The organism is Streptomyces sp. NPDC057099, from assembly GCF_042671245.1.
In the GTDB taxonomy this organism is placed as follows: Bacteria; Actinomycetota; Actinomycetes; order Streptomycetales; family Streptomycetaceae; genus Streptomyces; species Streptomyces purpurascens.
The window spans coordinates 56,017-168,172 of record NZ_JBHUTX010000006.1 but is presented as its reverse complement, the minus strand read 5'-3'; the positions used below and the strand labels follow the sequence as shown (position 1 = coordinate 168,172).

Below are 112,156 nucleotides of genomic sequence, written 5' to 3'. Positions count from 1 at the left end.
TCCGTGGTGACCGCGCCGAATGTCCGGAACAGTGCCCCGGTGCGCGTCCAGTCCTTGAGGACGGCCGGGCTGCCCGCGGGCGGGCCGGCCGTCTTCCAGGCTCCGAGGGAGGTCTCGAAGCCCTCGGTCTCCTTCGCCGTGCCGCCGACGACCAGCGAGGCGTCGTCGGCGAGGACGCCGCGCCCGCCGGTGCCCGGGTCGGTGACGTAGCTGATCGACAGCTCGACCGTCTTGCCGGCATAGGCGCTCAGATCGAAGTTCACCTGCTGCCAGCCACTGGAGGCGCCGGTGAGGCTGTGCCACTGGCCGGTGCTGCCGGCCGCGGTGCAGCCGTCGTCCGTCACGGTGAGGTAGCGCTTCAGCCAGGGGTGCCCATTGACGTAGTAGCCGGCCGCGCACTCCTCCGGCACGGCGGTCTTGGTGGCGCCGCCCGACTCGGGCAGGGTCGTCCAGTCGTCGGCGCCGGCGGTGTGGGCCTCCAGCAGGACGTGGTCGTAGCCGGGCTCGGTGTCCCACAGCAGCTGGGTGCGCAGCGTGGGCCTGTCCGCCGCCGTGGTGCCGGTGAGGTCCACGGTGCGGGTGAGGCGCTTGTAGCCGTCGTTGGTGTGGACGGCCGCCGCCATGGAGGAGCCCGCGTACGGGCCGTACGGGTTCACCGTGCCGGCGAACTGTCCCGCGCCCTCGCTCGCGAACTGCGGGTACGTGGCGGCGGGCAGTTCGCCGGAGGTGACCGCGTAGGTGCCCGCCTTGTCGAGCGGGTTGCCGGGGGCTCCGGCGAGCGTGCCCGTGAAGCCGCCGAGCCCGCCGGCGCCGGTGAAGCCGGTCGCCCCGGGGGTCGAGGTGCGGCTGTAGGCACCCAGGTAGTACTGGCTGAAGTCGTTCGACAGGGTGCCGCCGCCCAGGTCGACGCTGCCGCCGGCCTGCTCGCCCGCCTCGATCAGCCGGCCGCCCTCGTTGAGGAAGGCCCGCAGCTGGAGCTGGGTGGCGACGCCCGGGGTGCCCGCGCCCGTGTAGTGGACGACGGTGTCGAAGTGACTCAGCACGCCGAGCGCGTCGGGCGCGCCCTGCTTGGCGACGTCCCAGACGGCCGCCTTGCGGCCGTTGGCCTTGAGCGCGTCGACGTAGCTCTGCGTCTGCGTGGCGGTGGCGCCTTCCTCGGCGACCACGAGAGTGTTCGCCTTGGGCAGCTCGGCCACGGTGTAGGTGAAGCGCTTGCTGGAGACCGGCTTGCCGTTCTTCGTCTCGCCGGTGAACCACACCTCGACCTTGTCGCCCGGGTCGCCGTCCTTGACCTTCGCCCGGTACTCGTCGAAGTAGAGGTTGTCCTCACCGCCGTACGTCTCGCCGCCCTTCCAGGGCTTGAGCGCCATGTCCTCGGTGCGGCCGCCGTTGACGCGGTACCTGAGCTCCTTGTCGCGCACGGACTTGCGTGCGACGACGGAGACCTCCTGGTCGGCGCCGCGCGAGTACGACGTGGTGAAGGCGGCCGGGGTGAAGTCGGCGGCGCTCATGCCGACCGAGGAGGACGGCCGGTCGGGGTGGGCGGCCGACTCGGCGACGGACAGCGCGAACGGGACGTTCTTCGCGAACTCCTGCTGGATCAGCTTCTCGTCGTCCGGGAAGGTGAAGACCGACCGGCAGTCGGACGCCTTCCACTCGTCGTTCGGGTCGACGTTCGAGGCGGTCGCGCAGGTCGACATCTCGGGGGTGAACATCGCCAGGCCGTTGACGTTCGCCGCGTGGCCGTCGGCCTCGCCGTTCGTCGTGTACAGCTCGGAGGAGACCTGCGGGTGGTAGCCGGGAACCGCCGGGTTCTCGGGCGTGCCGGCGAGCGCCTCGTACAGGACGTCGTCCGGGGTCGGCGTGGCCACCTGCCAGCCGACTCCGTAGAGGATGAGTTCGGCGGCGGAGTGGTAGTTGATGCCGTACGTGAAGCCGATCCGCTTCTGGAAGGCGTCCAGGGCCTTGGTCTCCGGCTCGGAGCCCGGGCTGGCGCCGCGGTAGGTCTCGCTGGTGGGGCTGGGGGACGAGCCCTCGTCGTCGTAGCCCCACTTGTAGGTGAAGTTGCGGTTGAGGTCGACGCCGTCGCCGGTGCCGATGACGCCGTCGCCGTTGTTGTCCCGCAGGTTCTTGCGCCACATGCGGTTGTCGTCGCTCTTGAAGGTGTGGTCGTAGCCGTCGGGGTTGGCCGACAGCAGGAACCACAGCTCGGTGGAGTCGACGATCTTCTTGACGCGCTTGTCCGTCTTGTACTTGTCCAGGTAATGGTGCATCAGGCGCCGGGTCATCTCCGGCGTGATCCACTCACGCGCGTGCTGGTTGGACATGTAGAGGACGGAGGGCTTGGAGCCGTCCTTCGTCTTCTTCGCGTTCTTGGTGAGCTTCAGGGCCAGGATGTCCTGGCCGCCCACCGTCTTGCCGATGGAGACGACCTTGGTGAGGCCGGGGTGCTGCTGCGCGGCCCGGAGGATCTCCTCCTTCAGGCCACCCCCTCCGCTGTACGGGCGGAACACGCCCTCGGCGGCGTTCTTGACGCGCTTCTCGGCACCTGCGGAGACTTTGTGCTTGGTGAGGCCGACGCCCTGCTTACGGAGCTTCGTCGCCTGCTGGTCGGTGAGATAGACCTCGACGGTGCCCGTGCCCTTCTCGGGCACCTGCTCGCCGAGTTCGTGGCCGTCCTGGCCGGCCGCGAGCAGCAGGGGTACCTGCTTCTGGGTGACCTCGGCCCGGAAGACCTTGACTTCGTCCGAGTCGGACGGAGCCGAACTTCCAGGTTGTGCCTGGGCAATGGGTGCGATGCTCGCTCCGCCGATCAGGAGCGCGCCGACAGCGAGGATCGATCTCGCTCTTCGTCTCATGAACCCCCCTTGCGTGGGTTCGCCACAGCAGCGAACAGATGCCAGGCTCATGACAGTCCATGATCGAGTCAAGAGTGCCTGAACGACACGCAAGAGCCGGTGCCGACCACCCAAGTGGGCGCCGGACACCGGCTGATTGACGGCCTGTGAGGTCAGCCGACGAGGTTGTCGGCGAGTTCGTCGGCGAGGTTGGACTCCGTGCCCGGGATGCCGAGGTCGGAGGCGCGCTTGTCGGCCATGGCCAGCAGGCGGCGGATGCGGCCGGCGACGGCGTCCTTGGTCAGCGGCGGGTCCGCGAGCGCGCCCAGCTCCTCCAGGGAGGCCTGCTTGTGCTCCATGCGCAGCCGGCCTGCGGCGGCGAGGTGCTCGGGGACGTCGTCGGCGAGGATCTCCAGGGCCCGCTGCACACGGGCACCGGCCGCGACGGCCGCACGGGCCGAGCGGCGGAGGTTGGCGTCGTCGAAGTTGGCGAGCCGGTTCGCCGTGGCGCGCACCTCGCGGCGCATCCGGCGCTCCTCCCAGGCCAGCACCGACTCATGGGCACCGAGCCGGGTCAGCAGGGCACCGATGGCGTCACCGTCACGGACGACGACCCGGTCCACGCCGCGCACCTCACGGGCCTTGGCCCCGATCGACAGGCGGCGGGCGGCGCCGACCAGCGCGAGCGCGGCCTCGGGGCCCGGACAGGTCACCTCGAGGGAGGAGGACCGGCCGGGCTCGGTGAGCGAGCCGTGTGCCAGGAACGCGCCACGCCAGGCGGCCTCGGCGTCGCAGGTGGCCCCCGAGACCACCTGCGGGGGCAGGCCGCGGATCGGGCGGCCGCGCCCGTCGACCAGGCCGGTCTGGCGGGCCAGCTGGTCCCCGCCCGCGATGACGCGCACGACGTAGCGGGAACCGCGGCGCAGTCCGCCGGGTGCCATCACGATCAGTTCGGAGCTGTGGCCGAAGATCTCCAGGATGTCCCGCTTCAGACGGCGGGCCGCCATCGCCGTGTCCAGCTCCGCCTCGATCACAATCCGACCGCTCACCAGGTGGAGGCCGCCGGCGAACCGCAGCATGGCGGAGACCTCCGCCTTTCTGCAGCAGGTCCGGGTGACGGGGAGCCGGGAGATCTCGTCCTTCACCGCTGCCGTCATCGCCATGGGCCGATCCTTCCATGCATCCGAAAAATACGGTCGTACGCGGCGGCCAACAGCTCCGGGTCGTGCCTCGGGGTCCCGTCGGGCCTGGCCACCGGCGCCAGCTCGACCGCGGCCCCGAAGCGCTTGGCGGCGTCGGTCAGGGAGTCACGGTCGGGCACGGCGGCGTCGTCGGCCAGCACCACGTCCAGGGCGAGTTTAGGGGCGTGTCGTCCCAAAACCTCCAAATGACGCTGCGGGGAGAAGCCCTCGGTTTCTCCGGGCTGCGGGGCGAGGTTCAGGGAGAGTACCCGGCGTGCCTTGGTCTGCGTGAGCGCGTCAAGCAGCTCGGGCACGAGCAGATGCGGGATGACCGAGGAGAACCAGGAGCCCGGGCCGAGCACCACCCAGTCCGCGTCCAGGACGGCCTCGACCGCCTCGGGCACGGCGGGCGGGTCGTGCGGCACGACGTGCACGGACTGCACCTCGCCCGGGGTGAGGGCGACGGTGGCCTGGCCGCGGACCGTGTCGACCTCCTCCGGGCGCTCCGGGTCGTGGCCCTTGACCAGGGCCTGGAGCTCCAGCGGGACGGCGGACATGGGCAGCACACGCCCCTGGGCGCCCAGCAGCCGTCCGACCAGGTCGAGGGCCTGGACGTGATCGCCGAGCTGCTCCCAGAGGGCGACGATCAGCAGATTGCCGACCGCGTGCTCGTGCAGGTCGCCCTGGGACTGGAAGCGGTGCTGGATGACCCGGGCCCAGGTCTGGCCCCAGTCGTCGTCACCGCACAGCGCGGCCAGCGCCTTGCGCAGGTCGCCGGGCGGCAGGACGCCCAGCTCGTCGCGGAGCCGGCCGCTGGAGCCGCCGTCGTCGGCCACGGTGACGACGGCGGTGAGGTCGCCTGTGATCCGGCGCAGCGCGGCCAGCGAGGCGGACAGGCCCATGCCGCCGCCGAGGGCGACGACCTTGGGCTGGGTGCCCCGGCGGCGCGGTCTGCCGCCCCGGGCCTCGGCGGGCCGGCCGGCCCGTGCGTCGGTGCTGCCGTCGGGCACCACCCGGCGCAGCCGGCTCAGCCGCGGAGTACGTCGTGTCATTCGCGTCCCATGTCCCGGTGTACGACCACTGTCTCCACGCCCTCGGACGCGAGCCGGGCGGCGAGCTTCTCCGACATGGCGACCGAGCGGTGCTTGCCGCCCGTGCAGCCCACGGCGATGGTCACGTAGCGCTTGCCCTCACGGCGGTAGCCGGTGGCGACGAGCTGGAGGAGCTCCGTGTACCGGTCAAGGAACTCCTTGGCTCCGGGCTGGTTGAAGACGTATCCGGAGACCTCGTCGTTGAGGCCGGTGTACGGGCGCAGCTCCGGGACCCAGTGCGGGTTCGGCAGGAAGCGGCAGTCGACGACGAGGTCGGCGTCGACCGGCAGGCCGTACTTGTAGCCGAAGGACATCACCGTGGCCCGCAGCTCCGGCTCCTCCTCGCCGGCGAACTGGGCGTCCATCTTGGCGCGCAGCTCGTGCACGTTCAGGCTGGAGGTGTCGATCACCAGGTCGGCGTCGCCTCGCAGCTCGCGCAGCAGTTCCCGCTCGGCGGCGATGCCGTCGACGATCCGGCCGTCGCCCTGGAGGGGGTGCGGGCGGCGCACCGACTCGAAGCGGCGCACCAGGGCCTCGTCGGAGGACTCCAGGAAGACGATCCTCCGGGTGACGTTCTTCGCCTCCAGGTCGGCGAGGGACTCGCGGAGGTTGTCGAAGAAGCGGCGGCCGCGGACGTCGACGACGACGGCGATCCGGGCCACGTTGCCCTGGGAGCGGGCGCCGAGCTCCACCATGGTGGGGATCAGCGCGGGCGGCAGGTTGTCGACGACGAACCAGCCGAGGTCCTCCAGGCACTTCGCGGCCGTCGAGCGGCCGGCCCCGGACATGCCGGAGATGATCACCAGCTCGGGGATGGCCGCTTCGGGGACCGGGGCCTTGTCGTTGGGCGTGCCCGTACTCACCTGTGCTCCGTCTCCGGCTTGCTGTTCTTGCCCGTCGTGCTCGTTCACATTCATGTCTCCTGCCCCCGTCGTTCGTCCGGGGCGCCCATCGTCACGGGTTCCCCACTGGCACCCATGGTGCCGGGTTCCGCTCCGGTTTCCGTGCCGGGTTCCTCTTCCATGATCTCTCCGGTCGCCGTGTTGACGGCGGGTGCGGCCGGGGCCGCCTGGGCGAGGGCCGCCGCGATGGTCTCCGCGGTCTTGCGGCCTATGCCGGGGACCTCGCAGATCTGGTCGATGGTGGCGGATCGCAATTTCTTCAACGAACCGAAGTGTTTCAGGAGTGCCTGCTTCCGCGTGTCCCCGAGTCCCGGCACGTCGTCCAGGGGGCTGGAGCGGAAGCGCTTGGCCCGCTTCGAGCGCTGGTAGGTGATCGCGAACCGGTGGGCCTCGTCACGGACCCGCTGGAGCAGGTACAGGCCCTCGCTGGTGCGGGGCAGGACCACCGGGTCGTCGTCGCCGGGCAGCCAGACCTCCTCCAGGCGCTTGGCGAGGCCGCAGACGGCGATGTCGTCGATGCCGAGCTCGTCCAGGGCCCGCCGGGCGGCCGCTACCTGGGGGGCGCCGCCGTCGACGACCACGAGCTGGGGCGGGTAGGCGAACTTCCTGGGGCGGCCGTCGTCCTCGGTGAGGCCGGGTCCGACGATCTCGCCGTTGCCGTCCATCTCGGGGGTCTCGGCGTTCTCGCCGTCGGTCCACTCCCCCGTCTTCTCCTTCTCGGCGAGGTAGCGCCGGAAGCGGCGGGTGATCACCTCGTGCATGGAGCGGACGTCGTCCTGCCCGGCGAAGCCCTTGATCTGGAAACGGCGGTATTCGCTCTTGCGGGCGAGCCCGTCCTCGAAGACGACCATGGAGGCCACGACGTCGTCACCCTGGAGGTGGGAGATGTCGTAGCACTCGATCCTGAGCGGGGCGCTGTCCAGGTCGAGGGCGTCGGCGATCTCCTCCAGGGCGCGCGAGCGCGTGGTCAGGTCGGAGGCGCGCTTGGTCTTGTGCAGGACGAGCGCCTGCTGCGCGTTGCGCTGCACCGTCTCCATGAGGGACTTCTTGTCGCCGCGCTGCGGGACGCGCAGGGAGACGATCGAGCCGCGCCGCCCGGTCAGCCACTCCTGGACGGGCTCCACGGGGTCGGGCAGGGCCGGGACCAGGACCTCCTTGGGGACGGCGTCGCCGGTCTCCTCGCCGTAGAGCTGCTGCAGGGCGTGCTCCACGAGGGCGCCGGTGGTGATCTCCTCCACCTTGTCGGTGACCCAGCCGCGCTGGCCGCGCACGCGCCCGCCGCGCACGTGGAAGATCTGGACGGCCGCCTCCAGCTCGTCCTCGGCGACCGCGATCAGATCGGCGTCGGTCGCGTCGGCGAGCACGACCGCGTTCTTCTCCATGGCCTTCTTCAGGGCCTCGATGTCGTCGCGCAGCCGGGCCGCCCGCTCGTACTCCATCTCCTCGGCCGCTTCCGCCATCCGCTTCTCCAGCGGGCGGATGTACGTGTTCGTCCGGCCGGCCATGAAGTCGCAGAACTCATCGGCCAGTTCGCGGTGCTCCTCGGCGGAGACCCGATCCACACAGGGGGCCGAGCACTTGCCGATGTAGCCGAGGAGGCAGGGGCGGCCGGTGCGGGCGGCGTTCTTGAAGACACCGGCGGAGCAGGTGCGCACGGGGAAGACGCGCAGCAGGAGGTCGACGGTGTCGCGGATCGCCCACGCGTGCCCGTACGGCCCGAAGTAGCGGACGCCCTTCTTCTTGTGACCGCGCATCACCTGCACGCGCGGGTACTCCTCGTTCATCGTCACCGCGAGGTACGGGTAGCTCTTGTCGTCGCGGTACTTGACGTTGAACCGGGGGTCGTACTCCTTGATCCAGGAGTACTCCAGCTGAAGCGCCTCGACCTCCGTGGACACCACCGTCCACTCCACGGACGCGGCCGTGGTGACCATGGTCCGGGTGCGCGGGTGCATTCCCGCCAGGTCCTGGAAGTAGTTCGCCAGGCGCTGGCGCAGGCTCTTCGCCTTTCCGACGTAGATCACTCGGCGGTGCTCGTCGCGGAACCTGTAGACCCCCGGCGTGTCGGGGATCTCACCCGGTTTGGGGCGGTAGCTGGAGGGGTCGGCCATGTCTCACACCCTACTGGCGAGCACCGACAGTCCGACGGGAGCGCGGGGCACGATCACGGGCTTGCCGGGTGGCAGTTTCCAACGGCATGTCCCGCCGCGGGGATTACGGCAGGCCGGTAGCGGGAATGCAGGCTTCCCACGGGGGACACGGCGGCGTCCGGCGGACGAGCCGTGTCGGTGCAGGCACAGGTTGTCAGTGCGGACCGGACGCTTCCACGCGGAGCGGGCGGGCCACGGGTCGGAGGGCTGCGCAGATGAAGCAGATGCGGATCGAGAAAACCCGGCGGACGGTCCGTGCCCGCCGGTACGCGGACGAGGCGTTCGCGCTGCGCGACGCCCTGGACCCGCGCGACCCCGACATAGTGCGGGCCAAGCGCCTCGCCCTCGAGGAAAAGAGCGGAAGCGACCGCTCCTAGGAACTCACCGTCCGCCGCGAACGCCCGGGGTGTACGCCCCGGGCGTTCGCATGTCCGAGCGGGCGTACATCACTGTCCGGCATCAGGTGTTGTCGGGACCAGGTCAACACGCTTCAATGCGGTGGAACTCGGGGCCTGAACGACGACGTACGGATGTGAAGACCCGCCGTACGCCGGCGGGACGGCCCCGGGCGGCCCGTGCGAATGGTCTGACCAGCCGTTGCCGACTCACAGAGAGGCCCCTGCATGCCGCACGCCACACAGCACGCGGACGTCGCCACCGCGGACCTGGACTCGGCCCTGCGAGGCGGCCCCTTCCACGTCGCCCTGCGTGCGGCGATCGCAGCCCGTGGGCTGCCGCTGCAACGCGTGCAGCACCATCTGTCCCGCCACGGTGTGAAGGTCGGTGTCACGAGCCTGAGTTACTGGCAGCAGGGGGCCCGGCGTCCGCAGCGTCCCGAGTCGCTGCGAGCCGTGCGCGCGCTGGAGGAGATCCTGGAGCTTCCCGAGGAGTCGCTGATCCGGCTGCTCGCCGAGTCCGACAACGGCCCGTCCGGGCAGCGGTCGGCGGCCCGGTCCTATCGCTCCCTCGTCGAGGCCTCCGGCGTCCTGGACCAGTTGCTGGCCGAGCTGGACTGCCCGCCGGACGGGGGCCTGCACACCCTCGGGCACCACGAGCGGCTGCGGATCGGGGCACGGCGCGAGCTGGCCGAGCGCGAGTCGCACCACATCGTGCGCGCCCACCGGGACGGCATCGACCGCTTCGTCGCCGTCCACCACGGCGACCGGGGAGCCGTGCCCGGGCGCATGAGGGTGCATGCCCTGGAGAACTGCCGTACGGGACGCGTTCGTTGGCACCACGACACCGGAGTGCTCGCCGCCGAGCTGCTCTTCGACACCCGGCTGCGGGCCGGGGACACCTTCCTGTTCCGCTACGGCGTCGAGGACGGGACGGCGGACGAGTCGCGCGAGTACGTCCGCGGTTTCGACGTCCCCGGCGGCCAGTACGCGCTCCAGGTGTGCTTCGACGCGGCGGCCCTCCCGGTGCGCTGTCACCGGTTCGCGCAGCACTCGGCGGCGGCGCCGCGCAGCGGCTGCCAGGAGCTGCCCCTGAGCGGACGGCACCGCTCGGTGCATGTGGTCGAGCCGCGGGTGCGGGCCGGGTTTCTGGGGATCGGCTGGGACTGGGAGTAGGCGTCACGACGGCGGAGCCGTGTCCGGTCCGCGGTCGCGATGATGGTTTCGTAGGGACGTAAACGTTTGCGCAAGCGTTTACGTCCGGCGTCGGATGCGATACGTTCCCCGCCGGGCCACCGGGAGCGGAGGAGGGAACGGCATGGCGACCATGGCCGACGTCGCGCGGAGCGCCGGTGTCTCCGTGGCGACCGTCTCGCACGTGCTGAACGGCACCCGGCCGGTGCTGCCGCACACCCGCCAGGCGGTCCTGGACGCCGTGGAGGAGCTCGGCTACACCACGAACACGCTGGCCCGTTCCCTGGTGACGTCCCGCACCCGTTCCATCGGGCTGGCGGTGTCGGCGATCAGCAACCCGTACTTCACGGAGATCCTCCAGGGCGTCGAGGCCAGTGCCCTGGAACACGGTTACAGCCTGCTGATCGCCGATCCGCACGACGACCCGGAGCACGAGCGCAAGGTCGTCCGGCTGCTGCACGAGCGCCGGGTGGACGGCATGATCGTCGCGCCCTCGGCGGATCCGCGTGGGCTGCTCGCGTACCTGGGGCGGCACGACGTACCGGCGGTGTTCCTCGACCGGCTGGTGGACGACCCGGCGGCGGACGGCGGTCCGCGTTTCGACCAGGTGTGCGCCGACAACGCCGAACCGACGTCCCGGCTGGTCACCCATCTCGCCGGCCTCGGCCACCGGCGGATCGGGCTGGTGGCGGGGCGGCCGGGGCTCAGCACCACCAGCGAGCGGATCACCGGCTACCGCAGCGGCCTCGCCTTCGCGGGACTGTCGTACGACGAACGGCTCCTGGTGCACGGCGACTCGGAGTCGGCCGGTGGCGAACAGGCCACCGAAGCCCTGCTGTCCCTCGCCGTACCGCCCACCGCGCTCGTCACCGGCAACAACGCCATGACCATCGGGGCGCTGCGTGCCCTGCGCGCCCGCGGCCTGTCCGTACCGGGCGACATCGCGCTGTGCTGCTTCGACGACTTCGCCTGGGCGGATCTGTTCTCGCCCCGGCTCACCGCGATCGCGCAGCCCAGCAAGGACATCGGCGCCCGGGCCGTACGCGTGCTCCTGGAGCGTCTCGCCGAGCCGGACCGGCCGGCGCGGACCGTTCGACTCGCCTCCGCCTTCGTCCATCGCACCTCGTGCGGCTGCCCCGAGGAGTCCGGGCAGCCTGTTCGGTTCGAGCAGTCCGCACAGCCCGAGAAAGGAACCGTCGCATGATCGTCGTCGCCGGTGAGGCACTGATCGACCTGGTACCGCGGGGCGCGGGTGCCCTGGCGGCGCTGCAGCCGGCGCTCGGCGGCGGCCCGTACAACACGGCCGTGGCGCTGGGCCGCCTCGGCTCCCCCGCCGCCTTCTGCTCCCGGGTGTCGTCCGACGCCTTCGGGGAGGCGCTGCTGGACCGGCTGCGCGAGACCGGGGTCGACGTGTCGTCGGTGCAGCGCGGCGCCGAGCCGACGACCCTCGCCGTCGCCACGGTCGGCGTGGACGGCTCGGCGGCGTACTCCTTCTACGTGGACGGGACGGCGGACCGGCTGTTCGCAGCGCCCTCCGCGCTGCCGTCGGACACCCGTGCGGTCTCCTTCGGCACCTGCTCGCTGGTGCTGGAGCCGGGGGCGAGCGCCTACGAGGAGCTGATGCGTTCGGCGGCCGCGCAGGGCGTGTTCACCGCGCTGGACCCGAACATCAGGGCCGGGCTGATCCCGGACGCGGACGCCTACCGGGCACGCTTCAAGAGCTGGCTGCCGTCGGTGTCGCTGCTGAAGCTGTCCGCCGAGGACGCCCAGTGGCTCGGCGGCACGCCCCAGGAGTGGCTGGCGGCCGGACCGGCAGCGGTCGTGATCACCCGGGGCGGCGACGGGCTGACCGTCTTCACCGCCGACGGCGGCGAGTACGCGGTGCCGGGCGAGCGGGTGGAGGTCGTGGACACGATCGGTGCGGGCGACACGGTCAACGCGGCGCTGCTGCACGGTCTCGCGGTACGCGACGCTCTCAGCGAGCGGGCACTGGCCGCACTGGGGTCCGAGGGCTGGACGGAACTGCTGGGCTTCGCGGCCCGCGCCGCGGCTCTCACCTGCTCACGGGCGGGGGCGGAGCCGCCGTACGCGCACGAGCTGGACGGCTGAATCCGCTCAGCCGGCCTCGCCCACGGCCCGCAGCGCGCCGGGGCGGCGACCGTCGAGGCGGTCCAGGGCGGCGGCCGTGGCATCGTCGGCGGGCAGAAGGACGATCACGCGCTGGCCCTCGTCGGGCAGCGCGAACGTCTCGTGCAGCAGGCGCAGCGATCCGGCCTCCGGGTGCTCGATGTGCTGGGAGCCCGTCCGCCGCGGCACCACGGCCAGGTCGGCGAACCGGTCGGCGAAGTCCGCTCCCGCCGTCACCGTCAGCTCGTCGGCCAGCTCGGCGACGTACGGATCCCGGAGCGGGACATCGTGCCGGAGCTGGGCGACCAGGTCGTCGGCCACCCGGTCCCAGTCGCGGTAGGCGGCGCGGGCCCGCTCGTCGGTGAACAGGTAGCGGAGCAGGTTGGGCCGCTCGTCGTCGAGCAGGCCGAGGGGTCCGGCCAGCCGTTCGTAGCCCGCGGTGTGGGCGAGGATGTCGCCGATCCAGTTGACCACCAGCGCGGGGGTCGGCTCCAGGCGGTCGAGCACCGAGCGGACGGTGGGGCGCGCGGTGCGGCCGAGCGACGGGGCCGCCGCGCAGACCAGCGGGTCGCCGCCGTCCGCCTCCTTGATCAGGCGCCGCAGCAGCATCCGGTCGTTGAGCGACAGGTGCAGGGCATCGGCGAGGGCACCGAGCACCTGGGCGGAGGGGTTGCGGTCGCGTCCCTGTTCCAGCCGGGTGAGGTACTCGACGCTGATGCCGGCGAGCGTGGCCAGTTCGGAGCGCCGCAGGCCCGGGGTGCGGCGCCGCTGCCCGGTGGGCAGCCCCACCTCGGCGGGGCTGACGGCTTCACGCCAGGTGCGCAGGAAAGTGCCCAACTCGTTGTCGCTCACCCGCCGAACGTACAACGCGCCCGGGCGCGGATCGTGGCCCTGCCACTACCAGGCTCCGGACGGTCTCCCTCCCGGGCCGCCCGGCCCTCAGGGTGGAGCACATGACGAATGACATCGCTGCCGCCGCTGCCGCCACCGCCCTGCCGTTGGCTCCGGGGAACTGGGCCCTGGACCCGTTCCACTCCTCCGTGAACTTCACCATCCGTCACCTGGGCATCGCCAAGGTGCGGGGTCGTTTCGAGCGGTTGGAGGCCGAACTCTTCGTCGGGGAAAACGTGGAGGACGTACGGGTCTCCGCGACCGTCGACCTGGCCTCGATCGACACGGGCAATGCCGACCGGGACGCGCATGTCCGCGCCTCCGACCTGCTCGACGTCGAGAAGCGCCCGACGATGGCGTACCGCTCGACGCGGGTGTCGGGTGAGGGCGAGGACTGGACGATGGAGGGTGAGCTGACCATCGGCGGGGTGACGCGGCCGGTGACGCTGGCCGTGGAGTTCGGCGGGCTGGTCGACGTGCCGATGGACGGCAGCCGGCATGCCGGGTTCGAGGCGACGGGCGAGATCCGGCGCAGTGAGTTCGGGCTCGACTTCGCGCCCGGTCTGCTCGGGGAAGTGGTGAAGATCCAGCTCGACATGCAGTTCGTGGAGCCGAAGAACGGCTGAACGACTCAAGGACGGCCGAGGCGCTGTGCCCCGCGGGAGATCGTCACCGACGATCCCGTGGGCGCACAGCGCCTCGGCGCGGTCCTCAGCCCGGTCCTCAGCTCTTGCTGGTCCGCGTCGTCTTCTTCGCGGCGGTCTTCGTCGCGGTCTTCTTCGCCCTGGCCTGCGCCGGGACCGTCTTCTTCGCCGCCGTCTTCTTCGCCGCGGCCTTGCGCGGTGCCCGCACCGAGGACGCGTCGCTGATGCGGTCGGCGCCCAGGACCTCCTGGAGGAACTTGCCGGTGTGGCTGGTGGGGACCGCGGCGACCTCCTCGGGGGTGCCCTCGGCGACGACCAGGCCGCCGCCCGCACCGCCCTCGGGGCCCATGTCGACGATCCAGTCGGCGGTCTTGATCACGTCGAGGTTGTGCTCGATGACGATGACCGTGTTGCCCTTGTCGACCAGTCCGGACAGGACCGTCAGCAGCTTGCTGATGTCCTCGAAGTGCAGACCGGTGGTCGGCTCGTCCAGGACGTAGACCGTGCGGCCGGTGGAGCGGCGCTGGAGCTCGCTGGCGAGCTTGACGCGCTGGGCCTCACCGCCGGACAGGGTGGTCGCGGACTGGCCGAGCCGGACGTAGCCGAGGCCGACGTCCTTCAGGGTCTTCATGTGGCGGGAGATCGCGGGGACCGCCTCGAAGAACTCCGTGGCCTCCTCGATCGGCATGTTCAGGACGTCGGCGATGGACTTGCCCTTGTAGTGGACCTCCAGGGTCTCCCGGTTGTACCGGGCGCCGTGGCAGACCTCGCACGGGACGTACACGTCCGGGAGGAAGTTCATCTCGATCTTGATGGTGCCGTCGCCCGAGCAGTTCTCGCAGCGGCCGCCCTTGACGTTGAAGGAGAAGCGGCCGGGCATGTAGCCGCGGACCTTCGCCTCGGTGGTCTCGGCGAACAGCTTGCGGATGTGGTCGAAGACGCCGGTGTAGGTGGCCGGGTTGGAGCGCGGGGTGCGGCCGATGGGCGACTGGTCGACGTGCACGACCTTGTCGACGAGGTCGTCGCCGTCCACGCGCGTGTGCCGCCCGGGCACGCTCCTCGCGCCGTTCAGCTCACGGGCCAGGTGTGTGTACAGGATGTCGTTGACCAGGGTCGACTTGCCGGAGCCGGACACGCCGGTGACGGCGGTGAGCACGCCCAGCGGGAAGGAGACGTCGATGTCCTGGAGGTTGTTCTCCCTGGCGCCGTGCACCGTGAGCTGCCGGGACGGGTCCAGCGGGCGCCGGATGTCGGGCAGCGGGATGGCCTTCTTGCCGGACAGGTACAGGCCCGTCTGGGACTCGGCGTTGGCGAGCAGCTCCTTCAGGGAACCGCTGTGCACCACCTTGCCGCCGTGCTCACCGGCGCCGGGGCCGATGTCGACGATCCAGTCGGCGGTCTTGATGGTGTCCTCGTCGTGCTCGACGACGATGAGCGTGTTGCCCATGTCGCGCAGCCGGACCAGGGTCTCGATCAGGCGGTGGTTGTCGCGCTGGTGCAGGCCGATGGAAGGCTCGTCGAGGACGTACAGGACGCCGACGAGGCCGGAGCCGATCTGGGTGGCCAGGCGGATGCGCTGGGCCTCGCCGCCGGAGAGGGTGCCGGCCGCGCGGTTCAGCGAGAGGTAGTCCAGGCCGACGTCGACCAGGAACCGCAGCCGTTCGTTGACCTCCTTCAGCACGCGCTCGGCGATCTTCTTGTCGCGGGCCGTGAGCTTCAGCTCGCCCAGGAAGTCCGCGCAGTCGCTGATCGACATCGCGGAGACCTCGGCGATGGACTTGTCCATGACCGTGACCGCGAGGACGATCGGCTTCAGACGCGTGCCCTCACAGGTCGGGCAGGGCACCTCGCGCATATAGCCCTCGAAGCGCTCACGGCTGGAGTCGCTCTCGGCCTCGCTGTGCCGGCGCTTGACGAAGGGGACGGCACCCTCGAACGCGGTGGTGTACCGGCGCTCGCGCCCGTAGCGGTTGCGGTAGCGGACTTCCACCTGGGTCTTGTGGCCGTGGAGCAGGGCCTTCTTGGCCCGCTGCGGCAGGCCGGCGAAGGGGATGTCCGTACGGAAGCCCAGCGCGTCGGCGAGCGCGCCGATGAGGCGGCCGAAGTAGTCCTTGGTGTGGCCGTGCGACCAGGGGTGGATGGCGCCTTCGTCGAGGCTCTTGTCCTCGTCCGGGACGATCAGCTCGGCGTCGACCTCCATGCGCGTGCCGATGCCGGAGCAGTCCGGGCAGGCACCGAAGGGCGAGTTGAAGGAGAAGGAGCGGGGCTCCAGCTCCTCGAAGGACAGGTCGTCGTACGGGCAGTACAGGTGCTCCGAGTACATGCGCTCGCGCTCGGGGTCGTCCTCGGGGAGGTCGACGAAGTCGAGCACGACCATGCCGCCGGACAGGCCGAGCGCGGTCTCCACGGAGTCGGTGAGGCGGCGCTTGGCGCCCTCCTTGACCGTGAGGCGGTCGACGACCACCTCGATGGTGTGCTTCTCCTGCTTCTTCAGCGTGGGCGGGTTCGACAACTGGATCGTCTCGCCGTCCACACGCGCGCGGGAGTAGCCCTTGGTCTGGAGCTCGGCGAAGAGATCGACGAACTCGCCCTTGCGCTCGCGCACCAGCGGCGACAGCACCTGGAAGCGGCTGCCCTCCGGCAGCTCCAGGACCTTGTCGACGATGGCCTGCGGCGACTGGCGGGAGATCGGGCGGCTGCACTCGGGGCAGTGCGGCTTGCCGATGCGCGCGAAGAGCAGACGCAGGTAGTCGTAGACCTCGGTGATGGTGCCGACCGTGGAGCGCGGGTTGCGCGAGGTCGACTTCTGGTCGATGGAGACCGCCGGGGAGAGGCCCTCGATGAAGTCGACGTCCGGCTTGTCCATCTGGCCGAGGAACTGCCGGGCATAGGAGGAGAGCGACTCCACGTAGCGCCGCTGTCCCTCGGCGAAGATGGTGTCGAAGGCCAGCGAGGACTTGCCCGACCCCGACAGGCCCGTGAAGACGATGAGCGAGTCGCGCGGGAGGTCGAGCGAGACGTTCTTGAGGTTGTGCTCGCGCGCTCCACGAACGATGAGACGGTCGGCCACGCCGGTCCGCACCTTTCTTGAGAGAAGTGACAGGGGCGGGGCCCCCGTCTTTCTCAGACTAGGGGGAGCCACTGACAACGCCGGTCGGATTCACGGGTTGCCAACAAAACCCCGGCTCTCCAGCATGCCCGACGCCACGTCCGACCATATAGCACGTGCATTCGATTTACGGCACTCGTTCACCACCTTCACCCAAAGGTGTGGCGCGGCTAGGGTCAGCACCATGATTGATCACGGTCATGACCTGGCGTCTGTACGTGACGCCACGGAGCGGCTGCTCATCGCAGTCGGCAAACTGGACAACGCGTCTGTGACGCAGCCGTCACGGCTTCCCGGCTGGACCCGCGGCCATGTCCTCGCCCACCTCGCCCGCAACGCGGACGCCCTCGTGAACGTCCTCGACGGGCGTCCCATGTACGTCTCCGGCGAGGCCCGGGACGCCGACATCGAGCGGGACGCCCCGCGCGCCCTCGACGTCCAGCTCGCCGACCTGCGCGAGAGCGCGGCCCGCTTCCAGGAGACCGGGGCCGCTCCGGCGGACTGGTCGCGCACGGTGGAGCTGCGCAACGGGGTCACGGACTCCGCGTCCCGGGTGCCGTTCCGGCGCTGGGTGGAGGTGGAGCTGCACCACGTGGACCTGGGGATCGGGTACGAGCTGGAGGATCTGCCGGCGGAGTTCACCGAGCGGGAGATCGTCTTCCTGGCCGACCGGTTCGCCGGGCACCCCGACGTACCGCCCACGCGCCTCACGGACGGCACGCGCGCGTGGAGCACGGGACGGGAGCAGGGCGACGGCCCCGAGGTGACCGTCACCGGCTCCCCGGCCGATCTGCTGGGCTGGCTCGCCGGCCGCCGCGCCGGATCCGCGCTCGAGGTGGCCGGGGGCAGGCTTCCGGCACTGCCCCCGCTCTAGGACCCGGACCACTCCCCCGCTATAGGCTGGCGAACATGACGTACAGCGGTGAGGTGACGGTCGGCGGGCCTGCCGACGTGCACGAACTCAAGGACCTGATGATCACCAAGATCGCGGTCGGTCCGATGAACAACAACGCCTATCTGCTGCGCTGCCGGGCCACGGACGAGCAGTTGCTGATCGACGCCGCGAACGAGGCGCACACCCTGCTCGGCATGATCGGTGGCGACGGCATCGCGTCCGTCGTCACCACCCACCAGCACGGCGACCACTGGCAGGCGCTCGCCGAGGTCGTGGCGGCCACCGGCGCCCGCACGTACGCGGGCCGGGACGACGCCGACGGCATCCCCGTACGGACCGACGTGCTGGTCGACGACGGCGACACCATCCGGGTGGGGCGCGTGGAACTCACCGCGCGCCACCTGGTCGGGCACACGCCCGGCTCGATCGCCCTCGTCTACGACGACCCGCACGGGCATCCCCATGTGTTCACCGGGGACTGCCTGTTCCCCGGCGGTGTGGGCAACACCCACAAGGACCCCAAGGCGTTCGCCAGTCTCCTCCACGATGTCGAGACCAGGATCTTCGACGTCCTCCCGGACGAGACCTGGGTCTACCCGGGGCACGGCAACGACACGACGCTGGGCACGGAGCGCCCGCAGCTGCCGGAGTGGCACGCGCGCGGGTGGTGACCGGTCGCGCGGGGCGCATGCGTGTCGGGTGGTGAGCCGCGCACGCGCCCCGTGTGAATCGTTCGCACACGCCGGTGCCGTACACGCGCTCCCCTCGCCCCTGGTCGGGCGGTCAACTGGGAGGAGCCCCGCGCAGGATGACGGCTCCTGGGCGGATGGGCCGCCGGCCTGTCGATCCCCGCCCTCGGTCGGCGGCCCCCGGCTGTTCACAAGATTGCAACACCCGTTCCCACCATGCGGAACATGTCGCCGTGACCTCGACAAACGGGTCCGTCGGCTGCCAATCTCCCGCCATGCATCCTGCCCCGCGTGCCCTGCGCCGCGCTGCCGCCGTCGTCGTCCTCCTCGCCGCCGCCGTGAGCTGTGCTCCGCAGCCGGAGGCATCGGACCGGCCGTCAGCGTCCGGCGGGAACACATGCGAGAAGGGCAAGTTGGCCACCCACACCTCGGGCAAGCTGACCATCGCCACCGACGAACCCGCCTACGAGCCCTGGTTCAAGGATGACGACCCCGCCAGTGGCAAGGGCTTCGAGTCGGCGGTCGCGTACGCCGTCGCCGAGCAGCTCGGGTACGGCAAGGACAAGGTCGCCTGGCAGACCGTCCCGTTCAACAAGGCCTTCGCGCCCGGCGAGAAGACCTTCGACTTCGACATCAACCAGGTGTCCGTCAGCGCCGAACGCAAGAGGGCCGTGGACTTCTCCTCCGGCTACTACGACGTGCGCCAGGCCGTCGTCGCGCTGAAGGGCTCCAAGGCCGCGCAGGCGAAGAGCATCGCCGACCTGAAGGATGTGAAGCTGGGCGCCCAGGTCGGCACCACCAGTCTCGACTACATCGACGACGTGGTGAAGCCGAAGCAGGCGGCGGCCGTCTACGCCAAGAACGACCAGGCCAAGTCCGCGCTGAAGAACGGCCAGGTCGGCGCCATCGTCGTGGACCTGCCGACGGCGTTCTACATCACCGGGGCCGAGATCACGGACGCGAGGATCGTCGGCCAGTTCGAGAACCAGGGCGGTAGGCCGGAGCAGTTCGGTCTCGTGCTCGACAAGGGCAGCGCGCTCACCTCCTGCGTCTCGCGGGCCGTGGACGCGCTGCGCGAGGACGGCACGCTCGCGAAGCTCGAGCAGGAGTGGCTGTCGGACGCCGTCGACGCTCCGGTGCTCAAGTGACGGTGGACAAGGCGCAGGCGGCGGAGGGCTCCGCCGAGCGCGAGGAGCAGGACGGCGGCTACGTCCCCTCGCAGCGGCGCCTGGACCGTGAGCGTTACAAGCGTGCCCGGGCCCGGCGTGCCAGCGCGATCGGCGCGCTCTCGACGCTCGTCACCGGGGTGGTTCTCTACCTGGTCGTCGTCAACGCCCCGGGCTGGCCGCGCACCAAGGAGACCTTCTTCGACTGGGGGTACGCGCGCGAGGCGTTCCCGAAGGTCCTCGAAGGGCTGTGGCTGAACGTCCGGCTGCTGCTGATCTGCGGTGCCGCGGTGCTCGTCCTCGGCATGCTGATCGCCGTCGCGCGGACGCTGCGCGGCCCGGTGTTCTTCCCGCTGCGCTTCCTGGCCGCCGCCTACACGGACTTCTTCCGGGGGCTGCCGCTCATCATCAACCTGATGATCGTGGTCCTCGGCGTCCCGGCGCTGCGGCTCCAGGGGGTGACCGTCGACCCGGTGCTCCTCGGCGGCACCGCGCTCACCCTGACGTACTCGGCGTACGTCGCGGAGGTGTTCCGCGCCGGCATCGAGTCCGTGCATCCCTCGCAGCGCGCCGCGGCCCGCTCGCTCGGGCTCAGCAACCGGCAGGCTCTGCGCCACGTGGTGCTGCCCCAGGCCGTACGCCGACAGGTGCCGCCGCTGCTGAACGACCTGGTGTCGCTGCAGAAGGACACCGGGCTGGTCTCGATCGGCGGTGCGGTGGACGCCGTTCGGGCCGCCGACATCATCGTGGGCCGCAGCCTCAACTACACGCCGTACATCGTCGCGGGGCTGGTCTTCGTCGCGCTGACCATCCCGATGACCCGCTTCACGGACTGGGTGACGGCACGGATGGACCGCCGGCGGGCCCAGGGAGGAACCACATGAGCGAGACGCCCGTGCTGCGCATGGAGTCCGTCCGGAAGACCTTCGGCGGCTCGGTCGTCCTGCGGGACGTCGACCTGGAGGTGGCCCCGCACACGGTCACCGCGCTGATCGGCGCCTCCGGCTCCGGCAAGTCCACCCTGCTGCGGTGCGCGAACCTGCTGGAGGAGATCGACGACGGGGCGATCTGGCTGGACGACGAGGAGATCACCGACCCGCGCGTCGACCAGGACGCCGTGCGCCGCAGAATCGGCGTGGTCTTCCAGTCGTACAACCTCTTTCCGCACATGACGGTCCTGGAGAACATCACGCTCGCTCCGCGCCGGGTGCACGGCCTGCCCCGTACCGAGGCCGAGGCACGCGCGCGGGAGCTGCTGGAGCGGCTGGGGCTGGGCGGGAAGGCGGGCGAGTACCCGGACCGGCTGAGCGGCGGCCAGCAGCAGCGGGTGGCGATCGTGCGTGCCCTGGCGGTACGCCCCCGGCTGCTTCTGCTGGACGAGATCACCGCCGCCCTCGATCCCGAGCTGGTGGGCGAGGTCCTCACCGTCGTCCGCGACCTGAAGGACGAGGGCATGACCATGGTGCTGGCCACGCACGAGATGGGCTTCGCACGGGAGGTCGCCGACCAGGTGTGCTTCCTGGAGGGCGGCGTGGTGCTGGAACGCGGCACCGCCGAGCAGGTCTTCGGGGAACCGCGGCAGGAGCGCACGCGGCGCTTCCTGCGGCGGATCGTGGAGGCGGGGCGCCTGTAAGGGGTGCTCGCCAGGGCGATCGGGGCTTACATCGCGGGCAGGGTCTAGGTGTCCGCCTGTCCGGCCCCCGCCAGCGCCGCGACGCGCTCCACCCCGAACACATAGCCCTGGACTCCGCAGCCCGCGATGACCCCGTCGGCGCGCAGCGAGACGTAGGAGTGGTGCCGGAACGACTCGCGCTTGTGGATGTTGGAGATATGGACCTCCAACACCGGCATGCCGTCACAGGTGTTCAGGGCGTCCAGGATGGCGACAGAGGTGTGCGAGTAGGCACCCGGGTTGATCACGATGCCGCAGTGGTTCAGCCGCGCCTCGTGGATCCAGTCCACCAGCTCGCCCTCGTGGTTGGACTGGCGGAAGTCGACCGTGCCGCCGTGCGCGGCCGCCGCCTTGGCGCACAGGGCCTCCACGTCGGCCAGGGTGTCGGAGCCGTAGATCTCCGGCTGACGCTGGCCGAGCAGGTTCAGGTTGGGGCCGTTGAGGATCATGATCGGGGCGTTGGCCAGGGTGCGGGGCACGGTTCCTCCGGTCCGTTCAGGGTCGGGCGGCCCGTGAGGACCGCTGCTCGGACCCGGTTTATCACGGTGCGCCGACAGCCCGCCCGGCCGTAGCCTCCCGGCATGACGAGCCTCTCCTACCCGCCCAAGCCGTCGCCCGGCGACCGTATCGCCGTGATCTCCCCCTCCTCCGGCCTGCCGGGACTCTTCCCGCTCCCCTACGAGCTGGGGCTGGAGCGGCTGCGCAAGGAGTTCGGGCTGGAGCCGGTCGAGTATCCGGCGACGCGCAGGATGGGCTCGACGCCCCAGGAGCGGGCCGACGACATCCACGCCGCCTTCGCCGACCCGGACATCAAGGCGGTCATCGCGTCGATCGGCGGGGACGACCAGATCACCGTGCTGCCGCTGCTGGACCGGGAGTTGATCCGGGCGAACCCGAAGCCCTTCTTCGGGATGAGCGACAACACCAACCTGCTCGCGTTCCTGCGCAACAGCGGCATCGTCGGCTACCACGGCGGGAGCGTCATGGTCGAGCTGGGCCGTCCCGGTGCCCTGCACCCGCAGACCGCCGACTCTCTGCGGGCGGCCCTGTTCACCTCCGGCCCGTACGAGCTGCAGCCCGCTGAGCGGTGGCGTGACGTCGACCGGGACTGGGCCGATCCGGCGACCTTCGACGCCGAGCCGGATACCCGGCCGGGTACCGGCTGGACCTGGGTCAACGCCGACCGCGTGGTGGAAGGCCGCAGTTGGGGCGGCTGCCTGGAGATCCTGGGCTGGCTGCTGATGGCCGACCGCGAGATCGCGGAGGACCTGTCCGAGTACGAGGGCGGGGTGCTGTTGCTGGAGACCTCGGAGGACATGCCGAGCGCCACGGAGGTCTTCAGCACCCTGCGCAACATGGGCGAGCGCGGGCTGCTCCAGCGGTTCCCGGCGCTGCTGATGGGCCGTCCGAAGACCTGGTCCTTCGAGCGTCCCAACACTCCGGAGGAGGCCGCTCGTTACGCCTCCGACCAGCGTGAGGCGGTCCTGCGTGCCATGCGGGCCTACGCGCCCGACACCACGATCGTCTTCGACGTGGACTTCGGGCACACCGATCCGCAACTGGTGATCCCGTACGGGGGCACCGTGCGCGTGGACGGACCGGCCCGGCGCATCACGGTGACCTACTGAGGGCCCCCGAGCCCCCGCGCGCCCCCGTAACCCACCGTCACCGTGGGTAGTTGACGCGGCATGCACGACGTACGCACCGTAAGGGCACCCTCCATGCCGCGCCTCGCGGCCGCCTCGCTCGCCGGCACGGCCATCGAGTTCTACGACTTCTTCGTCTACGGGACCGCGGCGGCCCTCATCCTGGGTCCGCTGTTCTTCCCGACGTTCTCGCCGGTGGCCGGGACGCTGGCCGCCTTCGCGACCTTCGGCGTGGGCTTCGTGGCGCGTCCGCTCGGGTCGGTGCTGTTCGGGCACATCGGGGACCGGCGCGGACGGCGACCGGTCCTCGTCGCCTCCCTGCTGCTCACCGGCGCCTCCACGGTCGCGGTCGGCTGTGTGCCGACCTACGACACGATCGGCGTGGCCGCTCCCCTGCTGCTCCTGGTGCTGCGCTTCCTGCAGGGGCTGGGGCTCGGCGGGGAGTGGGGCGGGGCGGTGCTGCTGACGGTGGAGCACGCGCCCGCCGAGCGGCGCGGACTGTGGTCGAGCTTCCCGCAGGTCGGGCCCGCCCTGGGGTTCCTGCTCGCCAACGGTGTGGTGCTGGGGCTGTCGGCGACCCTGTCCGAGGCGCAGTTCGCCGCGTGGGGCTGGCGGGTGCCGTTCTGGGCGGCGGGGGTGCTGGCGGTCGTGGGGCTGTGGCTGCGCTCATCGCTCGCCGAGAGCCCCAGCTTCCTCGAACTCGACGACCACGCGCGCGTGCCGATCGCCGAGGTCATGCGCGACCACTGGCGTCTCCTCCTGCTGACCGGCGGAGCGCTCGCGATCGGCTACGCGATCTTCTACGCCGTGACCACCTGGTCCCTCGCCTACGGGACGGAACGGCTCGGGGTGAGCCGCAGCGTCATGCTGACCTGCATCATGGGCGCGGTGCTCGTGAAGGGCGCGCTCACACCGCTGTTGGCGATGCTCGGGGACCGCTACGGCCGACGGCCCATGTGCCTGGCCGGGTGCGCGGCAGCCGCCCTGTGGATGTTCCCGATGGTCGCGCTCCTCGCCACCGGAACGCCGCTGCCGATGTTCCTCGGCTTCCTCGGCGCGATGCTCTCGTTCATCACGATGTTCGCCGTGATCGCCGCGTATCTGCCCGAGCTGTACGAGCCGCGGGTGCGCTGTACCGGCGCCGCCGTCGGCTACAACCTCGGCGGCGTCCTCGGGGGCGCTCTCACGCCGATCGTGGCGACGGCACTCGCCGAGCAGGGCGGGCGGGTGCCCTGGGGCGTGGCCGCGTATCTGACGGCGATCGCGCTGGTCAGCCTGGGGTGCTTCGCGCTGCTTCCGGAGACGCGTCCGGTGCCCGGGGAGGCGGGGGCGAAGGCTGAGGCAGAGGCCGAAGCCGGGGCTGGGGCCGGGGCTGGGGCTGGGGCGCCTACGGGTTGATCGCCAGCTCCAGGTACGCCGCGAACAGGACCAGATGGACCCCGCCCTGGAGCGGTGTGGCGCGGCCCGGGACCACCGTCAGGGAGGCCACGACCACGGTCAGGGCGAGCAGCACCATGTGCGTGGCACCGAGGCCGAGCACCAGCGGGCCGGACAGCCACACGGACGCGAGCGCGACGGCGGGGATGGTCAGGCCGATGCTGGCCATGGCCGAGCCGAGGGCGAGGTTCAGGCTGGTCTGCACACGGTCGCGGCGTGCGGAGCGCAGTGCGGCGATGGTCTCCGGGAGCAGCACCAGCAGCGCGATGATCACGCCGACCACGGCCTGGTGCAGCCCGGCGGCCTCCACCCCGGACTCGATGGTGGGCGACACGCCCTTGGCCAGGCCGACCACGCCGATCAGCGCCAAGCCCAGCAGTCCCAGGCTGATCAGGGCGGTACGGGCGGTCGGCGCCGCGGCATGCTCCTCGGCGGTGATCACATCGCCCTGCCGGGTGATCGGCAGGAAGTAGTCCCGGTGCCGCACGGTCTGCGTCGCGACGAACAGGCCGTACAGGATCAGCGAGGAGACCGCCGCGAACGTCAGCTGGACCGTGGAGAACTCCGGGCCCGGCTTGCTCGTGGTGAACGTCGGCAGGACCAGGCTGAGCGTGGCCAGGGTCGCGACGGTCGCGAGTGCGGCGCCGGTGCCCTCGGGGTTGAAGACGGCCGTGCCGTGGCGCAGTGAGGCGACCAGGAGGCACAGGCCGACGATGCCGTTGCAGGTGATCATCACGGCTGCGAAGACCGTGTCGCGGGCCAGTGTCGCGCTCTTGTCCCCGCCGTCGACCATCAGGGTGACGATGAGGGCGACCTCGATGATCGTGACGGCGACGGCGAGAACGAGGGAGCCGAACGGTTCACCGACCCGGTGCGCCACCACCTCGGCGTGGTGGACGGCGGACAGAACGGCTCCCGCCAGGACCAGGGTCACCAGCGCGACGACAGCAGCGGGCAGATCGCGCCCCCAGGTGAGGACCAGCAGCACGGCCGCGAGCACGGGCACCAGGGTCGTCCACTGTGCCGTGAGCGGCCTGCGCCGAGCGATCATGCAGTGATCGTCGCAGAGGTGCGGGGGCCCCGCACTCCGGTCGTGCGGGGCCCGAGCCGGGGCCTACTTGAGTTCGCTCGCGTCCAGGAGGTCGCAGTTGGTGTAGACCCGCTCGCCGATACAGAGCGCGCCCAGATGCTCCGCCATCCTGCCGGTCTCGGGGTCCTCACTGTTGCGCATGGCCTCGTCGAACGACTCGAACTCGATCAGCGCCAGATAGCGGCGGGGGTTGTCGCGGTCCTTCAGGAGCGTGCGGTGGGTGGGGCCGCCCGTCCGGCCGGCGAAGCGTCGCTCCGCGTCCTCGAAAATCTGCTCCATCTCGTCCAAGCGCTCGGTCTCGAAGTCGATGATCTGCACGAACTTCATGGCACCTCCAGCCGGCCACGGCGCCCCCGGACCGGGGAACACGCTCAGGAAACAAGCAAGCACCGGGACCGGCAGTCGGCAATTCGCCGACCACCGGTCCCGGTGATGGTTGTTCCTACGTCCGACGCGGTCAGACGTCGATGCTGTCCTTCGGAGCGCTTCCGCTCTCCCCCTGCGCCGCCTCGGCCGCCGCCTGCTTCTTGGAAGCCAGCAGGCTGGTGATCGTGGTGACGATCAGGACGGCACAGATCACGCCGAGCGATACCGGAATGCTGATCTCGGGGACGTGCACCCCGGACTCGTGCAGGGCGTGGAGCACCAGCTTCACGCCGATGAAGCCCAGGATGATCGACAGACCGTAGCTGAGGTGGACCAGCTTCCTCAGCAGGCCGCCGATGAGGAAGTACAGCTGCCGCAGACCCATCAGGGCGAACGCGTTGGCCGTGAAGACGATGTACGGGTCCTGCGTCAGGCCGAAGATCGCGGGGATGGAGTCGAGGGCGAACAGGACGTCGGTGGTGCCGATCGCGAGCATCACGACCAGCATCGGGGTCATGACCCGCTTGCCGTTCTCCTCGATCCACAGCTTGGTGCCGTGGTAGCGGTCGGCCACACCGAAGCGGCGCTCGGCGGCCTTGAGGAGCTTGTTCTCCTCCCAGTCCTCGTCCTCCTCGTCGGCGCGGGCCTCCTGGATGAGCTTCCAGGCGGTCCAGATGAGGAAGGCGCCGAAGATGTAGAACACCCACGCGAAACTGGCGAGGATCGCCGCGCCGGCCGCGATGAAGATGGCCCGCAGGACCAGGGCTATGAGGACACCGATCAGGAGAACACGCTGCTGGTACTGCGAGGGCACCGCGAACTTCGCCATGATCAGGACGAAGACGAAGAGGTTGTCGACGCTCAGCGACTTCTCGGTGATGAAGCCCGCGAAGAACTCGCCGGCGGGCTGGCCGCCGCCGAACACCAGCAGACCGAGCCCGAAGATCGCGGCCAGCACGATCCAGACGATCGTCCAGATCCCGGCTTCCTTGATCGACACGTCGTGCGGTTTGCGGCCGATGAAGAAGTCGACCGCGATCAGGGCGGCAAGACCCACGATCGTCAGGACCCATAGGGTCACGGAAACATCCACTGCGCCTCCGGCAGTCGTTAACGGCAAATGTCAGCGTCGTCGCTGCCGGAGGTCTCTTCCACCCAAAGATGGGCCGACGCCCCGGGATCTGGCCTGATCCGTATTGACGGGCACGTCGCAGCAGACAGGGAGTACTCCCCTCCGTGCCGTCAACAGTACCCCAATCACCAAGAACAGGTAAAGCGCTTGGCAAAAGGAGGATCAAAATCCCAGGTCAGGAGGCTTTACAACTACTTGGTACGGGCGGCCGCGACCTGGGAGAGCACCTGCTGGAGGACCTGGCTGCCGGGCGGCACCAGCGACGGCTCGTACGTCCAGGCATGACCGACCCATGGGTCGGCGAGGTGGTCGTCGGGTACCGGTGTCAATCGCAACAGCGAACGCCACAGCGGGTCGAGCAAAGGCCCGTATCCGGAGGACTCCTCACGGTCGGCCACCATCATCAGGTGGACGCCGAAGGCGGGGCCCTCGTCGGCGAGGTAGCGCAGCTGGTTCACGGCGCGGTCGTCGAAGCCGTGCGGGAAGTCGTTGACGATCAGCAGTTGCTGCGAGGTGTCGAAGCCGGGCGGCAGGGAGTCGGCGGCGCCTCCGCGCACCGCCATCTGCACCAGGTCGACCCGCTGGGTGAGCCGCCCCAGCACGTCCGCCACCCCTGCGGCGCCGAGCGCGGGCGGGGCCGCGAGCACACCGCTCCGCACGAGAGGTGCCAGCGGCTGTGCCCCCGAGCCGGCCGGGTCGATGACATGGACGGTGAACTCACCCGCCGGATAGACGGCGAGCAGCCGGGCCGCGTGCGCGACCGCCGTGTCCATGGCGAGACGCCCCAGGGCATGCGAGTCGGTGAACAGTCCGTCGGATGATCCGGTGTGGCCGCTGTCGATCCACAGACCACGCTCCAGTGGCAGCCGGACCAGCATCGGGATGCGGATCCCGTCGGCCTCGGGGAGATGGAGGTCGCCCAGCCGCAGCGCCATGGGGATCTCCATCGGCGGCCGGTAGGCATGCCACACGGGATTGTCCCAGCGGGCGTACGCCGGTGGCAGGGCCGGTTCGACGACGTCGGCCTCGGCCGTGAGCTGGGCGATGTCCCGGTCGAGGGCCTCCCGGGCCTGGTCGACGAGCTGTGCGTGCCGGGCGCGGGCCGCCTCGCGGGCGGCGTCACCCTGCCCGCCGATCCGGCTGCGCGGGTCGGACAGGGCCTGTTCGAGCTCCTTGTCCATACGGGACTCGGCGAAGTCGACGGCGCTGCGGTAGGCCGCGGTGGTGCGGGCCAGGTCCTCGAACATGCCCCACACCTGGTTGTAGAGCCGCTCCTCCATGGACCAGCCGGTCGCGTCGCCCGCGACGGGCTGGGCGGGCTGCCCGGGCGCGGCCGGGGGTGCGGTGGGCGGAGGCGGGGGCGGAGCGGCGTTCTGGCGGCGCGGATGACTGTAGTCGATCGGGCTGCCCGCGGTCGGCACGGACGGCTGGGTGACGGCGGAAGGGTCCGGTGCCGTGCCGGGGTACGTCGGCTGCGGTGCGGGCTGTCCCGGCACGCCGGGCGGCTGCCCGCCGTACGGGGACGTGGGCGGTACGGGGCCGGGAGCGCCCTGGGGCGCGGTGCCGCCCTGGTCCTGGCCGAGGGCCGGGGTCGCTGTCTGACGGGAACGGTCGCCGTCCGCGGTGCGCGGCGGGGGCGCCTGCACCGAGCGGGCCAGCCCTTGGGCCACCGCCTCGTTGATGCGGCCGGCCAGCTGGTGGGCCTGGGGCAGGCCCTGGTCGGTGAGGAGTTCGGCGAGGCCGCCCGCATACCCCTGGCCGACGGCGCGCACCTTCCAGGCGCCCTGCCGGCGGTAGACCTCCAGGGCGACCACGGCCGACTCGGTGTCCAGGCCGGTGAGGGTGTAACTGGCGATCTCGCCGCCGTCGAGGCCGGTGACGGCGACGAACGGGGCGGCCACGGCGCCGAAGCGGACCGGGCCCGCCCCACCGGCGGGCAGGGCGAGCAGCACGCCGACACGGTGGACGGCCTCCGTCAGGGCGTCCAGGTCCACCGCGAGGCGGTGGTCGGCGGCGGCCTGCCGGGAGACCTCGAGACCGGGCTGGGTGGGGGCGCCCGGATGGGCCACCCATTCCACGCCGTGGATCCTGCCGGTCTCGTCGCTGAGCGCGGCCGCGGCCACGATCGGTGTGCCGGCCGAGACCCGGATCTCGAGACGGGACTGGGAGAGCGGGTGGTTCTGCCCCCGCACCAGCTCGGCCGTCATCGCCTTCGTCCCCCTGTGTCGTTGTGTGGTGTCGTGTACCGCCCGCCGCCCGCCCCGAGCGGATCCCGTGAGGCCTTAGAGGACGGGCAGAATCGTCGGCATGAGGTCCTGGAAGGTACGGCCGTTGGCCGGGTTGCCCAGGGCCGTCATCGACCAGCCCGAGCCCGAGCGGTGCACCTTCGCCATGATCTGGGCCGTGTACTGGCCGCCGCCGGCCAGCGTGTAGCGGGCGAGCTCCTGGCCGTTGGTCTCGTCGACCAGGCGGCAGAACGCGTTCTGCACCTCCTGGAACGTCTGGCCCGTGAAGGAGTTCACGGTGAAGACGATCTGGTCGATGTGGACCGGGACGCGGGAGAGGTCGACGAGGATGGCCTCGTCGTCGCCGCCCTGGCCGACACCGCCGACGAGGTTGTCGCCGGTGTGGCGCACCGAGCCGTCGTCGCTCACCAGGTGACGGAAGAAGACGACGTCGACCGGCTGCTTGTCCGCGAACAGGACGGCGGAGGCGTCGAGGTCGACCTCGCGCGTCCGCGAGCCGAACAGGCCGCGCCGGGGAGCCGCCTGCCAGCCGAGACCCATCCGCACCGCGGTCAGGCTGCCGCCGTCGTTCTTCTGCAGACTGATGGCCTGACCCTTGGTCATGTTGACGGTCACGCGCTGATTCCCCTCTCGAACGTCCCCTGTTGCCGCGCATTCGCGGTTGACCAGAACCCTACGCAGCGGCACTGACAGTGACGTACCCCGATCGGCGCTTTGTGTCGGTCTTGCAACACTGCGCGTACGCGGTCCGCTGTCAGGCCAGGCCCGCCTCCTTCATCTGCCGCAGTTCCTTCTTCATCTCGGAGACCTCGTCGCGCAGCCGGGCCGCGATCTCGAACTGGAGGTCCGCGGCGGCGGCCCGCATGCGTGTGGTCATCTCCTCGATCTGCTCGGTGAGTTCGGCCGCGGGGCGGTCGGTCGGCACCGTCTCCTTGGCCTTGGCCTTGCCCTTGCCCTTGGCGGGCTTGGCCCCCTCGGCGGCCTTGCCGCCCAGAGAGGGCACGGGCGCCGGGGCGCCCCCGCCGTCCTTGCGTCCCTTGCGGTAGCCCGAGCCGAGCAGCTGCTCGGTGTCGACATCCTCGCGGGCGATCTGGGCGACGATGTCGTTGATCTTCTTGCGGAGGGGCTGGGGGTCGATGCCCTGCTCCGTGTTGTACGCGATCTGCTTCTCCCGGCGCCGGTTGGTCTCGTCGATGGCTTTCTCCATCGCCGGGGTGATCTTGTCGGCGTACATGTGGACCTGGCCCGAGACGTTGCGCGCGGCACGGCCGATGGTCTGGATCAGGGAGGTGCCGGAGCGCAGGAAGCCCTCCTTGTCGGCGTCCAGGATCGCCACCAGGGACACCTCGGGCAGGTCGAGGCCCTCCCGCAGGAGGTTGATGCCGACGAGCACGTCGTACTCGCCGGCGCGCAGCTCACGCAGCAGCTCGACGCGGCGCAGGGTGTCGACGTCGCTGTGGAGATAGCGCACCTGGATGCCCAGCTCCAGGAAGTAGTCCGTGAGGTCCTCGGCCATCTTCTTGGTGAGCGTGGTGACCAGGACGCGCTCGTCCTTGTCGGTGCGCGTCCGGATCTCGTGCACCAGGTCGTCGATCTGGCCCTCGGTGGGCTTGACGACGACCTCCGGGTCGACCAGGCCGGTGGGGCGGATGATCTGCTCGACGACGCCGTCCCCGCGGGAGAGCTCGTACTTTCCGGGGGTCGCCGACAGGTAGACCGTCTGGTCGATGCGCTCCTGGAACTCCTCCCACTTCAGGGGGCGGTTGTCCAGGGCGGAGGGCAGCCGGAAGCCGTGGTCGACGAGGGTGCGCTTGCGGGAGGCGTCGCCCTCGTACATGGCGCCGATCTGGGGCACCGTGACGTGCGACTCGTCGATGACGAGGAGGAAGTCGTCCGGGAAGTAGTCCAGCAGGGTGTTGGGCGGGGAGCCGGGCAGACGGCCGTCGAAGTGCATCGAGTAGTTCTCGACGCCGGAGCAGGAGCCGATCTGGCGGAGCATCTCGATGTCGTACGTGGTGCGCATCCTGAGGCGCTGGGCCTCCAGGAGCTTGCCCTGCTTCTCCAGCTCCGCGAGGCGCTCGCCCAGCTCCTTCTCGATGTCGTTGACCGCCCGCTCCAGGCGCTCGGGCCCTGCGACGTAGTGGGAGGCCGGGAAGACGTACAGCTGCTGGTCGTCGCTGATGATCTCGCCGGTGAGCGGGTGGAGGGTGGACAGCGCCTCGATCTCGTCGCCGAACATCTCGATGCGGACGGCCAGCTCCTCGTAGACCGGGAAGATCTCGATGGTGTCGCCACGGACGCGGAAGGTGCCGCGGGTGAAGGCCATGTCGTTGCGCGTGTACTGGATGTCCACGAAGCGGCGCAGCAGCTCGTCCCGGTCGAACTCGTCGCCGACCTTGAGGGGGACCATGCGGTCCACGTACTCCTGCGGCGTACCGAGGCCGTAGATGCAGGAGACCGAGGCGACCACCACGACGTCGCGGCGGGTGAGCAGCGAGTTGGTCGCGGAGTGGCGCAGGCGCTCGACCTCCTCGTTGATCGAGGAGTCCTTCTCGATGTAGGTGTCCGACTGCGGGACGTACGCCTCGGGCTGGTAGTAGTCGTAGTACGAGACGAAGTACTCGACGGCGTTGTTCGGGAGCAGCTCGCGGAACTCGTTCGCCAGCTGGGCGGCCAGTGTCTTGTTCGGCGCCATCACGAGGGTGGGGCGCTGAAGCTTCTCGATCATCCACGCGGTGGTGGCGGACTTGCCGGTGCCGGTCGCGCCGAGCAGGACGACGTCCTTCTCGCCTGCCTGGACGCGCCGGGCGAGATCGGCGATGGCCGTCGGCTGGTCGCCGTTCGGCTGGTAGGGGCTGACGACCTCGAAGGGCGCCACCGTGCGTTCGATCTGGGAAACGGGCCGCATGGAATCCACCGTACGACCCCGCACTGACAACGGGCTCCGATCAGCGCTTCTGCGGGGTGCGGGAGCGGCTGTGCTCCACGGGACGGCGGGGGCGGAACCGCATGCGGTGCGCGGAGTGGTGGACGGCGCTGTGGGTGTGGGCGGGGATGCCGGGCTTCTGCTCGACGGGGACGGCGGCGGACTTCCCCATGACCATCAGTGGGTCGAACATCACTACGACACCGGCGAGCAGGAGGAAGGCGAGCGGGCCGATCAGCATGGGCGCGAGCAGGGCCGCGGGCGACTCTCCCGAGGTGGGTGCGGAGGTGCCGTGGAGGTGGACGTCGAGGGCGGCCATGCCGGTGTAGTGCATGCCGCTGACGGCGAGCCCCATGACCAGGCTGGCACCCACGCTCCAGAGGAATCCCCTGACCTGGCCGGCCGCCCACAGTGCTGCGGTGGCGGCGCACATGGCGATCGCGACGGAGATGCCGACGGTGATGGTGTTGTACTCCAGCTTGCCGTCCAGGCGCATGCTGGCCATGCCGAGGTAGTGCATCGACGCTATGCCCAGACCGGTGATCGTGCCTCCGGTGAAGAGGGCCGTTCCCCTGGCGCCCTTGTAGCCCACGATGAAGACCCCGACGCCCACCATGACGATCGCCACGGCGAGGCTCGCGAAGGTCATCGCCTTGTCGTAGTGGATCGGGGTCTCCCGGACCGTGAACCCCATCATCGCGACGAAGTGCATGGTCCATATGCCGGAGCCGATGGCGGCCGAGCCGAGGGCGAGCCAGCCGGGGCGCCACGACTGGGCGACGAGCATGGATCTGGTGGTGCACCGCAGCCCCAGAGCGCCACCCAGGCAGGCCATGAGGTAGGCCACCAGGGGTGTGACCAGGCCGTAGCTGAATCCGTCGACCGTGCCCTGCATGCGCGGCTGCCCTTCCCGCCCTTTGCGTCCCGGAACTCCTGATGTGCCCCCTCCCAGGACCGCACGAGCGGTCAGGGTTGACGCAGAGAGTATGACTCCCACCGGAATGGTCGAACGACTTTCCGGCAAAGAATCACGGCCTTGCCCCAGTTGTGCGGCACCAGTGACCGGAGTTGGGTCATCTGCGTTCAACCTGTGGCCATCCTGCACCCCTCTCGCGTTGACCCTCTGCTGTCACAGTTGATCTGTCTGTGATGTCGCCGAACGCTCACGCGAGGAGTACGCATGCACGCGCGCGCCGTTGCCGCCTCCACCACCGCACTCCTGGGGACCGCCGCTCTCCTCGTCCCCGTCTCCCCCGCCCGGGCCGCCGACGCCGAGCCGGCGCCGCAGGTCATCGCCCATCGGGGCGCTTCCGCGTACGCGCCCGAGAACACGCTGGCCGCCGTGGACAAGGCGGCCGAGCTGGGCATCCCCTGGGTGGAGAACGACGTCCAGGAGACCAGGGACGGAGAGCTTGTCGTCGTCCATGACGACAACCTGCGGCGCACCACCGATGTGGAGGAGGTCTTCCCCGACCGGGCCCCCTGGAAGGTGAAGGACTTCACCGCCGCCGAGATCGCCCGTCTCGATGCGGGCAGTTGGTTCGGCCCCGCCTACGCGGGCGCGCGCGTGCCGACGCTGGAGCAGTTCGTGGACCGCGTCGAGCGGCACCACCAGAAGCTTCTCCTGGAGATCAAGAACCCGGAGCTGTATCCGGGCATAGAGCGCCAGACGCTCAAGGTCCTCAGCAACGAAGGCTGGCTCGACAAGTCGCATCTGGCGGGCCGGCTGATCGTGCAGAGCTTCAGCGCGGACAGCGTGCGGACGGTGCACGAGCTGAAGCCCGGTGTGAAGACCGGCTTCCTGGGGACGCCGCCGGTGTCGGACCTGTCGGCCTACGCCGACTTCGCCGACCAGATCAACCCGTCGTACGGCTCACTCTCCACGGCGTACGTCTCGGCCGTGCAGGCTTTCGACGGACCGCACGGCACGCCCTTGGAGGTCTTCACCTGGACGGTCGACGACGCGGCCACGGCCCAGCGGGTCGCCCGGTACGGCGTCGACGGGATCATCACGAACAAGCCGGATGTGGTGCGGGAGGCCGTAGGCGGGTGATCTCTCGCCCCGACGGCCGCCCGGCGGCCTTCCCGCCGCGGCGGCGTTGTCAGTGGTGGGTCGTACGGTGGGCGCATGGACAGCCATGGGCAGGTCGAGCAGCGGGTCGTGTGGTGCGTCGTCGACAGCGGCATCGGTCCGCTGCTGCTGGCCGCGACCCGAGAGGGCCTGGTCAGCGTCGTGTTCCATGCCACGGACGCGGTGCGGGACCGGGCGGTCGAGCGGCTGGCGTCGCGCCTGGGCACCGAGCCCGTCGAGGATCCCGGCTCCCCGCTGCTGGCCGAGGCGATACGTCAGGTCGCGGCGTACTTCGCGGGTGAGCGACGCGACTTCGACCTGCTGCTGGACTGGTCGCTGATCTCCGGCTTCAACCGGGAGGTCCTGCGCGAACTGGCCTCGGGCGTGCCGTACGGCACGGTCGTGGGGTACGGCGATCTGGCCGGGCGAGTCGGCCAGCCGGGCGCCGCGCAGGCCGTGGGCACGGCGATGGGCGCCAATCCGCTGCCCGTGGTGGTGCCCTGCCACCGGGTCGTCGAGAGCGGCGGCGGGATCGGCGGCTTCGGGGGCGGTCTGGAGACCAAGCGGAAGCTGCTCGCCCTGGAAGGGGTGCTGCCCGAGCCTCTCTTCTGAGGGGCTTGAGATCCCGCGCCTGGTCAGTCGTAGTGCCGCGCCTCGAAGACGTTCCCGTCCGGGTCCCGGAAGTAGAAGCTGCGGGTGGCCTTGCCCCGGGCTCCGAAGGAGTCGTACGAGAGCTCCGACACCGGTACGGCGCGTTCCTCGAGGCGGCCGAGCAGGGCGTCGAAGTCGCCGCGGGGCAGGGACAGGCAGACGTGGTTGACGGGGTGGCCGGCGCTGTCGGCGGCGCCGGGCAGCATCTTCATGCGTTCCGCGAAGGTCAGCGGCATGAGGTCGAGGATGGTCTCGTCGTTGACGCGCACGGAGGGGAACGGCACCTGGCCCGCGGCGAACTCGGTGAGCCTGAGCGGCTCCATGCCGACGGCCTTCTCGTAGAAGTCGGCGGCGGCGACCGGGTCGCGCACCCAGAGGACGACGTGGTCGAGACGTGCTGTGTGGTCCGTCATGCACTCCAGGCTGGTGACCTCCATGACAGCCCGCAAGGGTTTGGCGCGGCGCGCCGCCCGCCAGAGATGAGGGAGGACCGACTGACAGGAGGCAGGCGCGTGGTGCTGGTGATGTCGGAAGAGGTGCGGGCGGCGCTCGAGGCGCGGCAGCCCGTGGTGGCCCTGGAGTCCACGATCATCGCCCACGGGCTGCCTCGGCCGCGCAACCTCCAGGTGGCTCTGGAGCTGGAGACGGCCGTGCGGCAGGAGGGGGCGGTGCCCGCGACGATCGCCGTGCTGGACGGGCGGCCCCATGTCGGACTGGACAAGGAGCAGCTGGAGCGGGTCGCGAACGAGGACGGGATCCGCAAGCTGGGTCACCGTGATCTGCCGCTCGCGCTGGCCTCCGGGGCGAGCGGGGCGACCACGGTGTCGGCTACCGCGCTGCTGGCGGCGCGGGCGGGCGTCCGGGTGTTCGCGACCGGCGGGCTCGGCGGGGTGCACCGGGAGTGGACTCTGACGCAGGACGAGTCGGCCGATCTGGGGCTGCTGGCGCGGGCCCGGATCACCGTGGTGTGTGCCGGGGTGAAGTCGATCCTGGACGTTCCGGCGACCCTGCAGCGGCTGGAGACGCTGGGTGTTGCGGTGGCCGGTTACGGCACCGACCGGTTCCCGGGTTTCTATCTGTCCGACTCGGGCCATCCGGTGGACTGGACGCTGCGGACCCCGGAGCAGGTGGCGGGCGTCATGCGGGCCCAGGACGCGCTCGGCGAGCCGGAGTCGGCCCTGATCGTCGCCAACCCCGTTCCAGAGGAGGAACAGCTCGATCCGGAGCTGCACGCGCGTGTGCTCGCGGACGCGCTGCACGCGTGCGAGGAGGAGGGAGTGACCGGCCAGGCGGTCACGCCGTTCCTGCTCGACTATCTGGTGCGGCACACCGACGGGGCCTCCCTGAGCGCCAACCTGGCGGCGGTCCGCGGCAATGTGCGTCTGGCGGCGCGGATCGCGGCGGCCTGGGCCCGGGGATGACCGGGACCGGGGCCGGCCGCCCCGCGGGTTGTGGAGAGCGCTCCGTGCAGGGCGCGGCGCTGCTGGTCGTCGGGGACGTCATCACCGATGTCGTCGCGCGGCACCGGGGGCCGCTCGCGGCGGGCACGGACACGGTTGCCTCGATCCGGACGGTGCCGGGCGGGGCGGGCGCGAACGTGGCGTGCTGGGCGGCACACCGGGGTGCGGCGGAGGTACGGCTGCTCGGGTGTGTGGGCGCGGACACGGCCGCCTGGCACGAGCGGGAACTGGCGGCCCACGGCGTGCGCCCGCGGCTCGTCGTCGATCCGCTGGCGCCGACCGGCACGGTGATCTGTCTGGTGGACGGGGACGCTTCGGCGGAGCGGACGTTCCTCACCGACAGCGGCGCGGCGTTGCGGCTCGAACCCGCCGACTGGTCGGAGGCGCTGCTCGACGGGGTGGCCCGGCTGCATCTGTCGGGCTACCTCCTGTTCTCGGAACAGGGTCGCGCCCTGGTGTCGGTGGCTCTGGAGGCCGCGGGCGCACGTGGCGTGCCGGTGAGTCTGGACCCGGCGTCGGCCGGGTTCCTCACCGAGCTGGGCGTCGAGCGTTTCCTGGCGCTCGTGGAGGGCGTGGACGTACTGCTGCCCAGCCGGGACGAGGCGTGCCTGCTGACGGGGCTGGCCGACGGCGCCGACGCGGCGGCCGAGCTGAGCCTGCGCATCCCGCTGGTCGTCGCCAAGCAGGGGCGCGAGGGAGCACTCGTGGCCCGCGCGGGGAAGGTGTGCGCCCGCGTTCCCGCCGTGCCGGCGACACCGCAGGACACCACGGGCGCCGGTGACGCCTTCACCGGAACGTTCCTCGGCGCCCTGCTCGCGGGCGCCGGGCCGGAGGAGGCGGCGGCGGAGGGCTGCCGGGCGGGCGCGCGGGCAGTGGAGCGGGTGGGCGGCAGGCCGCCTCTGCCCGGCTGATGCGGGGCAGAGGCGGCCTTGCCCAGCAGGTGGCTGGTGCGGATCAGGCCGCCCCGGCCCGTCCGGCGCGGATAGGACCGCCCGGGCCCGGCTGATGCGGAACAGACCGCCCCGGCCCGGGCTGATGTCCCGCGCCCGCACCACCCCTGGCTACGGTTTGCGCCCCCACGCCGAGATCATCGGTGGCGTCGTGAGGTCGAGCGCGCCGGACGTGACGTTCATGAGGTGCCGCTGGATGTCCTGGTCCGTGGCGAGGCCCGCGGTGACCAGCTGGTCGCGGATCTGGCGGATCGTGGCGGACTCAAGAGCCGCACAGGCCGGTGAGGCGAGGGGGAAGTAGGCGTCGGCCTGGACGCGGGTCAGGCCGGCCTCCCGGAGCAGGCGCGGGAGGGTGCGGCCACAGGGGAGATCGGTCCCGCGGTCGGCGAGCAGCTTGCGGAAGCTGTGCCGCAGCCGGTTCGCGAGCTGCTGCTCGGGGCCGTACTCGTCGGGGCAGAGCAGGGGCTGCAGGGCGGGGTCGACGTCCTCGACGAGGAGGCGCCCGCCGGGGCGCAGAGCGCCGGCCATGGACCGCAAAGCCCGTTGCCGGTCGGTGACGTGGACGAGGGCGAGGCGGGCGTGCACCAGGTCGAAGCCCTCCCCCGGCGGGTCCTGTACGCCGAGGTCGTGGACGCGGACCTCGACGGCCGGCCGGCCGCCCCGGGCGAGTCGTGAGGTGTCGTGGTCGGTCGCGACGACGCGTCCGGTCGGGCCCACCCTCTTCGCCAGCCAGGACACCACGGACGGGCCGCCGGCGCCGACCTCCCAGCAGCGCCAGCCGGATCCGACGCCGAGCGCCTCGAGATGCCGGAACGTCGTCGGGTCGAAGAGAGCGGCGAAGGCGCTGTAATGCTCTGCCGCCTCGGTCTGCGGGTTGTCGAGGAGGTACCCATCGGTTCGCGTCATGCCGTGATCATCCCATTTGTCTTACTTGTTCTTAATCGTCGACGCTCCGGTAAGGAGAACCGCACCCGCACCGGTCCGTGTCGATGTAGTCGATGTATCGGAGCGACGGCACCGGCGAGTCGTTCGTCCACAGCCGGGAACAAAGCGGAATGAGTCGTTTCCACAGGCTTACCCGCAGCTCACGTGGGCCTGGCAGACTGGCGCGCCAAGGCGCAGGAACGGCGCGAGGAGTTCACGCAAGGAGATCCGGATGTCCATGGCAGGGAATCTGCGGAAGGTCACGAGCCTCGGCGGGGTCGGCGGCCTTCGCAAGGTGGCTCGGCTGGCCAGGCGGCGCCCGCGCGTCGACCTGAGTCACCCGGCCCGCTCCCCGCTGGGCTCCTCGGTGGTGAACTGCGTGACGTACCGGGACGGTGTCCGCACCCCCGTGCGCGGGGATCTGGTGGATGTCGTGGAGCGGGTGCGCAAGCGCCGGGAGGGCTTCGTCTGGCTCGGACTGCACGAGCCGACCGACCAGGAGTTCGCGGGCATCGCCGAGCTCTTCGACCTGCACCCGCTGGCCGTCGAGGACGCCGTCGAGGCCCACCAGCGCCCCAAGCTGGAGCGGTACGGGGAGACGCTCTTCGCGGTGTTCAAGACGGTCTGCTACGTCGAGCACGAGGAACTCACGGCCACCAGCGAGGTGGTGAACACCGGCGAGATCATGGTGTTCGTCGGCGAGGACTTCGTGATCACGGTGCGGCACGGCCGGCACGGCTCGCTGGGTCCGCTGCGCGAGGAGCTGGAGTCCGATCCCGGCCAGCTGGCCAAGGGCCCGTCCGCAGTGCTGCACGCGATCGCGGACCACGTGGTCGACGACTACCTGACCGTCACGGACTCGATGCAGGCGGACATCGACCAGGTCGAGACGGATGTCTTCGCGGAGACCGGTGCGCGCGCCGACCCGGGGCGCATCTACCAGCTAAAGCGTGAACTCCTCGAGCTGAAGCGGGCCGTGGTGCCGCTCAGCCGCCCGCTGGAGGATCTCGCCACCCGGCCGATCCGAGCGGTCGACCCGGAGATACAGGCGTACTTCCGCGACGTCTCGGACCATCTGCTGCGGGCGAAGGAGCAGATCGCCTCCTTCGACGAACTGCTCAACTCCATCCTCCAGGCGCACCTCGCGCAGGTCACGGTCGCGCAGAACGAGGACATGCGGAAGATCACGGCCTGGGCCGCGATCATCGCCGTGCCGACGATGGTCTGCGGGGTGTACGGCATGAACTTCGAGCACATGCCGGAGCTGCACTGGCGGTACGGCTACGGCATGGTCATCGGCGTCATATCCGTCGCGTGCGTGACGCTGTACCGGGCGTTCCGGCGCAGCGGCTGGCTCTGACACCGGCCGTGACGCGCAGGGAGTGACCGCGGGCGGGACCTCCGGGTGCCCCCGGGGTCAGCGTGTGGTGGTGGAGTAGACGCTCTCGGCCCAGGAGGCGATCTGGTCGTCCGCCAGGTGCCGGGCCAGGTCGGCTTCGCTGATCATGCCGACCAGGCGCTTCTCCTGGATCACGGGCAGCCTGCGGATCTGGTGCTCCCGCATCTCGCGGAGCACTTCGCCGACATCGGCGTTCGCGTCGATCCAGCGCGGGGTGCCCTTGGCCATCTCACCCGCGGTGATCCGGGCGGGGTCGTGCCCCATGGCGACACAGCCGACGACGATGTCGCGGTCGGTGAGGATGCCGCAGAGCCGCTCGTTCTCGTCGCTGATGGGCAGGGCGCCGACGTTCAGTTCGCGCATGAGCTGGGCGGCGCGGTCGAGGGTTTCGTGGGCGGGGATCCACTGGGCGCCGCGGTGCATGATGTCTCCGGCGGTGGTCATGAAGTACCTCCCGAGGCCGGACGGCCGGCGCGGCGCGGGACGCACCGCGAGTCCCGACGCCCTTCATTCTCGCCGCGCCACCGGATGCCCGCACACGGAACCCGCCTGACGCGGAATTCGCCTGACACGGAACGCGCCCACGCCCGCCCGGCGGCGAGCGGCGAGCAGCGCCCTCAACCGCTCCACGCCGGATGGCGCGGATCGTCGGCCCGCACCAGGACGTCGGCCGTGCCGGCCGGGTCCGTCTCGTGCTCGTAGCACTCGAAGGCCGGGAGGGTCCAGTGCTCGTCCTCGGGCGTGCGGCGGCGCAGCGCGCCCGGGGAGAGCAGGACGTGAACGCTCAGGTCGAAGGGGAACCAGTGCCGAAGGAGGAAGGGTCCGTGCAGCAAAAGGACGCCGCCGGGCGGGAGTTGGGTGTAGGGGCTGCGGGTGGCCCGGTCGGCGGCCGGGTCCCAGAGGTCGGGCAGGACGCGGCCGTCGCCGCCGGCTTCGAGAGGGCCGAACACCTCACGCCACAGGGCGCCGGTGTCGTACCAGCCGTTGTAATAGGCCTCCACGTCCCGGTGGCCGTACTCCAGCCGCACCGAGGCGGGGCGCAGGAAGCCCTCCGTGCCCACGACGAGCGACGGCCGGCCGCGTATGCGCAGCGCCTCGCAGACGCGTTGGGCGAGTTCCCCGGGGCGGGCGGCCGGGGCGCCGTCGAAGGCGATGCGGGGCCAGGGAGCACCGTCGGCGGGCTTCAGGTCGAGGAGGCGCTCGGCGAGCAGGTCGCCGAGCCGGTCCCAGGTGATCGCTTCGAGTCGCACACGGCCCATGATGCGACAGGCCGGGGCAGGAGCTGTCATGCCCGCGGGCTCCTCGGACGCCGGGGAGGGGGAGGGACAGGCCGCGGGGAGTCGTCGGGAGGGCCGGGGTCGGTCGTGGCGGACCTAGTTCGTCCCGTCCTCAGGGGGAATGAACGACGTATGGTCCCCCGCGCGATGCTTCCGCCCCTCACCGGGCTCCTCGTCTTCCAGCCTCTCAAGGGCCGGTACTGCGCCGAGTGCCGGCGAGGGCCGCTGCCTCTGGTCGTCCTGGAGGACGGCGCCCCGCGCTGCCTCGACTGTGCCGACCTCGGGCATCTGGTGTTCCTGCCGAGCGGCGACACCGCGCTGACACGCAGATCGCGGGAGGAGAGCACGCTGTCGGCGGTGGTCGTGCGGTTCAACCGGCGCAAGAGCCGTTACGAACGGCAGGGTGTCCTGGTCGAGGAGGCGGCGCTGGCGAGGGCCGAGCAGCGGTGTCTCGCGGACGCCGAGGCACGGCGGCGGCGCCGGGTGCGGGACGCGCGGCGGCGGGCGGCTCAGGACGAACTGTTCGCTCTGACGTTCGCGGCGGAGATACGGCGGCTGTATCCCGGATGCCCCGCCGACCGGGCACGCGCCATCGCCGCACACGCCTCGGAGCGGGGCAGCGGGCGGGTGGGCCGCAGCGCCGCGGGACGGGCGCTGACCGAGGCGGCGGTGACCTCGGCGGTCGTGGCGTCCGTGCGGCATCTGGACACGCCGTACGACCGGCTGTTGATGAGCGGGGTGCCGAGACACGAGGCGCGGCGGCGGATCGCGGCGGCGGTGCGGACGGTGCTGAGGGGGTGGACCGAGGCGGGGCTCGATTCCGCCGGGTGACCCGGCCGGGCGTCGGCCGGCAGCCCCGTGTCGACAGGTGGACACGGCCGTTCGGGGGATCGTGGACGTTCGCTTATGGCCCCGCGCCGCTCGGCCATGGTCACTGTGCTCGTACGGGAATTCACTTGTGGTGAGGAAGGGCGCCGGGCAGGATCCCGGCGCGACGGGCGGGAGAGGCTGACATGATCGACGGACCGTACTTCGTGCTGACGGTGCTGGGGGTGCTCGGGACCGGTCTGGTGGCCGGGGTGTTCTGCGGCTTCTCGACCTTCGTCATGCGGGGCCTGGCCACGCTGCCGCCCGCGCAGGGGGTCGCCGCGATGAACGCGATCAACGTGGCCGCGGTGACGCCGCCCTTCATGGTCGTGTTCCTCGGGTCGGCGGTGCTGTGCGCGGTCATCGCCGTGGTGACCTTCGTGCTGTGGCCGGAGGAGGGGACGGTGGAACTGCTGGTGGGCAGCGCGCTGTATCTGTTCGGCTCGTTCGGGCTCACCATGGTCGCGAACGTGCCGCGCAACGACGCGCTGCTCAAGCTGGAGCCGGGTACCTCGGAGGCGGCCGCGTACTGGCCGGCGTATGTGCGCGAGTGGACGATGTGGAACCACGTCCGCACGGCCGCCTCGGCGGGGGCGGCGGTGGCGTACGTGCTGGCGCTCACCTGACGGCGCACATCGACGGCTCGCGGCGACAGGCACCGGCCCGGAGGCGGACGTATCGTGGCCGGAGGAGCACCGCCCGACGACGCACGGCCTGTCACACGCGTACGCAAGGAAGACGGCCATGGCCGATCCCAAGGGTTTCATGACCACGCCCCGCCAGGACTGGCCGCGGCGGCCGGTAGAGGAGCGGGTGCGGGACTGGGACGAGGTCTACGTCCCCGGGGCGCTGCTGCCGATCATCAGCAAGCAGGCCGATCGCTGCATGGACTGCGGCATCCCCTTCTGCCACGACGCCTGCCCGCTGGGCAACCTGATCCCCGAGTGGAACGACCTGGTGTCGAGGGAGGACTGGCGGGCGGCGGCCGACCGGCTGCACGCGACGAACAATTTCCCGGAGTTCACCGGCCGGTTGTGCCCGGCGCCGTGCGAGGCGGGGTGTGTGCTGGCGATCAACCAGCCGGCCGTCACGATCAAGAACGTCGAGTGCGCGATCGCCGACCGGGTGTGGGAGGAGGGCTTCGCGCCGCCGAGGCCGCCGGAGCGGCTGTCCGGCAAGACGGTCGCGGTGATCGGTTCGGGGCCCACCGGGCTGGCCGCGGCCCAGCAGCTGACCCGGGCCGGGCACACGGTCGCCGTGTACGAGAGGGCCGACCGGCCGGGCGGGCTGATGCGGTACGGCATCCCCGAGTTCAAGATGGAGAAGCACCATCTGGAGCGGCGGCTGGAGCAGATGCGGGCCGAGGGGACCAAGTTCCGTACGTCGACGTCGGTCGGACAGGACATCGGGGCCGATGAGCTGCGGACCCGGTACGACGCCGTGGTGCTCGCCACGGGGGCGACCGCGTGGCGTGAACTGACCGTGCCGGGGCGGGAGCTGACGGGGGTTCACCAGGCGATGGAGTACCTGCCGCTCTCCAACCGGGTGTGCGCGGGCGATCTGGAGGCGTCCCCGCTGTCGGCCGCCGGGAAGCACGTCGTCATCGTCGGCGGCGGCGACACCGGGGCGGACTGCCTGGGCACGGCCGTCCGGGAGGGTGCCGCGTCGGTGACCCAGCTGGACATCTACGCGCTGCCGGAGACCCGGCGCGACGAGGACGCCGAGCCCTGGCCGACGTATCCGATACGGATCTACCGGCTCTCCGCCGCGCACGAGGAGGCCCGTGATCTGCGGACCGCTCCGGTCGCCGACGCGGACGCGCGGCTGTTCGCGGCGTCCACGCTGCGCTTCGACGGAGACGCCGAGGGGCATGTGCGGTCGCTGCACCTGGTCGAGGTGGACGCGCGGCGCCGCCCGGTGGACGGCACCGGGCGGACGCTCCCCGCCGACCTCGTGCTGCTCGCCCTCGGCTTTTCCGGGCCCGACCGGCACGACGGGCTCGTCGACCAGCTGGGGCTGGCGATGGAGCCCCGCGGCACCGTCGCGCGTGACGCCGGCTTCGCCACGAACGTGCCCGGCGTGTTCGCCGCGGGCGACGCCGCCCGGGGACAGTCGCTCATCGTCTGGGCGATCGCAGAGGGGCGGGCCGTGGCAGCCGCGGTCGACCGTCATCTGACGGGCAGTTCGCGGCTGCCGTCACCGATCGGGCCGTACGACCGGCCCATGGTGGTCTAGAGAAAGACCGGCACATGATGGTCTGGCAGGACGGCCGCTCGGAAGGCGGTCACCGCTCGTCCGTGCCCGCCACCTTCGCCGTGGACAGCGCCACCCGGTTCCAGGTGTTGATCGTGCAGATCAGGGCGAGGATCTGGGCCAGTTCCCGTTCCTCGAAGAGGGACGCGGCCCGCGCGTAGACGTCGTCGGGAACGCCCGCGTCGGCGACGAGGGTCATCGCCTCCGTGAGGGCGAGGGCCGCCTGCTCCCGCTCGGTGAAGAAGTGGCGGGCCTCGCGCCAGACGGCGACCATGTGCAGCCGGTCCTCGCTCTCGCCGGCCTTGCGGGCGTCGTTGGTGTGCATGTGGAGGCAGTACGCGCAGTGGTTGAGGTGCGAGGCGCGGATCTGGATCAGTTCGACGAGGGCCGGGTCGAGGCCCTCACGGGCGGCGGCGTCGAAGGCGATGAGGGCCCGGAAGGCCTTCGGGGCGGACTTGGCGAACTCCAGCCGGGGGGTGGTTGTGTCGGTGGTCGTGTTCGTCGTCATGTCCCTCAACCTACGAGCCGCAAAGACCAGCTGTAGGGTACATTTCCATGGCGAATTCGTGGGCCAATTCCGCGGAGCGGATCGGGTCCGACCTGCATCTGGAGCTGTCCGGGCCGGGCGGTCGGCGCACGGCGCTGATCCGGGCGCTGCGCGAGGCCGTGCGCGACGGGCGGCTCGCTCCGGGCACGCGGCTGCCGCCGTACCGCTCGCTCGCGGCAGACCTCGGTGTCGCCCGCAACACGGTGGCCGACGCCTACGCGGAACTCGTCGCGGAGGGCTGGCTCACCGCTCGTCAAGGCTCGGGCACCCGGGTCGCCGAGCGTGCCGAGCCGCTGCGTCCCGCCGCTCGCGTGCCCAAGAAGGCACCTCCACGCGCGCGCGGCCCCCGGCACAACCTGCTGCAGGGCACGCCGGACGTCTCGGCGTTCCCGCGCGCGGCCTGGCTGGCCTCCTACCGGAGGGCGCTCCAGCAGGCGCCCAACGAGGTGTTCGGCCCGGGCGACCCCGCCGGCCGGGCCGAACTGCGGGAGGCGCTCACGGAGTACCTGGCCCGCGCGCGTGGGGTGCGGACCGAGCCCGGCCGGATCGTGATCTGCTCCGGCTTCGGGCACGCGCTGCGGCTGCTGTTCGGAGGCGGTGTCCTGCGCGGGCCGCTGGCGGTGGAGGCGTACGGGCTCGGATTCCACCGGGAGGTCCTCGCGGCCGCCGGGGTGCGCACCGTGCCGCTCCCCCTCGACGAACACGGCGCCCGGGTCGACCGGTTGGGGCGCGAGCGGGCCGTGCTGCTCACGCCGGCGCACCAGTTCCCGACCGGCGGGCCGCTGCACCCCGCGCGCCGGGCTGCCGTGATCGACTGGGCACGCGCGCGTGGCGGGCTGGTTCTGGAGGACGACTACGACGGGGAGTTCCGTTACGACCGCCGACCGGTCGGCGCCGTCCAGGGGCTCGACCCGGAGCGCGTGATCCACATCGGCTCGGTCAGCAAGAGCCTGTCACCGGCGGTGCGGCTGGGCTGGATGGTGCTCCCGGAGCGGTATGTCGAGGACGTACTCGCCGTGAAGGGCGAGCGCGAGGCATGGGTGAGCGTCCTCGACCAGTTGAGCCTCGCCGACTTCGTCGTCTCCGGGTCGTACGACCGTCATGTACGGCGGATGCGGCAGCGGTACCGGAGCCGCCGGGACCGGCTCGTCGCGGCGCTCGCCGAGCACGCGCCGCAGATCGAGGTCACGGGCGTCGCGGCCGGGCTGCACGCGGTGCTGCGGCTGCCGCCCGGCACCGAGGCGTCCGCGGTCAAGGCCGCCGCCTGGCAGGGCATCGCCCTCGACGGCCTCGGCGCGTTCCGGCACCCGGAGACGGACATGGCGGTGAGCGACGGCCTCGTCGTGGGATACGCGACTCCCTCCGAGCATGCCTACGGGCCGGCCGTGGAGGCGCTGTGCGGTGCGCTGCCGCCGCCGTGACCGGCCCGTCGCAAGCCCCTCAGGGCTTGCGCGCCACCGCCCCGTATCCCGGAATCACCCCGTCGTCCTGCCCGGGCACGGGCTCGCCCAGCTCGGGGTGCCAGTGGTGAGGCACCTCGACACCGGGTTCGACGAGGTCGAGGCCGTCGAAGAAGCGGGTGAACTCCGCGCGGGAGCGCAGGGCCAGGGTGACTCCGGCGGCGCGGAGCTTCTCGGTCGCCGCCCTGGACTCCTCCGGGGTGAAGTCGGCCGTGGCGTGGGTGATCACCAGGTAGCTGCCGGAGGGCAGCTCGGCGAGCAGCCGGCCGACCAGGTCGTGCCCGCCGTCCTCGTCGGAGACGAAGTGCAGCAGCGCGATGAGCGACAGCGCGACGGGCCGGGTGAAGTCCAGAACCTTGCGCGCGCCCTCCAGGATGGCGTCCGGGTCGCGCACGTCGGCCTGGAGGTACTCGGTGGCGCCCTCGTCCGTGCCGCGCAGCAGGGCCGCCGCGTGGGCCAGGACGATGGGGTCGTTGTCGCAGTAGACGACCCGGGCGTCGGGGGCGATCTCCTGGGCGACCTGGTGGAGGTTGGGCTCGGTCGGTATGCCGGTGCCGATGTCCAGGAACTGCCGTACGCCGTTCTGGGCGAGCCAGCGCGTGGCCCGGTGCATGAAGGCGCGGTTGACGCGCGCCATCACCGGCACCCTCGGATCGAGGGTGAGCATCTGCCGGCCCATCTCCTCGTCGACCGGGTAGTTGTCCTTGCCGCCGAGGTACCAGTCGTACATCCGCGCGGGATGGGGTCTGGTCGTGTCGATCTGGACGGCCGTGGTGGGGTCCTGCCCGGTCATGAGGCACTCCGTAAGGCGCAAAGGGTGGTCAATTCAGCACCAGCGTCATCAAGTTCAGCATCAGGAAGTCGAGCGTCAGCAAAGGCGATCACGTCAAGGCCATCACGTCAGGACAGCAGGAAGTCCGCCTTCCCCGCCTTGGCCCCCTCGATGAAGGCCGTCATCTCGTCGGTGGTGTAGATCAGCGCCGGACCGTCGGGGTCGGTGGACTGGCGGACGGCGATCCGGCCGTCGGCGAGCTTCATCGCCTCCAGGCAGTTCCCTCCGTTGCCGCCGCTCCACGGTTTGTGCCAGCCTTCGCTGCCCAAGTCACGCGCGGGCATGCCGTTGTAGACCTGTTTGCGCGGCTTGATGCGATCCATTCACAGCTCCTTGCGGAGATCCCGGAGGATCTCCTTCGTGCGATGTGCCGTAGCGGCCTGCGCCGCCATGCGGTCCATGACCTCGAGGTGGGTCGCCACCTCGGCGCGCGCGTCGAGATAGACGGCGCCGGTCAGGTACTCGCTGTAGACCATGTCCGGCAGTTCGGGCATGGCGAATCGGAACAGCACGAACGGCCCGTACGTGCCCGGGTGCGGCCCGTTGGCGAACGGGGCGACCTGGAGTGTCACGTTGGGCAGCTTCGTGGCCTCGAGCAGTCTGTCGATCTGGGCACGCATCACCTCCGGGCCGCCGACCGGGCGCCGCAGCGCGGTCTCTTCCATCACGACCCACAGCCGGGGCGCGTCCTCGCGGGTGAGCAGGTCCTGGCGCTGCATGCGCAGGGCGACATGGCGTTCGATGTCGTCGGGCCGGGTCTGGCCGATGGCGCCGGAGCGGAGCACTCCGCGCGCGTAGTCCTCGGTCTGCAACAGGCCGGGGACGAAATGGGGTTCATAGCTGCGGATGACGCCGGCCGCGCCCTCCAGGCTCACGTACATCGAGAACCAGCCGGGCAGGATGTCGTGGAAACGCTGCCACCAACCGGGCTTGTTCGCGTCCTCGGCCAGCTGGACGAAGGCGTCGGCCTCCTCGTCGGAGATTCCGTAAGCCTTCAGAAGGAGTTGCATATACGGGATCTTGAGCGCGACCTCGGCCATCTCCATACGACGGACCGTGGCGGGGGCGACGCGGAGGATGCGGGCGGCCTCCTCGCGCTTCATCCCGACGCGCTCCCGCAGATCCAACAGGCGTCGGCCGAGGACGACCTGACCGACCGTCGGCGCGGACCGCGGTTCGCTCACGCTCCACCTCCACGAAGAGTTCTGACGAGCCGGCCACGAAAAGAACGCTGACAGCCCGGCGGCGCCATGCGAAGACCCTTTCGAAGAGTTGATCCGAACTGATGCTTCGAACGAATCTTCGACGATCTCAACTGGCGCCGCGCGAAGTGCTGTTGCGATGCAGTGTGCCACGGCCTTCCGGACCGTCACAGCGCACTCTGCAATTTTCAGAGTGACACTTGCCAAGTGTTCACGGCGGGGCGATAGTGGCAAGCGTGATTCCGTCCGCGCCCTTAGGAACAGACGCCGCCGCAGGCCCTCTTGGCCTCGGTACCGCCGGAGTCGGCCCCGCCGGGGCCGCTGCCGAGCGCCGGTTCCGTTTCGAGCTGGCCGCACATCCGGGTTCCCCCGCACAGGCCAGACGCCTGACGCGGGCCCGGCTGGCCGGCTGGTCGGTGTGCGAGGACACGTGCGACAGCGCGGCCCTGGTGGTATCCGAGCTGGTCACCAACGCCATCGTGCACACGGCGAGCACGCACATAGTGTGCGAGCTGCACGATGGCGACGACCTGGTGCGGATAGCGGTGCGTGACGAAGGCTGCGCCCCTGGCCAGCCGCACGCGGCCGGCCGGACGCGGCCCGAGGAGGAGCACGGGAGGGGACTGCTTCTCGTCGACGCCCTCTGCGAGGCCTGGGGTGCCCATGAGCACGACCTCGGGCTGCTGGTCTGGGCCGAGCTGCCGCGCACGGCGGACACACCGGGCGACCCGTCGGAGCCCCGGAGCGACCTGGGTTGGGGCGCCCGCCCGAAACCGGGTCCGTCCGACGACTCGGGCGACGGGGACGGAGCCCACCAGGCGCGTCACACGCGGAGCGCGCCGGAGGTCCCCGCGCAGCGGCGACGCCGAGAGCAGGGGGCGGCATGACCTCGGCGCAGGGTGGCCGCGTACTGAACCTGGACACACTGGCCCGCCTCCGGCGCGGGCTGCGTACGCCCGGTCCGGCCCTGCGCCTGCCCGTGCCCGACGGCATGACCGCGCCGCTCGGCTGCGACGCGGTAGCGGTTCCCGCCCGTCTCGGCCGGCTGGTCATGCCCCGGCTGCCCCGCGCGGGCTGCGTCTACGCCGACGGGAACCACTGGTGGTGGCTGGTGCCGGCCGACTCCGACCACGCCCTGGAGTGGCCGACTCCCGCTCGCTACGCCACCGGCGCGGTCGTCCCGGACGCCCCGGAGCTCCCCGCACTGATCCACCGCCCGGACGGCAAGCTCCCGTACACCCCGCCGATACCGCTGTACCTGGCCCTGTGCCGCGTGACCGGAACGGCACCGGCCTGGTCCCGGCCGGTCAGCGCGTAGGGCCCGTCGAGCAGGGCTCGGTCGAGCACCGCTCACTCAGCACACGACACTCGTCAAGCACGGCCGGGCCCGACGCGCGGCACCCATCAAGCGCCACCCGGTCGCCGCGCAGCCCCCATCAAGCCCCACCCGGCCGCCGCGCAGCCCCCATCAAGCCCCACCCGGCCGCCGCGCAGCCCCCATCAAGCCCCACCCGGTCGCCGCGCAGCCCCCATCAAGCACGGCCCTACCGACGCACAGGACCAGGCCTCTCGAACACAGGCCGGCCGGCACTCAGAGCCGGCCGAGCCCGCCCCGGCTCGACCCGAACGGCGCGCGGCACCCATCAAGCACAACCCGGCCGACACACACGCCCAGCCCTGCATGCCCCTCCGGCGCGCAGGACCCGCCGGACACATCCCGGTCGAGGCATCCGCACCACCCCCACGACCCCACGCCGCCCCACACCTCCCCCGGTCCGGTCGTGCGCCCGCGCGCATCCGGCGCCCCGGGCTGCGCCCTGCCCGGGCGGGCTCCGCCGCCGCGATAGTGGCCGTTCGTTCACGTGCGGGGCCTGAGCCGGGAGGTCGGTCGACGGTGGGGAAGAAGCGGACCGCGCCGGATGTGTCCGAGTCGGAGCGGCTGCTCTTCGGCGGGCCGCTGCGCTACGACATGGGCTGGAACCAGCACGCCGACGCGTTCCTGGAACTGAACTTCCGCGCGATGATCACCCGGTTGCCGTCCCTGCTGGCGTCCAGCCTCCGGCTCGCCCGGCAGGCCGACCGGAGCGCCGCGCGGATCGTGCTGGCCTGCGAGGCGGGCCGGGGCGCTGCACAGGCGGTGAGCCTGCTCGCCGTCAACAGCGTGCTGGCCCGGCTGATGGGCGGCGGGCCGATCGACGACCGGCTGCGCGGAGCCGTTCCCGCGCTGGTCACGGTGGCCCTCGTGATGCTGCTCGCGGCACTGCTGCGAGCCGCGAGCACCTACGCGACCGGCCGTCTCGAGCCCAAGGTGGAGCGGGTGGCGACCGAGCGGTATCTGGAGCGGGCCGCGACCGTGGAACTGGCCGCGATCGAGGACCACGCCTTCCACAAACTGCTGGACACCGCGCAGTACGGCGCCGCCTCCGCCCGCCGCATGATCATGTACGGGACGCGTGTGATCAACGCGATGATCTCCCTGGTCGCGGCGGCCGGCGTACTGACCGTGCTGCATCCGGCCCTGCTGCCGCTGCTGGTGACGATGACGCTGCCGAGCGCCTGGAGCGCGCTGACCGTGGCCCGGCGGCGCTACGAGTCCTTCCATGCCTGGGTGCAGCACGCCCGCGCGGGCCGACTGCTGGGCAACCTGCTGATCGAGCCCGAGGCGGCCCCCGAGATCCGGGTGCACGGCGTGGGCGCGTTCCTGCTGCGGCACTTCCGCGCGATGTCGGAGACGGCCGAGGCCGAGCAGGCCCGCCTGGCCGGGCTCGCCGCCCGCACCGGCCTGATCGCGGCGGCGTGGACGGGCCTGGCGACGGTGGCGACGTACGCGACGCTCGGCGGACTGCTGCTGGCGGGTTCGATGGCCCTGTCGGTGGCGGGTACGGCCGTGATCGCGATCCGGACCGGCTCGCAGAGCCTCGACACGCTCGTGGTGGAGGTCAACGCGCTGCATGAGGAGGCGCTCTTCGTCGGCGACCTGCAGCGGCTGTACACGGAGGCGGCGCAGCGTGCGATCCCGGCGGGCGGCCTGGCCCTGCCGGAGGACCCGCGCGAGATCCGCTTCGAGAACGTCACGTTCCGCTACCCGGGCGATTCGGCCCGCCCCGCTCTCGACGATGTGACGCTCGCCCTCCCGCTGGGCCGGATCGTGGCGCTGGTCGGCGAGAACGGCTCCGGCAAGACGACCCTGGTGAAGCTGCTCGCCGGGCTGTACACCCCGGAGCGGGGGCGGATCCTGTGGGACGGCGTGGACGCGGCGACCGCCGACCGGCATCTGCTGGCCGAGCGGATCGCGATGGTGGCGCAGGACTTCAAGCGGTGGCCGTTCACGGCCCGGGTGAACGTCGCCCTGGGGCGTACGTCGGCGCCCGTGTCCGAGGAGCGGCTGGCCGCGTCGATCGCCGAGGCCGGAGCGGAGACGGTGGTCGCGGACCTGCCGCGCGGCCTCGACACGCTGCTCGCCCGCAACTTCAGCGGCGGTCACGAGCTGTCGGGCGGCCAGTGGCAGCGGCTGGGCATCGCCCGGGCTGCCTACCGCAGGGGCCGCATCCTGATCGTGGACGAGCCGACGGCGGCCCTGGACGCCCGGGCCGAGCTGGAGGTCTTCGAGCGGATCCGCGCCCTGGCCGACAGTGGCCAGACGGTCGTACTGATCACGCACCGGCTGGCGTCCGTACGCCATGCCGATCTGGTGCACGTCCTGGATCAGGGCCGGCTCGTGGAGTCCGGGACGCCGGACGAGCTGCTGGCCACCGGCGGGCTCTACGCCGAGCTGTACGCGCTCCAGGCGGAGCAGTTCACCAAGCCGCCCACGACGATCACGCCACCCACGGAGGCCCCGCCGATCGTGCCGGTCGCGAAGGTGCCGGCCCCGAAGGCGGGCTGAGCCGCGTCTTCCCCGGGCCGTCGGTCAGGCCGTGGCGTCGGCGCTGTCCCCGCTGCGCACGATCACCAGGAACATGTCCGTCGCGAGGTCCATGACAACCTCGGCAGGCAGGCCCTCCAGACGCCGCGCCTGCGCGAACTCCTCCGCCGGCCAGGACCCACGCGGCCCACCGGCGGGAAAGCGCTCGAGCACCGTTCGCCCGTTCACCCTGCACCTCCATGTCGCGCTGTACTCGTAGAGTTAAACGCCAACCATGGGGTGAACGGCTCGCGAAGTGACGGTTCTGAGACGTAGTTGACACTCGTTCACCGCCAAGTGTGACCAAGCTCTCAGCCTCTTGGCGGATGTGTTCACTTTGCGTGTCAGTCGTCGTACTCGTCGTGATAGCGGATGCGCTCGCTTCCCGCAGGCGCCCCAAGAGTCGACGAGCGCCCCTTGGGCTCCTCCCACGCCTCCTGCCTGCCCAGCGTGGTGAGATCCAGCAGGCTGGTGGTCGAGCCGAGGCCGTCGAGGCCGCGCTCGTACGTCGAGTAGGTGTGGAAGACCCGGTCGCGATCCCGCAGGAAGCAGCTGAGGCCGGGCCGCTCGACGAGCTCTCCCTCTTGTTCGAGCGTCACCTCGAAGTCGCGATTGAAGTCGCTCCCGTGCGACGAGTACCAGGGCACCGTCCAGCCCATCCGGGCCTTGAAGGGCAGGAGTCTCGGGAAGGGCGCCCGGGAGACGGCCGTGAACGACGTGCCACGGGCCTTGAGATGGGCGAGATGCCCTATTTGATCCAGGAACGCCGAGCAGCTGCGGCAGCCGGCGTCCCACTCGGGCGCGAACATGAAGTGGTAGACGACGAGCTGGTGCCGCCCCTCGAACAGGTCGAGCAGGGTGGCTTTGCCGTCCCCGCCCTCGAACACGTACTCCTCGTCGACCTCCACCATGGGCAGTCCGCGCCGCTCGGCGGCCAGCGCGTCCCGCGCGCGGGTGGCGGCCTTCTCCTTGGCCAGCAGTTCCGCGCGCGCTGCCCTCCACCGGTCGCGCGAGACGATCTCCGGAAACGACATGAACCCCTCCTGTACCCCTCCTGCGGCAACGGTCCGTCCTGGGTGGTGACCGGTGGGAGGGGCGGAACTCATCGTCGGCTCACGAAGTTTTTTCCGCGTACGTCACCGGCAGCGCGACCAGACCCCGGGCGCGCAGGGAGGGCCGCCACCGCGGGGCGTCGGTCGCGAGGGCGAGGTCCGGGAACCGCTCCAGCAGCGCGGCCAGGGCGATTTCGGTCTCGGCGCGGGCCAGCGGCGCGCCCAGGCAGTGGTGGATGCCGTGGCCGAGGGCGAGATGCCCCGAGGTGTCCCGGCCGAGGTCGAGCCGGTCGGGATCGGGGAAACGGGCCGGGTCGCGGTTGGCGGCGGCCAGGGACAGCAGGACGGTCTCGCCGGCGGGCACGGTGACGCCCCCGATCGTCATGTCCTCGGTCGGGAAGCGCCGGATGGCGAGCAGGACGGGCCCCTCGTGGCGGGCGAACTCCTCGACGGCCGCCGGGATGCGTGCCGGGTCGGTGCGCAGGGCGGCGAGCTGCTCGGGGTGTTCCAGAAGGCCCAGCACGGCGTTGCCGATGAGCTGGACGGTGTTCTCGTACCCGGCGAAGAGGATGAGGAAGGCCAGGGACATCAGCTCGTCCTCGGTGAGCCGGTCGCCCTCGTCGCGGACCGCGATCAGGTCGGAGAGCAGGTCGTCGGCGGGCTCCGCGCGCTTGGCCGCGATCAGGTCGGTGAAGAATCCGAGCATCGCCACGACCGCCTCCTTGGCGGCGGCCGGGCGGGCCGGATCGGGGGCGACGAGCGCGTCGGTCCAGGCGCGGAAGTCCCGGCGGTGGTCGTCGGGGACGCCGAGGAGAGCGCAGATGACGGTGATCGGCAGGGGCGCGGCGTAGGCGGCGATCAGGTCGGCGGTGCCGTGCGGGCCGAGCGCGTCGAGGAGGCGGTCGGCGGTCCTGCGTATGGGGGCGCGGAGGTGTTCGACGCGGCGTGTGGTGAAGGCCCGTGCGACCAGGCGGCGGATGCGGGTGTGGTCGGGCGGGTCCATGTTGAGGAGGTTGGCGTCCAGGGCCGGCGGCAGGGAGAGTCCCCGGTAGCTCCCCTCCCGCGCATTCGCCTTGTCCAGGGAGAGCCGGGGGTCGGCGAGGGCCGCGCGGACGTCCTCGTACCTGGTCACCAGCCAGGCGGGGCTGCCGTCGGGGCCGGCGGTCCGGTGTACCGGCGCGCTCTCGCGCAGGCGCCGGTACACGCCGTGGGGGTCTTCGAGAAGGCCGTGGGCGGGATCCATGCGGGCCAGCCTAGAAAATCAGGTGTCGTACTCCTGGATGCGCCGGCCGTGACCGCGGTCCACGAGCGCGGGCAGGCGGGCCTCCAACTCCTCTGCCACCGCGGGCACATCGATCGTCAGCAGCTCCCGGTCACGCATCAGGATCCGTCCGTCGACGATCGTGGTGCGGACGTCGGCCGAGCGGGCGCTGTGCACGAGGGTGGCGGCGAGGTCGTGGACGGGGCGGGTGTGCGGGCCGGTGAGGTCGACCAGGACGATGTCCGCCCTCCGGCCGGGCGCGATGCTGCCGACGCTGTCCCCCAGCCCCACGGCCCGGGCGCTCTGCAGGGTGGCGTGGTGCAGGGCCTGGCGGGAGGTCAGCCGGCGGGGGTCGCCCTCGGCCGACTTCTGGACCAGCGAGGTGAGGGCCATGGACTCCCACACGTCGAGGGAGTTGTTGGAGGCGGCGCCGTCGGTGGCGAGTCCGACGTCGACGCCGATGTCGCGCAGGGCGCGGACCGGTGTGGTGTCGGGCCAGGCGAACTTGAGGTAGCCGCGGGGCGCGGTGGCGACGGCCGTACGACCGCCCGCCCGCTCCAGGACCGGCAGGTCGCGGTCGGTGATGCCGGTGCCGTGGGCGATGAGCACGTCCGTGTCGAGGATGCCGGTGCGGGCCAGGACCTCGATCGGGGTGACGCCGTGCCGGGCGAGGCTGGTGTCCGTCTGGTCGCGGTTCTCCGCGGCGTGGAGGTGCACGGGCAGGCCGTGCGCGCGGGCGAGCTCGGCGGTGGCGGCGAGGTCGGCGTCGTCGACCGTGTAGGGGGCGTGGGGTGCGAGCGCGGTGGTGATACGGCCGTCCGCCGAGCCGCGGTGCCGCAGCGCGAACTCCAGTGACCGCTCCCGGCCCTCGGGGCCCTGCGAGGAGAAGTAGGCCTCGCCCAGCAGCGCCCGCATGCCGCACTCGGCGACCACCGCGGCGACCGCGTCCATGGCGAAGTAGTGGTCGGCGAAGCAGGTGACGCCGGAACGGATCATCTCGGCGCAGGCGAGCCGCGCGCCCAGCTCGACGTCCCTCGCCGTCAGGTTGGACTCGACGGGCCAGACGACGTCGTTGAACCACTCCTCGATGGGCAGGTCCTCGGCGATGCCGCGCAGGGCGACCATCGGCGCGTGCGTGTGGCAGTTGATCAGGCCGGGCAGGGCGACCTGGCCACGGGCGTCGAGGCGCTCGGCGGCGGCCAGGTCCGCGACCGCGGAGGTGCTCGTGACGGCCTCGACGATCCCGTTCCGTACGACGATCGCGGCGTCCTCCTCGAAGCCGATCCGCTCTTGATCGTCGTGCACGAGGACGGTGCACGCGCTGATGACGAGGTCGGCGGGACGGTCCGCGGCAGAAGGCGTCATCACGACAACGTACGCCGCGGGCGCTATCCGGCGAGGGGTGTCCGGGGCAGTCGGAGGCCCACTCGTTCGCCGGGTCCGGTGAGTTCGTCGAGGACCGCGGCGAGGCGTTCGGTGTGGCGGGGGCCGATCCGGCCCGTGTCGTCGAGGTGCACGGCGCAGGCGGTGGTGGTGTCGACGAGGCGTTCGAGGAGGTCGGCCACCTCGTCCGCGCCCTCGGTGTGCCGGGCGAGGGCGGGCAGTTCGTGCGCGGACAGGGAGATGGCCGTGCGGGCCTCGGCGAGGGTGCGGTAGGCCTCACGGCGCAGGGTCCAGCGGGTGGCACGGTGGTCGGAGGGGGTGCCGGAGCCGCCGATGCGCGGGGCGTCGGCCTCGTCGAGGACGTGGGTGAGATAGGCGTACGCGGCCCGGCTCGCCGCCGCCAGCCGGGCGTGCACTCCCCCGCCGCGCCGGCCGGGCATCGGCAGGTGCCCGACGATCAGCACGATCGCGCAGGCCAGCAGCGTTTCGCCGATCCGGCCCGCGGAGGCCTGTGCCTCGCCGCCGACCATGACCAGGGCGAGGACGAGAACGGTGACGACGGCGGTCTGGGCGGCGAAGTGCCGGGTGGCGACGGGTATCAGCGCCCCGCTGAGCGCGACGAGCGCGATGAGCCCTTCCGGCCGGGGCAGGACGACAGCGAGCCCGGCGAAGAGGAGTGCGCCGAGGACGGTCCCGGCGGCCCGGTTCAGCACCCGTGAGGCCAGCGGCCCCAGGTCGGGCTTGACGAGGAAGACGGCGGTGGCGGGCAGCCAGTACCAGTGCTCGTGCTCCCCGTACCACTGGCTCCGGTGCAGGGCCTGGGCGACCGCGGAACTGGCACCGAAGCAGAGGGCGACGCGCAGTCCGTACTCGCGTCCGGCGGTACCGAAGGCGGCGCACAGCCGGTCCTTGGCGGTACGGGGCCGGGTGTGCAGATCGCCGCCCCCGCCCTGGTCGAACACCTCGGCGGCCTGGAGCAGGGCGTCGTCGAGGGCGCGCAGGGCGGGCACCGAGCGGGAGGGGGCGGGCAGCGGCCCGGTGTGCGTGTTGTCGCGTACGGCCGCGGCGAGCCGCCGGGGGCCTTCGGAAGCCCGTTCGGAAACAGGCTCCTCGGCCCAGGCCAGCGCGGTGGCGGCCTCGGCGAGGGGCAGCGCGGCGGCGTACTGCGCGTGCAGCCGTCGCTCGGTGGAGGAGGAGGCGTACCGCCGCAGCCGGGGCCCGGCGAGCGCGTCCTGGGCGTGGTCGAGGGCGGCGGTGAGCGCGGCACGGCGGCGGATGGCGTCCGGCCCGCCGACGGCGTCGAGGAGCGCGGCGACCGCGTCGTACACACCGGCCACGGCCGCCCGCTCCCCGTCGAAGCGGAAGTCACCGGCGAGGGAGCCGGGCGTGGGCAGCGCGAGCCGGAGCGCGAGCAGCCAGCCGGCCCCGGCGAGGAAGGCGAGCGCGCGCTCCCACCCGGCCTCGGGCAGGGGCATCCCCGCGCCGATCGCCGCGCCGACGAGCAACTGCGTCCCGGAGGCGGAGGCGACGGGCCCCACGGCGCTCATCCCGCCGGCGACGAGCCCGACGACCGTGAGGACCACGGTCAGCACGACCGCGCCGGTCTCGTCCCCGGCATACGTCCCGATCACCAGCCCCAGGGCACCGCCCAGCGCGGGCACCCCGAGCCGCTTGACCGAGACCCGCCGGCTCCCGGGCCGGTCGTTGATCCCGGCGAGCATGGCGGCGATGGCGGCGACGACACCGAGCGACGTACGCCCCGTCTCCACGGCCACCAGCAGCAACGGCCCGGCGGACAGGGCCCCCCGCGTCACCGCGCTCCAGGGCACCGGCCCCCGCTGAGCGCGGAGGGCGTGCGCGAGCCAGGGCGGCAGCACGAGGGAAATACGGCGGGACCGGGACACAGGGCTCCTGTCGTCTCGTCGAGGGCAGGGGTGGGCCTTCGGGCGACGGTGGCCGGGGCGGGGTGTGGGTGTCCACGGTAAGCGTGGTTCCTGGAGGAAAGGTTTCCGGAACGTGACGGAGTGCGGGAGAGCCGGGTTCTTTATGAACGCAATCGTCAGGAGCGGGCCCGCTCCACGGCCCGTGCGAAGAGTGCCTCCGCGTCGCTGACCACCCGGGCCAGTGGGTCAGGTCCCGCCGTCATACGCGTGACCAGTGCATCCGCTGCGCCCAGCCCGGCCCGTGCGACGAGCCCCTTCTCGTTGGTGACCCACTCCCCGCGCGCCGCCAGCACCGCATGCGCCGTCTGTGTCGCGGCGAGGGCGATCGCGCCCGCGGTCTGGGTGACCGCGCCCTTCGGGGCGTGGCCCGCCGTGGCGTAGGCGAGGGTGGCGGTGGCCATGCCGTGCCAGTGGGCCGGGGCGGTCTCGCGCAGGGCCGGCGGGTAGGTGCCGGGGCGGGGCAGGTCGCCTCGCAGCACCTTGTTGATCGCGAGTTCGGCGACGAGCAGATACGTCGGGATGCCCGCCAGGTGGAACATCAGCGGCTCGACGCGGAAGCGGCCCGCCTCGGCCTCCGCCCGCTCGTGCTCGACGACGTCCAGATCGCGGTAGTGGACGTCCACGCGCCTGCCGTCGATCGTCAGCCAGGCGCCTCCGTTGAAGACACCGCCACCCCACGCGCCGATCGCGGACACCTCGCCCTCCCAGCCGACCGCGCGGAGATCGGCCGGGTCGAAGGCGCCGCGGTAGTAGACCGCCAGGTCCCAGTCGCTGTCGGGGCGTTCGGTGCCCTGGGCCCGTGAGCCGCCGAGGGTGACGGCCTCGACGGCGGGGAGGGCGGCGAGACGGTCGGCGGTGACGTCGAGGAAGGCCTGGTCCGGGAGGGTGGGCACGGGGCTGGCTCCTGGGGCGGGTGAGGGGTTCGAGCAGCGTAGAGGGACCGGCCTGATCGCGTGAACCGAAATACGGGTGCGGCCACGCGCCGGGCCCCGCATGATCGGTCGAACAGCTGCCCAGTCACCGCCCCTGATCGGAGCCCGTGTGATCCGCCGAGTCACCGTCCCGAGCCTCTTCCCGCCGCCCACCTACTCCCACGCCTCCGTCGTCGAAGCCGGCGCACGGCTGGCGTTCCTCGCCGGGTCCGTCCCGCTCGACGCCGACGGCAATCTCGTCGGGCCCGGAGATCCCGTACGGCAGGCCGAGCAGGTGATCGCCAATCTGCGGGAGCAACTGCACGCCGTCGGCAGCGACCTGTCGCACGTCGTTTCGACCGACGTGTACGTCGTGAGCGGTGAACCGACCGCGCTGTCCGCCGTCTGGGAGGTCGTCGAGGCGTCCGGGCTCAGCGCCGGTCCGCACGCGTCGACGCTGATCGGCGTGGCGTGCCTCGGGTACACGGGGCAGCTGGTGGAGATTACGGCGACAGCCGTGGTGCCCGACGGGGCGCCGACCTGAGGAGAACTCCATGCTGATCGAGCACCGCGGGCGGCGCCCCGTCGTCCCCGAGTCCGCGTACGTCGCTCCTACGGCCGTCCTGTGCGGGGCCGTCGTCCTCGGGGAGCGCACCCGGGTGCTGCACGGGGCCGTGCTCACCGCCGAGGACGGGGAGGTGCGGGTGGGCTCGGACGTCGTCGTGATGGAGAACGCGCTGGTGCGGGGGCGGGCCGGGCACCCCGCCGTGATCGGTGACGCCGTGCTCGTCGGCCCGCACGCCCATGTCAACGGGGCGACCTTGGAGGACGAGGTCTTCGTGGCCACCGGCGCCTGCGTCTTCCCGGGGGCAGTCGCGAGCACGGGCTCCGAGCTGCGGATCCACAGCGTGCTGCACGTCAACTCCGTGCTGCCGCCCGGCACGGTCCTGCCCATCGGCTGGATCGCGGCGGGAGCACCCCGGGCCCGGCTCTTCGCCCCCGGCGAGCACGACGAACTGTGGCAGATCCAGGAGGCACTGGACTTCCCCGGCACGGTGTACGGCATCCCGCGCGGCACGTCGATGCGGGAGGTCATGGCCCGCCAGGTGGCGTTGTACGGGGCTCACCGCGACGACGTCACCCTCGACGGCCCGTCCTGAACTACCGCCGTTCGGGCCGCCCCCACACCCTCCGCTTCGGCAGCGCCTCCGCATAGCTCCCCACCCGACTGGTCGTCAGCCCCAGCGCCACCAGCGACTCCGCGAGTTTGACCGCCGCCGCGACCCCGTCGACAACCGGCAGGCCCAGCTTCTCCGCGACCGCCCGCTGCAAGCCGGTCATCCCGGCGCAGCCCAGCACCAGCACCTCCGCCCCGGCCGCACAGGCCCGTTCGGCGGCGGCGAGGAACGCCGTCTCCGTGCGCTCGTCGTCGCCGAGGTCGAGCACGTTCAGGCCCGTGCCGACGACCGCGGCGCAGTTCCGCGCCACACCCGCCGTCTCCAGGCTGTCCTCGATCTGGCCGCGCGACCGCTCCAGCGTGGTGACGACGCCGTAGCGACGGCCCAGCAGGCAGGCGAGATGCGCGGCGGCCTCCGTGATGTCGACGACCGGTACGTCCACCAGCTCCCGCACGCCCTCCCGCCCGTGTTCGCCGAAGCCGGCCATGACCACGGCGTCGTACGGCGGTCCGTCGTAGGTCCGCAGTGTGTCCAGGACGGCCGCGGCGGACAGGTAGCTGTCGAGCCAGCCCTCCGCGGACTCGGGCCCCCAGGCGGGGGTCAGTCCGGTCACGGTGGTGCCCGGGCCTGCGGCGGCCCGGGCACCTCGTACGATCTCCTCGGTCATCTCCTGCGTGGTGTTGCAGTTGGTGACGGCGATCCGCACGTCTCTCAGACCTCCACCGGCCGGGCGGCCACGGCACGTTCACGCCGGCACAGGGCCGCGTACAGCCCGGCCGCGAGGGCCGTGCCGATGAACCAGGAGTACGGCGCCACCTCGCTGAAGGTCTTCACCAGCGCGAGGACGGCGGCGACACCGGCCGCGGGCAGGAACGCCCACAGCGCCTTGGGGTTGACGCCCTTGCGGTAGTGGAAGCGGGAGCCGGGGGTCGCGTCGAACAGTTCGTCCACGTTCACCCGGCCGCGCTTGACCCAGTAGTAGTCGACCATGATCACGCCGAACAGCGGGCCGAGGAAGGCACCGAGGCCGCCGAGGAAGTAGTTCACGACGGTCGGGTTGGAGAAGAGGTTCCAGGGGGTGACGAGCAGCGCCGCGACGGTGCTGATCATGCCGCCGACCTTGAAGGTGATCTTCTGCGGCCAGACGTTGGCCAGGTCGTACGCCGGTGAGACGAAGTTGGCGACGATGTTGACGCCCATGGTGGCGATGGCGAAGGTCAGCGCGCCCACCACCAGCACCCAGGTGTTGCCGATCTCGGCGACCAGGTAGGCCGGGTCGGTGATCTCCTTGCCGAACACCTCGAAGGCGCCCGCGGTGACGATGACCGACACGATCACGAAGGCCGTGGAGTTGATGGGCAGGCCCCAGAAGTTGCCGCGCCTGACCGTCTTGTAGTCGGGCGAGAAGCGGGCGAAGTCGCAGAAGTTGAGCATCAGCGTGCCGTACGTGGCGAGGACCAGGCCGATCGCGCCGAACCACTGACGCCATTGCTCCCCCACGGAGACCGGGTGCGGGGTGGAGGTGAGCGAGATCGTCCAGCCGGCCTTGGCCAGGATCCACACGGCCAGCGCGATCATCACGAGCCAGATCGCCGGGCCGCAGAAGTCCTGGAACTTGCGGACCGATTCCATGCCCCGGCTGATGATCGCCGCCTGCACCAGCCACAAGGCGATGAAGGAGACCCAGCCGAGTGCGTCGAGGCCCAGGAAGGAGTTGTGCGTCCACGACTCCAGGCCCGGCCAGGCCGCGAGCAGCATCACGTTGACGGCGACGGAGGCCAGGTAGGTCTGGATGCCGTACCACATGATGGCGATCACGGCCCTGATCAGCGCCGGGATGTTGGCGCCCCACACCCCGAAGGCGATCCGGCTGACCACCGGGAAGGGGACGCCGTGGCGCTGCCCGATCTTCCCCATCCAGTTCATGCCGATGTAGATGATCACGAAGCCGACGAGCAGGGACGTGAAGATCTGCCAGACGTTCATGCCGAGGAAGAGCAGTCCGGCGGCGAAGGTGTAGTTGCCGAGGTTGTGGACGTCGGACATCCACATGGCGAAGAGGTCGAAGACCTTCCAGTTGCGCTTCTTCGCGGGCGCGAGGTCTTCGTTGGTGAGCCGGGGATCGGGGACGAACGCTGGGGTGCCGGTGGTCGCGGCACGGTCGGCGAGGGACACGGGGCCTCCATGAGCAAGGGGACGACGGAGGGCTGCTCTCAGCGGGCGCTTGCGTTTGGTATACCAAACTGCGCTCATGGTCTCCCCGTCAACCGTTCTGACCGATGTCGCTCTCGTTAACGCTCCGTAAAAGACACCCCGTGTCGGCGAGGATGGGCTTCATGACGAAGATCGAACCCATCGGAGCGATCCGCGAACGCGTCACCGCCGAGCTGCGGCAGGAGATCATCGCGGGCGGCCTCCGCCCCGGCGACCGCCTGGTGGAACGCGAGCTGGCGGAGCGTTTCGGCGTCTCGCGCGTTCCGGTCCGGGAGGCGATCCGGGCCCTCGTCGCCGAGGGCTTCGTCCACTTCGAGACCCCGCGCCGCACGGTCGTCCGCCGCCTCACCCCGACCGACGTCAAGGAACTGTTCGAACTGCGCGAGGCGCTGGAGGTCTACGCCGCCGGACTCGCCGCGTCCCGTGCGACGCCGGAGGACCTGGCCGAGGTCCGGGAACTGATCGACCGCGCCGCCGCCGCGACCGAGGCCGAGGACGCCGAGGTGATCACGGACGTCAACAGCCGCCTGCACGACCGCATCGTGGCGATGGCGGGCAACAGCCTGCTGACCGAGGCCCTGGAACCGGTCGCCGGCCGGCTGCGCTGGATGACCCGGCGCAACGAGGAGTGGCCCCAGCTCCTCGTCGAGCACCGCGAGTTGTACGAGGCGATCGCCTCGGGCGACCCGGACCGGGCCCGCGCACACGCGCTCACGCACGTACGGACCAACTACCGCTCCACGGTGCGGCAGCTGTTCGGGGACGAAGAACTCCCGTAGAGACCTACTCCGGCCGGGGCAGCCCCGCCGCCTCCGCAGCCGTTCGCAGGACGTCGCGCAGCATCTCGGGGGTGAGCCGGCCGGTGAAGGTGTTGCGCTGGCTGACGTGGAAGCAGCCGAAGAGCTCCAGACCGTCGAGGTCGTAGCGGGCCCCGTGGGCGAAGGCGGGGCGTGGCCGGGGCACGGACCAGCCCGCCTCGGCGAACGCCGGCAGCGCGGCCTGCCAGCCGAAGGCGCCGAGCACGACCACGGCACGCAGGGTCGGACGCAGCAGCTCCAGTTCCCGCACGAGCCAGGGACGGCAGGTGTCCCGCTCCTCGGGGGTGGGCTTGTTGGCGGGCGGGGCGCAGTGCACGGGCGAGGTGACGCGTACGCCGTACAACTCCAGGCCGTCGTGGGCGTCCACGGCCGTGGGCTGAGAGGCGAGCCCGACGTCGTACAGCGCCTGGTACAGGACGTCCCCGGACCGGTCGCCGGTGAACATCCGCCCGGTGCGATTGCCGCCGTGGGCCGCGGGGGCGAGCCCCACGATCAGCAACCGTGCGTCCGCCGGCCCGAACCCGGGCACCGGCCGGCCCCAGTACGTCCAGTCCGCGTAGGCGGCTCGCTTGGCACGGGCCACCTCCTCACGCCAGGAGACCAGCCGCGGACAGGCCCGGCAGTCCGCGATGCGCCGGTCGAGGAGGGGAAGGCCACTGGCGTCCATCACTCCACGGTAGGCGCGGGGCGGGCGGTGGTGACCTGCGCGGCCCGGTCCTCTCCGCGGCGGAGCCACAGCAGCGCCCCGGCGAGCAGCACGGCACCCGTCAGGAGCCATGGCAGTGGGCCCGGCCGCATCACCCCGACGATCAGGCCGGTGAGCGCGCCGACCAGTTGCTGGGCGAGGGACTGGACGGACAGGGCGGTGGCGCGGCCCTCGCCGGAGACGCGCTGGTGCAGCAGTTCGTTCTCGTTCGGGCCCGCCGCGCCGAGACCGAGGTAGACCAGGCAGAAGCCGACGACCGCGAGGGTCGTGGCCACCGGATGTGCGGCGGACGCGGTGACACCGAGCAGGAGCAGGCCGCTCGCCCCGGCCCCGAGGCAGATCAGCACGGCCCGCTCGCCGCCGCCCGCGACCCGGGCGGCGAACGGGGCGAGGTGGCTGCCGACGCCGGAGCAGGCGAAACCCGCACAGGCGAGCACGGCGTAGACCAGCGCCCCGGACCCGGCCGCCCCGGTCAGCGCGACGGTACGGCCCGGTATGAGCAGTTCGATGACGGCCACGGCACTTCCGGCGGCCGCGGCGCTGAGCACGACCCGACGGACCAGCGCGTCCCGTCCGCCCAGCCGCAGCCCGCCCAGGACGGTGACCGGCACGCCGCGCAGCACGGATCGCAGGGTGGCCGGCGGTCGCGGCGGCTCATGCAGGACGGCCAGCACATAGACGACGAAGACGACCCTGACCGCGGCTCCGAGCAGCACGGGAACGGCCAACGGCGGCACCGCCCCGGACGTCGCCTCGCTGAGCCTGGCACCGAGGTCGGGTCCGACACCGAGCAGCCAGGGCAGGGCCCCGCCGAGCAGAAGGCCGACCGCGAGCGCGGCGGAGGTCGCGGATCCGCCCCGGGCCAGTCCCGTCCGCAGCTCGGCGTCGGGGCCGGACACCTCCTGCGCGGTGTCGACGTACCAGGCCTCCGCGGTACCGCTGGCCAGGGCCCGGGCCACGCCCATGAGCACCATGCCGGCGGTGAGGACCCAGGCGGTGGTGCCGAGGCCGAGCAGGAGCGCGGCGACGAGGTTGAGCACACCGGCCATGGCCAGGACCGGCCGCCGCCCGAGGACGTCGGAGAGCCCGCCGGTGGGCAGCTCCAGCGCGGCCACGGTCAGTGAGTGAACGGCGAAGAGGCCCGCCACCGCGCCGAGGGACATCCCGCGCTCGCCGAACAGGAGGACCATCGAGGCCATACCGAGGCCCGGCGGCAGCCATAAGAGCGCGCAGACGGTGGCGTAACGACGGCGAGCGGTCCGTGCCCCGGGCGCCTCGACAACGAGGTGCGTCATGAGGTGCCCTCGTGGGCTTCGCCCGTACGGCCTTGCCGGTCCGCACCCTCAGGGTCGTGAGGGTCGCCGTCCTCACGGTCGTGCGGGTCCACGTCCTCACGGTCCTGCGGGTCCACGTCCTCGCGGTCGTGCGGGGCGAGCGGCAAGCCGGCGGTGAGGAGCACGACGTGTTCGGCGCGCGGGTCGTCCGCGTCCCGGGCGGTCAGTTCCTCCAGCTTCCCGGCGATCGTTTCCCACAGCTCGGTGAGCGACCCGGCCGTCAGGCGGGGCATGAGGTCACTGATCCCGGACGCCTCCACCCACTCCTGACCGAGTCGACCGCCGGCCATGTCCGCCTCGTGCCGGGCGAGGGACGACTCCAGGTGCTCCAACTGCCGCCGCCGCGCCAGGCTGACGAAGGCCCGGCCCGCCTCGGAGGACTCCATCGCCTCGTTGCTCCAGGACGTCATGGTGTGCAGCGCCCGCCAGCGCCGCTCCCGCCCGTCACGGTGCTCGGCCTCGGCGATGAAGGCGTACTTCGCCAGCACCCTCAGGTGGTAACTGGCCGACGCCGACGACTCCCCCGTCCGCGCGGCGAGCTCACTGGCCGTGGCGGGCCCGTCCTGCCGCAACAGCCCGAGCAGCCGGATGCGCAGGGGGTGGGTGAGGGCCTTCAGGGCGGCGGTGTCGTGCTCGGGGTCGAGTACGCGATTGCGCTCGTCGCTGTCCATGCCGGGAGGGTAGGCCGCCGTGGCCATTCAGCAAAAGACATTTTGCAAAACTTGTTTTGTAGATGGCGACGGAGGAGAATATCCCGCCTGATCGGACCACTCGGAGGACTAAGGTCGGGGACATGGCTTCACAAGGTGCGGCGAACGACTCCGGCAGCGGAGAGGCGAAGGCCCTCGACCCGAAGGTCGCCGAGGCGATGGCCGCCGCCGACGCGGCCGGGCCGCAGAGCGGCGAGACCGTCCGCGTCGACAGCTGGATCTGGTCCGTACGTCTCGTCAAGACCCGTTCCATGGGAGCCACCGCCTGCCGCGGCGGGCACGTCCGCGTCAACGGCGACCGCGTGAAACCCGCACACGCCGTACGCGTCGGCGACGAGGTACGCCTACGGCACGAGGGCCGGGAGCGGGTCGTCATCGTCACGCGTCTGATCCGCAAGCGGGTCGGCGCACCCGTCGCCGCCCAGTGCTTTGTCGACAACTCCCCGCCGCCCCCGCCCCGCGAGGCCGTCGCCCCGGCCGGCATCCGCGACCGCGGCACGGGCCGCCCGACGAAGCGGGACCGCCGCGAAATGGAACGTCTGCGCGGACTGACCGGCCCGGGCGACGGCGACGGTCTCGGCGGCGACATCGGCAAGCCCACGCCTTGAGGACCCGGTCCCGACGGATCAACTCCCCCCTGAACACAGTCCCCCGACGGACACAACAAGCCGCACGACACGTCGCACGGACACAACACAGCCGCACGACACGTCGGCGCCCGGGACGAGCCCCAAGGCCCGCCCGGACGCCGCCGGCGTCGCACGCGACACGGTGTCACCCGGTCACGCCCCTCGCCGCAGCAGTCGCAGCAGATCCGCGTTGTGCCCCCGCCGCGCCCAGGCGATGAGGGCGAGCGGCACGATCAGGATGAGCGGCGTCGCCGCGTACTGCCCGTCGAACACGGCCACCTGCACGACGAACGCGCCGACCATCAACGCACTCAGCGCCATCGCCGCCATCGACTGGAGCACCGGGATCAACAGGGCCACCGCTCCGGCCAGTTCGAGCGCCCCGATGGTGTACATCCCCGCGCTGCCCCAGCCGAGCTTCTCGAAGGACTCGGCGGCGGACGGGTGCGCGATCAGCTTGGGCAGGGCGCTCGGGATCGCGTAGAAGAGGGCGAGCAGCACCTGAAGACCGCGCAGGGCGATCCGGGCACGCCGCCCGCGAGCGGTCGCGGACTCGGCGACGACGACGCCGGCAGAAGCGGAAGCGGCGGTGACGGGAGCGGTGGTCTCGGGCATGAAGGTCTCCTGGGGGAAGCGGTCCGTGCTGATGTCGAAGAGGTAGACCGCCGCTCGCCCGCGAACTCATCGCCGCCCAGCGGATTTTCTGCCCTTCCAGCTCCTCTCCACCTCGAAACCCGCTCAGCCCCCGCCCGTCACGGGCAGAGCCGCCGGAGCCTCTCCCCCGGATAGGACGTCGTCCTGCTCACCCCCTGGACCCGACGGTAGAAGTCCGTCATCACGGCCGCGACCGGGGCGTTGCGGCTGAGGATCTCCGCCGCCCCGGGTGGCGCGCCGCTGGGCTGCCGCCCTTCGGCCCATGCCTGTATCAGTGCTCCACGCTCCTCCCAGTCGCCCGCGTACAGGGCGGTGATCAGCCAGTTCACCAGGAAACTGGCCGTGTAGCAGCGGTCGTAGGTGCTGTGCCGGTCGTAGAAGTCGGCCTCGGTGCGCGAGAGGTCGAAGCGGGTGGACAGGGCGAGTCCGTAGTCGGCGAAGTACAGGCGCCGGCCGTCGGTCAGGATGTTCTCGAAGTGGGCGTCGAAGTGGAGCAGTCCGCGGCTGTTCATGAAGGACGTGCCGTCCCGCAGTTCCTTCTCCACCAGGGCACACGCCCGGTCGAGCGCCTCGCCACCGGCTCGCACCTGAGCCGTCAGCCATGCGTGGAGCGTCTGGGGGACGTACTCCAGGAACAGGGCGACACTCGCCGAGGACCGCCGCAGGGCCTCTATACGCCGCCGTACCGCCGCGCTGCCTCCCCAGTAGTCCACGGCCTTGTCCACATCGGCGAGTTCCTCCGGCAGGCCGGTCGCCCCGTCCGGCAGGACACGCCAGTGGTACATCAGGGGGAAGCCCTGGAACTGCCCGGAGAGCACCCAGTTCGTGGTCATGGTGTGGACGGCCACCTCCCGCCACGCCCCGAACCCGGGCCCGCCGACGCCGTACTGGCAGACCACCGGCAACCCGAACACATTGGCCGTGGACCGGACGTGTTCCGGCCGTCGCTCCAGGTCCGTCAGGGGCACCCGCTTCACGAAGACCGGCGTACCGGACACGTCCAGCCGGGCCGACTTTCCTCCGATACCGGTGCCCAGCGGTGTGGCCGCGTCCACCAGCTCGCGCAGTGCGGTGTCACCGAGCAGCGCCAGGGACGTCGAGACCGTGTCGTAGCCGATGAGACGCCCGGGCTCCGCCATCCCGTACGCCCTCTCACGCACCTCGGTCGCCTAGGCCGCCCGCACCGCCCTCACCCATATCCCGTCCTCCGTCAGATACCGGTCCACCTTCAGGCCCGCCTCCTCCAGCGCCTCCTCGAACTGATCCTTGGTCAGCGGTCGCGCCCGGAACGTCTGTGTCCAGACCGCGTCCGGGAACTCGTACTCCGCACGCACCGAGTTGACCCCGTCGCCGACCGGCTCCGCCGACACGATCCGCACGGTGAAGCCGCTGGGGTCCACGCGCTCGCGCGGCAGGTTCGTGTGGTAGTCGGCGCCCTCCCGCTGGATCAGCACGCTGCCGCCCTCCGCGACATGGCGCACACAGGTGCGCAGCAAGCCCCGCCGCACCTCGACGTCCCCCGCGTGCACGAGGAACGACGCGAGCAGCACCACGTCGAAGGTCTCGCCCAGGTCCAGGGCCTCGATCGGGCTGCATATCGTGCGCGCGCCGCGCACGCGCTCCAGCATCTCGGAGGACTCGTCCACCGCCGTGACCGTGAACCCGCGCTCCAGCAGTCCATGGGTCATGCGGCCGACGCCGCTGCCCAGCTCCAGGATGCGCGCGCCCTTGGGCACCGCCGCGGCGATGATGTCCGGTTCATCCCCGACCGGCAGTCGGGAGTAGAGCTCCACCGCGCAGCCGTCCGGGGTGATGGCCCCGGGTCCCGTCCCCTCGTACCCCTCACGCATTTTCATCTCCATGCCGGTCCAACGGCCCACGCCCGCAAGCCAGTTCCCCTCCCGGCCGCCTTCACCCGACCGAGTGAACGAGGTTTCACTTACAAGCCCCGGCTCCCCCTGGTGGTCCGCATCCGCGGCGGAGAGTACGTTGCCATCAGGAGTGGAGATCGCGATGCGTACAGGCAGTGAACCGGCGACTGCGCGCAGTGCCCTGCGGGCGCGCTTCTGGCTGAGTGTGTGGGGGCTGGTCTGGGCCCTCTTCGGGACGGTCGCGTTCACGCTCGCCGGGCGGCCCGGCTGGGCCATCGCGTGCGGTGTGCTGCTGCTGGTCGTCACGATCGACCTGGCCGTCGTCCTCAGGCACATCCGCCAGGGCCCGCACTGGCAGCCGGGCCCCGACATCCCGCCCTACCAGCCACCCGAGAACCACCCCAGAGACAGACGGGGCGGATGAGGCGTACCGGGACGGCCGCTCACGAGTCGAAGCGCGCGGCCTTCTGGAACTGCGGATTCGGGTCCAACGCCGCCGCCAGGCGGAAATGGCGCTTCGCCTGGTCGGGGCGGTTCTGCCGCTCATAGGTGCGGGCGAGCGCGAAGTGCGCGAACGCGTTGTCCGGCTCGCGCTCCAGGACGATCGAGAACTCGAGCTCGGCCGGCCGCAGCTGGGCCGCCGCGAAGAAGGCACGCGCGCGCAGCAGTCGCGCGGCGGTGTTCTCCGGGTGCGCGGCGATGACTCCGTCGAGCAGCTTCACCGCGCCCCGCGGGTCCCGCGCGGCGAGCAGCTGCTCGGCGGCACGGAAGTCGATGACATGCGTCTCCGGGGTACGTCCGGTGGAACCGCTGGTCTCGGGCACGGCAGAGTCCTTCCCTCACTGGAAAGGTTCAACGCCCCCTCGGGGTGCCGCTATTCCTGAGGTGACGGCTGGCCCTGAGCGTCCGGCCGGGACGCGTGGGACCTGCGGACCAGCTCGGCCCACACGTCCTTCACGCGGCGCTCCAGTTCCTCCAGCGGGACGTCGTTGTCGACGACGACGTCCGCGATCTCCCGGCGCTGCTCGCGCGTCGCCTGGGCGGCCATCCGCGCGCGGGCGTCCTCCTCGGTCATGCCGCGCAGCCGTACGAGCCGGTCGAGTTGGGTCTCGGGGGCCGCGTCGACGACGATGACGAGGTCGTACAGGGGTGCGAGGCCGTTCTCCGTGAGGAGCGGGACGTCGTGGATCACGACCGCGTCCTCGGCGGCGGCCTCCTCCAGCTCGCGGGAGCGGGCGCCCACCAGCGGGTGCACGATCGCGTTGAGGGTGGCGAGTTTCGCCGGGTCGGCGAAGACGATGGAGCCCAGCTTGGGGCGGTCAAGGCTGCCGTCGGGGGCGAGCACCTGCTCGCCGAAGGCCTCCACGACCGAGGCGAGACCCGGGGTCCCCGGCGCGACGACCTCCCGCGCGATGCGGTCCGCGTCGATCAGCACGGCCCCGCATGCGACGAGCAGCCGTGACACCTCACTCTTGCCGGCACCGATGCCGCCGGTCAGACCAACCTTCACCATGCCCGGAAGCCTAGACGCTCCCCTCGCCGGTCAGGTGTCGCCCTCTCGCTCCGCCAGGAAGCGTTCGAACTCCTTGCCGATCTCGTCGGCCGACGGGATGTCCACCGGCTCGGCGAGCATGTTGCCGCGGGTCTCGGCGCCCGCGACGGCGTCGTACTGGTGCTCCAGGCCCTCGACCAGCGCGGTGAGGTCGTCGTCGCCCTCGCGGATCTGCCGGTCGATCTCCGTCTGGGTGCGGTGGGCGTCGGAGCGCAGGGCGTGGGCGATACCGGGCAGCACCAGTCCGGTAGCCGCCGTGATGGCCTCCAGGACCGTCAGGGCCGCGTCCGGGTACGGGGAGCGGGCGATGTAGTGCGGGACATGGGCGGCGACACCGAGGACGTCGTGTCCGGCCTGGAGCAGGCGGTATTCGATGAGGGACTCGGCGCTGCCGGGGACCTGCGCCTCCTCGAAGGGGCTGCGGTGGCCCGGGACCAGGTCGGTGCGGTTGCCGTGCGGGGTGAGGCCGACGGGCCGGGTGTGCGGGACGCCCATGGGGATGCCGTGGAAGTTCACGGACAGGCGGACGCCGAGCCGCTCCACGATCTGCTGCACGGCGGCGGCGAAGCGCTCCCACTCCACGTCCGGCTCGGGGCCGGACAGCAGCAGGAACGGCGCTCCGGTGGCATCCTGCACGAGCCGCACCTCGATGGCGGGCTCCTCGTAGTCGCTCCAGCGGTCGCGCTTGAACGTCAGCAGCGGGCGGCGGGCCCGGTAGTCCACGAGCCGGTCGTGATCGAAGCGGGCGACGACCTGATGGGGCAGCGAGTCGAGCAGCCGGTCGACGATCTGGTCGCCCGCCTCCCCCGCGTCGATGTATCCGTCGAAGTGGTAGAGCATGACAAGACCGGCCGATTCCTGGGCGAGCGCCATGTCGACGACAGCCAGCCCCTTCGGCTCCCATGCGTACAAACCCTGCGGATCAAGCACAGTGACCGCTCCTCCTCGTGTTCATACTCCACAACACCCTTGCGGCCATGGGCATTCCCGGAGGAGCAGACTCATGATCTTGCCGACGGGGACGACGCCCTGAAGGGGCGCGGGGAACTGCGCGACAAGCCCCCACCGGACCGGCAGCCGGCCACCGCTCCCGAGCAGCACTGAGGGGCCGTACCTCGAAAGGTACGGCCCCTCAGTCAAGAGCTACAGCTCAGTGGGCGTTCAGCTCTGCCCACCCGCCAGCTTCTCCCGAAGCGCGGCAAGCGCCTCGTCCGAGGCCAGCGCACCGGAGTTGTCCGCGCCCTCGGAGGAGTACGAACCGCCACCGCCACCGCTCGCGGCCGGAGCCGCACCCGCGGCGTCGCCGCCCTCGGCCGCAGCAGCGGCGTCGGCCTCGCGGGACTTGATGACCTGGGCCTGGTGCTGCTCGAAGCGCGTCTGCGCCTCGGCGTACTGGCCCTCCCACGCCTCGCGCTGGGTCTCGTAGCCCTCGAGCCAGTCGTTGGTCTCGGGGTCGAAGCCCTCGGGGTAGATGTAGTTGCCCTGGTCGTCGTAGGACGCGGCCATGCCGTACAGGGTCGGGTCGAACTCGACCGTGGCCGGGTCGGCACCGAAGGCCTCGTTGGCCTGCTTCAGCGAGAGGCTGATGCGACGGCGCTCGAGGTCGATGTCGATGACCTTGACGAAGATCTCGTCGTTGACCTGGACGACCTGCTCCGGGATCTCCACGTGGCGCTCGGCCAGCTCGGAGATGTGGACCAGACCCTCGATGCCCTCGTCCACGCGGACGAACGCACCGAACGGAACCAGCTTCGTGACCTTGCCGGGCACGACCTGGCCGATCTGGTGGGTGCGGGCGAACTGCTGCCACGGGTCTTCCTGGGTCGCCTTCAGCGACAGGGAGACACGCTCGCGGTCCATGTCGACGTCGAGGACCTCGACGGTGACTTCCTGGCCGACCTCGACAACCTCGGAGGGGTGGTCGATGTGCTTCCAGGACAGCTCGGAGACGTGGACCAGACCGTCGACGCCACCCAGGTCCACGAAGGCACCGAAGTTGACGATCGAGGAGACGACGCCGGAACGGACCTGACCCTTCTGGAGGGTGGTGAGGAACGTCTGGCGGACCTCGGACTGGGTCTGCTCCAGCCAGGCACGGCGGGACAGGACCACGTTGTTGCGGTTCTTGTCCAGCTCGATGATCTTGGCCTCGAGCTCCTTGCCCACGTAGGGCTGGAGGTCGCGAACGCGGCGCATCTCGACCAGGGAGGCCGGGAGGAAGCCACGGAGGCCGATGTCGAGGATGAGACCACCCTTGACGACCTCGATGACGGTACCGGTGACGATCCCGTCCTCTTCCTTGATCTTCTCGATGGTGCCCCAGGCACGCTCGTACTGGGCGCGCTTCTTCGAGAGGATCAGGCGGCCTTCCTTGTCCTCCTTCTGGAGAACAAGGGCTTCGATCTCGTCACCGACGGCGACGACCTCGTTGGGGTCGACGTCGTGCTTGATCGAGAGCTCGCGGCTCGGGATAACGCCTTCGGTCTTGTAACCGATGTCGAGCAGGACCTCGTCCCGGTCGACCTTCACGATGACGCCGTCGACGATGTCGCCGTCGTTGAAGTACTTGATCGTCTCGTCGATCGCGGCGAGGAAGGCTTCCTCGTTACCGATGTCGTTGACCGCAACCTGCGGGGTCGTTGCGGTGGTCTCGGTGCTGCTCGTCATGTGGGAAAGGGCTCCGGTACGGACATTGAAGTCGTAGGTACTGCTACGCCGGAGCCCGTTTCGCTCTGCAGAAGCCGGACAGCCAAGGAAGCGCCACACAAAACCGGTGGCGCCTCGAGAACCGAGGGGACATACATACAGTGCGAGCGCAGCCTGCTACGTCTGAGGTGCGCAAGCCCGCAGCGCAACTTGTAGCATACGGGGGCAGCCGGGCAGGGTCAATGCGCGAAGCCGCCCACCCGGGGCAGATCGCCGCATAACCGGCACAAGTCATGTCCTGCGAGGCCACGCGGGCCGTACGGCACCCCTTCGCGACGCCTCCGGGACGGGCTGGACGGAAGAGTATGACGAGGGAGCCGATCATCCAAGAGTTCGAAGCGTCCGAACCCGAGGCGACCCGGCGTGCCGCCGGGGTCACGGAGAGTTCCCGCGCCAATCGTGGCTGGTGGGACCGCAACGCGGACGAGTACCAGGTCGAGCACGGCACATTCCTCGGCGACGACCGATTCGTGTGGGGGCCCGAGGGCCTCGACGAGGTGGAGGCCGAGCTGCTCGGCCCGCCGGAGGACCTGAAGGGCAAGGACGTCCTGGAGATCGGCGCGGGCGCGGCGCAGTGCTCGCGCTGGCTGGCCGGCCAGGGTGCCCGGCCGGTCGCCCTGGACATCTCGCACCGGCAGTTGCAGCACGCGCTGCGCATCGGCGGACCGGTCCCCCTGGTGTGCGCCGACGCCGGTGCGCTGCCCTTCGCGGACGGCTCGTTCGACCTGGTCTGCTCGGCGTACGGGGCGCTGCCCTTCGTGGCCGACCCGTGCCTGGTCCTGCGGGAGGTGCGCCGGGTGCTGCGGCCCGGGGGCCGCCTCGTCTTCTCGGTGACGCATCCGATCCGCTGGGCCTTCCCGGACGAGCCGGGGCCCGAGGGGCTAGCGGTGTCGGGTTCGTATTTCGACCGCACGCCCTACGTCGAACAGGACGAGGAGGGCCGCGCGGTCTACGTCGAGCACCACCGGACGCTCGGCGACCGGGTCCGGGACGTCGTGGCGTCGGGCCTGCGCCTGGTGGACCTGGTGGAGCCGGAGTGGCCGGCCTGGAACACCTCCGAGTGGGGCGGCTGGTCGCCCCTGCGCGGGAACCTGATCCCGGGGACGGCCATCTTCGTGTGCGAGCGAAGCGAGATGGGGGCACCCCCGGCCGGAGGCTGGGGGAGAGACTGAGTGCGTGATCCGCTACGACGCCCTGGACGCCCTGCCCGTACGTGGTGCCCTGCCCGCCCTCGACGACGCTCTGGAGGGGCACGGCACCGCCGTCCTCGTGGCGCCGCCCGGCACCGGCAAGACGACGCTGGTGCCGCTGGCCCTCGCGGGACTGCTCGGGGAGGGCCCTGAACGGCGGGTGATCGTGGCCGAGCCGCGGCGGATCGCGGCCCGGGCGGCGGCGCGGCGGATGGCGTGGCTGCTGGGCGAGAAGCCCGGCGGAAGCATCGGTTACACCGTGCGCGGGGAACGGGTCGTCGGGCGGCACACGCGCGTGGAGGTCGTCACGACCGGTGTGCTGGTGCAGCGGTTGCAGCGGGATCAGGAGCTGGCCGGGGTCGACGTGGTGGTGCTCGACGAGTGCCATGAGCGCCATCTCGACGCGGACACGGCGGCGGCGTTCCTGTGGGACGTGCGGCAGACCCTGCGGCCCGAGCTGCGGCTGGTGGCCGCCTCGGCGACGACCGACGCGCAGGGGTGGGCCGCGCTGCTGGGCGACGCTCCGGTGGTGGAGGCCCAGGGGGCGGCGTATCCGGTGGAAGTGGTGTGGACACCGCCGGTGCGGCCCGTACGGCCGCCGCACGGGATGCGTGTCGATCCGGCGCTGCTGACGCATGTGGCGTCGGTGGTACGGCGGGCGCTGGCCGAGCGGGACGGGGACGTGCTGTGTTTTCTGCCGGGCGTGGGCGAGATCGCCCGGGTGGCCGGGCAGCTCGGGGGTCTCACGGGGCCTGGGGACGTTGATGTGCTGCAGGTGCACGGGCGGGCGCCGGCCGCCGTGCAGGACGCGGTGCTGGCCCCCGGTGACCGGCGGCGGGTCGTGCTGGCCACGTCGGTGGCGGAGTCGTCGTTGACGGTGCCGGGTGTGCGGGTCGTCGTGGACTCGGGGCTGGCGCGAGAGCCGCGGGTCGACCACGCGCGCGGGTTGAGCGCGCTGACGACGGTACGGGCGTCGCAGGCGGCCGGGCGGCAGCGTGCGGGGCGGGCCGGGCGTGAGGCGCCGGGGGCGGTGTACCGCTGCTGGGCGGAGGCCGAGGATGCGCGTCTGCCGCGTTTTCCTTCACCGGAGATCAAGGTGGCCGACCTGACGGCGTTCGCGCTTCAGGTGGCGTGCTGGGGGGATCCTGACGCGTCCGGGCTGGCGTTGCTGGATGCGCCGCCTTCCGGGGGTATGGCGGCGGCTCGGGATGTGCTGGGCGTGGTCGGGGCGGTTGACTCCGTCGGGCGGGCGACCGAGCGAGGGGTTGCCCTGTCGCGGCTGGGGCTGCATCCGCGGCTGGGGCGGGCATTGCTCGACTCCGTGCCGTTCGTGGGGGTCGATCGGGCCTCGGAGATGGTCGCCTTGTTGAGTGAGGAGGCGCCTCGGGAGTACGGCGATGATCTGGCGGGTGCGTTGCGTCGCGCTCGGCGTGAGGGTGACGCCTATGCCACGCGGTGGCGTCGCGAGGTTCGGCGACTGCGGGCCGTCGGCTCTGGGATTTCCCACCCACCCGCCCGTAACTGCCCTCCAAAGGCAGAAGCAGAGGCCGAGGCTCAGGCGTGGGCGGGGGCCTCGGAGGACCGGCAGGTCGGGCTCGTCGCGGCGTTCGCCTTTCCCGAGCGCGTTGCCAGGGTCGACGGTGGGTCGTGCCTCATGGTGTCCGGGACCCGGGCCGAGCTCGGTGAGGGGAGCGGGCTGCGGGGGGCCGGCTGGGTCGCCGTCGCCGTGGCGGACCGGCCCGTCGGCAAGGGGCACGCGCGCGTGCAGTCGGGGGCCGTGGTCGACGAGAGGGTGGCCCGGCTCGCCGCGGGGGCGTTGCTCGACGAGCGGCACGAGGTGTGCTGGGACGGTGGGGACGTCGTGGCGCGGCGGGTGGAGCGGCTGGGGGCCGTGGAGTTGGCGGTGCGGTCGCTGAAGGACGCCGATCCCGGGCTCGTGCGCGGTGCGCTGCTGGACGGGCTGCGGCGGGAGGGGCTCGGGTTGCTGCGGTGGTCGGCGGATGCCGACGTCCTGCGGCAGCGGCTCGCGTTCGTGCGGCTGCACCGCGGTGAGCCCTGGCCCGATGTCTCCGACGACGTGCTCCACGCGCGCGTGGACGAGTGGCTGGAGCCGGAGCTGGGCCGGGCGCGGCGGCGGGCCGATCTGGCGCGGATCGATGCCGGTCAGGCGCTCGCCCGGCTGCTGCCCTGGGCCTCCGGGGAGGCCGGGCGGCTCGACGAGCTGGCCCCGGAGCGGATGGCCGTGCCGAGCGGGTCGAAGATCCGTGTCGACTACTCCCGGCCCGAGCAGCCGGTGCTGGCGGTGAAGTTGCAGGAGATGTTCGGGCTGCAGGAGTCGCCCCGGGTCGCCGGGGTGCCGCTGCTCGTGCATCTGCTGTCCCCGGCCGGGCGGCCGGCCGCCGTCACCGCCGACCTCGCCTCGTTCTGGCGGGACGGCTACAAGGGCGTACGGGCGGAGCTGCGCGGGCGGTATCCGAAGCATCCGTGGCCCGAGGACCCGGCGGGTGCCGAGCCGACCCGGTACACCAACGCCCGGCTCAGGCGCTGACCTGCGACGGCTCCTCCGAGGCTCTAGGGGCCGGGCCGGAGGGGCGGCGGCCGCGGGCCTCCAGGTACAGCGCGAGGGCCAGCAGGAGGACGCCGAGGGTGAGCGAGCCCCACGGCAGGTACGACGTCATCAGCAGGATGAGCAGGCGCTGGGACTTCACCAGGTCGACCGTGTGCGTGATGTAGTCCTCGCGCATCTTCACGTGGCCGGCGAACGCGGTGACCTTGTCGCGGTCGCCGAGGAGGGCGCCGCCGCGCAGTTCCTCCTTGTGGATCTCCTCGCCGTAGACGGGGGCGCCGGTGAGGGGTTCGACCCAGAACTTGCGGACCGTGGTGTACCAGCGGGTCGTGCCGGTCTGGGCGACCGACTCGGGGGTCAGGCCCTCCACGGGCAGGGTCTTCGGGATCTTCACCTTGGTCCAGGGGATGGTCTGCTCGAAGTAGTAGACCTCCAGGCCGCGGAAGGTCCGGGTGTCCTGGTAGTGGATGGGGGCGGTGACGCGGGCCTGGGCGTCGAAGTACTGGTAGGCCCGTTTCTCCGTGACGAAGGGCCATTTGAACTCGATGCCCTCGCGGCGCACCGGGTCGCCGTCGACCGACTCGCCGGTGGCGTGGACGGGCTCCTGGGTGTGGGCGTCGAAGATGTAGCGCTCGGGGATCTTCGACACCATCTCGCCGTCGGGGCCGACGACGTAGGACAGGCCGTCCCAGACGACGACGTCCCGGCCCGCCGACTCCTCGATCCTCTCGGAGGCCTCGACGTTGCCCTTGAGGGTCTGGACGATGGTGACCTTGGGGACCTTCTTCGCCCGCATGGTGCCGTAGTCCAGGAGGGTGGCGTCGCGGGCCTCCAGGACCATGTCCTGGTACTGGTTCGCGGGGACCTTGGCGAGGCGCGGGAAGGCGTACCAGCGCAGCAGCGGGGACAGTGCCGCGAAGAACACGGCGAGGGCGAGCAGGATCAGAGCGGCCTTGCGACGCATCTCGGCCTCCGTCCCGGGCGGGCGGTCAGGGGTGTGCGGGCACCGTCGTCAGCAGCGGCTTCGGGGACGTCCCGCCCGACGGGGAGCCGAGGGCGGTCAGCGTCAGGACCACGGCGAACGCGAGGGCGAGACCGGTGGCGGCGGCGACGAGGGTGCGCATACGGGGACCTCCCCACGGTTGAACTGATACACCGTCAGGTTTGTCCGCACCGTAGCAACGCGGGGCAGAGATGAGAACACGTTGCACACACAACGACGCCCCTCCTGTAAGAGGGGCGTCGTCCGTACTACTTGAGAGCTACGCGCTGGGGCTCGTGGACGGGCTCGGCGAGGACGTCTCGGCCGCCGCCACGGTCAGTTCGACGGTGAGGGTCGCTCCGCCCGCGGTGTTGACACGGAGCAGGAACGTGCCGGTGGCGTCGTCCGCGTAGAGCTTCGGCAGCTTCAGCAGGCCCTTCGAGTCCGTCTTCAGGGCCTTCAGGGTGCGTACGGCCTTGCCGTCGGCGTCCTTGAAGTAGGGGCCCTTGTCGGTGGCGGTCGGGTCGTCCGCCGACTTGATCAGTGTGGCGGTGGCAGCGACGCCGTCGGCGACGGCGCCCTTGTACGTGGCCTTCACCTCGACCTGGTTCGCGAACTCGCCGCCCGGGGCGCAGGTCAGCGCGGCGTCACCGGTGCGGGCGAGCGCATCGGCGGCGCGCTCGGTGACGGTGGCCGTGTAGTCGAGGCCGGCGACCGTGCGGCCCACGACGGTGGCGCGGACGGTGACCTCGCCCGTCTTCTCCCCCGCCTGGAGAGCGGGGGCGACGGCGACGCCGGAGCTGTTGGTGGCGACCGTGGCCACGTTCTCGCCGCCGGTGAAGGTGGTGTCCGTGCTGCCGATGATCGTGAAGCGGACCCTGACCTTGCCGACGGCCTTGCCGGCCTTCGTCTCGGCGCGGGTGCTGATCCGCTTGGTGAACGCGTCGCCGGCCATGGCGGTGAGCTTGGCGGTTCCGGCGTCCTCCAGGTGGTCCACCGTGTCGGTGTTCGTGGGAGGCGTCGAGGGCGGCGGGGTCGGGGTGCTGCCGGGGTCGGTCGGCGGCTTCGGGGTCGTCGCGCCGCCGCCGGGCTTCTCGGGGTTGGGCCGGGGCTTGGGCTTCGAGTTGCCCGGAGCCGGCGTGGTCGGATTGCTCGGGGTCGTCGGCGTGCTAGGCGTGGAGGGCGAAGGGCTTGCCCCGGCCCCGTCGTCGCTGCGGTTGTCGGGCAGCGTGCCGGTGCCGTCGGGGATCTCGTGCGTGCCCTTGCGGTAGTACTCCACCCAGCGCATGACCAGGTTCAGGTACTCCCGCGAGTTGTTGTAGCTGAGGATCGCGCGGTCGAGGTCGTCCTGGTCGGACAGGTCCCAGTCGAAGCGGCACAGGTAGTGCCCGGCGGCGAGCGCCGCGTCGTAGATGTTGTTGGGGTCCTTCTTGCCGTCGGCGTTGCCGTCGCGGCCGGCCCACTTCCAGGTGGACGGGATGAACTGCATGGGGCCGACGGCCTGGTCGTAGGAGCTGTTGCCGTCGTAGGCACCGTCGTCGGTGTCCTTGATGAGGGCGAAGCCGTTGCCGTCGAGCTGGGGGCCGAGGATGGGCGAGGTCGTCGTGCCGTCGGCGTCGACGCGGCCGCCGCGGGCCTGGCCCGACTCCACCTTGCCGATGGCGGCGAGGAGTTGCCAGGGGAGGTTGCAGCCCGGCTTGGCCTCGTTCAGCGCGGTCTCGGCCTTCTTGTAGGCGTCGAGGACGGTCGCGGGGATGCCCGCCTCGCTGGTGCCGGGGGCGGCGGGGCCGGTGCCGGTGCTCGGGGACGGGTTGGGGCTCTTGAGCGGCGGCAGGTCCGTGTAGTACGGCGAGTTGCCGGTGGCGCTGTCCTCGGAGGCACTCGCGTCGGGTGAGGGCGTGGCGTCCGCCGCGGTCTGTCTGCCGTGGTCGTTCACGCCCGGAGCCTGGGAGGCGGACAGCGCCGCGACCGCTACCGCGGCCACGGCGGTGGTAGCCGCCCCCTTGCGCAGCCTCCTGCCGAATTGCGCCGCCATAGAGTGAACCCCTCCCGTGGACGCTCCAGCGTCCGTCTCAGCCTGTCGCGCACTTCTGTTGCGTTCGCGCTCTTCTGTTGCGTTCGCTCTGTTGTGACGATCGACCGGCCCGAGTGGTTGCCCTCCGGCACGCATGTCTCTCGCCCCCGGCACGGTGACCCTGGCGACCCTACGGCAACTTCCTTTGCTCGGGCACCCGTTCGTGCCCGGTTTTCACCGGTTGGTCTTGGGGCGGGCGCGACGGGCGGCCGGTGTTCGCCATCCCGCATACTGGGCGGTCCGATCGCCTGGCAACGACCATCCCCAGGAGCAGAGTTGCCGTTCACGCTGAGCCACGCGGCAGCCGTACTGCCCGCCGTACGCACCGACGGGACCGGCCGGGGCCCGCTGGTGCCCGCCGTCCTCGTGGCGGGTTCCTTCGCGCCCGACATGACCTACTACGCGGCGAGTGTGCTGTCCGGGGCGATGGAGTTCGGTGACGTCACGCACGCGTTCTGGGGCGTGTTCACGGTCGATGTGCTCATCGCCTGGGCGCTGGTGGGGCTGTGGCTGCTGATGCGCGAGCCGCTGGTGGCGCTGCTGCCGCGGGCCCGGCAGGGGCGGGTGGCCGCCCTGGTGCGATGCGGGGCGCCACGCGCGCGTGCGACGCCCGCCCTGGTCGTGCGGTGGTACGTGTCCGCGGTGCTCGGCGCGCTGACGCACGTCGTGTGGGACGCGTTCACGCATCTCGACCGGTGGGGGATGCGGCTGTTTCCGGTGCTGGGCCGTGAGGTGGCGGGCTCGCCGCTGTACTGGTACCTGCAGTACGGCGGTTCGGCGGTGGCCGCGGTGGTGATCGCCGTGTTCGTGGTGCGCGCGCTGCGGCGGATGCCCGTGCGCGAACCGGTGGGGGTCCCGGTGCTGGCGGCACGGGACCGCTGGGCGGCCGCTGCCGTGATCGGCGGCTTCGCGCTGGTGGGGGCGGTGCAGCGGGCGTCGCGGTGGTGGGCCTACTGGGGTTCGGCCGCGAAGCCGTGGGAGATCATTCCGACGGTGTGCTTCGGCGCGGGGGCGGGGCTCGTCCCGTCGCTGCTGTTGTACGCCGTGGTGGTCAGGGCGCGGCGCCCGGTTCCGGCCCCCGGCGGTCCTGACCGTGCCGGCGATACGGAGCCGAGCCGTCCGGCCGCTCGCTGAGAGGCTCGATGGTCGCGATGTACACCGTGATGGTGGTGTGCGCGGGGCGCGGCCGCGGGAGCAGGGTGAGGACGAGGGTCAGATAGCCGCGGGCCCGGTCGGACCAGGCCCGGCGCGGGGTGGCGCTGCCGGTTTCGCCCGGTGTTTCGGGACTGCCGGGCAGGTCGCCGGTCTCCGAGAGCGCAGTGGGCAGGCCTGTGGAGTCGGTTGGCCTGCGTCCGAAGGGCAGGCGGTTACGGAGATCCGCCGTCGTACGGCGCAGGGTCGTGGCGAGAGTCGCGGGGACGCGGAGCGTGCTTGAGTCGGCCGCGTAGAACCGGACCGGCGGAAGTGCCACGCCTGGTGCCGTGCGGCCGAGGAGCGTGCGTATACCCATGCCCGCATCTTTAGCGACGGTCGGGAGCGGGGGCGCCTTCACGGGGGCCACGCGAGTGATGGTCTTGGTGGGTGCGGGCCCTGGGCGGGCCGGGCCCGGCTGGGGCGGGTGCCTGGGTGGGATCGGGGCCGGGGTGGGACTGGGACCGGGGTGGGACTGGGACTGGGACGGGTGGGATCGGGGCCGGGGGGCCTGGGGCCAGGGTGCGACTGGGACCGGGTGGGATCGGGGCCAGGGGGACTGGGGCCGGGTGGGATCGGGGCCAGGGCCGGTACTCCGGCGGAGGCGGGACGGAGCTGTGGCGGCCCTCTCCGGCCGCCCGACGCGCCCCGGCCCCGCAGCACCACCCCGCCCCTGCTCCCCTGCCCGGCCCGGCCCAAGCAGCCCAACCCGGCCCAAGCAGCGCAGCGCCTAGTGCGCCGCCGACTCCCAGTCCGCCCCCGCGCCCACCGAGACGCCCAGCGGGACACGGAGGTGCACCGCGTCCGCCATCTCGCGGCGGACGAGTTCCTCGGCGGCCGCGCGCTCGCCCGGGGCGATCTCCAGCACGATTTCGTCGTGCACCTGGAGCAGCATCCGGGACTCCAGCCCGGCCTCCTTCAGCGCGCCGCCCACCTTGAGCATGGCGATCTTCACGATGTCGGCGGCCGTGCCCTGGATGGGCGCGTTGAGGGCCATCCGCTCCGCCGCCTCGCGACGCTGGCGGTTGTCGCTGTTGAGGTCGGGGAGGTAGCGGCGGCGCCCGAAGAGCGTCGCCGTGTAGCCCGTCGCCCGGGCCTCGTCGACCGCGCGGCGCAGATAGTCCCGTACGCCGCCGAACCGCTCGAAGTACGCGTCCATCAGGGCGCGGGCCTCCGCCGCCTCGATGTTCAGCTGCTGGGAGAGGCCGAAGGCGGACAGCCCGTAGGCCAGGCCGTACGACATGGCCTTGATCTTGCGGCGCATCTCGGCGTCCACCGCGGTCGGCTCGACCGCGAAGACCTGGGAGGCGGCCGTCGTGTGCAGGTCCTCGCCCGAGGTGAAGGCCTCGATCAGGCCCTCGTCCTCGGAGAGGTGGGCCATCACGCGCAGCTCGATCTGGCTGTAGTCGGCCGTCATCAGGGACTCGAAGCCCTCGCCGACGACGAAGCCGCGGCGGATGGCGCGGCCCTCGTCGGTGCGGACCGGGATGTTCTGCAGGTTCGGGTCCGTCGAGGACAGGCGGCCGGTGGCGGCGACCGTCTGGTTGAAGGTGGTGTGGATCCGGCCGTCCGCGGCGATCGTCTTGATCAGGCCCTCGACGGTGACGCGGAGCTTGGCCTGCTCGCGGTGGCGGAGCATGATCACCGGCAGCTCGTTGTCCGTCTGGCCGGCGAGCCAGGCGAGGGCGTCGGCGTCCGTGGTGTAACCGGTCTTCGTCCGCTTCGTCTTGGGCAGGGCCAGCTCGCCGAAGAGGACTTCCTGGAGCTGCTTGGGCGAGCCGAGGTTGAACTCGTGCCCGGCCGCCGCGTGGGCCTCCTTCACCGCCTGCTGGACGGCGCCGGCGAACATCTGCTCCATGGCCTCCAGGTGGGCCCGGTCGGCCGCGATGCCGTGCCGCTCCATGCGGGCGAGCAGCGCGGACGTGGGCAGCTCCATGTCGCGCAGGAGATCGGCGGCACCGACCTCCTCAAGACGGCCCTCGAAAGCCTGGCCCAGGTCGAGGACGGCTCGGGCCTGGATCATCAGGGCCTCGGCCTCGGCGCCTTCGTCCGCGCCGAAGGCGAGCTGGCCGTCGGCAGCGGCGGCGGGGGTCAGCTCGCGGTGCAGGTACTCCAGGGACAGCGCGTCCAGGTCGAAGGAGCGGCGGCCCGGCTTGACCAGGTAGGCGGCGAGCGCGGTGTCCATGGTGACGCCCTCGACGCTCCAGCCGTGCTCGGCGAAGACCCGCATGGCGCCCTTGGCGTTGTGGAAGGTCTTGGGCCGCTCGGCGTCGGCGAGCCAGGCGGCGAAGGCCGTCTCGTCGGCCTCGTCCAGCTGGGAGGGGTCGAACCAGGCGGCCGGTCCGCCGGGCGCGGCGAGCGCGATCTCGGCGACCGAGCCGGTGCCGAGCGCCCAGGTGTCGACCGTGGCGATGCCGAGGGGCTGTGTGCCGTGCTCGGTGAGCCAGCCGGTCAGCTCGCCGGTGCCGAGCACCGTGCCGTCGAGCTGCACGCCCTCCGTGCTGACCGGAGTGGTCTCGGCCTCCTCGGCGCCGGGGTCGACGGCGAAGAGCCGCTCGCGCAGCGAGGGGTTGCGGATCTCCAGGGTGTCCAGGACCACCGCGACGGCCGTGCGGTCGTAGGGGGCCCGCTCCAGGTCGGTGACGCCCTTGGGCAGCTCCACCTGGCGCTCCAGCTCGGTGAGCCGGCGGTTGAGCTTGACCGCCTCGAGGTGGTCGCGGAGGTTCTGGCCGGCCTTGCCCTTGACCTCCTCGACGCGCTCGACGAGGTCCGCGAAGGAGCCGAACTGGTTGATCCACTTCGCGGCGGTCTTCTCACCGACGCCGGGGATGCCGGGAAGGTTGTCGGAGGGGTCGCCGCGCAGGGCCGCGAAGTCGGGGTACTGCGCGGGCGTCAACCCGTACTTCTCGAATACCTTCTCCGGGGTGAAGCGGGTCAGCTCGGAGACGCCCTTGGTCGGGTACAGCACCGTGGTGTGCTCGCTGACCAGCTGGAAGGAGTCCCGGTCGCCCGTGACGATCAGCACCTCGAAGCCCTCGGCCTCGGCCTGGGTGGCGAGGGTGGCGATGACGTCGTCCGCCTCGAAGCCGTCCACCGCGAAGCGGGCGGCGCCCATCGCGTCGAGGAGCTCGCCGATCAGCTCGACCTGGCCCTTGAACTCGTCCGGGGTCTTGGAGCGGTTCGCCTTGTACTCCGTGAACTCCTGCGACCGCCAGGTCTTGCGGGAGACGTCGAAGGCGACCGCGAAGTGCGTGGGCTCCTCGTCGCGCAGCGTGTTGGCCAGCATCGACGCGAAGCCGTAGATCGCGTTCGTCGGCTGGCCCGTCGCGGTGGTGAAGTTCTCCGCGGGCAGCGCGAAGAACGCACGGTAGGCCAGCGAGTGCCCGTCCATGAGCATCAGTCGCGGGCGGCTGCCGCCGGAGGTCTTGTCGGTCGTCTTCGATGCTGTCTCTGCCACGCCCCCGATCCTGCCACGCCCCACTGACACTCGGCCCCGCCCCCGACCCCGCGCACTCCACGGGGCATCGCCCCGAGCCCGCCCGCACCCGGTGTCAGCACCCCGTGCGAGGATCGGAGACCTGTCTCACAGCGCAGTAGAAGGGGAGCGTGCGATGGCGACGAAGCCGCCCAAGAGTGATCCGGTTCAGGACGCGCCGCAGGTCGCCGAGCCGAAGCACGCGGCCGCGGGCCTCCCCGCGATCGGGCACACGCTGCGCATGGCCCAGCAGCAGATGGGCGTGAAGCGCACCGCGCTGACGCTGCTGAGCGTGAACCAGAAGGACGGCTTCGACTGCCCGGGCTGCGCCTGGCCCGAGCCGGAGCACCGGCACAAGGCGGAGTTCTGCGAGAACGGCGCGAAGGCGGTCGCCGAGGAGGCCACGCTGCGCCGGGTCACGCCCGAGTTCTTCGCCGCGCACCCGGTCGCCGATCTCGCCGGCCGCAGCGGCTACTGGCTGGGACAGCAGGGGCGCCTCACCCACCCCATGTACCTCCCCGAAGGGGGCACGCACTACGAGCCGGTCACCTGGGAGCGCGCCTTCGGCATCATCGCCGAGGAGGTCACCGCCCTCGCCTCCCCGGACGAGGCCGTCTTCTACACCTCCGGGCGCACCAGCAACGAGGCCGCGTTCCTCTACCAGCTGTTCGCCCGCGAGCTCGGCACGAACAACCTCCCCGACTGCTCGAACATGTGCCACGAGTCGTCCGGTTCGGCCCTGTCGGAGACGATCGGCATCGGCAAGGGCAGCGTCCTGCTGGAGGATCTGTACAAGGCCGACCTGATCATCGTCGCGGGCCAGAACCCGGGGACGAACCACCCGCGCATGCTGTCCGCCCTGGAGAAGGCCAAGGCCAACGGGGCGAACATCATCAGCGTCAACCCGCTGCCCGAGGCGGGCCTTGAGCGCTTCAAGAACCCGCAGACCCCCCAGGGCATGCTCAAGGGCGCCGCCCTCACCGACCTGTTCCTGCAGATCCGCATCGGCGGCGACCAGGCCCTCTTCCGTCTCCTCAACAAGCTGATCCTCGGCACCGAGGGCGCGGTCGACGAGGCGTTCATCGGGGAACACACGCACGGCTACGAGGAGTTCGCCGAGGCTGCCCGCGCCGCCGACTGGGACGAGACGCTCGCGGCCACCGGGCTGACCCGGGAGGAGATCGAGGACGCCCTGCGGATGGTCCTCGCCTCCGAGCGCACCATCGTGTGCTGGGCGATGGGCCTCACCCAGCACAAGCACTCGGTCCCCACGATCAGGGAAGTGGTCAACTTCCTCCTCCTGCGCGGCAACATCGGCCGCCCGGGCGCGGGCGTCTGCCCGGTGCGCGGCCATTCGAACGTGCAGGGCGACCGCACGATGGGCATCTTCGAGCGTCCCGCCCCGGCGTTCCTGGACGCCCTGGAGAGGGAGTTCGGCTTCGCGCCGCCGCGCGAGCACGGCTTCGACGTCGTACGGGCCATCCGCGCCCTGCGCGACGGCGAGGCGAAGGTCTTCTTCGCCATGGGCGGCAACTTCGTCTCGGCGTCTCCCGACACGGAGGTCACCGAGGCCGCGATGCGACGGGCCCGGCTGACCGTGCACGTGTCGACGAAGCTCAACCGCTCGCACGTGATCACGGGCGCGCGTGCCCTGATCCTCCCGACGCTCGGCCGTACCGAGCGCGATCTCCAGGGCAGCGGCGAGCAGTTCGTGACGGTCGAGGACTCGATGGGCATGGTGCACGCCTCCCGGGGCCGGCTGGAGCCCGCGAGCGCGCACCTGCTGTCGGAGCCGGCCATCGTCTGCCGTCTGGCCCGCGGCGTGCTGGGCGAGAACAGCCGCACGCCCTGGGAGGAGTTCGAGAAGGACTACGCGACGATCCGGGACCGGATCGCGCGCGTGATCCCCGGCTTCGAGGACTTCAACGCGCGCGTGACAGGTTCTGCTGGTCGCCCTGGCGGCTTCGCCCTCCCCCACGCCCCGCGCGACGAGCGCCGCTTCCCCACCGCCACCGGCAAGGCCAACTTCACCGCGGCGCCCGTGGAGTACCCGGAGCTGCCCGAGGGCCGTCTGCTGCTGCAGACGCTGCGCTCGCACGACCAGTACAACACCACGATCTACGGCCTCGACGACCGGTACCGGGGCATCAAGAACGGCCGCCGGGTGGTGCTGGTCAACCCCGAGGACGCGCGGAGGCTGGAGCTGGCGGACGGCGGTTACGTCGACCTGGTCAGCGAGTGGAAGGACGGCGTGGAGCGCCGGGCGCCGGGCTTCCGGGTCGTGCACTATCCGACGGCCCGGGGCTGTGCCGCCGCGTACTACCCGGAGACCAATGTGCTGGTGCCGCTGGACGCCACGGCGGACACCAGCAACACCCCGGCCAGCAAGTCCGTCGTGGTGCGTCTGGAACAATCGGCCACCGACTGAGCGTTTGCTCAGTCACAGAGGTAGCCGTAGTGACCAGGACGAACGGAGCCCGGCCCCATGGGTGAGCAGCAGCATGTGAAGTTCCCGCAAGAGGTCATCGACGAGTACGCCGCGCTCGGCGTGGACCTCCTGGCCCTGTTCTCCGCGGGCCACCTCGGGACCCGGATGGGCGTCCAGATCCTCGAGGCGTCGGCGGACCGGGTCGTCGGGACGATGCCGGTGGAGGGCAACACCCAGCCCTACGGACTGCTGCACGGCGGGGCCTCCGCGGTGCTGGCCGAGACGCTCGGCTCGGTCGGGTCCATGCTGCACGGCGGCAGCTCCAAGATCGCCGTGGGCGTCGACCTGAACTGCACCCACCACCGCGGGGCACGCTCCGGCCTCGTCACCGGCGTGGCCACGCCCGTGCACCGGGGACGCTCGACCGCCACCTATGAAATCGTCATCACGGACGAAAACGACAAAAGGGTGTGTACCGCCCGACTCACCTGCATGCTGCGCGACGTGAACCCGGGCGACGAGGAACTGATCCGCGCCGCGCGCTGATCCGGCCGCACCGCACAGTCCGGCACGACGCCGCCGCGAGGGAACAACACCCGAGCGGCGGCGTACGCGCGTAGACACAAAACCGGACCCTCCAACTCCCCCGTCGAAACAGGCGGGTTCCGGTTCACCGCGGCATCACGGTGGAATTAACTGTTTCCAATTGTTCGGAACTCCCCCTGGACACGGGCCACCCCTTTCTTGGCGTAACGCTCCGTAACGCGCGCGCAATACAGCACCGCGGCTTCCTCTTCGGCCGCGCCCACCCCCGGGACCTTTCCCGCCCCGCCCCCGTCACCTGCGCCACGCCGACCGCACGATCTCGGCCATGGCCAACCGGAAGTGCGGGTTCTCAGAATGCGGACTTCGGAGAAAAGCGACCAAACCCGCCGAGAGGGCCCGCCGGAGAAGCCGGGCATCCACCGCGTCATAACAAGAAAGTCACAAGCCGTCCCACGCCGCTGACCCTGCCTCCACACCGGGCTTAGAGTCACGGCCAGTCACCGCTCCATCGGGAGTTCGGTACCAGCGCGGCACTACCCCCCGACCAAGGGCGGGCCTGCCTGTGAAAGGACTGATCGTGCGACAGCGTTCCTTGGTGATTCTTACCTCCGTTCTGACGACCGGAGCTCTGACTCTCACCGCCTGCGGGTCCCGAGACGACAGCGGCGACAAGGGCGGAGACAGTGGCGGCGGCACCACGCTGACCATCGGCGTCGACGCCCCCCTGTCCGGTGAGAACTCCACCACCGGCCTCGGCATCCAGTACGGCGCCCAGATAGCCGTCGACGACGCCAACAAGAACAACTGGGTCCCGGGCGTGAAGTTCAAGCTCAAGGCCCTGGACGACAAGGCGCAGCCCGCCACCGGCCAGTCCAACGCCACCAGCATCGTCGGCGACAAGACCGCCGTCGGCGCCGTCGGCCCCCTGAACTCCGGCGTCGCCCAGACGATGCAGCAGGTGTTCGCCTCGGCCAACATGGTCCAGATCTCCCCGGCCAACACCAACCCCGAGCTGACCCAGGGCAAGAACTGGCAGACGGACAAGAAGCGTCCCTACAAGACGTACTTCCGCACCGCCACCACCGACGAACTGCAGGGCAGCTTCGCCGCCGGCTACGCGTACAACGGCCTCAAGAAGAAGAAGGCCTTCGTCGTCGACGACAAGCAGACCTACGGCGCCGGCCTCGCCAAGATCTTCGCCGAGCAGTACAAGAAGATGGGCGGCAAGGTCGTCGCCACCGACCACGTCAACACCGGTGACAAGGACTTCGGTTCGCTCGCCACGAAGATCAAGAACTCCGGTGCCGACCTGGTCTACTACGGCGGCCAGTACGACGAGTCCGCGCTGATCACCAAGCAGCTCAAGGACACCGGCGCCAAGATCCCGCTGTTCGGCGGCGACGGCATGTTCGCCTCCACCTACATCGAGGCCGCCGGCAAGTCCTCCGAGGGCGACCTCGCCACGGCCATCGGTGTCCCCGCCGACACCCTGCCCGCCGCCAAGCAGTTCATCCAGACGTACAAGGACAAGGGGTACAAGGGCGACTACGGCGCCTACGGCGCCTACGCCTACGACGCCACCACCGCCATCATCAAGGCCGTCAAGGCCGCGGCCGACGCCAACGGCGGCAAGGTGCCCACCGACATCAACGACCTGCGCTCCAAGGTCGTCGACGGTGTCCAGAAGTCCGACTTCGAAGGCCTCACCGGCAAGATCTCCTTCGACGAGTACGGCGACACCACCAACAAGCAGCTGACGGTCTACCAGGTCGAGAAGGGTGCCTGGAAGGACGTGGAGACCGGCACCGCCGACCTGAAGTAGTCGGCCCGCCACAACGCCGCACCACGGGCCGCGCGGAAGGAAGACCCCGACCGCGCGGCCCGTTTCCACACCCCCCACAGCACACGACCACGCACACATCCAGTGCACACGACCACCAGCGACATGGAGGCCATGCGGTGAACACCCTGCCGCAGCAGCTGGCCAACGGGCTGCTTCTCGGCTCGATGTACGGGCTGATCGCCATCGGCTACACGATGGTGTACGGCATCGTCCAGCTCATCAACTTCGCGCACGGCGAGATCTTCATGACCGGGGCCTTCGGCGCCCTCACGGTCTACTTCTACATCCTGCCCGACGGCACCTCGATGGCCCTCGCCGTACCGCTGATGCTCCTCGGCGGCGCACTCGTGGCCATCCTCATCGCCGTCGGAGCGGAACGGTTCGCCTACCGGCCACTGCGCGGAGCACCACGCCTGGCACCGCTCATCACCGCCATCGGCCTCTCCCTGGCCCTCCAGGAAGTCGTCCGCAACTTCTACCCCGGCGCCGACCGCGCCCGCGCCTTCCCCGGGCTCGACGCCACCCACGACATCGGCTCCATCACCATCAAGGACGCCGACATCTTCCTGATCCTGGCCGCCGTCGTCTGTATGGCCGCCCTCGCGATCTTCGTGCGCCGCAGCCGTACCGGCCGCGCCATGCAGGCCACCGCGCAGGACCCCGACACCGCGCAGCTGATGGGCATCGACACCAACCGCATCATCGTCATCGCCTTCGCCATCGGCGGTTTCTTCGCCGCCGTCGCGGCCGTCGCCTACGGACTCAAGTACGGCAACGTCGACTACCGCATGGGCTTCCTGATGGGCCTCAAGGCCTTCACCGCGGCCGTCCTCGGCGGCATCGGCAACATCTACGGCGCCATGCTCGGCGGCGTCGTCCTCGGCATCGCCGAGACCCTCGCCTCGGCCTACATCGACGAGATCCCGGGCATGCAGCAGCTCGGCGGTCAGAGCTGGGCCAACGTCTGGGCCTTCTGCCTCCTCATCCTCGTGCTCCTCTTCAGGCCACAGGGCCTGCTCGGCGAGCGCGTCGCGGACAGGGCGTGACGACATGACCGAGACGACCAAGACCCCCGCCCCGGACGCCGTCCCCGCCCCGCCCGCACCGCGCGGCCTCGTCCCGCTGCCCGCAGCGGCCGCCCGCGCGCTGATCCTCGCCGGCGGCATCGCCACCACCGCCTCCGCGTACCTCGCCTGGACCTGGACCGCCGAGTTCCCCGGCGACCTCACCTTCAACGGCTACCCCGGCGGCCTGCAGTGGCTCACCTTCACCGCCGGCATCCTCACCGCCCTGTTCGCCCTCGCCTCCTACGGCATCCGCGGACTCGGCTGGCTGCTGCCCGCCCGTAACAACGCGCCGCTCGTCCTCACCGCCCTCGGCGGCTTCACCGTCACCTGGTTCACCGTCATCGCCATCAGTGCCAAACTCGGCGGCGTCGTCAACCTCGAACCCGGCGGCTGGATCGCGGCCATCGCCTCCCTCCTGCCCGTCCTCGGCGCCTTCGCCCTCCCCCAGGAGCGCACCGGCACCGACACCAAGGCGGCCCTCAAGGCCTACATCGCCAAGCCCGACCGCATCCCCGCCCCCGAGGCGACCGCGCCCTGGGTCCAGCGGGCCGTCATCACGGTCGTCACGATCATCGGCCTCGGTGTCTTCACCTACGGCATCGACACCGAATACGGCGAACTGTTCATCGGCTACCTCTTCGTGGTCACCTTCGCCATGTGGGCCGTGCACACCGCCGGTCTCATGGACCGGTTCTCGTCACTGGTGGCGGCCAACCGCAGCTTCACCCTCGCCATGGGCTTCGCCGCGGCCATCGCCTTCCCCTTCACCCAGACCGACGACCACTACGCCAACATCGGCGTCAACATCCTGATCTTCGGGACGGTCGCCCTCGGCCTGAACATCGTCGTCGGCCTCGCCGGCCTCCTCGACCTCGGATACGTCGCCTTCCTCGGCGTCGGCGCCTACACCGCCGCCCTCGTCTCCGGCTCCGAGTTCTCCACCATCTCCGGCGTCCACCTGCCGTTCTGGGCCTCCGCCCTGGCCGGCGCCGCCGCCTCCCTGGTCTTCGGCGTCCTCATCGGCGCCCCGACCCTGCGCCTGCGCGGCGACTACCTCGCCATCGTGACGCTGGGCTTCGGAGAGATCTTCCGCATCGCCGTCAACAACATGGACGGCGACTCCGGACCCGACGTCACCAACGGCCCCAACGGCATCCCCTCCATCCCGGACCTGAACCTCTTCGGGTTCAACTTCGGCCAGGCGCACGACATCGGCGGGTTCACCCTCGGCCGGTTCGCCAACTACTACCTGCTCATGGTGCTGATCATGGCCATCGTGGTCCTGGTCTACACGCGTGCCGCCGACTCCCGCATCGGCCGCTCCTGGATCGCCATCCGCGAGGACGAGACCGCCGCCACCGCCATGGGCATCAACGGCTTCCGCGTCAAGCTCGTCGCCTTCGCCCTCGGCGCCTCCCTGGCCGGCCTCGCCGGAACCGTCAGCGCCCACGTCACCTACAGCGTGGTCCCCACGCCGTACCAGTTCGCCGGCTCCACCCCGCCCAACTCCGCGTTCCTCCTGGCCGCGGTCGTCCTCGGCGGCATGGGCACCGTCGCCGGCCCCCTCCTCGGCGCGGCCCTGCTCTACCTGCTGCCCGAGAAGCTGGTGTTCCTCCAGGACAAGTCGCTCCTCGCCTTCGGTGTCGCGCTCATCCTGCTGATGCGCTTCCGCCCCGAAGGCATCATCGCCAACCGCCGGCGCCAGCTCGAATTCCACGAGACCGGCCAACTCGACGTACCGAAACAGACCACGCTGACCGACGAACCGGCCGTCACCAAGGCGGGGGCGTAACAATCATGACGACACCTGTACTCGAAGCACGCGATGTCACGATGCGCTTCGGCGGCCTCACCGCCGTCCGCTCCGTCGACTTCACGGTCAACGCCGGCGAGATCGTCGGACTCATCGGCCCCAACGGCGCCGGCAAGACCACCTTCTTCAACTGCCTGACCGGCCTCTATGTCCCCACCGAGGGCACCGTCTCCTACAAGGGCACGGTCCTGCCGCCCAAGCCCCACCTGGTCACCCAGGCCGGCATCGCCCGCACCTTCCAGAACATCCGCCTGTTCTCCAACATGACGGTCCTGGAAAACGTCCTCGTCGGCCGCCACACGCGGACGAAGGAGGGCCTGTGGTCCGCCCTGCTGCGCGGCCCCGGCTTCAAGAAGGCCGAACGCGCCAGCGAGGAACGAGCCATGGAACTCCTCGAGTTCATCGGCCTCGCCCACAAGCGGGACCACCTGGCGCGCAACCTCCCCTACGGCGAACAGCGCAAGCTCGAAATCGCGCGGGCGCTGGCGAGCGAGCCCGGCCTGCTGCTGCTCGACGAGCCGACCGCCGGCATGAACCCCCAGGAGACGCGAGCGACCGAGGAACTGGTCTTCGCCATCCGCGACAAGGGCGTCGCTGTCCTCCTCATCGAGCACGACATGCGCTTCGTCTTCAACCTGAGCGACCGCGTCGCCGTCCTCGTCCAGGGCGAGAAGCTCGTCGAGGGCACGTCGGAGGTCGTCCAGGCCGACGAACGCGTCATCGCCGCCTACTTGGGTGAACCCTTCGAAGGCGACCCCGGTGAGGCCGAAGTCGCGGAGGTCGAGGCCGCCGAAGCCGCCGCGGAAGCGGCACCCAGCACCACCAGCAGCACCAAGGGAGAAGCCAAGTGACCGCACTCCTCGAGGTCGAGGACCTCCGGGTCTCCTACGGCAAGATCGAAGCCGTCAAAGGCATCTCCTTCAGCGTCGAGGCCGGCCAGGTCGTCACCCTCATCGGCACCAACGGCGCCGGCAAGACCACCACACTGCGCACGCTGTCGGGCCTGCTGCGACCGACGTCCGGGAAGGTCCTCTTCGACGGCAAGCCGTTGAGCGGGGTCCCCGCCCACAAGATCGTCGCCCTCGGCCTCGCCCACTCCCCCGAGGGCCGGCACATCTTCCCCCGCCTCACCATCGCGGAGAACCTCCAGCTCGGAGCGTTCCTCCGCAAGGACAAGGAAGGGATCGAGAAGGACATCCAGCGGGCCTACGACCTCTTCCCCATCCTGGGCGAACGCCGCAAGCAAGCGGCGGGAACCCTGTCGGGCGGCGAACAGCAGATGCTCGCCATGGGCCGCGCGCTCATGTCCCAGCCCAAGCTGCTCATGCTCGACGAGCCCTCCATGGGTCTCTCCCCGATCATGATGCAGAAGATCATGGCGACGATCTCCGAGCTCAAGTCCCAGGGCACGACGATCCTCCTCGTCGAGCAGAACGCCCAGGCGGCACTCTCCCTGGCCGACCACGGCCATGTCATGGAGGTCGGCAACATCGTCCTCTCCGGCACGGGACAGGACCTGCTGCACGACGAGTCCGTCCGCAAGGCGTACCTCGGCGAGGACTGACGAAGGCTGGACACGAAGAGGCCCGCTTCCCCTCCAGGTGGGGCGCGGGCCTCGTTCGTGTCGGGTGATCGTGATCAGCCCTTGTTGGACTTCTTCTCCTCGGCGTCCTCGATGACCGCCTCCGCGACCTGCTGCATCGACATGCGCCGGTCCATCGAGGTCTTCTGGATCCACCGGAACGCGTTCGGCTCCGTCAGCCCGTACTCCGTCTGCAGGATCGACTTCGCCCGGTCCACCAGCTTGCGCGTCTCCAGCCGCAGCGTGAGGTCCGCGACCTCCTTCTCCAGCTCCTTCAGCTCCGTGAAGCGCGAGACGGCCATCTCGATCGCCGGCACGACGTCGGTCTTGCTGAACGGCTTCACCAGGTAGGCCATGGCACCGGCGTCCCGGGCGCGCTCCACGAGGTCGCGCTGCGAGAACGCGGTCAGCATCAGCACCGGCGCGATGCTCTCCTCCGCGATCTTCTCGGCGGCGGAGATGCCGTCCATCTTCGGCATCTTCACGTCGAGAATGACGAGGTCGGGCCGGTGCTCACGCGCGAGCTCGACAGCCTGCTCCCCGTCCCCGGCCTCACCGACGACGGTGTACCCCTCCTCCTCCAGCATCTCCTTGAGATCGAGCCGGATCAGGGCCTCGTCCTCGGCGATGACGACACGGGTCGTCAGCGGAGGCACGTGCGACTTGTCGTCATCGGGCACGTCAACAGGCTGGGGCGACTCGGGGGCGCTCACGTGGGCTCCTTGATACGGGGCAGGCCGGTCTGCTCCCAAGAGCGTACCTAGCTGCGACTGCCTGTGGAGAACCGGTACACTCCTGGGGGCTGCCCAGCCGGGTTGGCGGAATAGGCTTACGCGGATGTCTCAAACACATCTGTCCGAGAGGACATACGGGTTCGAATCCCGTACCCGGCACACTTGCCCAAAGTGGAGGATCACGTTCGCGTGATCCTCCACTTTTCACTGCCCACGGTCACGATCAGTAGCGCAGAGTGGCCGCATGTACGACCTCAGCACACGCAAGCGAGCACTCGCACTGGTGACCCAGGGCCGCAGCCTGAACTCGGTGAGCCGTGAAACGGGCATCTCCCGGGCCGCGATCCGCTCCTGGCAGGACCGCCTCGAACCGCAGCCCCGTCTGACACCTCCACCCCTGGAGCGACCGGCGGACAGAACCGCCTATTGCTATCTGCTGGGCCTACCTCGGCGACGGTTGCATCAGCGCTCACCCACGCGGCGGCCATTACCTCAGAATCGCGTGTGCGGATGCCTGGCCCGGGCTCATCGAACAGTGCCGTGACGCCATCAGGAAGGTGCGCCCCGGCGCAGGCGTCTACGTCGCGCAAAAGCAAGGGTGCGTGATGGTCACCAGCTACTCCCGAAGCTGGCCCTGCCTCTTCCCTCAGCACGGCCCCGGCAAGAAGCATGAACGCCGGATCGTCCTCGAACCCTGGCAGCAGGAAGTCGTCGACGCCCACCCCTGGGAATTCGTCCGTGGCCTCATCCACTCCGACGGCTGCCGCGTCACCAACTGGACGACTCGCATGGTCGCCGGCGAGCGCAAGCGCTACGAATACCCTCGGTACTTCTTCACCAACGTCTCCGAGGACATCCGACGGCTCTGCACCGACACCCTGGACAAGCTCGGCATCGAGTGGACCCACTGCACCCGCCACGGCAATCCGTACAACATCTCCGTCGCCCGCAAAGCCTCCGTAGCTCTCATGGACGCCCACGTCGGGGCCAAGTACTGAGGGTTACTCGGCGATGTGGTGGACGCGGACCAGGTTGGTCGAGCCGGAGACGCCGGGAGGGGAACCCGCCGTGATGACGACCGTGTCGCCCGGGCGGCAGCGGCCGTACTTCAGGAGGAGTTCGTCGACCTGGTCGACCATCGCGTCCGTGGAGTCGACGCACGGGCCGAGGAACGTTTCCACGCCCCACGTCAGGCTGAGCTGGGAGCGGGTGGCCTGGTCGGGGGTGAAGGCGAGGAGGGGGATCGGGGAGCGGTAGCGGGAGAGGCGGCGGGCGGTGTCGCCGGACTGGGTGAAGGCGACCAGGAAGCGGGCGCCGAGGAAGTCGCCCATTTCGGCCGCTGCTCGGGCCACGGCTCCGCCCTGGGTGCGGGGTTTGTTGCGTTCGGTGAGCGGCGGGAGGCCCTTGGCCAGGATGTCCTCCTCCGCCGCTTCGACGATGCGGGCCATCGTGCGGACGGTTTCGACGGGGTGCTTGCCGACGCTCGTCTCGCCGGACAGCATCACCGCGTCGGTGCCGTCGATGACGGCGTTGGCGACGTCCGAGGCCTCCGCACGGGTCGGTCGGGCGTTGTCGATCATCGAGTCGAGCATCTGGGTGGCGACGATGACGGGTTTCGCATTGCGCTTCGCCAGTTTGATCGCGCGTTTCTGGACGATCGGAACCTGTTCCAGTGGCATTTCGACGCCGAGGTCTCCGCGCGCGACCATGATGCCGTCGAAGGCGGCGACGATTTCTTCGATGTTCTCGACGGCCTGGGGTTTTTCGACCTTGGCGATGACGGGGAGGCGGCGGCCTTCCTCGTCCATGATGCGGTGGACGTCCTGGATGTCACGGCCGGTGCGGACGAAGGACAGGGCGATGACGTCGGCGCCGGTGCGCAGGGCCCAGCGGAGGTCGTCCTCGTCCTTCTTGGAGAGGGCGGGGACGGAGACGGCGACGCCGGGGAGGTTGAGGCCCTTGTGGTCGGAGATCACGCCCCCTTCGAGGACCTTCGTGTGGACGCGGGGGCCGTCGATCTCGGTGACTTCGAGGCAGACCTTGCCGTCGTCGACGAGGATGCGTTCGCCGGGGGTGACGTCGGCGGCGAGGCCGGCGTAGGTGGTGCCGCAGGTGGTGCGGTCGCCTTCGACGCCTTCTTCGACGGTGATGGTGAAGGTGTCGCCGCGTTCAAGGAGTACGGGGCCTTCGGTGAAGTGGCCGAGCCTGATTTTCGGGCCTTGAAGGTCGGCGAGGACGCCGACGCTGCGGCCGGTCTCGTCGGCGGCCTTCCGTACCCGGTGGTAGCGCTCCTCGTGCTCGGCGTGGCTGCCGTGGCTGAGGTTGAATCGGGCTACGTCCATTCCGGCGTCGACCAGGTCTTTGATCCGGTCGTACGAGTCGGCGGCGGGGCCCAGTGTGCAGACGATCTTTGCTCGGCGCATAAGGCTGAGCCTATGAGTTACCGGCCGGTAGAGAATTGGCCGTGAGTGACTACTCAACAGACTTTGAATGAAGCGCTATGGCCAAGTGTTGAATTGTGCGGCGGGGCGCTCCGATGAGCGTTCGGAATCCCCCGGTCGAGTTTTCGAAATGTCCCGCGGAAACCGGCTACAGCCGCGGCGGCACCATCGTGAAGCGGGCGTTGATCTGGGCGTGGACCCGCTGGCGTTGGGGTTCGAGGTCGAGGGGGGCCGCCGCGGTGTCCTCGGCGCCGGCGTAGGCGGCGGAGCGCATGCGGCCGGGGGCCTGGGGGTAGGGCGGGGTGGCGTTCTCGGCGCCGATGTCGGCGAGTTCGACCAGGGCGGAGAGGCTGGTGTCGAGTGCCTCGGCGTACTCGCGGGCGCGTTGGACGGCTTCCCGTACGGCCTTCTTCCTGGCCTCGCGGTGGGCGGGTGAGTCGGGGCGCAGGGCCCACCAGGGGCCGTCGACGCGGGTGAGTTCGAGGTCGGCGAGGCGGGTGGTGAGTTCGCCGAGGGCGGTGAAGTCGGTGAGTTCGGCGGTGACATGGACGCGGCCGTGGTAGGTGCGGATGCGTTCGCCGCGTCCGTGCTTGGTGAGTTCGGGCGTGATGGAGAAGGCGCCGGTCTCCAGGCGTTCGACGGCGTCGCCGTAGGACTTGACCAGGTCGAGGACGCCGGTGTTGCGGCGGGTGAGGTCGTCGAGGGCGGAGCGGCGGTCGCGGCCCCGGGCGGCGACGGTGATGCCGATGCGGGCGATCTCCGGGTCGACTTCGAGGCGGGCCTCGCCGCGGACGGCGATGCGGGGAGCGTCGGGTGTTCCGTAGGGGACGGCGGGCTGGGAGGCGTCTCCGGTGGGCGCGGTCATACGCCCCACTCTGTCATGTCTTGGCTGGCAGGAGGCGTGGAGTTGGCCCTCTGAGTCATCAGATCGCAACCTGCCGGGGCTGTTGCGGCCGGTCATGACCGGGTCAGAATCTACGCGCGTCGTTCACAGATTCCGCAAGGGGAGCCAGACATGCCGTTGAACCGCCGGAAGTTCCTGGAGAAGTCCGCCGTGACCGGGGCGGGGGTGGCGCTGGCCGGTGCGGTCACGGCGCCGGGTGCTCAGGCGGCCGAGGCGCGGGGCGAGACGAAGCGGGGCGTGAAGCGGTACGCGTTCACCGTGATGGGGACGACGGACCTGCACGGCAACGTCTTCAACTGGGACTACTTCACGGACAAGGAGTTCGACGACAAGGACCACAACGACATCGGTCTCGCGAAGATCTCCACCCTGGTGAACCGGATCCGTGAGGAGAAGGGACGCCGCAACACGCTGCTCATCGACGCGGGCGACACCATCCAGGGCACGCAGCTGTCGTACTACTACGCCAAGGTCGACCCGATCACCGCCAAGGGCGGCCCGGTGCACCCGATGGCGCAGGCCATGAACGCCATGGACTACGACGCGGCGGCGCTCGGCAACCACGAGTTCAACTACGGCATTCCGGTGCTGCGGAAGTTCGAGCAGCAGTGCCGTTTCCCGCTGCTGGGCGCGAACGCGCTCGACGCCAAGACGCTGCGGCCGGCGTTCGCGCCGTACAGCATGCACCGGCTGCGCACGCCGTTCGGGCGGGATGTGAAGGTGGCGGTGCTGGGGCTGACCAACCCGGGGATCGCGATCTGGGACAAGGCGAACGTGCAGGGCAAGATGACGTTCCCGGGTCTGGAGGAGCAGGCGGCGAAGTGGGTGCCGAAGCTGCGGTCGATGGGCGCGGACGTCGTCATCGTGTCGGCGCACAGCGGTTCGTCGGGGACGTCGTCCTACGGTGACCAGCTGCCGTACATCGAGAACGCGGCGGGTCTGGTGGCGGAGCAGGTGCCGGGGATCGACGCGATCCTGGTCGGGCACGCGCACACGGAGATCGCCGAGTACTTCGTCACCAACAAGAAGACCGGCAAGCAGGTCGTGCTGTCCGAGCCGCTGAAGTGGGGGCAGCGGCTGACGCTGTTCGACTTCGAGCTGGTCTGGGCGAGGGGCTGCTGGAAGGTCGAGAAGGTGGGCGCGAAGGTCCTGAACTCCAACACGGTGGAGGAGGACCGGAAGATCGTCCGGCTGCTGTCGGACGAGCACGAGAAGGTCGTGGCGTACGTCAACCAGGTCATCGGCACGAACGCGGCGGAGATGACGTCGGCCGAGGCGCCGTACAAGGACGTGCCGATCATCGATCTGATCAACCACATCCAGGCGGACACGGTGAAGCAGGCGCTGGCGGGCACGGAGCATGCCTCGCTGCCGGTGCTGTCGCAGGCGGCGTGCTTCTCGCGCAGTGCCCGGATCCCGGCGGGCGAGGTGACGATCCGGGACGTGGCGGGGCTGTACGTCTTCGAGAACACGCTGGAGGCGCGTCTGATGACGGGTGCGCAGATGAAGGCGTATCTGGAGTTCTCGGCGAACTACTTCGTGCAGACGGCGCCGGGCGCGCAGGTGGATCCGGCGAAGCTGACGAACGCGAACGGCACGCCGGACTACAACTACGACGTGGTGAGCGGTCTGGCGTACGAGATCGACATCGCCGAGCCGGCCGGTTCGCGGGTGACGAATGTGACGTTCGACGGGCAGCCGCTCGCGGACGACGCGAAGTTCGTGTTCGCGGTGAACAACTACCGGGCCAACGGCGGCGGGAACTTCCCGCATGTCGCCGCCTCGCGGCTGCTGTGGTCGAACTCGGACGAGATCCGCAACACCATGATCGCCTGGGTGAAGGCGAAGGGGTCCGTCGACCCGGCCGAGTTCGCGGCGGTGGACTGGAAGCTCACGCGGAACGGCACGCCCGTCTTCTAGAGCACAGCCTCGGGGTGTCATCACCTTCGGTCCACCAGCGGGGTCAGCGCGGGTGCCTCACGGGCCGGCGGGACCTGCTGCCGCTGGGTGAGGCCGAAGGTGGTGAAGGCGGTACGGCGCGGGAGGGCGTAGGCCTCCCTGCCCGTCAGGGAGTTGAGGATGATCGCGCTGCGCCATGCGGCGAGGCCGAGGTCCGGGGCGCCGACGCCGTGGGTGTGGGTCTCGGCGTTCTGGACGTAGGCCGTGCCGGTGACGGACGGGTCGAGGACGAGGCGGTACTCCTCGTCGATGCGCGGGCGCTCGCGGCTGTCGCGGCGCAGATAGGGGTCGAGGCCGGCGAGGACTCGGTCGAGGGGGCGTTCGCGGTAGCCGGTGGCGAGGACGACGGCGTCGGTGGTGAGCCGGGAGCGGCTGTCCTGCGTGCTGTGCTCCAGGTGCAGTTCCACCTTGGTCGTCGCGACGCGGCCCGCGGTGCGGACGTGGACGCCGGGGGTGAGGACGGCGTCGGGCCAGCCGCCGTGCAGGGTGCGGCGGTAGAGCTCGTCGTGGATGGCGGCGACGGTGGCGGCGTCGATGCCCTTGTGGAGCTGCCACTGGCCGGTGACGAGGCGGTCGCGGGCGGACTCGGGCAGGGCGTGGAAGTAGCGGGTGTGGTCGGGGGTGAAGTGCTCCAGGCCGAGCTTGGAGTACTCCATGGGCGCGAAGGCCTCCGTGCGGCCCAGCCAGTGGAGTCTCTCCTGGCCGGCCGGTCTGTTGCGCAGCAGGTCGAGGAAGATCTCGGCGCCGGACTGTCCGATGCCGACGACCGTGATGTGCTCGGCGGCGAGCAGTGCGGCGCGGTGGTCGAGGTAGTCGGCGGCGTGCACGACCGGGACGCCGGGTGCCTGGGCGAGGGGCTTGAGGGATTCGGGGACATAGGGCTCGGTGCCGATGCCGAGGACGACGTTGCGGGTGTACGTGCGGCCGAGGGCCTCGGCTTCTCCGTCGGCGTCGAGCTGGGTGAAGTCGACTTCGAAGACGTCGCGTTCGGGGTTCCAGCGGACGGCGTCGACCTGGTGGCCGAAGTGGAGGTCCGGGAGGCTCTCGCCGACCCAGCGGCAGTAGGCGTCGTACTCGGCGCGCTGGATGTGGAAGCGCTCAGCGAAGTAGAAGGGGAAGAGCCGCTCGCGGGACCGGAGGTAGTTGAGGAAGGTCCAGGGGCTGGTGGGGTCGGCGAGGCTCACCAGGTCGGCGAGGAACGGGACCTGGATGGTGGCGCCCTCGATGAGCAGGCCGGAGTGCCAGCCGAAGGCGGGGCGCTGGTCGTAGAAGACGGTGTCGAGGTCGCCGAGCGGGTGGGCGAGGGCGGCGAGGGAGAGGTTCGCGGGGCCGATGCCGATGCCGACCAGGTCGCGGGGTGCGTCGGGCTGGTAGTGCTGGTGGGGCGTCGGGGTGGGCGCGGGGTTCATCGGGGGGCGTGTCCTTCCACGAGTGTGGGTCGGCGCGTTGCCACGAGGTGCAGCAGGGCGGCGAGGTCGTCGGGCCCGGTGGCGGGGTTGAGGAGGGTGGCCTTGAGCCAGAGCCGGCTGTCGAGGCGGGTCCGGCCGAGGACGGCTCGGCCGTCGGTGAGGAGCGCGCGGCGTACGGCGGCCACGTCGGCGTCGGTGGCGCCCGCGGGCCGGAACAGCACCGTGCTGATGACGGGCGGGGCGTGGAGTTCGAAGCCGGGGTGGTCGTGGACGAGGGCGGCGAACTCCCGGGCCCGGGCGCAGACCTGGTCGACGAGGGTGCCGAGGCCGCGGCGGCCGAGGGTCTTGAGGGTGACGGCGAGTTTGAGGACGTCGGGGCGGCGGGTGGTGCGCAGGGAGCGGCCGAGCAGGTCCGGGAGGCCGGCCTCGGTGTCGTCGGCGGCGTTGAGGTAGTCGGCGCGCTGTCGCAGGGCGGTGAGGTCGCGGGAGTTCTTGACGGCGAGGATGCCCGCCGCGATCGGCTGCCAGCCGAGTTTGTGCAGGTCGAGGGTGACGGTGTCGGCGGTGTCGAGTCCGGTGAGGGCGGTGCGGTGCCGGGTGCTGAACAGGAGGCCTCCGCCGTAGGCGGCGTCGATGTGCAGCCGGGCGCCGTGGGCCGCGCAGCGGGCGGCGATCTCGGGCAGCGGGTCGATGAGGCCGGCGTCGGTGGTGCCGGCGGTGGCGGCGACGAGCAGCGGGCCGGGCAGGCGGGTGAGGGTCTCGTCGAGTGCGGCGGGGTCGAGCGTTCCGGCCGGGGCGGGCACGACGACGGGTGCGGGCAGCCCGAGCAGCCAGGCGGCCCGCGCGAGCGAGTGATGGGCGTTGTCCCCGCAGACCAGCCGCACGGCCCCGCCGTACGCTTCCCGGGCGAGGAGCAAAGCGAGCTGGTTGGACTCGGTGCCGCCGGTGGTGACGAGGGAGTCGGGGGTATCGGACGCTTCCTGGCGGTCGTCACCGTAGATCTCCCTGGCGAGCGCCCCCGCCACCAGTGTCTCCAGTTCCGACGCCGCCGGGGCCTGGTCCCAGGAGTCGAGGGACGGGTTGAGGGCGGAGGCGGCCAGGTCGGCGGCGGTGGCCACGGCGAGGGGTGGGCAGTGGAGGTGGGCGGCGCACAGGGGGTGTGCGGGGTCGGCGGCGCCTTCGGCGAAGGCGTGGACCAGGGTGCGCAGGGCGTGTGGGTCGCCCTGGTCGGGGAGGATCTCTCCCGCCGTCTCGCGCACGCGGGCCGCGACCGCCTCCGGTCCGCCCGGTGGGAGGGGCCCGCCGCGCGCCCGGGCGCCGGTGTCCAGCGCTTCGAGCACGGTGTCGAGCAACGGCCGCAGGGCGCGTGGGCCTTCGGGGCCTGAGGCCAGTGCCGCGGCAGGCAGCGTTTGCCCGTCAAGTCTCGACGGGGCGAACGTTGCCTGTCGGGGCACTGGGGGCGGCGTGCTCATGGGCGTCCTCCGGGGAGCGGGGCGACGCGCCCGTGAAGCCCAACGACCGGACCCGGGTGGAGGTACTTCCGTACGAGGAAAACCTGTTGGGGTCCGGTCGTCTCAGCCCGGGGAGGAGTGCGGCGCCATGGGCGTGCCCGGCGCCGCCGGCCCTACGACCGCGGGCCCTGCCGCACCCTCAACGCCCGGGCCAGATCGTCCAGTTGGTCGACGAGCTTGCGGTGCAGTGCCGGGATCGGTTCGGCGTCGCGCAGGGATTCCTCGCCCAGGCGGAGGTGCTCCGCGTCGACCGCGTGGGCGGGGAAGGCCGAGCGGCCGACGGCCGTGGCGATGGCGGGGCCGCGGCGTTCGGCGACGGCCACCGCTTCGGCGTAGTAGCGCGGCACGTAGTCGCGTACCAGATCGGCCTGTTCGGGCTGCCAGAAGCCCGCGGCGGTGGCGGTGAAGAGGTAGTTGGACAGGTCGTCGGAGCCGAACATCGCCTGCCAAGCGCGGGCCTTGGCCTCCGGGTCGGGCAGCGCGGCCCGGCAGTGGGCGGCGCCCTCCTGGCCGGTGGCGCTCGGATCGCGTTCCAGCTCGGCGGCGATGGCGGCCTCGTCGGTGGCGCCGAGGACGGCGAGCCGGGCGAGGACGCGCCAGCGCAGCTCGGGGTCGAGCTCCGGGCCGCCGGGGACGGTGCCGTCGGCGAGCCAGGCGGCGATGGTGTCGGGGTGGGCCGCGACGTCGATGCGGTGGCGTACGGCGATCAGGCGCAGGCCGGGGTTGTCGCCGTCCTCGGTGCGGCGGATGAGGTCGCGGCACAGGTCGGAGAGGGTGGCGAGCGCGGCGGGCCGCTCCTCGGGGGTGAGGTAGTGGTCGGTGATGTACGTGGACGCGAAGGCGAGCACGCCCTGGACGACGGCGAGGTCGGTCTCGAGCGGGAGATGGGCCCGGGCGGTCTCCAGGTAGGCGGCGGGCGCCAGTTCGCCGTCGCGGACGGCGTCGCGCAGGGCGTTCCAGACGACCGCGCGGGTGAGCGGTTCGGGCAGGCCGGACAGCTCCTTGCGGATGGTCTCGAAGGACTCGGGGTCGAAGCGGACCTTGGCGTAGGTCAGGTCGCCGTCGTTGAGGAGGAGCAGGGCCGGGCGCTTGCCGAGGGGGTGGGCGTCGCCGCGCGGCAGGTCCAGCTGGAGGCGTTCGCGCAGGGCGAGGTGCCCGCCGTCGTCGCCGAGGTCCCGGTCGTACAGGCCGACGGCGATGTGGTGGGGGCGGCTGCCGGCGTGGTCGACGGTGAGGGCGCAGGTGCCGTTCTCGCCGGGGGCGATCCGGGGGGTGAGGGTGTCGACGCCGGTGGTGCGCAGCCAGGCGTCGGCCCAGGCGTGGACGTCGCGTTCGGTGGCGCCGGCGAGGGAGTCGATGAAGTCTCCGAGGGTGGCGTTGGCGAACCTGTGCCGGGCGAAGTGGGTGTTGATGCCGGCGAGGAAGTCCTTCTCGCCGAGCCAGGCGACGAGCTGCCGCAGGGCGCTGGCGCCCTTGGCGTAGGAGATGCCGTCGAAGTTGAGCAGCGCGGAGGCGGTGTCGTCGACGGCCTCGGGGGCCACGGGGTGGGTGGAGGGGCGCTGGTCGGCGTCGTAGCCCCAGGACTTGCGGGCGACGCCGAAATCGGTCCAGGTGTCGGTGAAGCGGGTGGCCTCGGTGAGGGTCTGGTAGCCCATGTACTCGGCGAAGGACTCGTTCAGCCAGATGTCGTCCCACCACTTGAGGGTGACGAGGTCGCCGAACCACATGTGGGCCATCTCGTGGGCGATGACCATGGCGCGGGTCTGCCGCTCGGTGTCGGTGACGGCGGAGCGGTAGACGAACTCGTCGCGGAAGGTGACGAGGCCGGGGTTCTCCATGGCGCCCGCGTTGAACTCGGGGACGAAGGCCTGGTCGTAGGAGTCGAAGGGGTAGGGCTCGTCGAACTTCTCGTGGTAGCGGTCGTAGCACGCGCGCGTGACGTCGAAGAGTTCGTCGGCGTCGGCGTCCAGGTGGGGGGCGAGGGAGCGGCGGCAGTGCAGGCCGAAGGGCAGGCCGCCGTGCTCGGTGCGCACGGAGTGCCAGCGGCCGGCGGCGACGGCGACGAGGTAGGTGGAGATCAGCGGTGTGGGTGCCGCCTTCCATACGCCGCCGGTCTTTTCGGTGATGCCGTTGGCGAGGACGGTCCAGCCCTCGGGGGCCTGGACGGACAGCTCGAAGACGGCCTTGAGGTCGGGCTGGTCGAAGGCGGCGAAGACGCGCTGGACGTCGTCCAGGAACAGCTGGGTGTAGACGTACGTCTCGCCGTCCGTGGGGTCGGTGAAGCGGTGCATGCCCTCGCCGGTGCGGGAGTAGCGCATGCCCGCGTGCACGCGCAGTTCGTGCTCGCCGGCGGTGAGGTTCTTCAGGGGGAGCCGGTTGCCGTCCAGGGCTTCCGGGTCCAGGGGGTGTCCGTCGAGGGTGACGGAGCGCAGCTCGTCCGGCCTGACCTCGACGAAGGTGTCTCCGTCGGTGCGGGCGCTGAACCTGATCAGGGTGCGGGAGTCGAAGGTCTCGTCGCCGGTGGTCAGGTCGAGCTCGATCGTGTAGCGGTGCACGTCGAGGAGCTCTGCTCGGGTCTGCGCTTCGTCGCGCGTCAGTACGGACATGCGTGACATGCTGCCTGATCGCACTGGCAAGGCACAGAGGCGGATCGGTACGTGCCCAATGTCCGGTCTAGGTGCGGTCTTTTTCCAGCTCCCCGGCGTGCGCCCCCATGGGCCGCTGGGTCGGTACGCGCGCGTCGGGATGCGGCAGGGCGGGGCGCGTGGGGTGTGCGGCGGCCTCGGAGTGCTCCCGTACGAGGGCGCGCAGCCGGCGCACTTCCCGCTCCAGGGCGAGGTGCCGCTGCTGGGCGTCGTAGAGGTAGCGGACCTTGGTGCGCAGGGCCCAGGGGTCCACGGGCTTCATGACGAGGTCGGCGACGCCCAGCCGGAAGGCGGCGGTGGTCAGTTCGTGGTCGGCGCCGAAGCCGGTCAGCAGGATCACGGGGATGTGCTGGGTCTGTTCGACGCGCCGCATGTAGCGCACCACTTCCAGGCCGCTGACTCCGGGCATGCGCACGTCGAGCAGCAGCAGGCCGACCTGGCCGCGGAGCACCTGCTTGAGCGCCTCGTCGCCGCTGGTGGCCCGGCCGAGCAGATAGCCCAGCGGGGCCAGGGCGCTCTCCAGCGCGTACAGCGTGTCCTCGTGGTCGTCGACGATGAGGATCCTGGTATCCGACGGCATGGCCCGACGCCCCTCCCTCGTGGAGGACCAGAGTAAGTCCGGGACACTGACGCGCAGTGCTCGTCAGCTGACATGCTGTGCACAGCGCAGCATGCCCCGCGCGGGCCGCCGTGTCACTCCCCTGGGAGCGGTCCTCGGAGGTCAGTTGCCGCCGGGCGTGGAGCCGTTGAGGGTCTCGTCGGCGATGCGCTCGTGGTGGCGGATGACCTCGGCGACGATGAAGTTCAGGAACTTCTCGGCGAAGGCCGGGTCGAGTTTGGCGTTCTCGGCGAGCGTGCGCAGCCGGGCGATCTGGCGGGACTCGCGGGCCGGGTCGGCGGGCGGCAGCTGGTGCCTGGCCTTGAGGTGGCCGACCTGCTGGGTGGCCTTGAAGCGCTCGGCGAGCATGTGGACGACGGCGGCGTCGATGTTGTCGATGCTGTCGCGCAGCCGGGCGAGCTCCTCGCGGACGGCGGCGTCGACGTCACCGGTACCGGTGTTGCTGGTGGTCATGGGGCGTCAGCCTACGGGGAGGTGGCCGGGCCGCCGCACGTCGTCTCACACCTCGGCCGCGCCGAGCCGCTTGTGGAAGTAGACGTCCTCGTGTCCGCCGGGCACGCCCTGGATGCGGGCCCGTTCCCGGTAGCCGAGCCGCGGGTAGAAGCCGGGCGCCTGGAAGCTGTACGTGGAGACGATCATGTCGGTGCAGCCGCGCCGGGCCGCCTCGGCCTCCGCGGCGCGCATCAGCCGGCCGCCCCAGCCGGTGTGCCGCTGGTCGCCCCGTACCCAGAGCATGTCCACGGAGCACAGGCTGCCCCAGGTCCAGGCGGTGAGTCCGCCGATCAGCTCGCCGGTGTCGTCGGTGGCGCGGACGGAGAGGGGCTCGGTGACGGCGCCGTCGGCGGCGGCGGTGTTGAAGGCGGTCAGCTCCTCGTCGAGCCGCGTTTCGAGGTCGTCGTCCCGGCCGCCCACCCGGAGTCCGGTGGCGACGGTGTGCTGTTCGCTGGTCACGGCCCGGATTCTGCCGGCGGGGCCCGGGTGGGACGACCGGTTTTCGCGGCGGCGGCGCGGGCCCGTGGCGTCACACTTTCGTACAGTGGAACCGGATTCAGGGGCGTCTTGGGGGTGAGGCGTGGCGAACGACGGGCCGGTCGAGCACGGCTACCCGCATCTGGAGACGGTGCGGGCCGCCATCACGGCGTTGTACAGGCGACTGTCGTACGACACGATCCAGACGTTCGCGACCAGCGTGGTCCCCGCCGATGTGGCGTTCTGCGACACCGACGACCTGCATCTGGGGGCGCAGCGGGTGGCGCACGAGCTGGTGCGGCACTACCGGCTACCGGACGCCCGGCTGATCGTGAGCTTCCGGGAGATGCGGCACGCGGCGAACGTCGAGCTCGCGGCCGGGCCGGAGTACTTCGTGGAGCTGAACGACCGGTTCCGTACGCATCGGCGGGACATCGGGGCGGCCCTCGCCCATGAGGTGATGCATGTGTACCTGCACCGCCTCGACCTGTCCTTCCCGGGCGTCCGGGACAACGAGATCCTGACGGACACGGCGACGACGTATCTGGGCGCGGGCTGGCTGCTGCTGGACGCGTTCCGGGAGGACGGGGCGTCGTCGCAGAAGCTGGGCTATCTGACGCCGGAGGAGTTCGGGTACGTGCTGGCCAAGCGGGCGCTGGTCTTCGGGGAGGACCCGTCGGTGTGGTTCACCAGTGCGCAGGCGTACACGGCGTATGTGAAGGGGATGGAGCTGGCCCGGCGCGATGAGCGGCAGCCGCCGTTGACGGCGGCGGGGTGGGCGGGGCGGCGGCGGTATGCCAGGGACCGGCGGCACGCGCCGGCGGGGGCGCCGCCGCAGGCGGGTGTGCGGTACCAGTTCTCTCCCGATGGGGGTGGGCGGTTGCGGGTGTCGTTTCCGTGTCCTACCTGTCATCAGCGGATTCGGGTGCCGGTGCGGGGGCGGGTTCGGGCGCGGTGTGCGTTGTGCCGGAGTGTGTTGGAGTGCGATACGTGATCCGAGCGCTGAGGGCTCCGCCCCCAGACCCCCGGCCTATGCCCCGTAGACGGCCCCGGGCTCTCCCGACTCCGCCAGCAGCTTCCGTGCCGCCTCCCCCGCCTCCGCCGGGCTCCACCGCCCGCCCTTGTCCGCGCTCGGCCCCGGCCGCCAGCCCTCCATCACCGTGATCCGGCCCCCCTCCGCCTCGAAGACCCGGCCCGTCACCCCCGTGCTCGCCGCCGAGCCCAGCCAGACGACCAGCGGTGAGACGTTCTCCGGGGCCATCGCGTCGAAGCCCGTGTCGGGTGCCGCCATGGTGTCGGCGAAGGTGCGCTCCGTCATCCGGGTCCGGGCGGCGGGGGCGATCGCGTTGATCTGGACGCCGTAGCGGTGCAGTTCGGCCGCCGCGACCAGCGTCAGGGCGACGATCCCGGCCTTCGCGGCGCTGTAGTTGCCCTGTCCGACCGAGCCCAGCAGTCCGGCGCCGCTGCTGGTGTTGACGATCCGGGCGTCGGGCCGGCGGCCCGCCTTGGTCTCGGCCCGCCAGTGCGCGGCGGCGTGCCGCAGGGGCAGGAAGTGGCCCTTGAGGTGGACGCGTATGACGGCGTCGAAGTCGTCCTCGTCGAGGTTGACCAGCATCCGGTCGCGCAGGAAGCCCGCGTTGTTGACGAGCGTGTCGAGCCGGCCGTAGGCCTCCAGGGCGGTCCGGATCAGGGAGGCGGCGCCCTCGGTCGTGGCGATGTCGCCGCCGTGCGGCACGGCCTCGCCGCCCGCCGCGCGGATCTCCTCGGCGACCAGGGCGGCCGGGCTGTCGGGGCCGGGTGTGCCGTCGCCCCCGGGGGTGCCGTCGAGGCCGACGCCGAGGTCGTTGACGACGAGCCGGGCGCCCTCGGCGGCGAAGGCGAGGGCGTGCGCGCGGCCGAGCCCTCGCCCGGCGCCGGTGACGACGACGACCCGTCCGTCGCAGAGTGCGCTCATCTCACAGCTCCTTGTTCGCGGTGGCGGCGTCCAGGAAGGCGGGGCGCTCCCCGCCCCCGTGGACGAGCAGGCTCGCCCCGCTGATGTAAGCGGCCGCGTCGGAGGCGAGGAACACCGCGGCCGCGCCGACGTCGGACGGCTCGGCGAGACGGCCGAGCGGGACGGTGCGGGAGACGGCGGAGAGGCCGTCCCGGTCGCCGTAGTGGAGGTGGGACAGCTCGGTGCGGACCATGCCCACGACGAGGGTGTTGACCCGGATGTCGGGCGCCCACTCCACGGCCATCGAGCGGGCGAGGCTCTCCAGGCCCGCCTTGGCGGCACCGTAGGCGGCGGTGCCGGGCGAGGGGCGGCCCCCGCTGACACTGCCGATCATGACGATCGAGCCCTTGGCGCGCCGCAGGTGGTCGTGCGCGGCGAGGGACACGGTCAGGGGAGCCACCAGGTTGAGCTCCACCACGCGCGCGTGCCGCTCGGCGTCGGCCGCGGTGAGCAGCCGGTGCGGTGCGCCGCCCGCGTTGTTGACCAGGACGTCCACCCGGGGCAGCTCGGCGAGAACGCGGCGGACGGCCTCGGGGTCACGGACGTCCAGCGGCACGAACTCGATCCCGGGCCGCGGCACTTCCGGGGCCCGGCGGGCGCAGACCACGACCTCGGCCCCCGCCCGCACGAAGGCACGCGCGATGCCGGCACCGACGCCCCGGGTGCCGCCCGTGACGACGGCGACCTTCCCGTCCAGCTCCATGCGCTGCTACCTTTCTACCTAACAAACGTTTGGTGGAAAGGTAGCTGATGCGGCCATGGGTGTCTCCACCTCGTGCGTGGAAAAGGGCATAGCCGTTGTCACGGTCGACTTCCCGCCGGTGAACGCGCTGCCGGTGGCCGGCTGGTTCGCGCTGGCCGACGCGGTGCGCGCGGCCGGGCGCGACCCGGAGGTCCGGTGCGTGCTGCTGACGGCCGAGGGGCGCGGGTTCAACGCGGGCGTGGACATCAAGGAGATACAGCGGGACGGGAACAGCGCGCTGATCGGCGCCAACCGCGCCTGCGCGGAGGCCTTCGCGGCGGTGTACGACTGCGCGGTGCCGGTCGTGGCGGCGGTACGGGGCTTCTGCCTGGGCGGCGGTATCGGCCTCGTGGGGAACGCGGACGCGATCGTGGCGAGCGAGGACGCCGTGTTCGGGCTGCCCGAGCTGGACCGGGGCGCCCTGGGCGCGGCCACGCATCTGGCCCGGCTGGTCCCGCAGCACCTGATGCGCGCCCTGTACTACACCTCGCGCACGGCGAGCGCGGCCGAGCTGCACGCGCACGGCTCGGTGTGGCGGGTCGTACCGCGCGAGGAGCTGACGGCCGCCGCGCTGGAGTTGGCGCGCGAGATCGCCGCGAAGGACGGGCAGCTGCTGCGCCTGGCCAAGGCCGCCATCAACGGCATCGACCCCGTCGACGTACGCCGCAGCTACCGCTTCGAGCAGGGCTTCACCTTCGAGGCGGGCCTCAGTGGGGTGGGTGCGCGGGTGCGCGACGCCTTCGGAAGCGCCGGGAAGGACGGGACACCGTGAGCGACAAGACGATGACCGCCGACGAGGTCGTCTCCCGTCTGCACAGCGGCATGACCCTGGGCATCGGCGGCTGGGGATCGCGCCGCAAGCCGATGGCCTTGATCAGAGCGCTGCTGCGCTCGGGGATCACCGATCTGACCGTCGTCTCCTACGGCGGCCCGGACGTGGGCATGCTGGCCGCCGCCGGGCGGATCCGGAAGCTGGTCACGGCCTTCGTCACCCTCGACTCGATCCCCCTGGAGCCGCACTACCGCGCGGCCCGTGAGCGTGGCGCCCTCGAACTGACGGAGGTCGACGAGGCGATGTTCATGTGGGGGCTGCGCGCGGCGGCGAACCGGCTGCCGTTCCTGCCGGTGCGGGCGGGACTCGGTTCGGACGTGATGCGGGTCAACCCGGGCCTGCGGACGGTCACCTCGCCGTACGAGGACGGGGAGACGTTCGTCGCGATGCCCGCCCTGCGGCTCGACGCGGCCCTGGTGCACGTCAACCGCGCTGACCGGTCGGGCAACGGCCAGTACCTGGGCCCCGACCCCTATTTCGACGACCTGTTCTGCGAGGCGGCCGACACGGCGTACGTCAGCTGCGAACGGATCGTCGACACGGCCGAGCTGACGAAGGCGGGCCCGCCGCAGACCCTGCTGATCAAGCGTCACACGGTCACCGGGGTCGTCGAGGCCCCGCACGGCGCGCACTTCACCTCCTGCGCGCCCGACTACGACCGGGACGAGGCCTTCCAGAAGACCTACGCGACCACTCCCTGGCCGGAGTTCGCGGCCCGGTTCCTCACCGCGGAGGAGGGGGCATGAAGGATGTCACCCGCGCCGAGTACTGCGTGATCGCCTGCGCCGAGGCCTGGCGGGGCGACGGCGAGGTGCTCGCCAGTCCCATGGGTCTGATCCCCTCCGTCGGCGCCCGGCTCGCCCGGCTCACCTTCGCGCCGGACCTGCTGCTGACCGACGGGGAGGCGACGCTCGTCCGCCCGGACGGGACGGCGGAGGGCTGGCTGCCGTACCGGCAGCATCTGGCCTGGGTCACCGGCGGGCGGCGGCACGTGATGATGGGCGCGAGCCAGATCGACCGGTTCGGCAACCAGAACATCTCCTGCATCGGCGACTGGGAGCGGCCGAAGCGGCAGCTGCTCGGAGTGCGAGGCGCGCCGGTCAACACGCTGAACAATCCGACGAGTTACTGGATCCCGAGGCACTCCCGGCGGGTCTTCGTCGAGCGGGTCGACATGGTCTGCGGCGTCGGGTACGACCATGCGGCCGGGGCGCGGTACCACCGCATCCCACGGGTCGTCTCCGACCTGGGCGTCTTCGACTTCGCCACCCCCGACCGCTCGATGCGGCTGGCCGCGCTGCACCCGGGTGTCACGGTGGAGCAGGTCAGGGAGGCGACGGGCTTCGAGCTGACCGTCCCGGACGAGGTGCCGGCGACCCGTGAACCGACCGCCGAGGAGCTGCGGCTGATCCGCGAGGTCGTCGACCCGGCCGGGTCCCGTGCCCGGGAGGTCGCCTCGTGAGGGAGACGGCGCTGACCCGGCTGACCGGTGTCCGTCATCCGGTGGTGCAGACCGGGATGGGCTGGGTGGCGGGACCGCGCCTGGTCAGCGCCACGGCGAACGCGGGCGCCCTCGGCATCCTGGCCTCCGCGACGATGACGCTCGACCAGCTGCGCGCGGCCGTACGGGAGGTCCGGGCCCGTACCGACGCGCCGTTCGGGGTGAATCTGCGCGCCGACGCGGCGGACGCGGGCGACCGGGTCCGGATCCTGGTCGAGGAGGGCGTCCGGGTCGCCTCCTTCGCCCTGGCCCCGTCCCGGGAGCTGATCGGCGCGCTCAAGGAGGCCGGTGTCGTCGTGATGCCGACCGTGGGGGCGCGGCGGCATGCCGAGAAGGTGGCGGCGTGGGGCGCGGACGCGGTGCTCGTGCAGGGCGCGGAGGGCGGCGGGCACACCGGCGAGGTGGCCACGACGGTGCTGCTGCCGCAGGTGGTCGACGCCGTGGACATACCGGTCGTGGCGGCGGGCGGGTTCTTCGACGGACGCGGGCTGGTCGCGGCCCTCGCCTATGGGGCGGCGGGTGTGGCGATGGGCACGCGGTTCCTGCTCACCTCGGACTCGACCGTGCCGGACGCGGTGAAGGCACGGTATCTGGCGGCGACCGTACGGGATGTGACGGTCACCCGGGCCGTGGAC

General features: G+C 71.2%; 102 protein-coding genes, 1 tRNA gene and 1 pseudogene (2 of these 104 running past the window's edge). 47 read left to right on the top strand and 57 right to left on the bottom strand.

Going from position 1 to position 112,156, the window contains the following annotated elements; genetic code table 11:
• The 5 genes from ACFT4A_RS11200 to uvrC all read right to left on the bottom strand — a co-directional run.
• Positions 1-2,858 carry the 5' portion of a M14 family zinc carboxypeptidase gene (locus tag ACFT4A_RS11200; RefSeq protein ID WP_382828084.1) on the bottom strand. Its footprint begins 97 nt before the window's first position, so 2,858 of the gene's 2,955 nt are visible here — the first part of the coding sequence; the start codon lies at positions 2,856-2,858; its stop codon lies beyond the left edge, outside the window.
• Between the two features lie 152 nt (positions 2,859-3,010).
• A complete protein-coding gene (gene whiA / locus ACFT4A_RS11195; RefSeq protein ID WP_189731004.1) occupies positions 3,011-4,000 on the bottom strand; it encodes a DNA-binding protein WhiA in 990 nt (329 codons plus the stop codon).
• Complete coding sequence (gene yvcK / locus ACFT4A_RS11190) at positions 3,991-5,070, bottom strand: uridine diphosphate-N-acetylglucosamine-binding protein YvcK (RefSeq protein WP_382828083.1); 1,080 nt, start codon at positions 5,068-5,070, stop codon at positions 3,991-3,993. Before yvcK ends, whiA begins: the two co-directional genes overlap by 10 nt.
• A complete protein-coding gene (gene rapZ / locus ACFT4A_RS11185; protein WP_382828080.1) occupies positions 5,067-6,026 on the bottom strand; it encodes an RNase adapter RapZ in 960 nt (319 codons plus the stop codon). Before rapZ ends, yvcK begins: the two co-directional genes overlap by 4 nt.
• Entirely contained in the window at positions 6,023-8,122 is a 2,100-nt protein-coding gene (uvrC, locus tag ACFT4A_RS11180) for an excinuclease ABC subunit UvrC (protein WP_382828079.1), read from the bottom strand. Before uvrC ends, rapZ begins: the two co-directional genes overlap by 4 nt.
• A gap of 263 nt (positions 8,123-8,385) precedes the next feature.
• On the opposite strand from uvrC, the gene ACFT4A_RS11175 reads away from it, so the two are divergent.
• From ACFT4A_RS11175 to ACFT4A_RS11160, 4 genes are all read left to right on the top strand, one after another.
• Positions 8,386-8,538, top strand: coding sequence for a hypothetical protein (locus tag ACFT4A_RS11175; RefSeq protein WP_382828076.1), 153 nt, complete (start codon positions 8,386-8,388; stop codon positions 8,536-8,538).
• 246 nt (positions 8,539-8,784) lie between these two features.
• Positions 8,785-9,732: a hypothetical protein gene (locus ACFT4A_RS11170; protein WP_382828074.1), complete on the top strand. Its 948-nt coding sequence runs from the start codon at positions 8,785-8,787 to the stop codon at positions 9,730-9,732.
• A 142-nt stretch (positions 9,733-9,874) separates the two neighbouring features.
• A complete protein-coding gene (locus tag ACFT4A_RS11165; RefSeq protein WP_382828072.1) occupies positions 9,875-10,954 on the top strand; it encodes a LacI family DNA-binding transcriptional regulator in 1,080 nt (359 codons plus the stop codon).
• A complete protein-coding gene (locus tag ACFT4A_RS11160; RefSeq protein WP_382828069.1) occupies positions 10,951-11,859 on the top strand; it encodes a carbohydrate kinase in 909 nt (302 codons plus the stop codon). Before ACFT4A_RS11165 ends, ACFT4A_RS11160 begins: the two co-directional genes overlap by 4 nt.
• Before the next feature lie 6 nt (positions 11,860-11,865).
• Here ACFT4A_RS11160 and ACFT4A_RS11155 read toward each other — a convergent pair whose 3' ends face one another.
• Positions 11,866-12,729: a helix-turn-helix domain-containing protein gene (locus ACFT4A_RS11155; RefSeq protein ID WP_382828067.1), complete on the bottom strand. Its 864-nt coding sequence runs from the start codon at positions 12,727-12,729 to the stop codon at positions 11,866-11,868.
• Positions 12,730-12,830: 101 nt separating this feature from the next.
• Between ACFT4A_RS11155 and ACFT4A_RS11150 the strand changes: the two genes are divergently transcribed.
• Positions 12,831-13,394: a YceI family protein gene (locus tag ACFT4A_RS11150; protein WP_382828064.1), complete on the top strand. Its 564-nt coding sequence runs from the start codon at positions 12,831-12,833 to the stop codon at positions 13,392-13,394.
• 97 nt (positions 13,395-13,491) lie between these two features.
• Here ACFT4A_RS11150 and uvrA read toward each other — a convergent pair whose 3' ends face one another.
• Positions 13,492-16,482, bottom strand: a complete 2,991-nt coding sequence (uvrA, locus tag ACFT4A_RS11145) for an excinuclease ABC subunit UvrA (RefSeq protein ID WP_382828061.1) — start codon at positions 16,480-16,482, stop codon at positions 13,492-13,494.
• Positions 16,483-16,705: 223 nt separating this feature from the next.
• Between uvrA and ACFT4A_RS11140 the strand changes: the two genes are divergently transcribed.
• From ACFT4A_RS11140 to ACFT4A_RS11120, 5 genes are all read left to right on the top strand, one after another.
• A complete protein-coding gene (locus tag ACFT4A_RS11140) occupies positions 16,706-17,395 on the top strand; it encodes a maleylpyruvate isomerase family mycothiol-dependent enzyme (RefSeq protein ID WP_382828059.1) in 690 nt (229 codons plus the stop codon).
• Between the two features lie 35 nt (positions 17,396-17,430).
• Positions 17,431-18,087 carry an MBL fold metallo-hydrolase gene (locus ACFT4A_RS11135; RefSeq protein ID WP_193480669.1) on the top strand — a complete coding sequence of 219 codons (657 nt, stop codon included), beginning with the start codon at positions 17,431-17,433 and terminating at the stop codon, positions 18,085-18,087.
• 293 nt (positions 18,088-18,380) lie between these two features.
• Positions 18,381-19,253 (top strand): ABC transporter substrate-binding protein, encoded by an 873-nt coding sequence (locus ACFT4A_RS11130; protein WP_382828056.1) that lies wholly within the window; start codon positions 18,381-18,383, stop codon positions 19,251-19,253.
• A gap of 2 nt (positions 19,254-19,255) precedes the next feature.
• The gene (locus tag ACFT4A_RS11125; protein WP_382828474.1) at positions 19,256-20,155 is read left to right on the top strand and encodes an amino acid ABC transporter permease; all 900 of its coding nucleotides are present in this window, start codon (positions 19,256-19,258) and stop codon (positions 20,153-20,155) included.
• Complete coding sequence (locus ACFT4A_RS11120; RefSeq protein ID WP_382828055.1) at positions 20,152-20,904, top strand: amino acid ABC transporter ATP-binding protein; 753 nt, start codon at positions 20,152-20,154, stop codon at positions 20,902-20,904. Before ACFT4A_RS11125 ends, ACFT4A_RS11120 begins: the two co-directional genes overlap by 4 nt.
• 44 nt (positions 20,905-20,948) lie before the next feature.
• On the opposite strand, the gene aroQ is transcribed toward ACFT4A_RS11120, so the two are convergent.
• Positions 20,949-21,422 carry a type II 3-dehydroquinate dehydratase gene (gene aroQ, locus ACFT4A_RS11115; protein WP_382828053.1) on the bottom strand — a complete coding sequence of 158 codons (474 nt, stop codon included), beginning with the start codon at positions 21,420-21,422 and terminating at the stop codon, positions 20,949-20,951.
• A 102-nt stretch (positions 21,423-21,524) separates the two neighbouring features.
• On the opposite strand from aroQ, the gene ACFT4A_RS11110 reads away from it, so the two are divergent.
• Positions 21,525-22,571: a S66 peptidase family protein gene (locus ACFT4A_RS11110; RefSeq protein ID WP_382828051.1), complete on the top strand. Its 1,047-nt coding sequence runs from the start codon at positions 21,525-21,527 to the stop codon at positions 22,569-22,571.
• A 93-nt stretch (positions 22,572-22,664) separates the two neighbouring features.
• Positions 22,665-23,987 carry an MFS transporter gene (locus tag ACFT4A_RS11105; RefSeq protein ID WP_382828049.1) on the top strand — a complete coding sequence of 441 codons (1,323 nt, stop codon included), beginning with the start codon at positions 22,665-22,667 and terminating at the stop codon, positions 23,985-23,987.
• Here ACFT4A_RS11105 and ACFT4A_RS11100 read toward each other — a convergent pair.
• The 7 genes from ACFT4A_RS11100 to ACFT4A_RS11070 form a co-directional block, all read right to left on the bottom strand.
• Positions 23,977-25,077, bottom strand: coding sequence for a calcium:proton antiporter (locus ACFT4A_RS11100; protein ID WP_382828047.1), 1,101 nt, complete (start codon positions 25,075-25,077; stop codon positions 23,977-23,979). The two genes, ACFT4A_RS11105 and ACFT4A_RS11100, sit on opposite strands and share 11 nt — an antisense overlap.
• Before the next feature lie 63 nt (positions 25,078-25,140).
• A complete protein-coding gene (locus ACFT4A_RS11095; protein ID WP_189730960.1) occupies positions 25,141-25,443 on the bottom strand; it encodes a hypothetical protein in 303 nt (100 codons plus the stop codon).
• A 130-nt stretch (positions 25,444-25,573) separates the two neighbouring features.
• The gene (locus tag ACFT4A_RS11090; RefSeq protein ID WP_382828046.1) at positions 25,574-26,575 is read right to left on the bottom strand and encodes a TerC/Alx family metal homeostasis membrane protein; all 1,002 of its coding nucleotides are present in this window, start codon (positions 26,573-26,575) and stop codon (positions 25,574-25,576) included.
• 230 nt (positions 26,576-26,805) lie between these two features.
• Complete coding sequence (locus ACFT4A_RS11085; RefSeq protein ID WP_382828044.1) at positions 26,806-28,821, bottom strand: TerD family protein; 2,016 nt, start codon at positions 28,819-28,821, stop codon at positions 26,806-26,808.
• A 75-nt stretch (positions 28,822-28,896) separates the two neighbouring features.
• Positions 28,897-29,475, bottom strand: a complete 579-nt coding sequence (locus ACFT4A_RS11080; protein WP_215122167.1) for a TerD family protein — start codon at positions 29,473-29,475, stop codon at positions 28,897-28,899.
• A 139-nt stretch (positions 29,476-29,614) separates the two neighbouring features.
• Positions 29,615-31,768, bottom strand: a complete 2,154-nt coding sequence (uvrB, locus tag ACFT4A_RS11075; RefSeq protein ID WP_382828042.1) for an excinuclease ABC subunit UvrB — start codon at positions 31,766-31,768, stop codon at positions 29,615-29,617.
• Between the two features lie 40 nt (positions 31,769-31,808).
• Positions 31,809-32,681: an MHYT domain-containing protein gene (locus ACFT4A_RS11070; protein WP_382828039.1), complete on the bottom strand. Its 873-nt coding sequence runs from the start codon at positions 32,679-32,681 to the stop codon at positions 31,809-31,811.
• 285 nt (positions 32,682-32,966) lie between these two features.
• On the opposite strand from ACFT4A_RS11070, the gene ACFT4A_RS11065 reads away from it, so the two are divergent.
• Complete coding sequence (locus ACFT4A_RS11065) at positions 32,967-33,839, top strand: glycerophosphodiester phosphodiesterase (protein WP_382828037.1); 873 nt, start codon at positions 32,967-32,969, stop codon at positions 33,837-33,839.
• A gap of 75 nt (positions 33,840-33,914) precedes the next feature.
• Complete coding sequence (locus ACFT4A_RS11060; protein ID WP_382828035.1) at positions 33,915-34,469, top strand: methylated-DNA--[protein]-cysteine S-methyltransferase; 555 nt, start codon at positions 33,915-33,917, stop codon at positions 34,467-34,469.
• A gap of 23 nt (positions 34,470-34,492) precedes the next feature.
• Here the strand turns inward: ACFT4A_RS11060 and ACFT4A_RS11055 are convergent, their stop codons facing one another.
• Entirely contained in the window at positions 34,493-34,921 is a 429-nt protein-coding gene (locus ACFT4A_RS11055) for a VOC family protein (protein ID WP_382828033.1), read from the bottom strand.
• Between the two features lie 102 nt (positions 34,922-35,023).
• Between ACFT4A_RS11055 and ACFT4A_RS11050 the strand changes: the two genes are divergently transcribed.
• Both ACFT4A_RS11050 and ACFT4A_RS11045 read left to right on the top strand, forming a co-directional pair.
• Complete coding sequence (locus tag ACFT4A_RS11050; RefSeq protein ID WP_382828472.1) at positions 35,024-35,929, top strand: pseudouridine-5'-phosphate glycosidase; 906 nt, start codon at positions 35,024-35,026, stop codon at positions 35,927-35,929.
• A complete protein-coding gene (locus ACFT4A_RS11045; protein WP_382828030.1) occupies positions 35,926-36,879 on the top strand; it encodes a carbohydrate kinase family protein in 954 nt (317 codons plus the stop codon). The genes ACFT4A_RS11050 and ACFT4A_RS11045 overlap by 4 nt, the downstream gene beginning before the upstream one ends.
• Positions 36,880-37,029: 150 nt before the next feature.
• Here ACFT4A_RS11045 and ACFT4A_RS11040 read toward each other — a convergent pair whose 3' ends face one another.
• Positions 37,030-37,824, bottom strand: a complete 795-nt coding sequence (locus ACFT4A_RS11040; RefSeq protein ID WP_382828027.1) for a methyltransferase — start codon at positions 37,822-37,824, stop codon at positions 37,030-37,032.
• Between the two features lie 250 nt (positions 37,825-38,074).
• On the opposite strand from ACFT4A_RS11040, the gene ACFT4A_RS11035 reads away from it, so the two are divergent.
• The gene (locus ACFT4A_RS11035; protein WP_382828024.1) at positions 38,075-39,202 is read left to right on the top strand and encodes a magnesium and cobalt transport protein CorA; all 1,128 of its coding nucleotides are present in this window, start codon (positions 38,075-38,077) and stop codon (positions 39,200-39,202) included.
• A gap of 57 nt (positions 39,203-39,259) precedes the next feature.
• Here ACFT4A_RS11035 and ACFT4A_RS11030 read toward each other — a convergent pair whose 3' ends face one another.
• Entirely contained in the window at positions 39,260-39,685 is a 426-nt protein-coding gene (locus tag ACFT4A_RS11030; RefSeq protein ID WP_382828021.1) for a CBS domain-containing protein, read from the bottom strand.
• Between the two features lie 173 nt (positions 39,686-39,858).
• Positions 39,859-40,491, bottom strand: coding sequence for a uridine kinase (locus tag ACFT4A_RS11025; RefSeq protein ID WP_382828018.1), 633 nt, complete (start codon positions 40,489-40,491; stop codon positions 39,859-39,861).
• A 174-nt stretch (positions 40,492-40,665) separates the two neighbouring features.
• Between ACFT4A_RS11025 and ACFT4A_RS11020 the strand changes: the two genes are divergently transcribed.
• The 3 genes from ACFT4A_RS11020 (at position 40,666) to ACFT4A_RS11010 (ending at position 43,620) form a co-directional block, all read left to right on the top strand.
• Positions 40,666-41,349, top strand: a complete 684-nt coding sequence (locus ACFT4A_RS11020) for a DUF2293 domain-containing protein (RefSeq protein WP_382828015.1) — start codon at positions 40,666-40,668, stop codon at positions 41,347-41,349.
• 182 nt (positions 41,350-41,531) lie between these two features.
• Positions 41,532-42,011, top strand: a complete 480-nt coding sequence (locus ACFT4A_RS11015) for a DUF1772 domain-containing protein (RefSeq protein ID WP_382498852.1) — start codon at positions 41,532-41,534, stop codon at positions 42,009-42,011.
• Between the two features lie 118 nt (positions 42,012-42,129).
• Entirely contained in the window at positions 42,130-43,620 is a 1,491-nt protein-coding gene (locus ACFT4A_RS11010) for a glutamate synthase subunit beta (RefSeq protein WP_382828012.1), read from the top strand.
• A gap of 49 nt (positions 43,621-43,669) precedes the next feature.
• Here ACFT4A_RS11010 and ACFT4A_RS11005 read toward each other — a convergent pair whose 3' ends face one another.
• On the bottom strand, positions 43,670-44,146 hold the full coding sequence (locus ACFT4A_RS11005; protein ID WP_382828010.1) for a carboxymuconolactone decarboxylase family protein: 477 nt from the start codon (positions 44,144-44,146) through the stop codon (positions 43,670-43,672).
• A 47-nt stretch (positions 44,147-44,193) separates the two neighbouring features.
• Between ACFT4A_RS11005 and ACFT4A_RS11000 the strand changes: the two genes are divergently transcribed.
• Positions 44,194-45,606 carry a PLP-dependent aminotransferase family protein gene (locus tag ACFT4A_RS11000; RefSeq protein ID WP_382828007.1) on the top strand — a complete coding sequence of 471 codons (1,413 nt, stop codon included), beginning with the start codon at positions 44,194-44,196 and terminating at the stop codon, positions 45,604-45,606.
• Between the two features lie 19 nt (positions 45,607-45,625).
• Here the strand turns inward: ACFT4A_RS11000 and ACFT4A_RS10995 are convergent, their stop codons facing one another.
• From ACFT4A_RS10995 to ACFT4A_RS10985, 3 genes are all read right to left on the bottom strand, one after another.
• A complete protein-coding gene (locus ACFT4A_RS10995; RefSeq protein WP_382828004.1) occupies positions 45,626-46,438 on the bottom strand; it encodes an SAM-dependent methyltransferase in 813 nt (270 codons plus the stop codon).
• A 107-nt stretch (positions 46,439-46,545) separates the two neighbouring features.
• Positions 46,546-46,800, bottom strand: coding sequence for a DUF397 domain-containing protein (locus ACFT4A_RS10990; protein WP_184596785.1), 255 nt, complete (start codon positions 46,798-46,800; stop codon positions 46,546-46,548).
• The gene (locus ACFT4A_RS10985; RefSeq protein WP_382828002.1) at positions 46,801-47,661 is read right to left on the bottom strand and encodes a helix-turn-helix transcriptional regulator; all 861 of its coding nucleotides are present in this window, start codon (positions 47,659-47,661) and stop codon (positions 46,801-46,803) included.
• A gap of 245 nt (positions 47,662-47,906) precedes the next feature.
• Here ACFT4A_RS10985 and ACFT4A_RS10980 point away from each other — a divergent pair, with 245 nt between their 5' ends.
• The 3 genes from ACFT4A_RS10980 to ACFT4A_RS10970 all read left to right on the top strand — a co-directional run bounded on the left by ACFT4A_RS10980 (position 47,907) and on the right by ACFT4A_RS10970 (position 51,565).
• The gene (locus tag ACFT4A_RS10980) at positions 47,907-48,566 is read left to right on the top strand and encodes an ATP-binding protein (RefSeq protein ID WP_382828000.1); all 660 of its coding nucleotides are present in this window, start codon (positions 47,907-47,909) and stop codon (positions 48,564-48,566) included.
• Positions 48,563-48,997 carry a hypothetical protein gene (locus ACFT4A_RS10975; RefSeq protein ID WP_382827998.1) on the top strand — a complete coding sequence of 145 codons (435 nt, stop codon included), beginning with the start codon at positions 48,563-48,565 and terminating at the stop codon, positions 48,995-48,997. The genes ACFT4A_RS10980 and ACFT4A_RS10975 overlap by 4 nt, the downstream gene beginning before the upstream one ends.
• Positions 48,998-49,573: 576 nt before the next feature.
• On the top strand, positions 49,574-51,565 hold the full coding sequence (locus tag ACFT4A_RS10970) for an ABC transporter ATP-binding protein (protein ID WP_382827996.1): 1,992 nt from the start codon (positions 49,574-49,576) through the stop codon (positions 51,563-51,565).
• A 24-nt stretch (positions 51,566-51,589) separates the two neighbouring features.
• Here ACFT4A_RS10970 and ACFT4A_RS10965 read toward each other — a convergent pair whose 3' ends face one another.
• The 6 genes from ACFT4A_RS10965 to ACFT4A_RS10940 form a co-directional block, all read right to left on the bottom strand.
• Positions 51,590-51,772: a hypothetical protein gene (locus ACFT4A_RS10965; RefSeq protein WP_189728827.1), complete on the bottom strand. Its 183-nt coding sequence runs from the start codon at positions 51,770-51,772 to the stop codon at positions 51,590-51,592.
• Between the two features lie 155 nt (positions 51,773-51,927).
• Positions 51,928-52,617 (bottom strand): DUF899 domain-containing protein, encoded by a 690-nt coding sequence (locus ACFT4A_RS10960; RefSeq protein WP_382827993.1) that lies wholly within the window; start codon positions 52,615-52,617, stop codon positions 51,928-51,930.
• A 79-nt stretch (positions 52,618-52,696) separates the two neighbouring features.
• A complete protein-coding gene (locus ACFT4A_RS10955) occupies positions 52,697-53,878 on the bottom strand; it encodes a cytochrome P450 (protein WP_382827991.1) in 1,182 nt (393 codons plus the stop codon).
• Positions 53,879-53,896: 18 nt separating this feature from the next.
• On the bottom strand, positions 53,897-55,261 hold the full coding sequence (locus ACFT4A_RS10950; RefSeq protein WP_382827989.1) for an amidohydrolase: 1,365 nt from the start codon (positions 55,259-55,261) through the stop codon (positions 53,897-53,899).
• A gap of 23 nt (positions 55,262-55,284) precedes the next feature.
• Positions 55,285-57,183, bottom strand: coding sequence for an FUSC family protein (locus ACFT4A_RS10945; RefSeq protein ID WP_382827986.1), 1,899 nt, complete (start codon positions 57,181-57,183; stop codon positions 55,285-55,287).
• 155 nt (positions 57,184-57,338) lie between these two features.
• Positions 57,339-58,115 (bottom strand): nucleotidyltransferase domain-containing protein, encoded by a 777-nt coding sequence (locus ACFT4A_RS10940; protein WP_382827984.1) that lies wholly within the window; start codon positions 58,113-58,115, stop codon positions 57,339-57,341.
• Between the two features lie 148 nt (positions 58,116-58,263).
• Between ACFT4A_RS10940 and ACFT4A_RS10935 the strand changes: the two genes are divergently transcribed.
• Together ACFT4A_RS10935 and ACFT4A_RS10930 are read left to right on the top strand one after the other, a co-directional pair.
• Positions 58,264-58,677 (top strand): RidA family protein, encoded by a 414-nt coding sequence (locus tag ACFT4A_RS10935; RefSeq protein ID WP_382827983.1) that lies wholly within the window; start codon positions 58,264-58,266, stop codon positions 58,675-58,677.
• Positions 58,678-58,687: 10 nt separating this feature from the next.
• On the top strand, positions 58,688-59,293 hold the full coding sequence (locus tag ACFT4A_RS10930) for a gamma carbonic anhydrase family protein (protein ID WP_382827980.1): 606 nt from the start codon (positions 58,688-58,690) through the stop codon (positions 59,291-59,293).
• A 1-nt stretch (position 59,294) separates the two neighbouring features.
• On the opposite strand, the gene ACFT4A_RS10925 is transcribed toward ACFT4A_RS10930, so the two are convergent.
• Both ACFT4A_RS10925 and ACFT4A_RS10920 read right to left on the bottom strand, forming a co-directional pair.
• The gene (locus ACFT4A_RS10925) at positions 59,295-60,017 is read right to left on the bottom strand and encodes an aspartate/glutamate racemase family protein (RefSeq protein WP_382827977.1); all 723 of its coding nucleotides are present in this window, start codon (positions 60,015-60,017) and stop codon (positions 59,295-59,297) included.
• 5 nt (positions 60,018-60,022) lie between these two features.
• Positions 60,023-61,486, bottom strand: a complete 1,464-nt coding sequence (locus ACFT4A_RS10920) for an NCS1 family nucleobase:cation symporter-1 (protein WP_382827974.1) — start codon at positions 61,484-61,486, stop codon at positions 60,023-60,025.
• A 161-nt stretch (positions 61,487-61,647) separates the two neighbouring features.
• On the opposite strand from ACFT4A_RS10920, the gene ACFT4A_RS10915 reads away from it, so the two are divergent.
• Complete coding sequence (locus ACFT4A_RS10915) at positions 61,648-62,304, top strand: GntR family transcriptional regulator (RefSeq protein ID WP_382827972.1); 657 nt, start codon at positions 61,648-61,650, stop codon at positions 62,302-62,304.
• Between the two features lie 4 nt (positions 62,305-62,308).
• Here the strand turns inward: ACFT4A_RS10915 and ACFT4A_RS10910 are convergent, their stop codons facing one another.
• Genes ACFT4A_RS10910 through ACFT4A_RS10900 form a run of 3 tightly spaced genes read right to left on the bottom strand, consistent with a single transcriptional unit; the run spans position 62,309 to position 65,054 of the window.
• The gene (locus ACFT4A_RS10910) at positions 62,309-63,010 is read right to left on the bottom strand and encodes a uracil-DNA glycosylase (RefSeq protein WP_382827970.1); all 702 of its coding nucleotides are present in this window, start codon (positions 63,008-63,010) and stop codon (positions 62,309-62,311) included.
• Positions 63,010-64,344, bottom strand: coding sequence for an MFS transporter (locus ACFT4A_RS10905; protein WP_382827968.1), 1,335 nt, complete (start codon positions 64,342-64,344; stop codon positions 63,010-63,012). Before ACFT4A_RS10905 ends, ACFT4A_RS10910 begins: the two co-directional genes overlap by 1 nt.
• A complete protein-coding gene (locus tag ACFT4A_RS10900; protein ID WP_382827966.1) occupies positions 64,341-65,054 on the bottom strand; it encodes an ArsR/SmtB family transcription factor in 714 nt (237 codons plus the stop codon). Before ACFT4A_RS10900 ends, ACFT4A_RS10905 begins: the two co-directional genes overlap by 4 nt.
• 122 nt (positions 65,055-65,176) lie before the next feature.
• Between ACFT4A_RS10900 and ACFT4A_RS10895 the strand changes: the two genes are divergently transcribed.
• A complete protein-coding gene (locus ACFT4A_RS10895; protein ID WP_382827964.1) occupies positions 65,177-65,701 on the top strand; it encodes an RNA-binding S4 domain-containing protein in 525 nt (174 codons plus the stop codon).
• A gap of 174 nt (positions 65,702-65,875) precedes the next feature.
• Here the strand turns inward: ACFT4A_RS10895 and ACFT4A_RS10890 are convergent, their stop codons facing one another.
• The 3 genes from ACFT4A_RS10890 to ACFT4A_RS10880 form a co-directional block, all read right to left on the bottom strand.
• Positions 65,876-66,337, bottom strand: a complete 462-nt coding sequence (locus ACFT4A_RS10890) for a DoxX family protein (RefSeq protein WP_382827962.1) — start codon at positions 66,335-66,337, stop codon at positions 65,876-65,878.
• 137 nt (positions 66,338-66,474) lie between these two features.
• Complete coding sequence (locus ACFT4A_RS10885; RefSeq protein ID WP_382827959.1) at positions 66,475-67,515, bottom strand: protein kinase family protein; 1,041 nt, start codon at positions 67,513-67,515, stop codon at positions 66,475-66,477.
• Between the two features lie 30 nt (positions 67,516-67,545).
• On the bottom strand, positions 67,546-68,226 hold the full coding sequence (locus tag ACFT4A_RS10880; protein WP_382827956.1) for a class I SAM-dependent methyltransferase: 681 nt from the start codon (positions 68,224-68,226) through the stop codon (positions 67,546-67,548).
• A 163-nt stretch (positions 68,227-68,389) separates the two neighbouring features.
• Here ACFT4A_RS10880 and ACFT4A_RS10875 point away from each other — a divergent pair, with 163 nt between their 5' ends.
• Positions 68,390-68,671: a DUF6343 family protein gene (locus ACFT4A_RS10875; protein WP_382827953.1), complete on the top strand. Its 282-nt coding sequence runs from the start codon at positions 68,390-68,392 to the stop codon at positions 68,669-68,671.
• A 19-nt stretch (positions 68,672-68,690) separates the two neighbouring features.
• Here the strand turns inward: ACFT4A_RS10875 and ACFT4A_RS10870 are convergent, their stop codons facing one another.
• The 4 genes from ACFT4A_RS10870 to rpsA form a co-directional block, all read right to left on the bottom strand.
• Positions 68,691-69,071 (bottom strand): M48 family metallopeptidase, encoded by a 381-nt coding sequence (locus ACFT4A_RS10870; protein WP_189728861.1) that lies wholly within the window; start codon positions 69,069-69,071, stop codon positions 68,691-68,693.
• Between the two features lie 50 nt (positions 69,072-69,121).
• Entirely contained in the window at positions 69,122-69,760 is a 639-nt protein-coding gene (coaE, locus tag ACFT4A_RS10865; protein ID WP_382827950.1) for a dephospho-CoA kinase, read from the bottom strand.
• 30 nt (positions 69,761-69,790) lie between these two features.
• Positions 69,791-70,729 (bottom strand): PAC2 family protein, encoded by a 939-nt coding sequence (locus ACFT4A_RS10860; RefSeq protein ID WP_382827948.1) that lies wholly within the window; start codon positions 70,727-70,729, stop codon positions 69,791-69,793.
• Positions 70,730-70,960: 231 nt separating this feature from the next.
• Positions 70,961-72,466 carry a 30S ribosomal protein S1 gene (gene rpsA, locus ACFT4A_RS10855; protein WP_189728867.1) on the bottom strand — a complete coding sequence of 502 codons (1,506 nt, stop codon included), beginning with the start codon at positions 72,464-72,466 and terminating at the stop codon, positions 70,961-70,963.
• Positions 72,467-72,738: 272 nt separating this feature from the next.
• On the opposite strand from rpsA, the gene ACFT4A_RS10850 reads away from it, so the two are divergent.
• Together ACFT4A_RS10850 and hrpB are read left to right on the top strand one after the other, a co-directional pair.
• On the top strand, positions 72,739-73,677 hold the full coding sequence (locus tag ACFT4A_RS10850; protein WP_382827946.1) for a class I SAM-dependent methyltransferase: 939 nt from the start codon (positions 72,739-72,741) through the stop codon (positions 73,675-73,677).
• A gap of 4 nt (positions 73,678-73,681) precedes the next feature.
• Positions 73,682-76,243 carry an ATP-dependent helicase HrpB gene (gene hrpB, locus ACFT4A_RS10845; RefSeq protein WP_382827944.1) on the top strand — a complete coding sequence of 854 codons (2,562 nt, stop codon included), beginning with the start codon at positions 73,682-73,684 and terminating at the stop codon, positions 76,241-76,243.
• On the opposite strand, the gene ACFT4A_RS10840 is transcribed toward hrpB, so the two are convergent.
• The 3 genes from ACFT4A_RS10840 to ACFT4A_RS10830 form a co-directional block, all read right to left on the bottom strand.
• Positions 76,233-77,225, bottom strand: a complete 993-nt coding sequence (locus ACFT4A_RS10840) for a DUF3068 domain-containing protein (protein WP_382827941.1) — start codon at positions 77,223-77,225, stop codon at positions 76,233-76,235. The two genes, hrpB and ACFT4A_RS10840, sit on opposite strands and share 11 nt — an antisense overlap.
• Before the next feature lie 25 nt (positions 77,226-77,250).
• Positions 77,251-77,385: an SPW_0924 family protein gene (locus tag ACFT4A_RS10835; RefSeq protein WP_382827939.1), complete on the bottom strand. Its 135-nt coding sequence runs from the start codon at positions 77,383-77,385 to the stop codon at positions 77,251-77,253.
• A gap of 138 nt (positions 77,386-77,523) precedes the next feature.
• Positions 77,524-79,278: a lytic transglycosylase domain-containing protein gene (locus ACFT4A_RS10830; protein ID WP_382827936.1), complete on the bottom strand. Its 1,755-nt coding sequence runs from the start codon at positions 79,276-79,278 to the stop codon at positions 77,524-77,526.
• Between the two features lie 315 nt (positions 79,279-79,593).
• On the opposite strand from ACFT4A_RS10830, the gene ACFT4A_RS10825 reads away from it, so the two are divergent.
• On the top strand, positions 79,594-80,451 hold the full coding sequence (locus ACFT4A_RS10825; RefSeq protein WP_382827934.1) for a DUF4184 family protein: 858 nt from the start codon (positions 79,594-79,596) through the stop codon (positions 80,449-80,451).
• Here the strand turns inward: ACFT4A_RS10825 and ACFT4A_RS10820 are convergent.
• On the bottom strand, positions 80,369-80,827 hold the full coding sequence (locus ACFT4A_RS10820) for a hypothetical protein (RefSeq protein WP_382827932.1): 459 nt from the start codon (positions 80,825-80,827) through the stop codon (positions 80,369-80,371). The genes ACFT4A_RS10825 and ACFT4A_RS10820 overlap by 83 nt on opposite strands.
• 411 nt (positions 80,828-81,238) lie before the next feature.
• Positions 81,239-83,965: a DNA polymerase I gene (gene polA, locus ACFT4A_RS10815; RefSeq protein WP_382827930.1), complete on the bottom strand. Its 2,727-nt coding sequence runs from the start codon at positions 83,963-83,965 to the stop codon at positions 81,239-81,241.
• Positions 83,966-84,119: 154 nt separating this feature from the next.
• Between polA and ACFT4A_RS10810 the strand changes: the two genes are divergently transcribed.
• The 7 genes from ACFT4A_RS10810 to ACFT4A_RS10780 all read left to right on the top strand — a co-directional run bounded on the left by ACFT4A_RS10810 (position 84,120) and on the right by ACFT4A_RS10780 (position 93,244).
• Entirely contained in the window at positions 84,120-86,411 is a 2,292-nt protein-coding gene (locus tag ACFT4A_RS10810) for an FdhF/YdeP family oxidoreductase (protein WP_382827928.1), read from the top strand.
• A gap of 57 nt (positions 86,412-86,468) precedes the next feature.
• A complete protein-coding gene (locus ACFT4A_RS10805; protein ID WP_382827925.1) occupies positions 86,469-86,957 on the top strand; it encodes a PaaI family thioesterase in 489 nt (162 codons plus the stop codon).
• A 592-nt stretch (positions 86,958-87,549) separates the two neighbouring features.
• Positions 87,550-88,779, top strand: coding sequence for a branched-chain amino acid ABC transporter substrate-binding protein (locus tag ACFT4A_RS10800; protein WP_215124504.1), 1,230 nt, complete (start codon positions 87,550-87,552; stop codon positions 88,777-88,779).
• Positions 88,780-88,916: 137 nt separating this feature from the next.
• Positions 88,917-89,846 carry a branched-chain amino acid ABC transporter permease gene (locus tag ACFT4A_RS10795; protein ID WP_382498929.1) on the top strand — a complete coding sequence of 310 codons (930 nt, stop codon included), beginning with the start codon at positions 88,917-88,919 and terminating at the stop codon, positions 89,844-89,846.
• Between the two features lie 4 nt (positions 89,847-89,850).
• A complete protein-coding gene (locus ACFT4A_RS10790) occupies positions 89,851-91,659 on the top strand; it encodes a branched-chain amino acid ABC transporter permease (RefSeq protein ID WP_382827923.1) in 1,809 nt (602 codons plus the stop codon).
• Positions 91,660-91,664: 5 nt separating this feature from the next.
• Entirely contained in the window at positions 91,665-92,531 is an 867-nt protein-coding gene (locus ACFT4A_RS10785) for an ABC transporter ATP-binding protein (RefSeq protein WP_382827920.1), read from the top strand.
• Entirely contained in the window at positions 92,528-93,244 is a 717-nt protein-coding gene (locus ACFT4A_RS10780) for an ABC transporter ATP-binding protein (RefSeq protein ID WP_215122116.1), read from the top strand. Before ACFT4A_RS10785 ends, ACFT4A_RS10780 begins: the two co-directional genes overlap by 4 nt.
• Before the next feature lie 74 nt (positions 93,245-93,318).
• On the opposite strand, the gene ACFT4A_RS10775 is transcribed toward ACFT4A_RS10780, so the two are convergent.
• Positions 93,319-93,975: an ANTAR domain-containing response regulator gene (locus tag ACFT4A_RS10775; RefSeq protein ID WP_189728894.1), complete on the bottom strand. Its 657-nt coding sequence runs from the start codon at positions 93,973-93,975 to the stop codon at positions 93,319-93,321.
• A 96-nt stretch (positions 93,976-94,071) separates the two neighbouring features.
• Between ACFT4A_RS10775 and ACFT4A_RS10770 the strand changes: the two genes are divergently transcribed.
• Positions 94,072-94,155, top strand: a tRNA-Leu gene (locus ACFT4A_RS10770).
• An 85-nt stretch (positions 94,156-94,240) separates the two neighbouring features.
• Positions 94,241-94,994, top strand: a pseudogene (locus ACFT4A_RS10765) (transcriptional regulator).
• Positions 94,995-94,997: 3 nt separating this feature from the next.
• Here ACFT4A_RS10765 and pyk read toward each other — a convergent pair.
• Both pyk and ACFT4A_RS10755 read right to left on the bottom strand, forming a co-directional pair.
• Positions 94,998-96,419 (bottom strand): pyruvate kinase, encoded by a 1,422-nt coding sequence (pyk, locus tag ACFT4A_RS10760; protein WP_382827916.1) that lies wholly within the window; start codon positions 96,417-96,419, stop codon positions 94,998-95,000.
• A 166-nt stretch (positions 96,420-96,585) separates the two neighbouring features.
• The gene (locus ACFT4A_RS10755) at positions 96,586-97,302 is read right to left on the bottom strand and encodes an SIMPL domain-containing protein (protein ID WP_382827914.1); all 717 of its coding nucleotides are present in this window, start codon (positions 97,300-97,302) and stop codon (positions 96,586-96,588) included.
• Between the two features lie 150 nt (positions 97,303-97,452).
• On the opposite strand from ACFT4A_RS10755, the gene ACFT4A_RS10750 reads away from it, so the two are divergent.
• A complete protein-coding gene (locus ACFT4A_RS10750; protein WP_382827912.1) occupies positions 97,453-99,261 on the top strand; it encodes a bifunctional metallophosphatase/5'-nucleotidase in 1,809 nt (602 codons plus the stop codon).
• Positions 99,262-99,281: 20 nt separating this feature from the next.
• Here ACFT4A_RS10750 and ACFT4A_RS10745 read toward each other — a convergent pair whose 3' ends face one another.
• The 6 genes from ACFT4A_RS10745 to ACFT4A_RS10720 form a co-directional block, all read right to left on the bottom strand.
• Complete coding sequence (locus tag ACFT4A_RS10745) at positions 99,282-100,709, bottom strand: lysine N(6)-hydroxylase/L-ornithine N(5)-oxygenase family protein (RefSeq protein ID WP_382827909.1); 1,428 nt, start codon at positions 100,707-100,709, stop codon at positions 99,282-99,284.
• A complete protein-coding gene (locus tag ACFT4A_RS10740; protein WP_382827907.1) occupies positions 100,706-102,061 on the bottom strand; it encodes a pyridoxal phosphate-dependent decarboxylase family protein in 1,356 nt (451 codons plus the stop codon). Before ACFT4A_RS10740 ends, ACFT4A_RS10745 begins: the two co-directional genes overlap by 4 nt.
• Before the next feature lie 272 nt (positions 102,062-102,333).
• Positions 102,334-104,826: an aminopeptidase N gene (gene pepN, locus ACFT4A_RS10735; protein WP_382827904.1), complete on the bottom strand. Its 2,493-nt coding sequence runs from the start codon at positions 104,824-104,826 to the stop codon at positions 102,334-102,336.
• 67 nt (positions 104,827-104,893) lie between these two features.
• Positions 104,894-105,445 carry a two-component system response regulator gene (locus tag ACFT4A_RS10730; RefSeq protein WP_382827901.1) on the bottom strand — a complete coding sequence of 184 codons (552 nt, stop codon included), beginning with the start codon at positions 105,443-105,445 and terminating at the stop codon, positions 104,894-104,896.
• Between the two features lie 141 nt (positions 105,446-105,586).
• On the bottom strand, positions 105,587-105,937 hold the full coding sequence (locus tag ACFT4A_RS10725; RefSeq protein ID WP_382827898.1) for a chorismate mutase: 351 nt from the start codon (positions 105,935-105,937) through the stop codon (positions 105,587-105,589).
• A 45-nt stretch (positions 105,938-105,982) separates the two neighbouring features.
• Positions 105,983-106,435, bottom strand: a complete 453-nt coding sequence (locus tag ACFT4A_RS10720; protein WP_382827896.1) for a GNAT family N-acetyltransferase — start codon at positions 106,433-106,435, stop codon at positions 105,983-105,985.
• Positions 106,436-106,556: 121 nt separating this feature from the next.
• Between ACFT4A_RS10720 and ACFT4A_RS10715 the strand changes: the two genes are divergently transcribed.
• A complete protein-coding gene (locus ACFT4A_RS10715; RefSeq protein ID WP_382827894.1) occupies positions 106,557-107,447 on the top strand; it encodes a hypothetical protein in 891 nt (296 codons plus the stop codon).
• A 36-nt stretch (positions 107,448-107,483) separates the two neighbouring features.
• Here ACFT4A_RS10715 and ACFT4A_RS10710 read toward each other — a convergent pair whose 3' ends face one another.
• Together ACFT4A_RS10710 and ACFT4A_RS10705 are read right to left on the bottom strand one after the other, a co-directional pair.
• A complete protein-coding gene (locus ACFT4A_RS10710; protein WP_382827891.1) occupies positions 107,484-108,407 on the bottom strand; it encodes an SDR family oxidoreductase in 924 nt (307 codons plus the stop codon).
• A 1-nt stretch (position 108,408) separates the two neighbouring features.
• Complete coding sequence (locus tag ACFT4A_RS10705; RefSeq protein ID WP_382827889.1) at positions 108,409-109,149, bottom strand: SDR family oxidoreductase; 741 nt, start codon at positions 109,147-109,149, stop codon at positions 108,409-108,411.
• Between the two features lie 55 nt (positions 109,150-109,204).
• Here ACFT4A_RS10705 and ACFT4A_RS10700 point away from each other — a divergent pair, with 55 nt between their 5' ends.
• The 4 genes in view from ACFT4A_RS10700 to ACFT4A_RS10685 are tightly spaced (each overlapping or abutting the next) and all read left to right on the top strand, a layout consistent with a single transcriptional unit that may run on beyond the window.
• On the top strand, positions 109,205-109,960 hold the full coding sequence (locus ACFT4A_RS10700; protein ID WP_382827886.1) for an enoyl-CoA hydratase family protein: 756 nt from the start codon (positions 109,205-109,207) through the stop codon (positions 109,958-109,960).
• Positions 109,957-110,766, top strand: coding sequence for a CoA transferase subunit A (locus ACFT4A_RS10695; RefSeq protein ID WP_382827884.1), 810 nt, complete (start codon positions 109,957-109,959; stop codon positions 110,764-110,766). The genes ACFT4A_RS10700 and ACFT4A_RS10695 overlap by 4 nt, the downstream gene beginning before the upstream one ends.
• A complete protein-coding gene (locus tag ACFT4A_RS10690) occupies positions 110,763-111,482 on the top strand; it encodes a CoA-transferase subunit beta (protein WP_382827881.1) in 720 nt (239 codons plus the stop codon). Before ACFT4A_RS10695 ends, ACFT4A_RS10690 begins: the two co-directional genes overlap by 4 nt.
• On the top strand, positions 111,479-112,156 hold the 5' portion of the coding sequence (locus ACFT4A_RS10685) for an NAD(P)H-dependent flavin oxidoreductase (protein ID WP_382827879.1). The gene runs 375 nt beyond the window's last position; the window shows 678 of its 1,053 coding nt (coding positions 1-678); it begins with the start codon at positions 111,479-111,481; its stop codon lies off the right edge, out of view. Before ACFT4A_RS10690 ends, ACFT4A_RS10685 begins: the two co-directional genes overlap by 4 nt.

What these genes read in the sequence shown, in the direction of transcription:
- whiA (WP_189731004.1), bottom strand. Translation starts at nt 4,000, where the DNA reads ATGGCGATGACGGCAGCGGTGAAGGACGAGATCTCCCGGCTCCCCGTC.
- yvcK (WP_382828083.1), bottom strand. Translation starts at nt 5,070, where the DNA reads ATGACACGACGTACTCCGCGGCTGAGCCGGCTGCGCCGGGTGGTGCCC.
- rapZ (WP_382828080.1), bottom strand. Translation starts at nt 6,026, where the DNA reads ATGAATGTGAACGAGCACGACGGGCAAGAACAGCAAGCCGGAGACGGA.
- uvrC (WP_382828079.1), bottom strand. Translation starts at nt 8,122, where the DNA reads ATGGCCGACCCCTCCAGCTACCGCCCCAAACCGGGTGAGATCCCCGAC.
- ACFT4A_RS11175 (WP_382828076.1), top strand. Translation starts at nt 8,386, where the DNA reads ATGCGGATCGAGAAAACCCGGCGGACGGTCCGTGCCCGCCGGTACGCG.
- ACFT4A_RS11170 (WP_382828074.1), top strand. Translation starts at nt 8,785, where the DNA reads ATGCCGCACGCCACACAGCACGCGGACGTCGCCACCGCGGACCTGGAC.
- ACFT4A_RS11165 (WP_382828072.1), top strand. Translation starts at nt 9,875, where the DNA reads ATGGCGACCATGGCCGACGTCGCGCGGAGCGCCGGTGTCTCCGTGGCG.
- ACFT4A_RS11160 (WP_382828069.1), top strand. Translation starts at nt 10,951, where the DNA reads ATGATCGTCGTCGCCGGTGAGGCACTGATCGACCTGGTACCGCGGGGC.
- ACFT4A_RS11150 (WP_382828064.1), top strand. Translation starts at nt 12,831, where the DNA reads ATGACGAATGACATCGCTGCCGCCGCTGCCGCCACCGCCCTGCCGTTG.
- ACFT4A_RS11140 (WP_382828059.1), top strand. Translation starts at nt 16,706, where the DNA reads ATGATTGATCACGGTCATGACCTGGCGTCTGTACGTGACGCCACGGAG.
- ACFT4A_RS11135 (WP_193480669.1), top strand. Translation starts at nt 17,431, where the DNA reads ATGACGTACAGCGGTGAGGTGACGGTCGGCGGGCCTGCCGACGTGCAC.
- ACFT4A_RS11130 (WP_382828056.1), top strand. Translation starts at nt 18,381, where the DNA reads ATGCATCCTGCCCCGCGTGCCCTGCGCCGCGCTGCCGCCGTCGTCGTC.
- ACFT4A_RS11120 (WP_382828055.1), top strand. Translation starts at nt 20,152, where the DNA reads ATGAGCGAGACGCCCGTGCTGCGCATGGAGTCCGTCCGGAAGACCTTC.
- ACFT4A_RS11110 (WP_382828051.1), top strand. Translation starts at nt 21,525, where the DNA reads ATGACGAGCCTCTCCTACCCGCCCAAGCCGTCGCCCGGCGACCGTATC.
- ACFT4A_RS11105 (WP_382828049.1), top strand. Translation starts at nt 22,665, where the DNA reads ATGCCGCGCCTCGCGGCCGCCTCGCTCGCCGGCACGGCCATCGAGTTC.
- ACFT4A_RS11100 (WP_382828047.1), bottom strand. Translation starts at nt 25,077, where the DNA reads ATGATCGCTCGGCGCAGGCCGCTCACGGCACAGTGGACGACCCTGGTG.
- ACFT4A_RS11095 (WP_189730960.1), bottom strand. Translation starts at nt 25,443, where the DNA reads ATGAAGTTCGTGCAGATCATCGACTTCGAGACCGAGCGCTTGGACGAG.
- ACFT4A_RS11085 (WP_382828044.1), bottom strand. Translation starts at nt 28,821, where the DNA reads ATGACGGCCGAGCTGGTGCGGGGGCAGAACCACCCGCTCTCCCAGTCC.
- uvrB (WP_382828042.1), bottom strand. Translation starts at nt 31,768, where the DNA reads ATGCGGCCCGTTTCCCAGATCGAACGCACGGTGGCGCCCTTCGAGGTC.
- ACFT4A_RS11070 (WP_382828039.1), bottom strand. Translation starts at nt 32,681, where the DNA reads ATGCAGGGCACGGTCGACGGATTCAGCTACGGCCTGGTCACACCCCTG.
- ACFT4A_RS11065 (WP_382828037.1), top strand. Translation starts at nt 32,967, where the DNA reads ATGCACGCGCGCGCCGTTGCCGCCTCCACCACCGCACTCCTGGGGACC.
- ACFT4A_RS11060 (WP_382828035.1), top strand. Translation starts at nt 33,915, where the DNA reads ATGGACAGCCATGGGCAGGTCGAGCAGCGGGTCGTGTGGTGCGTCGTC.
- ACFT4A_RS11055 (WP_382828033.1), bottom strand. Translation starts at nt 34,921, where the DNA reads ATGACGGACCACACAGCACGTCTCGACCACGTCGTCCTCTGGGTGCGC.
- ACFT4A_RS11045 (WP_382828030.1), top strand. Translation starts at nt 35,926, where the DNA reads ATGACCGGGACCGGGGCCGGCCGCCCCGCGGGTTGTGGAGAGCGCTCC.
- ACFT4A_RS11040 (WP_382828027.1), bottom strand. Translation starts at nt 37,824, where the DNA reads ATGACGCGAACCGATGGGTACCTCCTCGACAACCCGCAGACCGAGGCG.
- ACFT4A_RS11035 (WP_382828024.1), top strand. Translation starts at nt 38,075, where the DNA reads ATGTCCATGGCAGGGAATCTGCGGAAGGTCACGAGCCTCGGCGGGGTC.
- ACFT4A_RS11030 (WP_382828021.1), bottom strand. Translation starts at nt 39,685, where the DNA reads ATGACCACCGCCGGAGACATCATGCACCGCGGCGCCCAGTGGATCCCC.
- ACFT4A_RS11020 (WP_382828015.1), top strand. Translation starts at nt 40,666, where the DNA reads ATGCTTCCGCCCCTCACCGGGCTCCTCGTCTTCCAGCCTCTCAAGGGC.
- ACFT4A_RS11015 (WP_382498852.1), top strand. Translation starts at nt 41,532, where the DNA reads ATGATCGACGGACCGTACTTCGTGCTGACGGTGCTGGGGGTGCTCGGG.
- ACFT4A_RS11010 (WP_382828012.1), top strand. Translation starts at nt 42,130, where the DNA reads ATGGCCGATCCCAAGGGTTTCATGACCACGCCCCGCCAGGACTGGCCG.
- ACFT4A_RS11005 (WP_382828010.1), bottom strand. Translation starts at nt 44,146, where the DNA reads ATGACGACGAACACGACCACCGACACAACCACCCCCCGGCTGGAGTTC.
- ACFT4A_RS11000 (WP_382828007.1), top strand. Translation starts at nt 44,194, where the DNA reads ATGGCGAATTCGTGGGCCAATTCCGCGGAGCGGATCGGGTCCGACCTG.
- ACFT4A_RS10995 (WP_382828004.1), bottom strand. Translation starts at nt 46,438, where the DNA reads ATGACCGGGCAGGACCCCACCACGGCCGTCCAGATCGACACGACCAGA.
- ACFT4A_RS10990 (WP_184596785.1), bottom strand. Translation starts at nt 46,800, where the DNA reads ATGGATCGCATCAAGCCGCGCAAACAGGTCTACAACGGCATGCCCGCG.
- ACFT4A_RS10975 (WP_382827998.1), top strand. Translation starts at nt 48,563, where the DNA reads ATGACCTCGGCGCAGGGTGGCCGCGTACTGAACCTGGACACACTGGCC.
- ACFT4A_RS10960 (WP_382827993.1), bottom strand. Translation starts at nt 52,617, where the DNA reads ATGTCGTTTCCGGAGATCGTCTCGCGCGACCGGTGGAGGGCAGCGCGC.
- ACFT4A_RS10955 (WP_382827991.1), bottom strand. Translation starts at nt 53,878, where the DNA reads ATGGATCCCGCCCACGGCCTTCTCGAAGACCCCCACGGCGTGTACCGG.
- ACFT4A_RS10950 (WP_382827989.1), bottom strand. Translation starts at nt 55,261, where the DNA reads ATGACGCCTTCTGCCGCGGACCGTCCCGCCGACCTCGTCATCAGCGCG.
- ACFT4A_RS10930 (WP_382827980.1), top strand. Translation starts at nt 58,688, where the DNA reads ATGCTGATCGAGCACCGCGGGCGGCGCCCCGTCGTCCCCGAGTCCGCG.
- ACFT4A_RS10915 (WP_382827972.1), top strand. Translation starts at nt 61,648, where the DNA reads ATGACGAAGATCGAACCCATCGGAGCGATCCGCGAACGCGTCACCGCC.
- ACFT4A_RS10910 (WP_382827970.1), bottom strand. Translation starts at nt 63,010, where the DNA reads ATGGACGCCAGTGGCCTTCCCCTCCTCGACCGGCGCATCGCGGACTGC.
- ACFT4A_RS10905 (WP_382827968.1), bottom strand. Translation starts at nt 64,344, where the DNA reads ATGACGCACCTCGTTGTCGAGGCGCCCGGGGCACGGACCGCTCGCCGT.
- ACFT4A_RS10900 (WP_382827966.1), bottom strand. Translation starts at nt 65,054, where the DNA reads ATGGACAGCGACGAGCGCAATCGCGTACTCGACCCCGAGCACGACACC.
- ACFT4A_RS10895 (WP_382827964.1), top strand. Translation starts at nt 65,177, where the DNA reads ATGGCTTCACAAGGTGCGGCGAACGACTCCGGCAGCGGAGAGGCGAAG.
- ACFT4A_RS10890 (WP_382827962.1), bottom strand. Translation starts at nt 66,337, where the DNA reads ATGCCCGAGACCACCGCTCCCGTCACCGCCGCTTCCGCTTCTGCCGGC.
- ACFT4A_RS10885 (WP_382827959.1), bottom strand. Translation starts at nt 67,515, where the DNA reads ATGGCGGAGCCCGGGCGTCTCATCGGCTACGACACGGTCTCGACGTCC.
- ACFT4A_RS10880 (WP_382827956.1), bottom strand. Translation starts at nt 68,226, where the DNA reads ATGCGTGAGGGGTACGAGGGGACGGGACCCGGGGCCATCACCCCGGAC.
- ACFT4A_RS10875 (WP_382827953.1), top strand. Translation starts at nt 68,390, where the DNA reads ATGCGTACAGGCAGTGAACCGGCGACTGCGCGCAGTGCCCTGCGGGCG.
- coaE (WP_382827950.1), bottom strand. Translation starts at nt 69,760, where the DNA reads ATGGTGAAGGTTGGTCTGACCGGCGGCATCGGTGCCGGCAAGAGTGAG.
- rpsA (WP_189728867.1), bottom strand. Translation starts at nt 72,466, where the DNA reads ATGACGAGCAGCACCGAGACCACCGCAACGACCCCGCAGGTTGCGGTC.
- ACFT4A_RS10850 (WP_382827946.1), top strand. Translation starts at nt 72,739, where the DNA reads ATGTCCTGCGAGGCCACGCGGGCCGTACGGCACCCCTTCGCGACGCCT.
- ACFT4A_RS10840 (WP_382827941.1), bottom strand. Translation starts at nt 77,225, where the DNA reads ATGCGTCGCAAGGCCGCTCTGATCCTGCTCGCCCTCGCCGTGTTCTTC.
- ACFT4A_RS10835 (WP_382827939.1), bottom strand. Translation starts at nt 77,385, where the DNA reads ATGCGCACCCTCGTCGCCGCCGCCACCGGTCTCGCCCTCGCGTTCGCC.
- ACFT4A_RS10830 (WP_382827936.1), bottom strand. Translation starts at nt 79,278, where the DNA reads ATGGCGGCGCAATTCGGCAGGAGGCTGCGCAAGGGGGCGGCTACCACC.
- ACFT4A_RS10820 (WP_382827932.1), bottom strand. Translation starts at nt 80,827, where the DNA reads ATGGGTATACGCACGCTCCTCGGCCGCACGGCACCAGGCGTGGCACTT.
- ACFT4A_RS10810 (WP_382827928.1), top strand. Translation starts at nt 84,120, where the DNA reads ATGGCGACGAAGCCGCCCAAGAGTGATCCGGTTCAGGACGCGCCGCAG.
- ACFT4A_RS10805 (WP_382827925.1), top strand. Translation starts at nt 86,469, where the DNA reads ATGGGTGAGCAGCAGCATGTGAAGTTCCCGCAAGAGGTCATCGACGAG.
- ACFT4A_RS10790 (WP_382827923.1), top strand. Translation starts at nt 89,851, where the DNA reads ATGACCGAGACGACCAAGACCCCCGCCCCGGACGCCGTCCCCGCCCCG.
- ACFT4A_RS10785 (WP_382827920.1), top strand. Translation starts at nt 91,665, where the DNA reads ATGACGACACCTGTACTCGAAGCACGCGATGTCACGATGCGCTTCGGC.
- pyk (WP_382827916.1), bottom strand. Translation starts at nt 96,419, where the DNA reads ATGCGCCGAGCAAAGATCGTCTGCACACTGGGCCCCGCCGCCGACTCG.
- ACFT4A_RS10755 (WP_382827914.1), bottom strand. Translation starts at nt 97,302, where the DNA reads ATGACCGCGCCCACCGGAGACGCCTCCCAGCCCGCCGTCCCCTACGGA.
- ACFT4A_RS10750 (WP_382827912.1), top strand. Translation starts at nt 97,453, where the DNA reads ATGCCGTTGAACCGCCGGAAGTTCCTGGAGAAGTCCGCCGTGACCGGG.
- ACFT4A_RS10745 (WP_382827909.1), bottom strand. Translation starts at nt 100,709, where the DNA reads ATGAACCCCGCGCCCACCCCGACGCCCCACCAGCACTACCAGCCCGAC.
- pepN (WP_382827904.1), bottom strand. Translation starts at nt 104,826, where the DNA reads ATGTCCGTACTGACGCGCGACGAAGCGCAGACCCGAGCAGAGCTCCTC.
- ACFT4A_RS10730 (WP_382827901.1), bottom strand. Translation starts at nt 105,445, where the DNA reads ATGCCGTCGGATACCAGGATCCTCATCGTCGACGACCACGAGGACACG.
- ACFT4A_RS10725 (WP_382827898.1), bottom strand. Translation starts at nt 105,937, where the DNA reads ATGACCACCAGCAACACCGGTACCGGTGACGTCGACGCCGCCGTCCGC.
- ACFT4A_RS10710 (WP_382827891.1), bottom strand. Translation starts at nt 108,407, where the DNA reads ATGAGCGCACTCTGCGACGGACGGGTCGTCGTCGTCACCGGCGCCGGG.
- ACFT4A_RS10705 (WP_382827889.1), bottom strand. Translation starts at nt 109,149, where the DNA reads ATGGAGCTGGACGGGAAGGTCGCCGTCGTCACGGGCGGCACCCGGGGC.
- ACFT4A_RS10700 (WP_382827886.1), top strand. Translation starts at nt 109,205, where the DNA reads ATGGGTGTCTCCACCTCGTGCGTGGAAAAGGGCATAGCCGTTGTCACG.
- ACFT4A_RS10690 (WP_382827881.1), top strand. Translation starts at nt 110,763, where the DNA reads ATGAAGGATGTCACCCGCGCCGAGTACTGCGTGATCGCCTGCGCCGAG.